Annotated in this window: 104 protein-coding genes and 1 riboswitch (2 of these 105 running past the window's edge); of the genes, 58 read left to right on the forward strand and 46 right to left on the reverse strand. The window is 33.9% G+C overall.

Features of this window, described 5'->3' with window-relative positions; all coding sequences use genetic code 11:
• The 5 genes from ABD940_RS12485 to ABD940_RS12505 form a co-directional block, all read right to left on the reverse strand.
• Positions 1 to 333, reverse strand: the 5' end (the start) of a protein-coding gene (locus tag ABD940_RS12485; RefSeq protein ID WP_345204289.1) for a hypothetical protein. 459 nt of this gene lie to the left of the window's left edge; 333 of the gene's 792 nt are visible here — the first part of the coding sequence; the start codon lies at positions 331 to 333; the stop codon falls past the left edge of the window.
• 5 nt (positions 334 to 338) lie between these two features.
• The gene (gene nadD, locus ABD940_RS12490) at positions 339 to 923 is read right to left on the reverse strand and encodes a nicotinate (nicotinamide) nucleotide adenylyltransferase (protein WP_345204291.1); all 585 of its coding nucleotides are present in this window, start codon (positions 921 to 923) and stop codon (positions 339 to 341) included.
• A 9-nt stretch (positions 924 to 932) separates the two neighbouring features.
• The gene (gene recJ / locus ABD940_RS12495; protein ID WP_345204294.1) at positions 933 to 2,645 is read right to left on the reverse strand and encodes a single-stranded-DNA-specific exonuclease RecJ; all 1,713 of its coding nucleotides are present in this window, start codon (positions 2,643 to 2,645) and stop codon (positions 933 to 935) included.
• 83 nt (positions 2,646 to 2,728) lie between these two features.
• Complete coding sequence (locus ABD940_RS12500; RefSeq protein WP_345204297.1) at positions 2,729 to 4,102, reverse strand: alpha-amylase family glycosyl hydrolase; 1,374 nt, start codon at positions 4,100 to 4,102, stop codon at positions 2,729 to 2,731.
• Positions 4,103 to 4,183: 81 nt separating this feature from the next.
• Positions 4,184 to 5,806, reverse strand: coding sequence for an ABC-F family ATP-binding cassette domain-containing protein (locus tag ABD940_RS12505; RefSeq protein ID WP_345204300.1), 1,623 nt, complete (start codon positions 5,804 to 5,806; stop codon positions 4,184 to 4,186).
• Between the two features lie 202 nt (positions 5,807 to 6,008).
• On the opposite strand from ABD940_RS12505, the gene smpB reads away from it, so the two are divergent.
• From smpB to ABD940_RS12530, 5 genes are all read left to right on the forward strand, one after another.
• Positions 6,009 to 6,467 (forward strand): SsrA-binding protein SmpB, encoded by a 459-nt coding sequence (smpB, locus tag ABD940_RS12510; protein ID WP_306617750.1) that lies wholly within the window; start codon positions 6,009 to 6,011, stop codon positions 6,465 to 6,467.
• Positions 6,468 to 6,544: 77 nt separating this feature from the next.
• Positions 6,545 to 8,038 carry an OmpA family protein gene (locus ABD940_RS12515; RefSeq protein ID WP_345204304.1) on the forward strand — a complete coding sequence of 498 codons (1,494 nt, stop codon included), beginning with the start codon at positions 6,545 to 6,547 and terminating at the stop codon, positions 8,036 to 8,038.
• 94 nt (positions 8,039 to 8,132) lie between these two features.
• Positions 8,133 to 8,873, forward strand: coding sequence for a YebC/PmpR family DNA-binding transcriptional regulator (locus ABD940_RS12520; RefSeq protein ID WP_345204306.1), 741 nt, complete (start codon positions 8,133 to 8,135; stop codon positions 8,871 to 8,873).
• 57 nt (positions 8,874 to 8,930) lie between these two features.
• On the forward strand, positions 8,931 to 9,758 hold the full coding sequence (locus ABD940_RS12525) for a UDP-2,3-diacylglucosamine diphosphatase (protein WP_345204308.1): 828 nt from the start codon (positions 8,931 to 8,933) through the stop codon (positions 9,756 to 9,758).
• Positions 9,755 to 10,726, forward strand: a complete 972-nt coding sequence (locus ABD940_RS12530; RefSeq protein ID WP_345204311.1) for a glycosyltransferase family protein — start codon at positions 9,755 to 9,757, stop codon at positions 10,724 to 10,726. The genes ABD940_RS12525 and ABD940_RS12530 overlap by 4 nt, the downstream gene beginning before the upstream one ends.
• Here ABD940_RS12530 and ABD940_RS12535 read toward each other — a convergent pair.
• A complete protein-coding gene (locus ABD940_RS12535) occupies positions 10,715 to 11,005 on the reverse strand; it encodes a GNAT family N-acetyltransferase (protein ID WP_345204314.1) in 291 nt (96 codons plus the stop codon). The genes ABD940_RS12530 and ABD940_RS12535 overlap by 12 nt on opposite strands.
• A 51-nt stretch (positions 11,006 to 11,056) precedes the next feature.
• Complete coding sequence (locus ABD940_RS12540) at positions 11,057 to 11,413, reverse strand: helix-turn-helix transcriptional regulator (RefSeq protein ID WP_345204317.1); 357 nt, start codon at positions 11,411 to 11,413, stop codon at positions 11,057 to 11,059.
• Positions 11,414 to 11,537: 124 nt separating this feature from the next.
• Here ABD940_RS12540 and ABD940_RS12545 point away from each other — a divergent pair, with 124 nt between their 5' ends.
• Both ABD940_RS12545 and ABD940_RS12550 read left to right on the forward strand, forming a co-directional pair.
• Entirely contained in the window at positions 11,538 to 11,741 is a 204-nt protein-coding gene (locus ABD940_RS12545) for a hypothetical protein (protein WP_345204319.1), read from the forward strand.
• A gap of 61 nt (positions 11,742 to 11,802) precedes the next feature.
• The gene (locus ABD940_RS12550) at positions 11,803 to 12,576 is read left to right on the forward strand and encodes a GLPGLI family protein (protein ID WP_345204321.1); all 774 of its coding nucleotides are present in this window, start codon (positions 11,803 to 11,805) and stop codon (positions 12,574 to 12,576) included.
• Positions 12,577 to 12,981: 405 nt separating this feature from the next.
• Here ABD940_RS12550 and ABD940_RS12555 read toward each other — a convergent pair whose 3' ends face one another.
• Complete coding sequence (locus ABD940_RS12555; protein ID WP_345204324.1) at positions 12,982 to 13,731, reverse strand: RDD family protein; 750 nt, start codon at positions 13,729 to 13,731, stop codon at positions 12,982 to 12,984.
• A gap of 26 nt (positions 13,732 to 13,757) precedes the next feature.
• Here ABD940_RS12555 and ABD940_RS12560 point away from each other — a divergent pair, with 26 nt between their 5' ends.
• From ABD940_RS12560 to ABD940_RS12595, 8 genes are all read left to right on the forward strand, one after another.
• A complete protein-coding gene (locus tag ABD940_RS12560; RefSeq protein WP_345204327.1) occupies positions 13,758 to 14,741 on the forward strand; it encodes a stage II sporulation protein M in 984 nt (327 codons plus the stop codon).
• A complete protein-coding gene (locus ABD940_RS12565; protein ID WP_345204330.1) occupies positions 14,725 to 15,687 on the forward strand; it encodes a DUF4013 domain-containing protein in 963 nt (320 codons plus the stop codon). The genes ABD940_RS12560 and ABD940_RS12565 overlap by 17 nt, the downstream gene beginning before the upstream one ends.
• A complete protein-coding gene (locus ABD940_RS12570) occupies positions 15,680 to 16,480 on the forward strand; it encodes a DUF4129 domain-containing protein (RefSeq protein ID WP_345204333.1) in 801 nt (266 codons plus the stop codon). The genes ABD940_RS12565 and ABD940_RS12570 overlap by 8 nt, the downstream gene beginning before the upstream one ends.
• A gap of 13 nt (positions 16,481 to 16,493) precedes the next feature.
• Positions 16,494 to 17,648 carry a DUF4350 domain-containing protein gene (locus ABD940_RS12575; protein ID WP_345204336.1) on the forward strand — a complete coding sequence of 385 codons (1,155 nt, stop codon included), beginning with the start codon at positions 16,494 to 16,496 and terminating at the stop codon, positions 17,646 to 17,648.
• An 85-nt stretch (positions 17,649 to 17,733) separates the two neighbouring features.
• Positions 17,734 to 18,765 (forward strand): AAA family ATPase, encoded by a 1,032-nt coding sequence (locus tag ABD940_RS12580; protein ID WP_345204339.1) that lies wholly within the window; start codon positions 17,734 to 17,736, stop codon positions 18,763 to 18,765.
• Positions 18,766 to 18,822: 57 nt separating this feature from the next.
• Entirely contained in the window at positions 18,823 to 19,173 is a 351-nt protein-coding gene (locus ABD940_RS12585; RefSeq protein WP_345204342.1) for a four helix bundle protein, read from the forward strand.
• A gap of 60 nt (positions 19,174 to 19,233) precedes the next feature.
• On the forward strand, positions 19,234 to 20,556 hold the full coding sequence (locus tag ABD940_RS12590; RefSeq protein WP_345204344.1) for a DUF58 domain-containing protein: 1,323 nt from the start codon (positions 19,234 to 19,236) through the stop codon (positions 20,554 to 20,556).
• Between the two features lie 141 nt (positions 20,557 to 20,697).
• Positions 20,698 to 21,123, forward strand: a complete 426-nt coding sequence (locus ABD940_RS12595) for an OsmC family protein (protein WP_345204347.1) — start codon at positions 20,698 to 20,700, stop codon at positions 21,121 to 21,123.
• 77 nt (positions 21,124 to 21,200) lie between these two features.
• Here ABD940_RS12595 and ABD940_RS12600 read toward each other — a convergent pair whose 3' ends face one another.
• The 3 genes from ABD940_RS12600 to ABD940_RS12610 form a co-directional block, all read right to left on the reverse strand.
• Entirely contained in the window at positions 21,201 to 22,880 is a 1,680-nt protein-coding gene (locus ABD940_RS12600) for a T9SS type A sorting domain-containing protein (RefSeq protein WP_345204350.1), read from the reverse strand.
• A gap of 238 nt (positions 22,881 to 23,118) precedes the next feature.
• Positions 23,119 to 26,646 (reverse strand): DUF7619 domain-containing protein, encoded by a 3,528-nt coding sequence (locus tag ABD940_RS12605; protein WP_345204353.1) that lies wholly within the window; start codon positions 26,644 to 26,646, stop codon positions 23,119 to 23,121.
• Positions 26,647 to 26,937: 291 nt separating this feature from the next.
• A complete protein-coding gene (locus ABD940_RS12610) occupies positions 26,938 to 29,553 on the reverse strand; it encodes an MGH1-like glycoside hydrolase domain-containing protein (RefSeq protein WP_345204356.1) in 2,616 nt (871 codons plus the stop codon).
• Positions 29,554 to 29,740: 187 nt separating this feature from the next.
• A riboswitch (SAM riboswitch) is annotated at positions 29,741 to 29,847 on the forward strand.
• 66 nt (positions 29,848 to 29,913) lie between these two features.
• On the opposite strand from ABD940_RS12610, the gene ABD940_RS22900 reads away from it, so the two are divergent.
• The 6 genes from ABD940_RS22900 to metF all read left to right on the forward strand — a co-directional run bounded on the left by ABD940_RS22900 (position 29,914) and on the right by metF (position 38,487).
• Complete coding sequence (locus ABD940_RS22900; RefSeq protein ID WP_425550362.1) at positions 29,914 to 30,852, forward strand: alpha/beta fold hydrolase; 939 nt, start codon at positions 29,914 to 29,916, stop codon at positions 30,850 to 30,852.
• 2 nt (positions 30,853 to 30,854) lie between these two features.
• Positions 30,855 to 32,399, forward strand: coding sequence for an ACT domain-containing protein (locus ABD940_RS22905; RefSeq protein WP_425550363.1), 1,545 nt, complete (start codon positions 30,855 to 30,857; stop codon positions 32,397 to 32,399).
• A 127-nt stretch (positions 32,400 to 32,526) separates the two neighbouring features.
• The gene (locus tag ABD940_RS12620; protein ID WP_345204358.1) at positions 32,527 to 33,687 is read left to right on the forward strand and encodes an O-succinylhomoserine sulfhydrylase; all 1,161 of its coding nucleotides are present in this window, start codon (positions 32,527 to 32,529) and stop codon (positions 33,685 to 33,687) included.
• 24 nt (positions 33,688 to 33,711) lie between these two features.
• Positions 33,712 to 34,722: a homocysteine S-methyltransferase family protein gene (locus ABD940_RS12625; RefSeq protein WP_345204361.1), complete on the forward strand. Its 1,011-nt coding sequence runs from the start codon at positions 33,712 to 33,714 to the stop codon at positions 34,720 to 34,722.
• Positions 34,723 to 34,783: 61 nt separating this feature from the next.
• Positions 34,784 to 37,444 (forward strand): methionine synthase, encoded by a 2,661-nt coding sequence (gene metH / locus ABD940_RS12630; protein ID WP_345204365.1) that lies wholly within the window; start codon positions 34,784 to 34,786, stop codon positions 37,442 to 37,444.
• Between the two features lie 83 nt (positions 37,445 to 37,527).
• Positions 37,528 to 38,487: a methylenetetrahydrofolate reductase [NAD(P)H] gene (gene metF, locus ABD940_RS12635; protein WP_345204367.1), complete on the forward strand. Its 960-nt coding sequence runs from the start codon at positions 37,528 to 37,530 to the stop codon at positions 38,485 to 38,487.
• A 127-nt stretch (positions 38,488 to 38,614) separates the two neighbouring features.
• On the opposite strand, the gene ABD940_RS12640 is transcribed toward metF, so the two are convergent.
• The 8 genes from ABD940_RS12640 to folE form a co-directional block, all read right to left on the reverse strand.
• Complete coding sequence (locus ABD940_RS12640) at positions 38,615 to 39,124, reverse strand: ferritin (protein WP_345204370.1); 510 nt, start codon at positions 39,122 to 39,124, stop codon at positions 38,615 to 38,617.
• Between the two features lie 127 nt (positions 39,125 to 39,251).
• The gene (locus ABD940_RS12645) at positions 39,252 to 39,713 is read right to left on the reverse strand and encodes a hypothetical protein (protein ID WP_345204372.1); all 462 of its coding nucleotides are present in this window, start codon (positions 39,711 to 39,713) and stop codon (positions 39,252 to 39,254) included.
• A 178-nt stretch (positions 39,714 to 39,891) separates the two neighbouring features.
• Positions 39,892 to 40,932 carry a hypothetical protein gene (locus ABD940_RS12650; RefSeq protein WP_345204375.1) on the reverse strand — a complete coding sequence of 347 codons (1,041 nt, stop codon included), beginning with the start codon at positions 40,930 to 40,932 and terminating at the stop codon, positions 39,892 to 39,894.
• Positions 40,933 to 41,071: 139 nt separating this feature from the next.
• Positions 41,072 to 43,723 carry a 4-alpha-glucanotransferase gene (locus tag ABD940_RS12655; protein WP_345204377.1) on the reverse strand — a complete coding sequence of 884 codons (2,652 nt, stop codon included), beginning with the start codon at positions 43,721 to 43,723 and terminating at the stop codon, positions 41,072 to 41,074.
• Positions 43,724 to 43,848: 125 nt separating this feature from the next.
• Positions 43,849 to 45,015, reverse strand: coding sequence for a T9SS type A sorting domain-containing protein (locus ABD940_RS12660; RefSeq protein WP_345204379.1), 1,167 nt, complete (start codon positions 45,013 to 45,015; stop codon positions 43,849 to 43,851).
• 243 nt (positions 45,016 to 45,258) lie between these two features.
• Positions 45,259 to 46,725, reverse strand: coding sequence for a cysteine--tRNA ligase (cysS, locus tag ABD940_RS12665; RefSeq protein ID WP_345204383.1), 1,467 nt, complete (start codon positions 46,723 to 46,725; stop codon positions 45,259 to 45,261).
• 153 nt (positions 46,726 to 46,878) lie between these two features.
• The gene (locus ABD940_RS12670) at positions 46,879 to 47,310 is read right to left on the reverse strand and encodes a DinB family protein (protein ID WP_345204385.1); all 432 of its coding nucleotides are present in this window, start codon (positions 47,308 to 47,310) and stop codon (positions 46,879 to 46,881) included.
• 12 nt (positions 47,311 to 47,322) lie between these two features.
• Positions 47,323 to 47,991: a GTP cyclohydrolase I FolE gene (folE, locus tag ABD940_RS12675; RefSeq protein WP_345204388.1), complete on the reverse strand. Its 669-nt coding sequence runs from the start codon at positions 47,989 to 47,991 to the stop codon at positions 47,323 to 47,325.
• A gap of 100 nt (positions 47,992 to 48,091) precedes the next feature.
• On the opposite strand from folE, the gene ABD940_RS12680 reads away from it, so the two are divergent.
• Entirely contained in the window at positions 48,092 to 49,246 is a 1,155-nt protein-coding gene (locus ABD940_RS12680) for a hypothetical protein (protein WP_345204390.1), read from the forward strand.
• A 42-nt stretch (positions 49,247 to 49,288) separates the two neighbouring features.
• Here ABD940_RS12680 and ABD940_RS12685 read toward each other — a convergent pair whose 3' ends face one another.
• Positions 49,289 to 52,429, reverse strand: a complete 3,141-nt coding sequence (locus tag ABD940_RS12685) for a UvrD-helicase domain-containing protein (protein ID WP_345204393.1) — start codon at positions 52,427 to 52,429, stop codon at positions 49,289 to 49,291.
• A gap of 182 nt (positions 52,430 to 52,611) precedes the next feature.
• On the opposite strand from ABD940_RS12685, the gene ABD940_RS12690 reads away from it, so the two are divergent.
• The 3 genes from ABD940_RS12690 (at position 52,612) to ABD940_RS12700 (ending at position 54,979) form a co-directional block, all read left to right on the forward strand.
• Positions 52,612 to 53,361, forward strand: a complete 750-nt coding sequence (locus ABD940_RS12690) for a hypothetical protein (RefSeq protein WP_345204397.1) — start codon at positions 52,612 to 52,614, stop codon at positions 53,359 to 53,361.
• Between the two features lie 9 nt (positions 53,362 to 53,370).
• Positions 53,371 to 54,147: a carboxypeptidase-like regulatory domain-containing protein gene (locus ABD940_RS12695; RefSeq protein WP_345204399.1), complete on the forward strand. Its 777-nt coding sequence runs from the start codon at positions 53,371 to 53,373 to the stop codon at positions 54,145 to 54,147.
• A gap of 97 nt (positions 54,148 to 54,244) precedes the next feature.
• Positions 54,245 to 54,979 (forward strand): SIMPL domain-containing protein, encoded by a 735-nt coding sequence (locus ABD940_RS12700; protein ID WP_345204402.1) that lies wholly within the window; start codon positions 54,245 to 54,247, stop codon positions 54,977 to 54,979.
• A gap of 60 nt (positions 54,980 to 55,039) precedes the next feature.
• Here the strand turns inward: ABD940_RS12700 and ABD940_RS12705 are convergent, their stop codons facing one another.
• Genes ABD940_RS12705 through ABD940_RS12730 form a run of 6 tightly spaced genes read right to left on the reverse strand, consistent with a single transcriptional unit; the run spans position 55,040 to position 60,554 of the window.
• On the reverse strand, positions 55,040 to 55,552 hold the full coding sequence (locus tag ABD940_RS12705; protein ID WP_345204405.1) for a GNAT family N-acetyltransferase: 513 nt from the start codon (positions 55,550 to 55,552) through the stop codon (positions 55,040 to 55,042).
• Between the two features lie 2 nt (positions 55,553 to 55,554).
• Positions 55,555 to 55,776: a PspC family transcriptional regulator gene (locus ABD940_RS12710; RefSeq protein ID WP_345204407.1), complete on the reverse strand. Its 222-nt coding sequence runs from the start codon at positions 55,774 to 55,776 to the stop codon at positions 55,555 to 55,557.
• Positions 55,777 to 55,779: 3 nt separating this feature from the next.
• The gene (locus ABD940_RS12715; RefSeq protein ID WP_345204410.1) at positions 55,780 to 57,045 is read right to left on the reverse strand and encodes a DUF2851 family protein; all 1,266 of its coding nucleotides are present in this window, start codon (positions 57,043 to 57,045) and stop codon (positions 55,780 to 55,782) included.
• Between the two features lie 41 nt (positions 57,046 to 57,086).
• Entirely contained in the window at positions 57,087 to 57,677 is a 591-nt protein-coding gene (locus ABD940_RS12720) for a hypothetical protein (RefSeq protein WP_345204414.1), read from the reverse strand.
• Positions 57,652 to 58,815 carry an N-acetyl-alpha-D-glucosaminyl L-malate synthase BshA gene (gene bshA, locus ABD940_RS12725; RefSeq protein ID WP_345204417.1) on the reverse strand — a complete coding sequence of 388 codons (1,164 nt, stop codon included), beginning with the start codon at positions 58,813 to 58,815 and terminating at the stop codon, positions 57,652 to 57,654. Before bshA ends, ABD940_RS12720 begins: the two co-directional genes overlap by 26 nt.
• 44 nt (positions 58,816 to 58,859) lie before the next feature.
• Positions 58,860 to 60,554 carry a glycoside hydrolase family 3 protein gene (locus ABD940_RS12730; protein ID WP_345204419.1) on the reverse strand — a complete coding sequence of 565 codons (1,695 nt, stop codon included), beginning with the start codon at positions 60,552 to 60,554 and terminating at the stop codon, positions 58,860 to 58,862.
• 118 nt (positions 60,555 to 60,672) lie between these two features.
• On the opposite strand from ABD940_RS12730, the gene ABD940_RS12735 reads away from it, so the two are divergent.
• Positions 60,673 to 61,206 (forward strand): hypothetical protein, encoded by a 534-nt coding sequence (locus tag ABD940_RS12735; RefSeq protein WP_345204422.1) that lies wholly within the window; start codon positions 60,673 to 60,675, stop codon positions 61,204 to 61,206.
• A gap of 75 nt (positions 61,207 to 61,281) precedes the next feature.
• On the opposite strand, the gene ribA is transcribed toward ABD940_RS12735, so the two are convergent.
• The 8 genes from ribA to ABD940_RS12775 form a co-directional block, all read right to left on the reverse strand.
• Positions 61,282 to 61,878, reverse strand: coding sequence for a GTP cyclohydrolase II (gene ribA, locus ABD940_RS12740; protein WP_345204425.1), 597 nt, complete (start codon positions 61,876 to 61,878; stop codon positions 61,282 to 61,284).
• Between the two features lie 19 nt (positions 61,879 to 61,897).
• Positions 61,898 to 62,356 carry a hypothetical protein gene (locus ABD940_RS12745; RefSeq protein ID WP_345204427.1) on the reverse strand — a complete coding sequence of 153 codons (459 nt, stop codon included), beginning with the start codon at positions 62,354 to 62,356 and terminating at the stop codon, positions 61,898 to 61,900.
• Positions 62,353 to 62,967 carry a DUF4254 domain-containing protein gene (locus ABD940_RS12750; protein WP_345204430.1) on the reverse strand — a complete coding sequence of 205 codons (615 nt, stop codon included), beginning with the start codon at positions 62,965 to 62,967 and terminating at the stop codon, positions 62,353 to 62,355. Before ABD940_RS12750 ends, ABD940_RS12745 begins: the two co-directional genes overlap by 4 nt.
• 16 nt (positions 62,968 to 62,983) lie before the next feature.
• A complete protein-coding gene (locus ABD940_RS12755; protein ID WP_345204433.1) occupies positions 62,984 to 63,196 on the reverse strand; it encodes a Sec-independent protein translocase subunit TatA/TatB in 213 nt (70 codons plus the stop codon).
• A 30-nt stretch (positions 63,197 to 63,226) separates the two neighbouring features.
• Positions 63,227 to 64,792, reverse strand: coding sequence for a peptidoglycan DD-metalloendopeptidase family protein (locus ABD940_RS12760; RefSeq protein ID WP_345204436.1), 1,566 nt, complete (start codon positions 64,790 to 64,792; stop codon positions 63,227 to 63,229).
• Positions 64,789 to 65,634, reverse strand: a complete 846-nt coding sequence (gene lolB1 / locus ABD940_RS12765) for a lipoprotein insertase outer membrane protein LolB1 (RefSeq protein ID WP_345204440.1) — start codon at positions 65,632 to 65,634, stop codon at positions 64,789 to 64,791. The genes ABD940_RS12760 and lolB1 overlap by 4 nt, the downstream gene beginning before the upstream one ends.
• Positions 65,635 to 65,737: 103 nt before the next feature.
• Positions 65,738 to 66,754 carry a sugar phosphate nucleotidyltransferase gene (locus tag ABD940_RS12770; protein ID WP_345204443.1) on the reverse strand — a complete coding sequence of 339 codons (1,017 nt, stop codon included), beginning with the start codon at positions 66,752 to 66,754 and terminating at the stop codon, positions 65,738 to 65,740.
• Positions 66,755 to 66,907: 153 nt separating this feature from the next.
• Positions 66,908 to 68,326: a lipopolysaccharide biosynthesis protein gene (locus ABD940_RS12775; RefSeq protein WP_345204446.1), complete on the reverse strand. Its 1,419-nt coding sequence runs from the start codon at positions 68,324 to 68,326 to the stop codon at positions 66,908 to 66,910.
• Positions 68,327 to 68,523: 197 nt separating this feature from the next.
• Here ABD940_RS12775 and ABD940_RS12780 point away from each other — a divergent pair, with 197 nt between their 5' ends.
• Positions 68,524 to 69,861 carry a dihydroorotase gene (locus ABD940_RS12780; RefSeq protein ID WP_345204447.1) on the forward strand — a complete coding sequence of 446 codons (1,338 nt, stop codon included), beginning with the start codon at positions 68,524 to 68,526 and terminating at the stop codon, positions 69,859 to 69,861.
• A 66-nt stretch (positions 69,862 to 69,927) separates the two neighbouring features.
• Here the strand turns inward: ABD940_RS12780 and ABD940_RS12785 are convergent, their stop codons facing one another.
• Entirely contained in the window at positions 69,928 to 70,530 is a 603-nt protein-coding gene (locus tag ABD940_RS12785; RefSeq protein ID WP_345204448.1) for an FMN-dependent NADH-azoreductase, read from the reverse strand.
• A 112-nt stretch (positions 70,531 to 70,642) separates the two neighbouring features.
• On the opposite strand from ABD940_RS12785, the gene ABD940_RS12790 reads away from it, so the two are divergent.
• On the forward strand, positions 70,643 to 71,020 hold the full coding sequence (locus tag ABD940_RS12790; protein ID WP_345204451.1) for a winged helix-turn-helix transcriptional regulator: 378 nt from the start codon (positions 70,643 to 70,645) through the stop codon (positions 71,018 to 71,020).
• 123 nt (positions 71,021 to 71,143) lie between these two features.
• On the opposite strand, the gene ABD940_RS12795 is transcribed toward ABD940_RS12790, so the two are convergent.
• The 3 genes from ABD940_RS12795 to ABD940_RS12805 all read right to left on the reverse strand — a co-directional run bounded on the left by ABD940_RS12795 (position 71,144) and on the right by ABD940_RS12805 (position 75,664).
• On the reverse strand, positions 71,144 to 73,441 hold the full coding sequence (locus ABD940_RS12795) for a GH92 family glycosyl hydrolase (RefSeq protein ID WP_345204454.1): 2,298 nt from the start codon (positions 73,439 to 73,441) through the stop codon (positions 71,144 to 71,146).
• A gap of 280 nt (positions 73,442 to 73,721) precedes the next feature.
• A complete protein-coding gene (locus tag ABD940_RS12800) occupies positions 73,722 to 74,402 on the reverse strand; it encodes a response regulator transcription factor (RefSeq protein ID WP_345204456.1) in 681 nt (226 codons plus the stop codon).
• Between the two features lie 17 nt (positions 74,403 to 74,419).
• A complete protein-coding gene (locus tag ABD940_RS12805; RefSeq protein ID WP_345204458.1) occupies positions 74,420 to 75,664 on the reverse strand; it encodes an ATP-binding protein in 1,245 nt (414 codons plus the stop codon).
• 157 nt (positions 75,665 to 75,821) lie between these two features.
• On the opposite strand from ABD940_RS12805, the gene ABD940_RS12810 reads away from it, so the two are divergent.
• The 10 genes from ABD940_RS12810 to ABD940_RS12855 all read left to right on the forward strand — a co-directional run bounded on the left by ABD940_RS12810 (position 75,822) and on the right by ABD940_RS12855 (position 86,747).
• Positions 75,822 to 76,232, forward strand: a complete 411-nt coding sequence (locus ABD940_RS12810; protein ID WP_345204461.1) for a DUF1573 domain-containing protein — start codon at positions 75,822 to 75,824, stop codon at positions 76,230 to 76,232.
• 405 nt (positions 76,233 to 76,637) lie between these two features.
• Positions 76,638 to 77,519, forward strand: a complete 882-nt coding sequence (locus ABD940_RS12815) for an SDR family oxidoreductase (RefSeq protein WP_306617639.1) — start codon at positions 76,638 to 76,640, stop codon at positions 77,517 to 77,519.
• A 308-nt stretch (positions 77,520 to 77,827) separates the two neighbouring features.
• A complete protein-coding gene (locus tag ABD940_RS12820) occupies positions 77,828 to 78,697 on the forward strand; it encodes a DUF2589 domain-containing protein (RefSeq protein WP_345204466.1) in 870 nt (289 codons plus the stop codon).
• 15 nt (positions 78,698 to 78,712) lie between these two features.
• Positions 78,713 to 79,444 (forward strand): hypothetical protein, encoded by a 732-nt coding sequence (locus tag ABD940_RS12825; protein WP_345204468.1) that lies wholly within the window; start codon positions 78,713 to 78,715, stop codon positions 79,442 to 79,444.
• Positions 79,444 to 80,022, forward strand: a complete 579-nt coding sequence (locus ABD940_RS12830; RefSeq protein ID WP_345204471.1) for a hypothetical protein — start codon at positions 79,444 to 79,446, stop codon at positions 80,020 to 80,022. Before ABD940_RS12825 ends, ABD940_RS12830 begins: the two co-directional genes overlap by 1 nt.
• A gap of 13 nt (positions 80,023 to 80,035) precedes the next feature.
• Positions 80,036 to 81,292, forward strand: coding sequence for a S8 family serine peptidase (locus ABD940_RS12835; protein ID WP_345204473.1), 1,257 nt, complete (start codon positions 80,036 to 80,038; stop codon positions 81,290 to 81,292).
• A gap of 4 nt (positions 81,293 to 81,296) precedes the next feature.
• A complete protein-coding gene (locus ABD940_RS12840) occupies positions 81,297 to 81,491 on the forward strand; it encodes a hypothetical protein (protein WP_345204478.1) in 195 nt (64 codons plus the stop codon).
• 77 nt (positions 81,492 to 81,568) lie between these two features.
• The gene (locus ABD940_RS12845; protein WP_345204480.1) at positions 81,569 to 83,767 is read left to right on the forward strand and encodes a M1 family metallopeptidase; all 2,199 of its coding nucleotides are present in this window, start codon (positions 81,569 to 81,571) and stop codon (positions 83,765 to 83,767) included.
• 146 nt (positions 83,768 to 83,913) lie between these two features.
• Complete coding sequence (locus ABD940_RS12850) at positions 83,914 to 84,741, forward strand: endonuclease/exonuclease/phosphatase family protein (protein WP_345204482.1); 828 nt, start codon at positions 83,914 to 83,916, stop codon at positions 84,739 to 84,741.
• Between the two features lie 143 nt (positions 84,742 to 84,884).
• Entirely contained in the window at positions 84,885 to 86,747 is a 1,863-nt protein-coding gene (locus ABD940_RS12855; protein WP_345204485.1) for a M1 family metallopeptidase, read from the forward strand.
• A gap of 92 nt (positions 86,748 to 86,839) precedes the next feature.
• Here the strand turns inward: ABD940_RS12855 and ABD940_RS12860 are convergent, their stop codons facing one another.
• The 4 genes from ABD940_RS12860 to ABD940_RS12875 are packed head-to-tail and all read right to left on the reverse strand — an operon-like array spanning position 86,840 to position 89,483.
• Positions 86,840 to 87,481: a response regulator gene (locus ABD940_RS12860; RefSeq protein WP_345204488.1), complete on the reverse strand. Its 642-nt coding sequence runs from the start codon at positions 87,479 to 87,481 to the stop codon at positions 86,840 to 86,842.
• A complete protein-coding gene (locus tag ABD940_RS12865; RefSeq protein WP_345204490.1) occupies positions 87,478 to 88,263 on the reverse strand; it encodes a sensor histidine kinase in 786 nt (261 codons plus the stop codon). Before ABD940_RS12865 ends, ABD940_RS12860 begins: the two co-directional genes overlap by 4 nt.
• Positions 88,242 to 88,892: a hypothetical protein gene (locus ABD940_RS12870; RefSeq protein WP_345204493.1), complete on the reverse strand. Its 651-nt coding sequence runs from the start codon at positions 88,890 to 88,892 to the stop codon at positions 88,242 to 88,244. The genes ABD940_RS12865 and ABD940_RS12870 overlap by 22 nt, the downstream gene beginning before the upstream one ends.
• A 33-nt stretch (positions 88,893 to 88,925) precedes the next feature.
• On the reverse strand, positions 88,926 to 89,483 hold the full coding sequence (locus ABD940_RS12875) for a hypothetical protein (RefSeq protein WP_345204495.1): 558 nt from the start codon (positions 89,481 to 89,483) through the stop codon (positions 88,926 to 88,928).
• A gap of 191 nt (positions 89,484 to 89,674) precedes the next feature.
• On the opposite strand from ABD940_RS12875, the gene bamJ reads away from it, so the two are divergent.
• Entirely contained in the window at positions 89,675 to 90,379 is a 705-nt protein-coding gene (bamJ, locus tag ABD940_RS12880; protein WP_345204498.1) for a BamJ family beta-barrel-assembly machinery protein, read from the forward strand.
• A 131-nt stretch (positions 90,380 to 90,510) separates the two neighbouring features.
• Here the strand turns inward: bamJ and clpB are convergent, their stop codons facing one another.
• Complete coding sequence (clpB, locus tag ABD940_RS12885) at positions 90,511 to 93,105, reverse strand: ATP-dependent chaperone ClpB (protein WP_345204500.1); 2,595 nt, start codon at positions 93,103 to 93,105, stop codon at positions 90,511 to 90,513.
• 511 nt (positions 93,106 to 93,616) lie between these two features.
• Between clpB and ABD940_RS12890 the strand changes: the two genes are divergently transcribed.
• The 19 genes from ABD940_RS12890 to ABD940_RS12980 all read left to right on the forward strand — a co-directional run bounded on the left by ABD940_RS12890 (position 93,617) and on the right by ABD940_RS12980 (position 112,538).
• Complete coding sequence (locus ABD940_RS12890; RefSeq protein WP_345204502.1) at positions 93,617 to 94,195, forward strand: TetR/AcrR family transcriptional regulator; 579 nt, start codon at positions 93,617 to 93,619, stop codon at positions 94,193 to 94,195.
• Between the two features lie 344 nt (positions 94,196 to 94,539).
• Positions 94,540 to 95,859, forward strand: a complete 1,320-nt coding sequence (locus ABD940_RS12895; RefSeq protein ID WP_345204505.1) for a phenylacetate--CoA ligase family protein — start codon at positions 94,540 to 94,542, stop codon at positions 95,857 to 95,859.
• Positions 95,856 to 96,941 carry a 2Fe-2S iron-sulfur cluster-binding protein gene (locus tag ABD940_RS12900; protein ID WP_345204508.1) on the forward strand — a complete coding sequence of 362 codons (1,086 nt, stop codon included), beginning with the start codon at positions 95,856 to 95,858 and terminating at the stop codon, positions 96,939 to 96,941. The genes ABD940_RS12895 and ABD940_RS12900 overlap by 4 nt, the downstream gene beginning before the upstream one ends.
• Positions 96,942 to 97,015: 74 nt before the next feature.
• A complete protein-coding gene (gene paaA / locus ABD940_RS12905) occupies positions 97,016 to 97,954 on the forward strand; it encodes a 1,2-phenylacetyl-CoA epoxidase subunit PaaA (protein WP_259110624.1) in 939 nt (312 codons plus the stop codon).
• 105 nt (positions 97,955 to 98,059) lie between these two features.
• A complete protein-coding gene (paaB, locus tag ABD940_RS12910) occupies positions 98,060 to 98,341 on the forward strand; it encodes a 1,2-phenylacetyl-CoA epoxidase subunit PaaB (RefSeq protein WP_034679196.1) in 282 nt (93 codons plus the stop codon).
• Between the two features lie 89 nt (positions 98,342 to 98,430).
• Positions 98,431 to 99,180, forward strand: coding sequence for a 1,2-phenylacetyl-CoA epoxidase subunit PaaC (gene paaC, locus ABD940_RS12915; RefSeq protein ID WP_345204517.1), 750 nt, complete (start codon positions 98,431 to 98,433; stop codon positions 99,178 to 99,180).
• Between the two features lie 80 nt (positions 99,181 to 99,260).
• Positions 99,261 to 99,725: a 1,2-phenylacetyl-CoA epoxidase subunit PaaD gene (gene paaD, locus ABD940_RS12920; RefSeq protein WP_345204520.1), complete on the forward strand. Its 465-nt coding sequence runs from the start codon at positions 99,261 to 99,263 to the stop codon at positions 99,723 to 99,725.
• A 60-nt stretch (positions 99,726 to 99,785) separates the two neighbouring features.
• The gene (locus ABD940_RS12925) at positions 99,786 to 100,586 is read left to right on the forward strand and encodes an enoyl-CoA hydratase-related protein (RefSeq protein ID WP_345204523.1); all 801 of its coding nucleotides are present in this window, start codon (positions 99,786 to 99,788) and stop codon (positions 100,584 to 100,586) included.
• A gap of 81 nt (positions 100,587 to 100,667) precedes the next feature.
• Positions 100,668 to 101,801 carry a 3-hydroxyacyl-CoA dehydrogenase NAD-binding domain-containing protein gene (locus ABD940_RS12930; protein ID WP_345204526.1) on the forward strand — a complete coding sequence of 378 codons (1,134 nt, stop codon included), beginning with the start codon at positions 100,668 to 100,670 and terminating at the stop codon, positions 101,799 to 101,801.
• Positions 101,802 to 101,903: 102 nt separating this feature from the next.
• On the forward strand, positions 101,904 to 102,218 hold the full coding sequence (locus tag ABD940_RS12935) for a hypothetical protein (protein ID WP_345204529.1): 315 nt from the start codon (positions 101,904 to 101,906) through the stop codon (positions 102,216 to 102,218).
• 2 nt (positions 102,219 to 102,220) lie between these two features.
• A complete protein-coding gene (locus ABD940_RS12940; RefSeq protein WP_345204533.1) occupies positions 102,221 to 102,634 on the forward strand; it encodes a PaaI family thioesterase in 414 nt (137 codons plus the stop codon).
• 67 nt (positions 102,635 to 102,701) lie between these two features.
• Complete coding sequence (locus ABD940_RS12945) at positions 102,702 to 102,956, forward strand: hypothetical protein (RefSeq protein ID WP_345204536.1); 255 nt, start codon at positions 102,702 to 102,704, stop codon at positions 102,954 to 102,956.
• 61 nt (positions 102,957 to 103,017) lie between these two features.
• Positions 103,018 to 104,223 (forward strand): 3-oxoadipyl-CoA thiolase, encoded by a 1,206-nt coding sequence (pcaF, locus tag ABD940_RS12950; protein ID WP_345204539.1) that lies wholly within the window; start codon positions 103,018 to 103,020, stop codon positions 104,221 to 104,223.
• Positions 104,224 to 104,268: 45 nt separating this feature from the next.
• A complete protein-coding gene (locus ABD940_RS12955; protein ID WP_345204542.1) occupies positions 104,269 to 104,862 on the forward strand; it encodes an acyltransferase in 594 nt (197 codons plus the stop codon).
• A 20-nt stretch (positions 104,863 to 104,882) separates the two neighbouring features.
• Positions 104,883 to 105,710 (forward strand): alpha/beta hydrolase, encoded by an 828-nt coding sequence (locus tag ABD940_RS12960; protein WP_345204544.1) that lies wholly within the window; start codon positions 104,883 to 104,885, stop codon positions 105,708 to 105,710.
• Positions 105,711 to 105,766: 56 nt separating this feature from the next.
• Positions 105,767 to 108,262 (forward strand): phenylacetic acid degradation bifunctional protein PaaZ, encoded by a 2,496-nt coding sequence (gene paaZ, locus ABD940_RS12965; RefSeq protein ID WP_345204547.1) that lies wholly within the window; start codon positions 105,767 to 105,769, stop codon positions 108,260 to 108,262.
• Positions 108,263 to 108,410: 148 nt separating this feature from the next.
• Positions 108,411 to 109,145, forward strand: a complete 735-nt coding sequence (locus ABD940_RS12970) for a DUF4241 domain-containing protein (RefSeq protein ID WP_345204549.1) — start codon at positions 108,411 to 108,413, stop codon at positions 109,143 to 109,145.
• A 3-nt stretch (positions 109,146 to 109,148) separates the two neighbouring features.
• Positions 109,149 to 109,835, forward strand: a complete 687-nt coding sequence (locus tag ABD940_RS12975) for an SMUG2 DNA glycosylase family protein (protein WP_345204552.1) — start codon at positions 109,149 to 109,151, stop codon at positions 109,833 to 109,835.
• A 6-nt stretch (positions 109,836 to 109,841) separates the two neighbouring features.
• On the forward strand, positions 109,842 to 112,538 hold the full coding sequence (locus ABD940_RS12980) for a DEAD/DEAH box helicase family protein (RefSeq protein WP_345204554.1): 2,697 nt from the start codon (positions 109,842 to 109,844) through the stop codon (positions 112,536 to 112,538).
• Positions 112,539 to 112,635: 97 nt separating this feature from the next.
• Here the strand turns inward: ABD940_RS12980 and ABD940_RS12985 are convergent, their stop codons facing one another.
• The 3 genes from ABD940_RS12985 to ABD940_RS12995 form a co-directional block, all read right to left on the reverse strand.
• Entirely contained in the window at positions 112,636 to 114,171 is a 1,536-nt protein-coding gene (locus ABD940_RS12985; protein ID WP_345204558.1) for a phosphatidylinositol-specific phospholipase C, read from the reverse strand.
• Between the two features lie 119 nt (positions 114,172 to 114,290).
• Entirely contained in the window at positions 114,291 to 115,112 is an 822-nt protein-coding gene (locus ABD940_RS12990; protein WP_345204561.1) for a T9SS type A sorting domain-containing protein, read from the reverse strand.
• Positions 115,113 to 115,149: 37 nt separating this feature from the next.
• Positions 115,150 to 115,343: the 3' end of a phage tail protein gene (locus ABD940_RS12995; protein WP_345204565.1), read on the reverse strand. The gene runs 349 nt beyond the window's last position; only the last 194 of its 543 coding nucleotides appear in the window; the start codon falls outside the window, past its right edge; its stop codon occupies positions 115,150 to 115,152.

Genomic DNA, 115,343 nt, shown 5'->3' on the forward strand with positions numbered 1-115,343 from the left:
GTTGTAAGAATATGTCCCAAAACAATTACCCATCCATGTTCCGCCCCAAATAATACCAATGTTTTTTAAATAGGATTCTAATCCTTTTTTTGCAGGAAAATCTGATCCATTTGGAGATACAATATTTATAAAATATTTGTTTACTGTTTTAGCTTCCTCAACAGCTTTTAAAGAATCTTTCGAACATTGTTCTTTTCGATATTTAAGAATTTCTTGTACTCTTTGTTTTATTTCAACTTCTCTTTTGATTTTTATAGAATCCTCCTTAGAAGTATTTTGCCCAAAAGCAAAAATTTGCGCACAGAAAAAAAGAAAAAATAAATAAAATCTCATCTCAACTACTTATAAAAACTACTACCATCCAAATAATCAAAAACCTCAGGTGGAAGCATTGGTCTTACGTTTTTTCCGTTTTTGATCATGTTTCGGATTTCCGTTGCAGAAAGTTCTATAGTAGGAGCTTTGATTAAAGAAATATTTTCATGTTGAAGATATTCCGAATCTTTTTTCTCGCCTTCAAACATTCTTGGATAAACAATAATGTGATGATTTTTAATTAAAGTTTTAGAGTTTTTCCATTTATGTAAGCCATCGAGATTATCTTCTCCCATGATTAAACTAAAAGAATAGTCAGGATATTTTTCATGAAGATAAGTCAAAGTATCAATCGTATAACTTGGCTGCGGAAGGGAAAATTCTACATTAGAAGCCCGCATTTTAGGATAGTTTTTCACCGCAAGCTGAACCATATCCAACCTGTTGTGGTCTTTCAGTAAAGATTTTTTTTCTTTAAAAGGATTTTGAGGACTTACCACAAACCATAATTCATCCATGTCAGAATTTTCCAGAATGTAATTAGCCAAAATCAAATGACCAATATGAATCGGATTAAAAGAGCCGAAAAATAAACCTATTTTTTTCATTACTAAAATCTAATCCCTAAATTTCACATCTCTAATATTCAGATAATGCGTCACATTTCCTTTCCAGTGATTTTCTTCCAGCGTAAAGGCAAGATCGAAATTTTTATTTCTGAAATCATCGGCAAACTGACCTAGTTTAAAACCAACACATTCAATATTTCTTCCTGTAGATTCCTGTCTGATATAAAATTTAATGTGATTATTATCTTTCCCCATCGTTTTAATGTAGCCTGAAAGCCTTTGATTCGTTAAAGTTAGAATCGGCTTCATATTGTGAGGTCCGAAAGGAGCTAATTTTCTGTGGAAGTTGATAAACTCTCTATTAATTTCGTCAATATTAATTTCAGAATCAATCGTTACAGAAGGCTCTTTCTGATGTTCTTTGATTTTTTCGGAAACAATTCTTTCAAATTTTTCTTTGAAAGCTTCAAACTTATCTTTCTCCATTGAAAGTCCTGCCGCAGCGTGATGTCCTCCGAATTTTAAGAAATATTCCGAACACATATCCAAAGCTTCATGAACATCAAAATCTGAAACAGATCTTGCGGAAGCAACCATTTCACCATTATTTCCGTCAGTGAAAACCAAGGTAGGTTTATAATAAGTTTCAATTAATCTTGAAGCAACAATTCCTATCACTCCTTTGTTCCATTCCGGATGATAAACAATTGTCGAGTACTTTGTTTCCTGTTGAGATTCAATAATTTGGTTTAAAGCTGAAAGGGTAGAATTCATATCCAATTCGCGTCTTTCATCGTTGAGATTCATGATGTCACTCACAATTTGATGAGCGTGCTTCAAATTATCGGAAACCATTAATTCAACAGCTGCTTTTCCGTGCGAAATTCTTCCGGCAGCATTAATTTTAGGAGCAATTTCAAACACAATATTCGAAATTTCAAAATGAGAAAGCTTGTCATCAGGAATTAATAATCTTAAGCCTAAATTTCTGGTTTTTCTCAATATTTTCAGTCCCATTTTAGCCAGAACACGGTTTTCACCTGTCATTGAAACGATATCTGCAGCGATGGAAATTGCAAGCAAATCCGTTAACTCAAAGAGTTCTGCTTCGGGAAGTTTATAGATTGTATTTAAGCCCTGACAAAGTTTGAAACCAACTCCGCATCCTGAAAGTTCTTTGAAAGGATAACGGCAGTCACTTCTTTTAGGGTCAAGAACTGCAACGGCATTCGGAATTTCGTCGCCGGGTAAATGGTGATCGCAAATGATAAAATCAATATCTAAACTTTGGGCATAACTGATCATATCCAAAGATTTAATTCCGCAGTCCAAAGCAATGATCAATGAAAAGCCATTTTCTTTCGCGAAATCAATTCCTTCAGTTGAAATTCCGTACCCTTCAGAATTTCTGTCGGGAATGTAGAAATCCAGATATTTTTTATGAACAATTTTGCGGAGATAAAGATACATCAATGCAACGGCTGTAGTTCCATCTACATCGTAATCTCCATATATCATTACTTTTTCTCCGTTTTCAATCGCAGTTGCAATACGCTCCACGGCTTTTTGCATATCTGCCATTAAAAATGGATTATGAATATCTGTAAGGTTTGGTTTGAAAAATTCTCTTGCCTTTTGATAATTGTCAATTCCTCTAAGAACGAGGAGTTTAGATTCGAAAGTTCCAAAACCAAGTGACGAACTTAATCCGTCCACAATTTCCTCATCGGGTTCGGGCTTGTAAATCCATTTTTGACTCATTTCACAAAAATAGGGAAAATATATTTTAAAAAATAGTGATAAGAATGTTAATCAGTTTTGGTTGTGTTATTTTATGGAACTTTTTAATTTGATTTTACCAATACAAGATATTCCCAAGGTTTCATTTTAAAATTGGTCTTTTCACCCTCAATGTTAAAAGATTTCCCTGAAAAAAGTTCTGTGTATTTTCCTTTAAAATATTTGGTATCAAGATTTACAGTAGATTCTTTATTTGAAAAATTAATAACCGGTAAAACAGCATCATTGTTTTTTTCTCTGTAAAATGACAGTACATTATTCATATTGTCATTGTGTACTCTCAGCATTTCTCCGCCCCATTTTCCGTTCCATAATGCTTGATTTTTATGTTTAAGATTAAACAAAGTTTCATACATTTTGTAGAATTTATGATCTTTCCAATCAATCGGATCTTTTTCAAAAAAAGCCAAACTTCTGTTGAGTCCGGCTTCCTGTCCGCTGTAAACCAATGGCATTCCGTTGACGGTACTGCAAAAAACCATCGCAGCTTCCAAGCCCTCTCCAAAATTAGAATATTGATTTCCTTCCCATGAATTTTTGTCATGATTATCTGTAAAAGTCATTCTGTAAGAATCGTATGGGAAACTGTTAACATCATGTGCCATATATTCGAAAAGTGCGGGAGCTCCCTTTCCTTCAATGGTTGCGAGTTTCATTTTGTCCCAAAGAGTCCAAGCATAAGTCATGTCAAAAGATTTTTTGTAAAGATCTCTGGATTCCCATTCTGCTAACATAAAAACGGGTTTTATCTGATCAAGTTCTGCTCTTGCATTTTCCCAGAAATCTACAGGAATAAAACCTGCAACATCGCATCTGTAGCCATCAATATTCGCTTCTTTAACCCAAAATTTCAAAGCATCGGTCATGTATTTTCTGAAATCAGGATTATTATAATCAAAATCGATTACATCATCCCAATCGTACCAAGGTGTCGGCTGAAATTTTCCGTCTTTTGTTTTTGTATACCAATCAGGATGCTCCTTTGCTAAAGGATTGTCCCACGCAGAGTGGTTTCCGACCCAATCGATAATCACATACATTCCCATAGAATGGATTTTGTCTACGAGATTTTTAAGATCCTGCATGGTTCCAAAATCAGGATTTACTCCTTTGAAATCTTTTACTGAATAATAACTTCCCAACTTCCCTTTTCTGTTAAGCTCACCAATGGGATGAATCGGCATCAACCAAATGATATCAACGCCCATTTTCTTTAATCTCGGCAAATGTTTTTCAAAAGCTTTGAAAGTCCCTTCTTTGGTGTATTGTCTGATGTTTGCTTCGTAAATTGTAGCATTTTTAGTCCATTCCGGATGCTTGATTTCTACATAAGGTTTTGGTTGGTATCTAGGATCTTTTGTCTGTGAATAACCGTTGACAAAAGATAATAATATAAAGAGATAAAATATTTTTTTCATGGGCGTAATATTTTATTCTAAGCTACAAAAAAAAGCGTTCCATGAAGAAACGCTCTACTATAATTTTTGTTTGAATGTATTTTAAGAATACATTTTTTCTCTTAATTCTTTGATCTTTTTATCAGCAAGATATTCGTCGTAAGTCATTTCTCTGTCGATGATTCCGTTTGGAGTCAATTCGATGATTCTGTTACAGACAGTTGAAAGCATTTCGTGGTCATGAGACGCCAATAAAAGATTTCCTTTGAAGTTAGACAATGAATTATTCAATGTCGTGATACTTTCTAGGTCTAAGTGGTTGGTCGGTTCATCCAATAAAAGAACGTTTGCTTTCTGAAGCATCATTCTGCTGAACATACATCTCATTTTTTCACCTCCTGAAAGTACTTTACAAGATTTCAAAGCTTCATCACCTGAGAAAAGCATTCTTCCTAAGAACCCTCTTACAAATTCTTCATGACGCTCTTCATCATTTTTAGTGAATTGTCTCAACCAGTCAACCAAACTAAGATCTTCTTGGAAGAAGTTTGTATTGTCTAAAGGCATTTGAGATTGGTTTGTAGTAACTCCCCAAGCAACAGTTCCTTTGTCAGCTTCAACGTTTCCAGCTAAAATTTCGAAAAATTCTGTAATTGCTAATGAATTTTTAGACAAAACAGCAACTTTATCTCCTTTTTTAAGATTTAAATCAATATTTGAGAACAATAATTCTCCGTCTTTTGTTTTTCCAAGACTTTTTACATCTAAAATCTGGTCTCCAACCTCTCTTTCCATTTCGAAAATAATTGCAGGATATCTTCTTGAAGATGGTTTAATATCATCGATATTCAATTTATCGATCATTTTTTTTCTCGCAGTTGCCTGTTTAGCTTTTGCAACGTTTGAACTAAATCTTGCGATGAAATCCTGAAGTTCTTTCTTCTTTTCTTCCGCTTTTTTGTTAGCCTGAGCTCTTTGTCTCGTTGCTAACTGAGAAGCTTGGTACCAGAAAGAGTAGTTACCTGTATAAAGGTTAAGTTTAGCATAATCCAAGTCACCGATGTGCGTACAAACCGTGTCCAAGAAGTGACGGTCGTGAGATACAACAATTACTGTATTTTCGTAATCTGCCAAGAAATCTTCTAACCAAGAAATTGTTTCAATATCAAGGTCATTCGTAGGTTCATCTAAGATCAATACATCTGGATTTCCGAAAAGCGCCTGAGCTAAAAGAACCTTTACTTTGTCCTTGTTCTCTAATTCACTCATCATTTGCCAGTGCATATCATCTTTTACTCCAACATTTGAAAGCATTGTCTGTGCATCAGATTCTGCAGTCCAACCTCCCATTTCGTCGTAGATTACACCTAGTTCACCTGCTTTAATTCCGTCTTCATCAGAGAAATCTTCTTTCGCATAAAGCGCGTCCATTTCCTCTTTTATTTCGAATAGTTTCTTGTTACCTCTCAAAACAGCCTCAAGAACATTATATTGATCGTATGCAAAGTGATCCTGCTCTAGAACTGACATTCTTTTTCCAGGCTCCAAAGATACATGTCCTGTTGTCGGGTCTTGTTTTCCTGTTAATATTTTAAGGAATGTAGACTTTCCTGCACCATTTGCTCCGATAATCCCGTAGCAGTTTCCTTTCGTAAACATAATGTTTACCTCGTCAAAAAGAACTCTTTTCCCGAATTGTAAAGATAAGTTAGATACTGTTAACATATAGTTTTGTAAATTTGGCGCAAAATTACGAAAAGAATTTGGGTAAATTATAATAATGTAATACTCAAGTTTTTAAATATGGGGTATTTTTTATATATTTCATTAATTAAACTTAATGAATAAAAATCTAATATGGGAGTTTTGCAAAAAGTAAGTGCAACTTTTTTAGATTTTTGTATCATATAATTACACGAATTTTAAAATGAAGATTGAAAAAACAGTCAATATATTTAATAGAAGAGCCAGATTTGAGTATGAAATCCTGGAAGAATATGAAGCGGGAATGGTTTTAACGGGTACGGAAATAAAATCTTTACGCTCTTCGAAAGCATCTATCACAGAATCGTTCTGTCAGTTTATTGATGGGGAATTGTACATTATTAATATGATGATTGATGAGTATAAATTAGGAACATTTTATAATCACAAAACAAAAAGGGAACGGAAATTGCTCTTGCACAAAAAAGAATTGCAAAAACTTGAAAAAAAGTTAAAAGATGCAGGGAATACAGTTATACCTTTAAAATTATATATTAATGATAGAGGTAAAGCGAAGGTCTTAATAGCCTTGGGTAGAGGGAAAAAACTCTTTGATAAAAGGGAGAGCATAAAAGATAGAGAAAATAAGCGAAACCTCGACAGAATATTAAAGAAAAGTTAAAAATCATCTGAAAAACTTTGTTTATAAAGAAAAATTATATTTATTTTGCATTATCAATTATTTAATCATTTAATTCTATGAAAAATCTAAAATTAGGAATTTCAGCATTGGCACTTACTGTTGCTTCTACTGTGTTCGCTCAGACTACCAACAATCCGTGGTTAATCGGGGTTGGTGCTCATGCGGAAAATCACATGGCACAGAGAGACAATTTCAGTAATACATTTGCTGCAAAAAATTTGACGAAGACAATGTTCAATATGAACAACTTCTCTATCACTCCGCCATTATCTAAACTTACAGTTGCTAGAAATATCGGTAAAGGTTTAGTTATTGACTGGCAGACTACGGTAGGAAATGTTGAGAACAAGAGATTTAATATGGGTAAAGAATTCATGTTACAAACAGGTCTTGGTTTCCAAGCTCATGCTGCTGGTCTTTTGTGGAAGAATGAAGATTCTTGGTTTGACCCATACTTAAGAGTTGGTGCAAACTATCTAAGACATGATTACACATCTCTTACTTTCCCAAGAACTGATGCTAACGGTGAATATGTTACAAACGGGAGCAATGGTAACGACAATGGAAAATCTAATTTCTTTACAGTTGCAACGGGTGCTGGATTAAATCTTTGGATCACTAAAAACTTCGGTTTAGGTGTACAAGGTGATTACGTATCAACTCCAGGTGATAAATCTACAGTTGCTAACTTCTGGCAAGCTTCTGCTTCATTGAACTTTAGATTCGGAAACAGAGACAGAGATAAGGATGGTATCTTAGATAAAGACGATTTGTGTCCAGATACGCCAGGTTTACCAGAATTCCAAGGATGTCCTGATACTGACGGTGATGGAGTTCCAGATAAAGACGATCAATGTCCAGATGTAGCTGGTCCAGTTGAAAACAACGGATGCCCTTGGCCAGATACTGATGGTGATGGTATTATCGACAAAGATGATGCTTGTCCTACAGTTGCAGGTCCTGCTGAAAACAACGGTTGTCCTTGGCCAGATACAGACGGTGACGGTATCTTAGATAAAGATGATGCTTGTCCTACTGTTCCAGGTCTTCCAGAATACAACGGATGTCCTAAGCCTAAGAAACAAACTGCTATTGAATTAGAACAAAAATTCGGAAGCGTATTCTTTGATTTCAACAAAGCTACAATTAAAGCTGAGTCTAAAGGTGCATTAGATGCTGCTGCTGACTTAATTAAGAAAGACGGAGGTAACTATCTATTAGAAGGTAGAACTGATGCTAAAGGTGCTGAAGCTTACAACTTGAAATTATCTAGAGAAAGAGCTGCTGCTGTAGTTGCTGCTTTAGATGCAAGAGGTGTAGATGCTAACGCTCTTAAATCTATCGGTGTAGGTAAAGCTAAAGCTACAATACCTGCTACTGCTTCTGATGCTGAAAGACAAGTTGACAGAAAAGTAGTTGTAACTGCTGTTGAAGATGCGGCTCAGTGGGAATCTCTTAAGAAAAGAGATTACGAAGATCCAACTCCAGTAAAAGTAATCAAGAAAAAAGCTCCAGCTAAGAAAAAAGCTCCAGCTAAAAAGAAAAAATAATTAAATTTTTCTAAATATAAATACCTCCAGTTATCTGGGGGTATTTTTTTTTTGTTGACTTTTAGTTAATTTTGTTGAAAATTTAAAAATAAAAATGGGAAGAGCGTTTGAATATAGAAAAGCTTCTAAAATGGCCAGATGGGACAAGATGGCCAAAACTTTCTCTAAAATAGGTAAAGATATTGCATTAGCTGTAAAAGCTGGCGGAACAGATCCAGAGGCCAATCCGGCCTTAAGAAGATGTATCCAGAATGCAAAAGGAGCAAACATGCCAAAAGATAATGTTGAAAGAGCAATCAAAAAGGCAGGAGGCGCAGATGCAGAGAATTACGAAGAGATTACTTATGAAGGATACGGACAAGGTGGTGTTGCATTTTTTGTTGAATGTACAACAAACAACCCTACGAGAACTGTTGCCAACGTAAGAGCAATCTTCAATAAGTTTGATGGTAACCTGGGTAAGAATGGTGAATTAGCTTTTATCTTTGATAGAAAAGGAATTTTCACGATCGATATGGCTCAAATTAAAATGGATTGGGACGAATTTGAAATGGAAATGATCGACGGTGGAGCAGAAGATGTGGAAAAAGACGAGGAAGAGGTAATGATCACAACAGCTTTTGAGGATTTCGGTTCTTTGTCTCACAAATTGGATGAGCTTAAAATCGAAGCTAAAAGTGCAGAACTTCAAAGAATTCCAAACAATACAAAAGAAGTGAATGCGGAACAATTCAAAGCGAATATGAAAATGCTTGAGCGTTTCGAAGATGATGATGACGTGCAAAACGTTTATCACAACATGGAAATCACAGAAGAGTTGATGGACTCTTTATAAAAAATAATATAACATTCATATACAGTTAACTTTCAAGTACTTTCTTTGCATAAAACTATGAAAAGAAACGTTGAATTAGTTGTCATATCGGATGTTCATTTGGGAACTTATGGATGTAAGGCTAAAGAATTACTGAGATATCTTAATTCTATTCAGCCGAAAACTTTAGTTTTAAACGGGGATATCATTGATATCTGGCAATTCAAAAAGTCTTACTTCCCTAAACCTCATTTGAAGGTGATCAAAAAGATCCTTTCACTCGCTACAAAAAATACCGATGTGTACTACATCACTGGAAATCATGACGAGATGTTCCGAAAGTTTACCGATTTCGAATTAGGTAAATTAAAAGTCTGTAATAAAGTCTTCTTAAATATTAATGACAAAAAAACCTGGATCTTTCATGGAGACGTTTTTGACGCTTCCGTCCAGCATTCCAAATGGATCGCAAAACTGGGTGGAAAAGGCTACGATTTATTAATTGTAATCAATAATGTTGTAAATTGGTTCTTGGAGAAAATGGGCAGAGAGAAATATTCATTTTCAAAAAAGATTAAAAATAACGTAAAAAAAGCGGTCAAGTATATTGGCGATTTTGAATTGACGGCTTCCGAATTGGCAATTGACAATCATTACGATTATGTGGTTTGCGGACATATCCACCAGCCGCAGATTCGTGAAGTTGTGAATAAAAAAGGCTCCTGTATTTATATGAATTCGGGTGACTGGATAGAAAATCTTTCAGCATTGGAATACAATGACAAAGAATGGAAAATTTTTTATTATGATGACCACAAACATTTGCTGCAGGATGAAGGAACGGAAGAAATTCAAGACATTAATAGTGACGAACTTTTAAAAATAGTAACCAATTTCACAAAATGAAAATCTTATACGCATTTCAGGGAACCGGAAACGGACATGTTGCACGGGCACAGGAAATTGTTCCCATCTTAAAAAAATATGCGTCGGTTGATACTTTGATCAGCGGACATCAGTCGCAGTTAAAGGCTGATTTTGACGTTAATTTCCAACATAAGGGGATTTCTCTGCTTTATGACAAAACAGGCGGTTTATCCTATAAAAAAACGTTTACAGACAATAGTTTTCTTGAAGCATTTAAAGCGATAAGAGAAATTGAGCTTTCAAAGTATGATTTAATTATTAATGATTATGAACCTTTGACAGGTTGGGCTTGTAAGCTTAAAAAACTTCCGATGATCGAATTGAGTCATCAGGCTTCCATGCTATTTAAAGAAACTCCAAAACCTGAAAAGAAGGACTTTCTCGGAGAAATGATACTGAAATATTATGTTCCGAGTGACCGAAAAATCGGGTTTCATTTTGAAAATTATCATCCGCAGATAAAAAAACCAGTTATTAGAAGAAAGATCAGGCATCTTAATCCTGATAAAAAAGGTTTTTATTTGGTTTATCTTCCAAGTTTTTCGGACGAGAATATTATTAAAGTTTTAAAGCAGATTCCAGTTGAATGGAAAATTTTCTCTAAATATTCTAAACTTCAGTTTAAAGAAAATAATGTTGAGGTTTTTCCGATTGATGAAATTCAGTATTTGAAATCTTTTGAAAACTGTGACGGAATTCTTTGTAACGCAGGTTTTGAAAGTCCTGCTGAAGCTCTTTTTATGGATAAAAAATTATTCGTAATTCCTATTCACAATCAATATGAACAGGAATGTAATGCTTGTGCTTTAGACAAAATGGGAATTCCAAATTCTAAAGTTTTAAAATTAGAAGAAATTCAAAATTGGGTTGCTTCCAATCAACATTTAAAGGTGAATTATCCGGATAATATTGAAGATATTCTGGTAAATGAAGTGTTAACGTTGTAAGAAAATATCATCAACATCATTCATTCTTGTCATTACAGCTCTTGCGTAAGAACAGTGGGGATATACTTTCCAGTTGTTTTCCCGTGCAAATTTAATGGCTTCTTCAACTAAATATTTTCCCATTCCTCTTCCTTCAAATTCAGGATGAACCAATACAAACGAGATAATGTATTTATTTTCTTCAGGAAAAATAGTGTAAGTTAATCTTCCGATTTCTTTGATTTCGTTATTTAATGTAATAACTCCGCCGTTTCCTGATTTATTGTTTTCAAATCTCATAACTTAAGTTTTAACTAAAAGTAAAAATACAAAAACCACACCGCGAAGGTTTTATTTTTCTGCAATTTTTGCTTTAAGGTCTTCAATCTCTGCTTCTAATTTTTCTATGTATTTTTTCTGAGATTCCCATAATGAAAGTGGAATATTGTAATTATTGTTATTCACAATATTTCCTGTTGCATGTTCATTATCATTAAAAATGAAAACCATATTTTCATCAGCTTCATAAATATCTCCTAAGGATACATCCAATGTTTCAGCAATTTTCTGCCATTCCTGCAAAGAAATTTTTGCCGTCCCTTTTTCCCTTCTGTTATAGTTGGAAACATCTATACAAAGAATATCCGCCATTTTTTCCTGACTGATGTTCTTTCTTTTACGGGTTTCTATAAGTTTTGTTTTTTCCATTTCTGCAAAGTTTAATGTAAAGATAATTTTTTTGCGAAAAATCGCAATGAAATCGCAAAAAGAAAATTTTATTTCATCAGGTTTAATTTTTAGTTTTGAATTGTTAAACAAATAAAATAAACAGATGAAAAAATTATTATTAGCGTCAATGCTTTTAGTGTCAGTAGTAACATTTGCAAAAACTTGGTCGGTTCGTACATCTTGCGGAAAAACAGTAAGTCTTACTACGGCAGACAACGTCGGAATAAATGATCTAAAAGACTTTGTAAGATTAACTAATTATGATGTTTGTGGAGTTTATCCAAGCTCTGTAACTGTTACTCTTTAAGAAAATCAAGTAAAGGAGAAAAATTCTCCTTTACTTTTTTATTTATCAATAAGCTATTTAAATGAAAAATTTCACAATATTACTTCCTTTATTTTTATTTCAGTTATTATTTTCTCAACAAGTGTTAAAAACAGATTTTGCTGCTTCATATAATGTTGAATATCCTATATTTAAAAAGAAAAATTCTGAACAATTTTTACTTTTTATAAATACTAAAGAAAATACAAGTTATTATAGAAGTGCAAATCAATATGTTTTGGATTCCCTGTCTAAGCGAGGAAAGATTTCAAATGATGATGTAATGTCTTCTATTCCCTATGATACTGCACTCGGAGAAGAGGTTGTAAGAAAAAATAATATTTTTACGGTGTACGAAAAAGTAAAAGATGCAAAGCTTAAATACACTGAGCCAATAAATTTAAAATGGACAATTTATAAAGATACAAAAGTATATGCTGGTTATAAAACAAGGAAAGCTATTACAACAGCCTATGGAAGAAAATGGATTGCTTGGTATACAGAAGATTTGCCACTAAATTTTGGTCCGTATAAATTTTGTGGACTTCCCGGTATAATTGTCAATATGTATGATGAGAAAGGGGAATATTATTTAACATTAACGCAATTTAAAAAGAAGGTTAAACAGATTGATCTTCCAAAAGATAAAAGTTATAAGAACTTTACTAAACAGAAAGCTAAGCAAGCGAAATACAATGCTTTATCTAATATCAATGGAATTGTTTTCGAAGATCCCAACGAAAAAAGAAGAATGGAGCAAGTTAATCAAAAAAGAATAAAAGAATCTCCACAATTAGATATCGAAGGCAACAATTAATGAAAACGCTCCGCCGTTGTGCTTATAATTTTGATATTTCAGAGGCTGAAAACATTTATCATCTGACGATACTGTTTACGACTATTATCAACGTAATATTTTTTTATATAATACAATACAACAGGTTGGAATTTAAAAAATTACATATAATATTACTCGTTTTAGCCATGATCGTCCAATTTTTCTTTACACGTCATTTTAGGATGATATAAATAAACTACTCCTCTCAAAATCGTTGAGAGGAGTTTGTTTTAATCAATATTTCTTTGGGATAGAAAATTATTGCCTGTGTCGTACTAAGAAGACACTCTTCTCCGACCTAAGAAGACACCCTTCGCTGAGCGAGAAATACATTCTTCGCCGGTCGAAGAAGACATTCTTTTCAGAACAATGTAAAAAAGATCATTAATTTTCCTTTCCTGTGTAATAATTATAATCCTTAATCACAATTCCAATAAACTGTCGTTCCGTCATTTTCGTAGGATCAACTTCAAGTTTCAAAATGTTTTTAATTTTATCCGAAAGTTTGCTGATAATTTGTCGGTCGTCCACTCGGATTGCTTTTATGTAATTATCTTTAATAATTCTCATATCATTATCACTTAAGCCAATTACCTGTGGAAAAGTTGGAATGTAATCGTCTTTAATGTGTTCTAAAATAGTGTGAGAAATATTGATATTATTCTTCAAAGAAATCACCGCCGTTCCTGAAGCAATATCTCCCAACCGTTGGTTGTTCTTGGAAACAATCATAGAGATCAAACCAATTATGCCCAGAAAAGTAGTATCGATAATTCTAAATACCCAGCGAATCATATAATCTCCAAATCCCGCCTGATAACCGTCGATCTTTACCACACGGATTTTCATTATTTTTTTGCCCGGAGTTTGCCCTTCCATAAGGCTTTCTAAAACCAAGGGATAAATAAAAGTAGGAAAGAGAAGAATGATATAGACTGCGCGTGTAGACCAGCTATCAAGCTCATCTAATAAATGCCCCAAATCCAGAATATTGAAAAAAAGATAAAAAATGCAAAAGCCGTAAGCTACCTTGATCAAAAGGTCTAGCATAAAGGCAAGCATCCTTTCTCCAACACCGGCGGTATTGAAATTAATATTTACATTTTGTGAAGTATTAATGGCAATTTGAGACATAATTTTTATTATTTTAGCCTTACAATATGAGAGAAGTTTATTTCATTAAACAAAATAAAGAAAAATGGTTGGGAATCGAACAGGTTATTCAAGGGAAAATTAAAAAAAATCCTGATGACCTGTCTTCGCTGTATATCAACCTTGTCAATGACCTTTCTTTTGCACAGACGTATTACCCGAAAAGTAATACGACGGTTTATTTGAACCATCTGTCGTCTCAGATTTTTCAAAAAATTTATAAAACAAAAAGAGTAGAAGAAAACAGATTTTTGTATTTCTTCAAAACAGAGGTTCCTTTGTTGGTTTATCAGTACCGAAGATATTTGGGCTATGCTTTTTTGTTTTTTACTTTGTTTACTTTAATTGGGTTGCTTTCTGCGATTTATGATAAAAACTTCGCGAATATTATTCTGGGCGAAGATTACGTAAATCAAACGATAGAAAATATCAAAGCTGGAAATGCAGTCGGAGTTTATCAGAGTGGTTCAACCTGGGGAAGTACGATTGGTATTATTTTTAATAACATCGGAGTTGGGGCGAAGCTTTATATTTACGGTATTTTCGGCGGAGTGGGAACTTTGTATGCATTGCTTTCAAACAGTGTAATGTTGGGCTCTTTTCAATATTTTTTCTACGATTACGGGGCTTTGCAGGACAGCGCGAGAGGGATTTGGCTTCACGGAGTTTTCGAAATTTTTGCGATGGTCGTAGAAGCGATGTGTGGTTTGATTTTAGGAGCTTCGATTTTGTTTCCAAGAACTTTATCTCGATTTAATTCTTTTAAAAACGGATTTAAAGATTCATTTAAAATATTTTTAAGCACGGTTCCATTCACAATTTGTGCAGGAATTATTGAAGGATATGTAACGAGACATGCTTTGAAAATGCCTTTGTTTTTAAACTTAATTATAATCTTCGGATCCTTAGTGGTGATTGGATTTTATTATTTCGTGTATCCTTCCATTGTCAACAAAAAAATTAATAACCAAATCAATGATGCAATTTTATAAAAAGAGAGATTTTGGAACTTTTATAAGTGATAGTTTTAATTTTTTTAAACTTTACGGTAAAAATTATTTTAAAAGCTATATTTTAATTAATGGGCTTTTACTGATTTTGCTTGGAGTTATCGGATTTATTGGCTTTCGCGATTTTTTTGGAAAATTATCAGGCTCAAATTTAAATGGAAATGTAGGCTACTTCGAACAATATTTTGAAGATAATCTTGGGCTGTTTATTGTTATGGGAATACTGATATTTCTACTTTATTCGGCTTTGGTAACTATAAATTTTCTGTTTCCTGTCTTTTATGTAAAAAGAGTTTCCAAAGGAAGTCTGCATATAAAAACAGATGAAATTATCAGTGATTTCAAAACCAATGCAGGAAAGATTTTCAAATTGTACCTGGGAATTATATTTCTTGTTGTACCCGGATCGATATTTTTAATAGGTATTTCCGGTGCATTAATGATTGTCTTAATTGGTTTTGTATTGATCTTATTTGTTCTCCCAACATTATTTAATGTCATAACTTTTCTTACCTACGATTATTTTGATAGCAACCGTGGTTTCTTCGGAAGTTTAAGTTATGCGATAAGATCCCAGTTTTCTTATCCAAATGGGAGAGAAAGTTCGCCATATTGGAAATATTGGGGAACGGCTATCATTCTGGGCATCATTTATTATGTAATCAGTCTGATATTCTCTTTTGTTCCAAGATTGTTTTTTTATGGATCAATATTTACAACAACTCCGGATGCAAATTTTGAGCAAAATCCTTTTACAGGAACTATGGGGATCATTTTCTTTGTGGTTTCTATAATATCGGCAATAGTTTCCATGATATTGATGAATTTATTGTATGTCAATTCGGGACTCATGTATTACGACAGCCGTACAGATCTTCATCAGAAAGTAGGATTAGCAGAAATAGAAACTATTGGTATTAATGAATAAAATTCTTCTTTTTTTATTAATTTTTATCTCTGTTGGATTTACGCATGCGCAAACGGAGGAAGATCCGCCACCGCCGATCTCGGAAGTGTATGTAGATTCCATGGACACGGGGCATTATAAAAATATGCTTCGTGCAGATTCTGTTTTAATAGAAAAACCTGTGAGTGAAAATCAGGTTTATCCGAAAAACTTTAAAGAAAATATTCCTTCAAGATATAAAGGTAAAGAATTCGATTATACCACCATAAAGCCGAGAATGTCTTTCTGGGAAAAGCTAATGGAAAAAATCGGAGAGTTTTTTGACAGTATTTTGGGCCAAACGGTATTTACAAAAACAGGGAATTTTGCAGGCGTTTTACTGCGTATTTTTGCTATTCTTCTTGTTGGATTTCTGCTTTATGTTATCATTAAATATTTAATTGGAAATGGTGGGATTTCTTTCTTCGGAAAGAAAAATAGAAAAGTCGAGATCCGGGACGAAGATCTGTATGAAAATATTCATGAGATCAATTTTCCTGAAAGTATTTTAAAATTTGAAAAATCAGGCGATTTCCGTTCTGCGGTTCGTTATCAGTTTTTATTTATCCTTAAAAAATTAAGTGATAAAAAATTAATTGCATGGAATCCCGAAAAAACAAATAAAGATTATCTTGCCGAATTGAAGGCTCCGAATTTGAAGAATCAGTTTTATGATCTTTCTTATATTTTCGACTATGTTTGGTATGGAGAATTCAATATTGATGAGGAAAATTATCTGAAATTTAAAAACCAGTATCAATCATTTAAACCGTAATTAAACTTTTATCATGAACAAAACTTTCAAAATATATGCTGTAATTTTCATCGTCGTGATGGTGATTCTGGCGTTGTTTGAAGTGAATAAAACGGAAAGTACGGATTGGTGGAAAAATTTCAAAACGTATCAGAAATCACCGTTCGGATTGTTTATTTTTAATAATGAGGTCAAAGATCTTTTTAAAAATAAAATTAAAAAAATCAACCAGACACCTTATGATTATTACAGCGAAAATAAAAAGAAACCGCACAATATTCTGGTAATAGAACATGAAGTTGACAGTGAATCCTGGAACAAGATTTTGGATCAGGTTTCCGAAGGCTCAGATGCGATGCTGATCGTGAGTGAAATTCCGAAAGAAGTTTCAGACAGTATCGGTTATTACGATTCTAAACTTTCTTTTGAAGACGAAAATGTTTTAAAACTGACGGATATAAAATATCAGAACGATTTTATTCATTTGGATAAATTTCCTTCAGGAAGAGGGTTTACTTTTATCAAACCGGGTGTAGAAGTTCTAGGGAAAACTGTTGAGAAAAATAATTCCGATCAGGCGAATTTTATAAAGGTAAATTTCGGCAAAGGACATTTTTATGTTCATTCCGAGCCGCTTTTTATTACAAATTATTACCTTTTAAAGAAAGGAAATGTAAAATATGCGCAAGATGTTTTTTCGTATCTTGATGATAAAGAAACGTTGTGGTTTGATGAAAGCAATTCGAAAGCTTCCCAGTTTTTCTTACGATTTATTCTTTCAAATCCTGCCCTGAAATACGCTTGGTGGATTCTTTTGGGGGGATTGGTTTTGTTTATTTTCTTTAATGCAAAAAGAAAACAGAGAATTGTCCCGATAATTGATCCTTTGAAAAATACATCGGTAGAATTTGTGAAAAGTATCGGAAATTTGTATTTGCAGGAAGGGGATTTTCATGATATGATGGCGAAAAAAGCCCAATATTTCCTGAATAAAGTAAGAATGGATCTTTTAATTGATACTCAAAATCTGGATGAAGAATTTGAGAAGAAACTTCAGCTAAAAACCGGAAAGCCAATGGAAATGATCACCGAAGCTGTCGTTTTTATTAAAAAAGCCCAAAATCCTTACGCTCATGTAATGAAAGAAGATTTGGCAAAAATGAATAAATTGCTTGATCAAATAATTTAAAATGTAACGATCTAAAAATATAACAATGTAGCAATCTTTCCAACGGGTAAACTGCTACGTTGCTAAATTGTTAAATTAAAACAATATGGAAAACCTTGAAAACCAAAATATAGAATCCCAAAGTTCTATTAATCTTGATAAAAAAGAAGATCAGTTTCAGTCGAGAATCGAGATGATTGAACTTCGCACAAGTTTAGAGAAAGTAAAATCTGAAATTGCAAAAGTAATTGTAGGACAGGAAAATATGGTTGAACATCTTTTGGCAGCACTTTTGTCAAACGGTCACGTTTTGATCGAAGGTGTTCCGGGAGTTGCAAAAACGATTACAGCGAAATTACTGGCAAAAACAATTGATGTAGGATTCAGCAGAATTCAGTTTACGCCGGATTTAATGCCTTCTGATATTTTAGGAACGTCAATTTTCAGCATGAAAAACTCTGAATTTGAATTTAAAAAAGGTCCGATCTTCTCTAATTTTATTTTAATTGATGAAATCAACAGATCTCCTGCAAAAACTCAGGCTGCATTATTCGAAGTAATGGAAGAACGACAGATCACGATGGACGGAACACGCTATATTATGGAGGAACCTTTTCTGGTGGTGGCAACTCAAAACCCAATTGAGCATGAAGGAACTTACAGACTTCCCGAAGCGCAACTTGACCGTTTTTTATTCAAAATAAATGTAGGTTATCCAAATTTGGAACAGGAAATTGCGATCATCAAAAACCAGCACGAAAGCAAAAAAGAAGATAAGACCGAAGTTGTCAATAAAGTGATTACTTCTCAACAATTAAAAAGTTATCAACATTTGGTAAAAGAAATCATTGTTGAGGCTCAATTGATGGAATACATTGGAAAAATTATTGTTAATACAAGAGAAAACCAATTCTTATATTTAGGAGCTTCCCCAAGAGCGAGTCTGGCTTTATTAACGGCATCAAAATCTTTTGCAGCATTAAGAGGAAGGGATTTTGTAACACCGGAAGACATCAAAGAAGCAAGTTATGCCGTCTTAAGACACAGAGTAATTGTTTCGCCGGAAAGGGAAATGGAAGGTTTAACAGCAGACGAAATTATCAGACAAATTTTAGAAGGAATAGGGATTCCAAGATAGGTTGCAGGTAGAAGGTTGCAGATTGTAGTTTGCAATTCAACGTTAAAAATTTCATGTATGGCTAATTTTAAAGAGCTTCTAGTTTGGCAAAAATCTATTGATTTTGTAACTGAAATTTACAGAACAACTGAAACATTTCCTAAAGATGAAACTTTTGGGTTGAAATCTCAAATTAGAAGAGCTTCAGTTTCGATTCCATCGAATATTGCGGAAGGAAATTCTAGGAGAAGCAAACTAGATTATTTACAGTTTTTGAGAATTTCAAGAGGAAGCTGTGCCGAAGTTGAAACGCAATTAATTATTTCAAGAAATCTTCACTTTTTAGATGAAACAAACTATTTAAAACTAAACAAGAATATAATTGAAATTTCAAAAATGCTAAATGGTTTAATTAATTCTTTAAAATAAAAACTTTTTGACAGCCACGAACTGCAACCTAAAACCTAAAATCCGCAACCTTAAAAAGAAATGAAAAACCTTTACATCAATACACGTTTTTTCTTCGCACTCATCGCAGTGGGGGCATTGTATGTTTTTGCATTTTTCTTTCCGTTTTTGACGAATGTTGCTCACATTGTTTTAGTATTGTGTTTCTTGGCAGCGATGGTGGATTATCTTTTTGTTTTTAATCAGAAGGATGGGATTTTAGCGCAGAGAATTTTACCTGAAAAATTGTCAAACGGTGATGAAAATCCCGTGAAAATTGATATTAAAAATAATTACGGTTTTAAAATTAATGTTAAAGTAATCGATGAAATTCCGTTTCAGTTTCAAAAGAGAGATTTTCTGATTGAAAAACAGATCGAGTCTGGAAAAAATACCTTTTTTCAATATATTTTAGAACCGAAAGAAAGGGGAGAATATAATTTTGGAAGTTTAAATATCTATGTTTCTTCACCTTTAGGATTTGTTTCAAAAAGGTTTAGTTTTCAAAAAGATGCGAATTTACCGGCTTATCCGTCATTTATTCATTTAAGAAAATATGAATTGATGGCTTTGCAAAGCGAATTTTTATTAGGCGGAATTAAAAAAATCAGAAAGCTGGGACATACAATAGAATTTGAGCAAATCAAAGAATATGTTCCCGGAGACGATATCAGAACGATCAACTGGAAAGCGACTTCAAAGACAAACCGTTTGATGGTCAACCAGTTTCAGGATGAAAAATCACAACGAATTTTTATGTTGATTGATAAAGGCAGAACGATGAAAATGCCTTTCAAAGGATTGAGTCTGTTGGATTATTCGATCAATGCAACGATGGCTTTGTCACACATTATTTTGAAAAAAGGTGATCGCGCAGGAATGATGACTTTTTCAAAGAAAACGGAGAATAAAATTGCTGCAGAGAATAAATCTGGGCAGTTAAGAAAAATATCGGAAGCACTTTATAATATTAAAACAGACTTTTTTGAAAGTGATTTTAATAGATTGTATCAAGACTTAAAGTATTCATTAAATCAAAGAAGTTTAATATTACTATTCACCAATTTTGAAACGCTTGATGGATTAAATCGTCAGTTAAAATATCTTCGCGGAATTGCTAAAAATCATTTATTGGTCGTTGTTTTCTTTAAAAATTCAGAATTGCAGACGTTGATTCATAAAAACCCGGAAAGCACACAGGAAATTTATGACGAAATTATTGCCGAAAAATTTGAGTTTGAAAAAAAATTAATCATTCAAGAACTCCGTAAATACGGAATTTATACGGTTTATACTTTGCCGGAGAATTTAAATATCGACGTTATCAATAAATATCTGGAGATAAAAGCGAGAGGGATTTTGTAATTTTGTGTAAGATTAACACTTAGAAAATAATGCTTCAAGAACGTCAGTATGATATTACTAAAAATTTGCTGTCTAGAAACTGTTAGTATTAGATTTGTCATGCTGAGCTTGTCGAAGCATCTTTAATATAATTTAAAAAAAATGAAAATAACACTTAACAGAATCAACGACGATTTTTTGTTTGAAGCCACAAATTCTCAAGGCAATTCAATTCTTTTAGATAATACGACACAACCCGGCGCAAAAGGCGTTTCTCCTATGGAAAGCGTTTTAATGGCGGTCGCAGGTTGCAGCGGAATTGATGTGGTTTCTATTTTGAAAAAGCAAAGACAGGAAATTACAGATTTTAAAGCAGAAGTAGAAGGCGAAAGAATTCCTGTGGATGATGCAAAGCCTTTTAAATCAATTAAAGTGAAATTCTTTTTAGAAGGAAATATTGATCCTAAAAAAGCTCAAAAGGCAGCACAATTATCTTTCGAAAAATATTGTTCTGTTTCTAAAACACTGGAACCTAATGTTGAGATCGGATACGAAGTTTATGTAAACGGAGATATCGTTACGGCTTAATTTTTAATTTAAATAAAACAAAACCCGGTCGGAAATTAATTTCCAACCGGGTTTTTCAGTATGAATGTGTGTGTAAATTATTTTTTGATCGTTTTCATGCTCTTTACAGAACCGTCTTTCATTGTTAATGTTAAAATATACATTCCGGATTTTATTCCTCCTAAGAATAATGAGGAAGATGGATTTTCCGCCGTTTTCACCACAATTCCGGAAGGATCTGTAATCACAGCTTTGTTTACATTTTCCGCTTTTTCTATGTATAATGTATCAATAAATGGATTCGGATAAGCAATTCTTTCCTTTTCTTTGGCGTTTACTTCGCTTGTCGCTAAAGCAAGAGGCTGAACGGTAATTGTCACGGTAAAAGTTCCATTGTCAACTTTATTGTAATCCGTGCTACAATCTGATCCTCCATAAGTTCTCCATGCTCTAAGGTCGAAATTTACGGTGCCTGTAAGATTATTTGCTATTGTAAGCCCTGTTCTGTTATATGAGAATGTTCCACCGTTTTGCCCGGCTCCCGAATTTACCGAACTTTCAGCTGTTCCGTTTGTAGAACATACCAATAAACTTCTTTGTTCAGACATCCATCCGTTGCTTGCGGTAGTCATCGTATAAGAAACGTCTGTTGATACTATTTTATAACCTGCAGGAACATTTACAGAAACCGTTCCGGCACAGTTTGTACTTGTAGAAGTATCCGGGCCAAAATTATATTCTGTGTTAATATCTCCGATTGTATAGGTAGTAGAAATTTGCCCCGGAGCGAATTGTTTCATTTTCCAGAAACTGTAAGATGAACTTCCGCAAGAAGATCTTACCCAGAAATAATATGTTTGTCCTGTTGTTAAACTATTTAAAGTAACCGAATTTCCTGATGGTACAACTCCTGAAGGTGTGGTCGTTGCTGTTGGCGGAGTAGGAGATGTGCTGTAATAATATTGATATCCTGAAGATGGTGCGCCACTCGCTGGAACTGCCCAGCTTAATGTTGCGTTATTCATTGTGGTTGTTGCGGTGATATTGGTCGGAGCGCCACAAGGATTATAAGCATCAGCTGCAAAAGCAAAAATATTTGGAATTCCTCCTGTTCCTGATTTGGTAACTGTTACACTTTTTATGGTTCTGGAAAGGTTTGTTGGATTGATGATTAAAGGAATTTGATATAATCTCGGATCTGTTCCGTAACCAGACTCTAAATTGTCATTAGTGATATTAATTCTTCCGATTCCCTGAATAGCATAATTACTTCCGTAATACCAGTCTGTAATACCAATTCCGGTAAAAGTCTGTGAAGTATTATCCGTGAAATTCACATCTACATTTACTGTACAATCTCCACTTCCTCCAGTTGCTAACATATATACAGTGCTTGCAGAAAGGGGATTAGAGAAAAGTAAAGTACCATTGTCATTTGTATTTTGCAGCCTCAATGAATTATTTGAGCTATAAGACGCCATTTGATAAGACAGTCCCGAAGTTGATCCTACCACAGAATTTATAATCCCGTTTACAGGAAGTCCGTAAGTAAGTGCAGGACTCGCTGCAGTCAATTGAAAATCTCTTGAAACGAATGCATAACTCACTCCATCAACATCATTATTGGTTGAAGAAGCAGATGATCCTACTCCATTTGCAATCACATCTGCATTAAAGCCACTTTGTACAAGCAGCGGCTGATAATCCTGAGCGTAAATCTGAGTAGTAAACATGCTGGATAGTACCAATCCGGCAAAAGGGAATAGTTTTCTTTTCATAAATACTTTTATTTTTTGTGATGCTAATATAGGTAATTTGTTATTTATAATTTAATATAAAAAGAAAATTAATATAGAATTTTTACGATTATTAGATAAAAATTACTTTTCTCTCATTGGAAAATAGATTTTAACTATAATTGATTCACATATTATTGAAATAACAAATAGTATGTCATAAATAATAAAATAATCCCCTTTCAGATAGAAAGAGGATTTAATTAAAATCAACAATTATTTAGTTTTTAATTACTTTTTTAGTGATGTTTTCTTTTTCAGTTTTAATTTTTAAAATATAGATTCCTGAAGAGTTATTATGAATGGAAATTTTCGCTTCCTGAGAATTCAAATTTTGTTTTTGGATAATTCTTCCCTGTGCATCATAAACCTCAACAGAATTTATTTTTGAATCTGCTTTAATATTTACATCTCCTTTTGTAGGATTTGGATACACGTTTACAGTATCTTTTCCTTTGATAATATCTGAAGCTGATAAAGTAACACTTCCAATATTAGTAACTGCTTCATTAGTTTCAACTGGATAATTGTAATCGAAATAAATATTCGCTTTATTCATCACAGTATCAGCAGAAACGAGATTGTTTTTAGATTTGATCTTCAGTGCAACATTTCCGTGAGCTAGTGCGGCAAGATTAATATCTTTCATCATAAATTCTACCTTATTTCCTGTGATTTTCGTATAAGTATTGTGTGAAGTGTTTTGTAATTGTAAAGTATTAATATCAAAATCATCAGGATTGATTTCCATTTCTACTACAATATTTACAGCAGAAGCAGTTCCTGTATTTTCAAAATTAACGATATAATGAAGATCTTTTCCTACCATCGCAACAGGAATTTGGTTTCCTTCAAGACATGTTATGTCATTCGGATCGTATGAACCAACTACGGTTTCTTTATAATTAAATGAATTGTCATCAGGATTTAGATCTCCTGAAAGTGGCGTTATATTCGCTGTAAAATTCAGAATATCTCCGTTGTTCACAGGATATGAAGGATGTGTTGGCGGATTAATTGTAAATTTAATTTCAGATGAAGAGTTTGCATAAGGCTTCAAATTATTAAAATTGAAAGTAACCTGATTTCCTGAAACAGTCGATGGCAAAGTTGAAGAAACAAAACTCATTCTGGAATTGTCAAATGTAAGAACAGCCGAACCAGAAAGAGTTGTATTTCCCTTATTTCTCCAAATTAATTTATAAACGGCATCAAAACCAGGTCTTGCATTAATAACCGGAGCAATTACAATTTCTAAATCTTTTGCATTTCCGTTTTTTGTAACACAAATATTCTGAGTGAAAATATTATTGTTGTTATTCGTAAAATTCGTTGTAAATGTAGAAGGTGTGATGGTAAATAATGAAGCGTTTTCGGGTTCTGCTGTCACGGTATAATTTCCTGCCTGATTATTATATAAATTGTACTCTCCGTTACTTTTCACAAAAGTTTCTGAAGTCGTTGTTCCGTTACTGATTTTTAGTTTTAAATGTTCGAAAACCTCGTCATTTGTATCGCAGCCATTATTGTTTTCATCGAATCTTACGGTTCCTGTAATCGTATTGTGATCTCCTCCAGGAATAAAATTACAATAATCATTCACATTACAAATGATACCATCCATAGCAAGGGAAGCTTGTAAGTCTGCAATTTGAGAAGCATCACAACAAATATATTGAAGGTTTGGATAACTTCCCATCTGAAAATATATCCCTTCGTTAAGTCCATTTTTGGCAAAAACTTTTTCTAAAGAAGAAGATTCCAGAATGACAGTTTCTAGGTTTGTACAATTATTTACATTAAAAGTTTTTGTGAATGTAGGAGGATTTGTGAAACCTGGATTACCAAAATAATTACTGTAATCAAATTCATAAATTGTTTTAATCTTTGTATGCCCGGAAAAATCTACGTCAAGGATTTTATTTCTTCCCATAGTTATAGTTTCTAAGTTCGAAAGATTATGTATATTAAAACCGGTGAGATTATTATTGGATATGTCCAGAGTTTTTATAGATGAAGAAGTTCCTGCAACAGAAGTGATTAGATTGAAAGAACTGTCTAGTGTCTGGAGATTATTAGGTAAAGTAGAGAAATTTAAGCTTGCAAATTTATTTTTTGAAGCTAAAATTGTAGCCAAATTGTTATTATTTACCAATTCAAAATTTGTAAGCTCATTGTGACTTATATCCATAGTGGTTGCGCCTGTATTTTTAAGTTTAAAATCATTCATTTGATTATAGCTGAAATTTAGAGAAGATAAAGCAGCACAATCTTGTATATCTACAGTTTTCAATTCTCCAAATTCAGGATAAGCCGTCCCTGAGTTTGAATGTTCTAAATTTGTAAGACTTCCACAATTTTTAATCGTAATATTCTTTAAACCTTTTTGCCCCGGAAAAGTAACACTTGTAAGTAAAGGACAGTTTTGTATGTTGATAGACTGCAGAAATTCAGTAGCGAAATTCGGCTGTGGAGTATAGGTTGTCCCTGAACTGTAAGCAAGTTCTAGAGATACACTTTCCAGCTTTGGAAGCCCGTTGATGTTTAATTGTGTTAATGGATGATTGCGTAAACCTAAAGTTTTAAGCTTTAAATTATTGGAAATCGTAAGATTTTGAAGCGCTCCGAAAAAATTTGTATTATAACCCGGATAATACCATGAAGAACCTAAATAAAGGTGTTCCAAATTCACTGCATTCGTTGCATCAAAAGTATCATTTTCGTATTGATCGATACTGATTTTTTTCAAACTCGGACAGTTTACTATTTGAAATGGGCTGGAAGAACCTAAAGATGTAAGCTGTATTTCATTAAGTAAAGAGCAATTATTGGCGTTAAAATTTCCAAGAAACTCCGATTCGCAGTGAATACTTTGCAGATTGGTACAATTATTAGCACTTAAGGCTGTAACATTTGAGTCTCCTGCAAGATTAATAGCTGTTAAGGAAGGACAATAATCGACATTTAAACTTCCAAAGTAATTAGGATTTACGTTAGGAGGGGTGTATCCCATATTTATATCTACTGTATCGAGTAAATTGCAATGGCTTAGATTTAATTCACTTATTTTAAGATAATCTATGTCAACTTCTTTTAAAAATGGATGATAACTAAGATTTAAAATCCCAGTTGGTGTTCCCATATTAAATGTTCCCGATGTATATAATCTTATTTTCTCAAGATTATTTAGATTTCCTAAATCACTAAGGATATTTTGCACATTTCCAAATGTATTAACGAAAATATCAACATTTTTTACAGAGGGTGTATTCGTAAGATTTTGAAGAGTAATGACATTTACATGAAGATTCTTAAGATTTAAGCAATTATTTACAGATAATATTCCGGGATTAAAACTGGAAGCTGTCTGAAATGCAATATCTAGATCTTCTAAGTAGTTTAAGTTTGATAAATTTAGATTGTTATCTGGAGCAGAATAATAATCTATTTTTATCTTTTTGATATTGCCGAAAGATACTATTCCCAGATAATTTTGGATGGGATTGGTATTATTGGGGTTAATAATTTCTAATGCACTTACATTGTTGGCTTCACTTTGTTGTATTTCACCGTCTCCATTTGCGTCAATTTTAAAATAATTTCCGTTAATATCTTTAGCAATAGTATTACTCGATGAAGAGGAAAGTAATTTTGCTTTAAAATTAGCATCCGGAATGCTAATATTTTGCGCCTTCATTCCCATGCTGAGCATTAGAAACGAAATAAGATAAAATAATTTAGTTTTCATTATAAATTTGTTGTGTATTTTTTTGATTTTTTCGCAGGAAAATTTGATGAGAATAATTAAAATCTCATTTAAAATTAATTATGCGAAAAGTTTTCTGAATAATAGCTGTAAGTCGTTGGAAATTTGAGGATTCCTGATGTGGAAGTCAGGAAAACAAGGTGTTTTTGCTTTCATATTTTGTGTTGTTTTTGCAAAGATAATCAAATAATTAATACTTCGCTATTATTTGAAATAAGATAAAATTCAAGTGCAAAAAATAAAAAAGCCTCTTGAAAAAAGAGGCTTTAAAAACTATATCGTTAATCTTGGTTTCATCAGTTTCGCGACTGTCGCAGTCCAGCCCGTTTGATGTGATGCTCCGATTCCGCTGCCATTATCTCCGTGGAAATATTCAAAAAATGTAATGTAATCTTTAAAATTTTCATCATAATTGAATTTTGCATTTCCACCATTGAAAGCACGTTCTCCATTTTCATCTTTTAAGAAAATCGAGCATAACCTTCCACTGATATTTTGTGCCACTTCATCAAGATTTCTCTTGTCTCCACTTCCGGTCGGTAATTCAACTTTCAGACTGTTTCCATAATAAAAATGGAATCTTTGCAGACTTTCTACAATTAAAAAGTTAATTGGAAACCAAATCGGACCTCGCCAATTGCTGTTTCCTCCAAACATTCGGCTGTCGCTTTCTGCAGGGGTATAATACACAATATTTTCAGTTCCGTGAACAGAAAATTTAAACGGATTTTCCTCATACACTTTCGACATGGCACGAATTCCGTATTGACTTAAAAACTCTTTTTCATCAAGCATTCTTGTCAAAACTTTTGTCAGTCTGTTTTTACGAAGAATACTCATTAAATGTTTTCTTCCGTGACCTTCTTCATCCCAGTGCGAAACAAGCTTTGTCAGTTCAGGTTTATTCTTTAAAACCCATTCCATTCTTGCCTGGAAATTGGGCATTTTTTCCAATAAATGATGATCTACAATTTCTACTGCAAACATAGGAATCAAACCGACAATACTTCTCAGTTTCAATGAAACACTGTCGCCATTTCCAAGCTGTAAAACATCGTAGAAAAATCCGTCCTCTTCATTCCAAAGTCCTTTTGTTCCTTCACCCAGATTTTCCATCGCTTCAGCAATATAAAGATAATGTTCAAAAAACTTGATCGCCATATCTTCATAAACCTGATAATATTGAGCCAGTTCCATAGCAATTCGCATCATATTTAAGGCATACATTGCCATCCAGCTTGTTCCGTCGGCTTGCTCAAGATGTTGACCGTCTTTTAATTCCATATTTCGGTCAAACGCACCGATGTTATCAAGTCCCAAGAAACCTCCGCCAAAAATATTGTTGCCGCTTTTATCTTTTCGGTTAACCCACCAAGTAAAATTCAGAAGCAATTTTTGAAAAACTTTTTCTAAAAATAAAAGATCCGGTTTGCCGTTTTGCTTTTCATCAATTTTAAAAACCCTAAAGCACGACCACGCATGAACAGGCGGATTTACATCACTCAGATTCCATTCGTACGCGGGAAGCTGTCCGTTTGGATGCATATACCATTCTTTCGTTAACAAAAGAAGCTGCCCTTTAGCAAAATCTGCATCGATAATCGAAAACGGGACACAATGGAAAGCCAAATCCCACGTCGCATACCAAGGATATTCCCATTTATCAGGCATGGAAATGATGTCTTTATTATGCATATGGTTCCACTCGGTATTTCTTACATAATTGTTGAAATCTCTCGGAGCTTCAAAATTCGGATCACCTTTCAGCCATTTTCCGACATTGTAATGATAAAATTGTTTGTTCCAAAGAAGCCCTGCAAAAGCCTGTCTCTGCACATTTTTTTCGTCATCATTCGTTACATCATTCTGAATTTCATCATAAAATTTGTTGGCTTCATTAATTCTTGCATTAAAAATTTCATCAAAATGATAAAACGGTTCGTCCAGATCATTCGGCGACAGTCTGAAATCAAAGGTTTTTGACTGTTGTGCTCCAATTGTTTCATCAATTAAAAATGAAGCCTTTGTTCCTCTTTTTTCAGGATTTACCGTGTTACTTCCGTAGGTGATGTAATCATTAATTCCGTCTTTGTAGTATGTATTTCCGGGATAAGGTGCTCCATATAATTTAGGATTATTGGTTTCATTTTCGCAGAAAACACTTTCCGCGTTGATGTTTCTGGAATAGAACTTTTTTATCGAAATACTGTCATGATTAATATCGATACAGCCTTCATAAGAAGCATTTGTCTGACCTTTGTAAGTATTGTATCCCCACTTCCAGTTGTTTCTGAACCAAACAGTTGGTGCAACAACAATCGGCGCATCAATCTGGCTTCTGTTACAAACTGTAACGCGGACTAAAAAATCATTATGATCTGCCTTTGCGTATTCAATGAAAATATCAAAATATTCATCATTATCGAAAATTCCTGTATCAAAAATTTCGTATTCCGGTTCTTTCTTGCTTCTTCTCGCATTTTCAGCACGGATATTATCGTAAGGGAATTCGTTGATAGGATATTTGTACACCATTTTCATATAACTATGAGTCGGTGTGTTGTCTAAGTAATAGAAAAGTTCTTTAATGTCTTCTCCGTGGTTTCCCTGTGGATTGCTTAATCCAAAGAAACGCTCTTTCACCATCTTATCTTTTTTGTTCCAGAACGAAAGAGCAAAACAGAAAAGTTGCTTCACATCGGAGATCCCGGCGATTCCTTCTTCACCCCATCGATAGGCATAGCTTTCTGCATTATTATGATTGGCGAAATTCCACGCGTCGCCGTTTGAACTGTAGTCTTCGCGTACATTTCCCCATTGTCTGTTGCTGACATATGGTCCCCAATTTTTCCAGTTATTATCTTGTAATCTTTGTTTTTCGGCACTCATATTTCACCATTTTCAATACGAAGTTAGTTTTTTTGAGAAAAAATTCCAACTCATCAAATTTGAATTATATTTAATATTCCTTTAAAAACCTTTTATTTGTCAGTGTTTACAGTGTTAAATTAAATTTTTATAAATATTTAAAAGAAAAGTTCTATCTTTGCACCATTCGATCATTCACATATTGAAAATGTTATCAAGAAAGGTTGAGGGATAGACCCTGTGAAACCTTAGCAACCCTTTGCGAAAGCGAAGAAGGTGCTACGTTCTACCAAATTTATTTTGGACAGATAACTTACTGAAGTTCTTTTCAGCCATTTCTAGTGGCATTTTCAAATTGTATTATCAAAAAGAATAATAGAATTGAAAACAGAACTAAACTATATTAATTTTTCGTATCAAACCAATTCCCAAAAGGAATACAATATCTCGTTGAGCTATCAGCTTTTCGGGAAAGACTTGTTTTCTGCTCCGATCATTTTAGTAAATCATGCCTTAACAGGAAATTCTGATGTTTCCGGTGAAAAAGGGTGGTGGAAAAAATTAATTGGCGAAAATCAGGTGATCGATACCGAAAAATATACAGTTCTGTGTTTCAATATTCCCGGAAACGGCTATGATGATTTTTTAATTGATCATTATGAAGATTTCACACCTTCAGATATTGCGAATATCTTTTTACAAGGTCTTGAAGTTTTAAATATTAAAAGTTTACACGCCATTATTGGAGGTTCTTTGGGTGGCGGAATCGGTTGGGAAATGTTGGTTCAACATCCAACACTAGCTGAAATTTTCATTCCTATTGCCTGCGATTTTAAAACCCACGATTGGCTTCATGCACAATGTCTGGTTCAGAAATATTTGTTAAATGGAAATGATGAACCATTACAGAAAGCCAGAATTCATGCAATGTTGTGCTACAGAACGCCTGAATCATTAAATGATAGATTTCAAAATAAATACAATCAACAAAAACAGAGATTAGAATCGGAAGATTGGCTGATTTATCACGGAAATGCTTTAAACGAAAGATTTAGTTTAAAATCTTATAAGCTGATGAATCATTTGCTGATGAATATTAATGTCGATGAAACTCAATTGGAAAAGATTCATGCACGAATGCACATGATCTCCGTTGATACAGATTTATTCTTCCCAGCTTCTGAAATCCGAATGTGTTTTGAAAAGCTAAAAGAAAAAAAGGAGAATGTTTTCTATCACGAGATCACCTCAATTCATGGGCACGACGCCTTCTTAATGGAATACGAACAATTAAATAACATCATTAAAAATATTTTGTAGAAATGAGTAAGATTAATGCTAACGAAATAAAATTTTTAAAAAACAGATCAATCATCAAATTTGAAGGAGAAGATTTCTTAGGCGAAATCGGGATTGACGGACGAATTTTTAAAGCGCTTACCTTAGCGAGAATCAGTGTTGGAGTAATTTCTCAACAGGCAATCGAAAACGGATTATCAATTTTGGTTCAGGAAGCTGATTCCGAAAAAGCAGTAAATTGCCTGATTGACGAGTTTGAAGCAGAAAGAAAATCAGGGAAAGTTTCTCAGATTTACAGTATAAATAATGTTTCTGTCATAGGTTTTGTTGCAGAAGATTTCAACAAAGTTTTGGCAGAATTAGCAAGAAATAATGTTTTTCCATTGCTTTTAAATCAAGTGGCAAGTGAAAAACGTATCAATATTGTTGTGACTTCTTCGCAGGACGAAAAAGCAAAAAACATCATCGAATCTGAAATTTCTAAAAAACCAAAAACGGTTCATTTGGCAATTATCGGTCACGGAAATGTTGGAAAGACTTTGATCGAACAGGTTTTGCACTCATCAGAAGAAATCAGAAGACGTAAAAAAATAGATCTTAAAGTGGTGGCAGTTGCCAATTCAAGAAAAATAGCTTTCAACAAAAAAGGTTTCGACAGCAATTGGAATGATGAGGTTTTAACGGCAGAAAGTCCTTCTGATGTTCATGAATTAATTAAATTCTCAAAAGAGAATCAACTGGAAAATCTTATTGTTGTTGATAATACTGCGAGCAAAGATTTTGTTCATAATTATCACGCATTGGCAGAAAATGGATTTGACTTGGTTTCTTCTAACAAAATTTTCAACACGCTTCCGATCGAAGAATACCGTAAACTAAGATATACGTTAAACAAAAATAACAGACGTTATTTATACGAAACTAATGTTGGCGCAGGTTTGCCGCTTATTGACACGATTAAATTATTGCACCTTTCAGGAGAAAATATTACAAGAATCAAAGGTGTTTTCTCTGGAACATTGAGCTACGTTTTCAATAATTTTTCTTTAAGAGACGATAAATTTTCAACAATCATCAATGAAGCGTTAGAAAAAGGCTACACAGAACCGGATCCAAGAGAAGATTTATCTGGAAATGATGTCGCGAGAAAGTTGTTGATTTTGGCGAGAGAATTAGATTTAATTAATGAATTTGGTGATATTAATATTCAAAATCTTGTACCTGAAAGTTTGTTATCTGTTTCTAAACCTGAATTCCTTTCAAGGCTGGAAGAATTGGATGAAGAATACCAAAAAATCAAAGAAAATAAGGAGCCGGGATATGTTTTAAGATATGTTGGAGACTTACACGGAGATTTACAAAAAGATAAAGGTGAATTGGATGTAAAATTGATTTCTGTTCCTGCAAGTTCAGCTTTAGGACAATTAAAAGGATCGGATTCTATCTTTGAAATTTATACTGAAAGTTATGGAGAAAATCCAATTGTAATTATGGGAGCCGGAGCCGGAGCTCAGGTTACTGCAAGAGGTGTTTTCGGAGATATTTTAAGAGTAAGCGAAACGAAATAATAATATTAATATAACAATTTAATAATATAGCAGTTTATCAATATTCATTACCATTGTCATTCTGAACAAAGTGAAGAATTTCAGTACAACATTGCTAAACTGATACATTGTTACATTTTAAAACTATATGGAAAATTTTGAAACCTTTGCAATAAGAACTCAAACTGAAAGAACACAGTTTGACGAACATTCTACACCTTTATATCTTACATCCAGCTTTATTTTTCAGGATGCGGAAGATATGAGAGCGAGTTTTGCAGAAGAAAAATCTAAAAATTTATACAGCCGATTTTCAAATCCTAATGTAACAGAATTCACAGATAAAATCGCAAAAATGGAAGGTGCAGAAGCAGGATATGCTTTTGCAACCGGAATGGCGGCAATTTATTCAACTTTTGCAACTCTGTTAAATGCAGGTGATCATATTGTAAGTTGTCAGTCGGTTTTCGGTTCGACACACACATTGTTTACAAAATATTTTCCAAAATGGAATATCGAAACAACTTATTTCAAAGCGGAAGATGCTGAAAACGTTGAAAAATATATTCAGCCTAATACAAAAATTTTATATCTGGAAACACCTACAAATCCAGCGATTGAGGTTTTAGATTTAGAATTTTTCGGACAGATTGCAAAAAAACATAACTTAATTTTCATTGTAGATAACTGTTTCGCAACACCTTATTTACAACAGCCTATAAAATATGGAGCAGATGTCGTGGTGCATTCAGCAACAAAATTGATTGACGGACAAGGTCGTGTTTTGGGCGGAGTAGCGGTCGGCAGAGAAGATTTGATTCGTGAAATTTATCTTTTCGCTAGAAATACGGGACCTGCAATGTCACCTTTCAACGCTTGGGTTTTATCAAAAAGTTTGGAAACTTTAGCAATTCGTGTTGAAAAACATTGTGAAAATGCTTTAAAAGTTGCCCAATTTTTAGAAAATCATCCAAATGTAGAATTAACGAAATATCCTTTCCTTTCTTCTCATCCAAGTTATGAAGTCGCAAAAAAGCAAATGAAACTGGGAGGAAATATCGTAGCATTCGAAATCAAAGGCGGAATTGAAGGCGGAAGAAATTTTTTAGATAAAATTAAAATGTGTTCGCTGTCTGCAAACCTTGGTGATACGAGAACTATCGTTACGCATCCAGCTTCTACAACACATTCCAAATTATCAGACGAAGAAAGAAACGAAGTAGGAATTACAGCTGGTTTGGTTCGTTGCTCGGTTGGTTTGGAAAATGTGGAGGACATTATTGCAGATTTAAAACAGGCATTAGATTAATTTAATGATGAAAAAATAAATAAAATGAAAAATTCAGAACAATTATATAAAGCATTATCCGAAAGAATTTTAATTCTTGACGGAGCAATGGGAACAATGCTTCAACGATACAAATTTGAAGAAGAAGACTATCGTGGCGAACGTTTCAAAGATTGGGAACATCCTGTAAAAGGGAATAATGACTTACTTTCATTGACGCAGCCTCATGCAATCGAAGAAGTTCACAGAAAATATTTGGAAGCAGGAGCAGACATTTTGGAAACGAATACATTTTCCGGAACAACGATCGCGATGGCAGATTATCACATGGAAGATCTTGTTTATGAATTAAACTACGAGTCTGCGAAAATCGCAAGAAAAGTCTGTGAGGAATTTACTACTCAAAATCCTGACAAGCCAAGATTTGTAGCGGGTTCTATCGGTCCAACAAACAGAACGGCAAGTTTAAGCCCGGATGTTAACGATCCTGGTTATAGAGCAGTAACTTTTGAAGAACTTCGTTTTGCTTATAAACAACAATGTGAAGCTTTATTAGACGGAGGTTCTGATATTTTACTGGTTGAAACTATTTTCGATACACTGAATGCAAAAGCAGCCTTATTCGCCATTGACGAAATTCAGGATGAAAGAGGAATCGAAATTCCTATTATGGTTTCAGGAACAATTACCGATGCTTCAGGAAGAACATTGAGCGGACAAACTGCGGAAGCGTTTTTAATCTCTGTCTCGCATTTAAATTTACTAAGCGTTGGTTTTAACTGTGCTTTGGGAGCCAATCAATTGACGCCTTATCTGGAAACTTTGGCTCATAATTCAGATTTCCATGTTTCGGCTTATCCGAATGCGGGTCTTCCAAATGCTTTCGGAAAATATGATGAGACACCGGAAGATATGGCAAGTCAGATCAAAGAATATGTGGAAAAAGGATTGATCAATATTATCGGAGGTTGTTGCGGGACAACTCCCGACCATATTAAAGCAATAGCTGATTTAGTAGAAAAATACGAACCGAGAAAAGTTGCAAAGTTTGTATAAATTTTCACTGAATATAGCTTTAATTAAATGGTATAAATTTATTTAGAAGAATACACAATTAATGAAATATTTAAGATTATCGGGGCTTGAGCCTTTGATTATTACACCGGAAAGTAACTTCATCAACGTTGGTGAAAGGACAAACGTTGCCGGGTCAAAGAAATTTTTAAGATTAATAAAGGAGGAAAAATTCGGGGAAGCGCTTGATATTGCCCGTCACCAAGTGGAAGGCGGAGCACAGATTCTTGATGTCAATTTCGACGATGGACTGATCGACGGAAAAGCTTCGATGATTAAATTTTTAAATTTAATTGCTTCCGAACCGGATATTTCCAGAATTCCTTTGATGATCGATTCCTCAAAATGGGAGATTTTAGAAGCTGGATTGCAGGTTGCACAAGGAAAATGTGTCGTAAATTCAATCAGCTTAAAAGGTGGAGAAGAAGAATTCATCAAACAGGCAAAAGCCGTCAAAAGATACGGAGCAGCGGTTATTGTGATGGCTTTTGATGAGGTAGGACAAGCCGATACATATGATCGTAGACTTGAAATCACAAAACGATCGTATGATATATTGGTAAATGAAGTAAAATTTGCGGCTGAAGATATCATTTTCGATTTAAATATTTTCCCTGTAGCAACGGGAATGGATGAGCACCGAAGAAATGCAATCGACTTCATCGAAGCAACAAGATGGGTTCGCCAGAATCTTCCGTATGCATCTGTAAGTGGAGGTGTAAGTAATGTTTCGTTCTCGTTCCGTGGAAATGATACCGTAAGAGAAGCGATGCACTCGGTTTTCCTGTATCACGCAATTCAGGCAGGAATGAATATGGGAATTGTAAATCCTGCGATGCTTGAGGTTTATGATGAAATTAATAAAGAGCTTCTTGAGCTTGTTGAAGATGTAATTCTCGATAAAAGAGAAGACGCGACAGAAAGATTGCTGGATTATTCCGAAAAGCATAAGTCTGTTAAAAAAGAAGTTGTTGAAGAGCTTGAATGGCGAACAAGACCTTTACAGGAAAGGATTACGCATTCTTTGGTAAAAGGAATCGACCGTTTTATAGAAGAAGATGTGGAAGAAGCGAGACAACAGGCTGAAAAGCCACTTCATGTTATTGAAATCAATTTGATGACAGGAATGGGTGTTGTCGGAGATTTGTTCGGAAGCGGAAAAATGTTCCTTCCACAAGTGGTAAAATCGGCGAGGGTGATGAAAAGAGCAGTTGCTTATTTGCAGCCTTACATTGAAGCTGAAAAAGACGGTTCCAGACCTGCAAATGGAAAAATTTTGATGGCAACAGTAAAAGGTGACGTTCATGATATTGGTAAAAATATTGTGAGCGTTGTTTTGGGTTGTAACAATTATGAAATTGTCGATCTTGGAGTAATGGTTCCTGCCGAAAAAATTATTCAGGCTGCAATCGAACATCAAGTTGATGTTATTGGTTTAAGTGGATTGATCACACCAAGTTTGGATGAAATGGTTTATATCGCATCAGAATTGGAACGTCAAAATCTTAATTTTCCTTTGTTGATTGGTGGTGCAACAACTTCGAAAGCACATACTGCAGTAAAAATCGATTTAAAATATAAAAATGCTGTTGTTCACGTTAATGATGCCTCAAGAGCGGTAAATGTGGTGAGCTCTTTATTGGGTGACAGAAATAAAGAATATGTAAGCGATTTGAAAAGTGACTATTCGGATTTTAGAGAAAAGTTCCTGAACAGACAAGTTGATAAAGATTATGTTTCGATTGAAGATGCCCGTAAAGATAAGTTTAAGATCGACTGGGAAAACGAAGAAATCTTTACACCGAATAACTTAGGTATACACGTTTTTGAAAATCAAGACTTAAGAGAATTGTTGCCTTTCATCGACTGGTCTCCGTTTTTCAGAAGTTGGGATCTTCACGGAAAATATCCAAATATTTTTGATGATGAGGTTGTAGGAGCTCAGGCAAAAGAATTATTCAAAGATGCGCAGGTTATTTTAAAAAGAATTTTAGACGAAAAATTACTAACTGCAAAAGCTATCTTTGGAATTTTTAAAGCTAATTCTAATGAAACGGATGATATTTTAATCTTTGATGAAAATGATGAACAGAAAGTAAAATTCTTGACATTAAGACAACAGGCTCAACGTTCGAAAGGAAAAGATTATTTGGCTTTAAGCGATTTTATTGCTCCTCAAAGTTCAGGAAAAACCGATTACATGGGAGCTTTCTGTGTAACAACGGGCTTTGGAACAGATGAATTGGCAGAAGAATACGAAAAAGCGAATGATGATTATAATGCGATAATGGTAAAAGCTTTGGCAGACCGTTTTGCAGAAGCTTATGCAGAATTTTTACACAAGAAAGTCAGAACAGAATATTGGGGTTACGCAAATCAGGAAAATTTGAGTAACGAAGAGCTGATTGCCGAAAAATATAAAGGAATTCGTCCGGCTCCTGGTTATCCCGCTTGTCCAGATCATTTAGAAAAACATGCAATCTGGGATTTGTTAAAGGTAGAAGAGGAAATCGGAGTTTATCTTACGGAAAGTTTGGCGATGTTTCCAACGGCAGCGGTTTCCGGATATTATTTCGGAAGTCCGCACGCAAAATATTTTGGCTTAGGAAAAATTGCAGAAGATCAATTGAAAGATTATTCAGTAAGGAAAGGAATTTCTTTGCAGGAAGCGAGAAAATGGTTGTCGCCGAATTTAGCAGATTAATTTAAAAGTTAATGGTTGAGAGTTGTTGGTTTTGCCATTATGACCAACAATTAACAACTTTCAACAATCAACAAAACTATAAAATGAAGATAACAGATCACATAAAAAACGCAAACGGAAAAACTTTGTTTTCCCTCGAAGTTGTTCCGCCGCAAAAGGGAATCGGGATTGAAGATTTATACACAAACATTGATCCGTTGATGGAATTTAAACCTCCATTCATCGATGTTACAACTTCCAGAGAAGAATATATTTATATTGATAAAGGAAATGGATTGATGGAACGCAGAATCACACGAATGCGCCCCGGAACATTGGGGATTTGTGCAGCAATTCAACATAAATATAATGTGGATACTGTTCCGCACTTACTTTGCGGAGGTTTTACCAAAGAAGAAACAGAATATCTTTTGGTAGACTGTATGTATTTGGGAATTGACAATATCATGGCTTTGAGAGGTGATGCAATGAAAGGTCATCAATATTTTGAGGCAACTCCGGGAGGTCATGCAAGTGCGATGGATTTGGTTCATCAAATTAATAATTTAGGGAGAGGAAAATATCTTCATAATGATGACAAAATTTGTGACGAACCAAACAAATTCTGTATCGGTGTAGCGGGTTATCCCGAAAAACACATGGAAGCACCGTCTATGAATTATGATTTAAAATGGCTGAAACAAAAAGTGGATGCAGGAGCAGATTATATCGTGACGCAGATGTTTTTTGATAATAAAAAATTCATTGAGTTTGTTACGAAAGCTAGAGAAATGGGAATCACAGTTCCTATAATCCCCGGAATTAAGCCTATTGCAACGAAAAAGCATTTGAAAATTTTACCTCAGATTTTTAAAATTGATTTGCCTGAAGAATTAATTAATGAAGTAGAAAAAGCAAAAAATAACGAATCCGTAAAACAGATCGGAATCGAATGGGCAATCAACCAATGCAGAGAATTGCTGAATTTTGGAGTTCCTGTTCTGCATTTTTACTCAATGGGTAAAAGTGATAATATTAAAAAAGTAGCCGGAGAGCTATTCTAATAAAAAGTGAAAGTATATTTGATTTTTAAAGCCTTGTTTTGCAAGGCTTTTTGTTTAGATTTTTCAGAGTTTCGGCGGCACCAAAGGTGCCGCCGAAATTATTTATCGTCAAAAAAATTCAATCAAATTAAGCCGTCGGATCCGGAGTAAAAACTCTTTGCGACAATTCCTGATCAAAAAGATATAAAGCTGATGGATTATCATTTACCATCTTAATCTTAGTAACCAACTGAGATGCGCTTGCTTCTTCTTCTACCTGCTCGTTGATGAACCACTGTAAGAAAGAAGTTGTAGCAAAATCTCCTTCGTCGTTAGCATTTTTCACAATATTGAAGATGCTTTTTGTTACTATTCTTTCATGATCCAATGCTTTTTGGAAAATATCAATCGCATTTTCGAACTGATGTGGTGGTTTTGCAATTTCTCCTATAATGATTTCGCCTCCCACGTCATTCAGATAATCAAACATTTTATCAGCATGCATTAATTCTTCTTTACTCTGAACTCTGAAATAGTTTGCAATCCCATCAAGATCTTTTCCTGAAAACCAAGCAGACATTGAAAGGTAATATTGTGCAGCGTATTGTTCGTGAGCTATTTGTTCGTTAATTAATTTTGCAATTTTCTCGCTAATCATAAGTAATAAATTTACAGTCAAAATTAGGGAATAAAACCCCGAAATCAAAAGTTTTAATAAAATTTAATGAAAAAGGACGGAAAAAATCCGCCCTTTAACACATTAAAAAATCAAAATTACAAGCTAATTAATTCGCATCCGGAGTTGCTGTATTCATCGGCTTATGCATCTTTCCTCCTTTCATTCCTCTTTCTTTCATCGCCATTTTTCTCTCCTCCATTTTTGCTTTTCTGTCTGCCTGCCATTTGTCATATTGCTGAGGAGTTAAAATCTGCTTCATGTCTGCATCCATTTGAGCTCTCTTCGCTTTCATTTCTTCCATTTTAGCCTGTCTCTGATCTTTATTTTTATCAAATTCAGCTTTCATTTCAGCTTTTCTCTTATCCTGAAGAGCTTTAATTTTATCAACCTGAGCCTGATTTAAGTTTAAATCTTTCTGCATCTGAGCTAAATGTTCCTGTTCTCTTTGTTGGAACTTTTGTTGCATTTCTGCTCTTCTTGCCTGTTTGTCTTGTGAAGTTGTTGTTTGTTGAGCCATTGCTAAACTTCCCATTCCTGCAAATGCTATTGCTAAAAATAATTTTTTCATGTTTTTAAATCTTTAATTAATTGTTATACATCTTTTTGATTATTAGTTAAAAAGAAAGTTAAATGATAAACTTCATAAAAAATGTTAAATTTCAATATAAATAATTAATTTTTAAAAATAAAAAAAAGAGCAGATCCTAAAACCTGCCCTCACACCACTTAAATATAATATATGAAAATTAATTTTTTGCAAATCCGCTTCGGAAACCACCGTTTCCTCTTCTTTCACCTCCTCCATTATTCTGTTGTCTCGGTGCAGAATTTTCACTTCTTCTCGAACCTCCTTCACTTCTGAAACCGCCACCATTATTTTCTCTTCTCGGAGCACTTTCAGGTCTTACCTCGCCTCCTCGGAATCCGCCGCCATTTCCATTATTTTCAGCTCTTTCAGTTCGGAAACCTCCATTGTTTCTCACACCTCCATTATCATTTCCTCTGAAACCGCCTCCATTATCTCTTGTCCCTGCATTTTCGTTTCTAAAGCCTGAATTGTTATTATTTCTATTTTCAGCCTGATTACGGAAACCACCATTGCTACCATCTCTTACACCTCCTCTGAAACCGTTGTTCGGTCTGTCATTTCCTCTTACAATATTGATCGTCGGGTTGTTCATTCTACGGAAATTATTTCTGTCAACTCTGTAGATATTGATGTTTACATTTCTGTAACGAGGTATCGGTCTGCAGATTGCCGCATAATGCGTTCTTCTGTAATTTTGGAAATAAACCACCGGACTATATCCTCTATAATAACTGTTCTGGAAAGTCACGAAAACTCTTGGTCCCATAATTCTTTGCAAAGCATAGAATCTGTCATAATACCATCTATCTGGATTGTATCTGTAGAAGTTGTTCCATGTTGAGAAGCTTACATACAGATTATTCAATCTTAAGATTTGATCCATCTGCCATTGATTCAATCTGTTTTGAGCGAAGAACACATTCCAGTTGACACTTACAATACTGTTCCTGTAGTCATTATAATTGCTTTGATAATAATCATTTTGATAATAATCCTGAGGATAGTTGTAGTAATAATCATCAGGGAAATAATTCTGATCATCCTGATCGCTGTAATAGCCATCATTACTGTTTCCGTAGCCATTCCCATAATCATCGTTATAGCCACCGTTATTTCCGTAACCGTTATTATTTGGATACTGCTGAGCAAACGACAAAGTCGCTATACCCAAAGCAAAACCGATTAATATTTTTTTCATTTCTATAGTCGTTAATTGGTTAATATATAGTAGAATATCTTTATTCTATCTTTTGGATATAAATAAAAAAAAGAAGTTAAATCTTTCGATAAAACTTCTTTTAAATTATTATTAACTCATTGATAATCAAATGTTAAATTTATACTCTTCCGCTATCTTTTACCCAGCTTGCTATCTTCTGGTTGAAATTTTCCTGTCCTTTTAGTTCTTCCAGATTCAAATGCATTCTGTATTTCCAATAATGTGGGAAAACAGCAGGATTATTGATCCTTTCGTTATCCATTTTTGGGTTTGTAAGCTCTTTATCTGTTGCCAAAAACTCCTGAATAGGGAAAATTGCCAACATGGAATCATTATAAAGATGTTGTTTCATAATGATTTCGGCTAAATGAGAATCCAATTCTTCGGGCGCTTTTCCGTACTGCATCAATTGCTGGTTGAAATACTTCTGAGTTAAAGCTGGATCTTCCTTCCACCATTGTCTCAACGTAGAACTGTCATGAGACGAAGCCGTAACTACATTCAGATAACTTGCTCTTTTAGGATTATAAAAAGGAATATTTTCCGAAGGCATTCTTTGAACTTTCAGGGCAACAATAGCCAGTTCATCCATCACAACAGGAACACAATCAGGAACCAAGCCTAAATCTTCTCCACAAATCAACATCTCAGTAGAATTCAAGATCATCGGAAGTTTTTCCATTGCTTTTTCGTACCAAAGATGATCTTGTCTTTTGAAGAAATAATCATGATACAAGTCGTAAATCGACTTCTTTTCCCAATCCGACAAATATTTATAAGAATCTGTATTATAAACATTAAATCTCGGATGATAAAAAAGCTGTCCGTTTCTTTCTTCAATTAAAAACAAAACATTCGCACAAAGTGAAATCAACTGATCTTCAATATCTCCCTGCGGATTTTTCTTAAAGAAATCTGATAATTTTCTTTGAGTATTAAATTCTTCTTTAAATGAATAGGTTCCATCCTGATTATTATTGATAAACTGAAGTGCTTTTTCTACATTTTCTCCAAAATATTTCCAAAGGATCTGATCATTAATAAATGGTTTGCAATATCTGTCAAAATTGAAAGGAATATGTAAAGCATTGAATTCTTCCAACGTAATCGGAACTGCAGGATAAAAATAACCCAAAATTCCCTGAGTGGCAGAAATCGGCATTCTCCAGATTCTGAAAAACCCTAAAATATGGTCAATTCTCATTGCATCAAAATACTGTTCCAATGCTTTGAATCTGTTTTTCCACCATGTATAATCATCGGCTTTCATAGCTTCCCAGTTATACGTCGGAAATTCCCAGTTTTGACCTAGTTCTGTAAACTGATCCGGCGGTGCTCCGGCTTGAAAATCCATTCCGAATAACTCTGGTTCCGTCCACGCTTCTACAGAATGTCGGTAAATCCCGATCGGCAAATCTCCTTTTACAGAAATCCCAAGGTTATGCGTATAATCAATCGCGTCTTTTAATTGTTTATGAAGTTGAAATTGTACCCAAGCATGAAGCATTGATGTATCATAATCTTTACTTTTAGCTGTAAAAAATGGAGCAATTTTTCCTGCAATATATTTTTTGTGGGTTTTCCATTCATTGAAATTCGGAGTTTTGTATTTGTCTCTCAACACACAAAACGCAGAATATGGAACCAACCATGATTCGTTATCTTTTATGAATTTTTTGAAATTCCTGTCTTTGAAAATTTTATCTTTATCTTGATTAAAAACCGCTTTCAGATATTTCCATTTTGAGGAAATCATTTTTTCATAATCGATCAATTCTAATGAATTTAATTCCGATTTTTCAGTTTGATATTCTTCAACTAAATCTTTAGGCAATTTAAAATCCAGGTTTTCTAGAGAAATATACTGCGGATGCAAAGCGTAAACCGAAACAGCGGCATAAGGATAAGAATCTGTCCAAGTATAATTTGCTGTTGTATCATTGATTGGCAAAATCTGGATGATTCCGAGATTGGTTTCTTTTGTCCAATCGGCAAGTTTTTTCATATCAGAAAATTCTCCGACGCCGAAACCATCTTCCGTTCTCAAAGAGAAAATCGGAACTGCAACTCCTGCATCATGATACATCTGATACAATTTAAATTTAAAGTAATGATTCGAGACAATCTGCAAAACATCTTTTGACTGATTCGGAACCGTGAATCTATTTTCCCCAGCTTCCACATCAATTACCTTTCCGGCTTCTGTGTCGTAAAGACAATATTTAAACTGAATATATTCATTCTCCGGAATTTCAAGAGAACTTTCCCAAATTCCATAATCAGTTTGAGACAAATGGATTGCTTTTTCATAATCCCAATTCCCCAAAGAAGTGGTACTTCCGAACAATACAATCTTCCAGTTCGGATTATAGACCGGAGCTTCAATTCTGAATAAATGAGTATGTTTTTTTAAAACAGAAATTTTTTCCGGTTTTAGTGTATTCAGTTTATTATGAAGAATTTTGTTATTCAGATAATTTTCAGGAAAATTTTTATTGTTCCATTCATCGAAAATTACAAATTCTTTGTAGTTATGGGGAAAATTAAGGTGATGCGGAACAAATTCTTCTCTCAGAACATTTCCTTTTTCATCCAAAAGCTGATATTGATAAGAAATTGACTTTGAAAAATAGTCAACTTCACATTTCCACAAACCGTTTTCAGCATAAAACATAGTATGAGTCTGTGATACAGCACCTTCTTCATTCACAACCAGCTGCAATTTCTCACCAACTTTCGCACTGTAACCTACATTAAAGTATAGCTTCATTTATATTTTTTTATAAAAATACATTTTAATCTTGAAAAATAAAACTTATTGAATATCAAATATTCATTAAAAAAACCTTCTCAAAATGTTCGAAAAGGTTTTTAAATTTTAAATAAAGTTAAAGATTATTCTGCAACTAGGATTTTCTTGTTTAATAATATTTTTCCCGATTCGTTGGTGATGCTTACCAAATAAGCTCCAGTTACCAGATTTTTAAGATAAACTTGTTGATTTAAAGAGCCATCTTTTATAGATAAATTCTGTTTCATCACATTTTTACCTGATAAATCGAAAACAGTCATGGTAAGATTACCTTTTACCGTTTTGTCATTTACATTTACGTTAATATATTTGTCGTCAACTCTTGTCGGATAAATATCAAGATTGGCAAAAAAATTCGTAGAAAGTGCTTTATCGTTCGCGAAATATTTACTGGCTAAATCATAAATATGTAAATTTTGTTCTCCCGCAAGCTGTTTTGCCTGTAAAGTATTAAGATCAACTTCATATAAAGGGGCACCTTTTGCACTTGCAATGACTACTTTTCCTTTAGAATTTACAGCAGAGCCATTCACAGAATAATTTTCAGGAATACCTGAGATTTTTCCGACAAATTTCGCTTTTAATTCTTTTACTGAAACTTTAAAAACATTTCCTGAAGCCGAAAAAACATAGAAATTATTATCTGCATCGGCAATCATATCTCCACCAAAACCTGTTTCAATGGTTGTGAAAGAATTTTTTCCGTTGGAAGCATCATCTTTAATGATTCCCAGGTCATTTACCACATATTGATTTCCTTTTCTACTAATTTGCAAAAACTGTGTTCCTGCATTATTAATCGCATAAATACTTCCATCATAGCCCGTTGCCATCCTTGTCACATGAGAATTAATATCACATGAAGTTATTCTTGCAACATTATTTTCCACCAAAGTGATTTCTTTTGTTTTTGCATTTAAAACATAAATATTCGAAGAAAACATTGGCATATACACCAAATTATTGTTGTAAGAATCATAAGCTAAAGTCGCCATGTTCATAGCCTGAGAATTATTATAGGCGTTTTTATCCTCAGTTACTGAACCGTTTCTCGTTTGCGAAAAAACTTTAGCGGAAGAATCTGAAGTGAAAATTTTCTCTCCGGAAGTTCCGTTTGTTAAATCCAATGCACGGAAATCATTGAAAACAATATTCGGAGTATCTTTTCCGACCAATGCAAAAAAATCTTGCTGTGCAGAAGCGTTTGCTCCTAGTAAAAGCAAAAATAAAGGGAATAGATGTTTTTTCATAATATATAAATTTTATTTTTAATCATTTTATTATGACTAAGTTACATAATTTATAGATTGAATTTATATTTTTTTAGGTTTAAAAGAAAATTTTTAGCGTTAAGCATGTCATTCTGACGAAGGAAGAATCTCAAGCAGAATTACATGAGATTCTTCACTCCGCTCCGCTTCATTCGGAATGACAGTGTCGCATAAAAAAACTCCCACAAAATTGTAGGAGTCTATATGAATATTTTTAAAATCTTAATTCAAAACATAAGAAGTTCCGTCTCTTCCGTCTTTCAACTCGATGCCTTCTGCAAGAAGTTTATCACGAATTTGATCTGAAAGGTCAAAGTTTTTAGACTTTCTTGCCTGATTTCTTAATTCAATTAAAACTTTCAATGTCTGATCCAGCTTTTCATTGTTGTTTTCTTCAACAGCCTGCAATCCTAAAACATCGAAAACAAAAGCATTTAAAGTAGATTTTAAATCCTCTAAATCTTTAGTTGAGATTGTTTCTTTAGCATCATTTAAAGCAAAAATATATTTTACCGCTTCAAATAAATGCGCAATCAGAACCGGAGAATTGAAATCATCCGTCAAAGCATCGTAAGCTTTATTTTTCCATTCTTCAAGACTGAAACCAGACTGTTTTTCGTCATTCGGAATGATATTATTTAAAACTTTAATAGCTTCCATTAATCTGATGAAACCTTTTTCACTTGCCAACATTGCATCATTCGAAATATCCAAAACACTTCTATAATGAGCCTGTAAAAAGCAAAAACGCACAATTGAAGGATGGAAAGGTTTTTCAAAGAAATCGTTTTCACCAGTCATCAATTGCATTGGCAGAATGTAATTCCCTGTTGATTTACTCATACGTTGAGAGTTCATTGTCAACATATTAGCGTGCATCCAATAATTTACCGGCGAAGCGTCATTGCAAGCTTTCCCCTGTGCAATTTCACATTCATGGTGAGGGAATTTTAAATCCATTCCACCTCCGTGAATATCGAAAGTTTCACCTAAATATTTAGTGCTCATTGCAGTACACTCAAGATGCCATCCCGGAAAACCTTCTCCCCACGGCGAATTCCATCTCATGATGTGAGCCGGAGAAGCTTTTTTCCACAATGCAAAATCCTGTGGATTTTTCTTTTCACCCTGCCCGTCCAAATCACGGGTATTTGCGAAAAGTTCTTCTATATTTCTTTTTGAAAGTTCACCATAATTCAAGCCTCTTCTGTTGTACTCCAAAACGTCGAAGTAAACAGAGCCGTTGCTTTCGTAAGCGAAACCTTTTTCAATTAATTTTTGAGTTAATTCAATTTGTTCCACGATGTGACCTGTTGCAGTCGGTTCGATATTTGGAGGCAACAAATTGAACATATCCAAAACTTTATGGAAATCAACCGTATATTTTTGTACGATTTCCATTGGTTCCAATTTTTCCAGACGAGTTTGTTTTACAAAACGGTCGTTTTCTACATTTCCATCGTCTGTAAGGTGACCTGCGTCGGTAATATTTCTTACATATCTTACTTTATAGCCAAGATGCGATAAGCTTCTGTAGATAAAGTCGAAAGAAAGAAAAGTTCTCACATTTCCCAAATGTACATTACTGTAAACAGTCGGTCCACAAACGTACATTCCGACATTTCCTTCTAAAATTGGTTTAAATATTTCTTTTTCGCCTGTAAGCGAGTTGTATATTTTTAATTGCATTGATTTTAAATTAAAAGATTTAATGATTTATAAATTTAGTTTAAAGTTTTAATTATTAAAAGATTTTCACCTTTTAACAACAGCATTTACAGCAACAACAAATAATTGTGGTTACGAAAATTTTATCTGAAACTTTTTTAAATTTTATCATTATTAAATTGCTTTTAAGTGATGTTGTAAATGACTAATATAATCATTAATAATAAATTCTAATGTGAAAATCTGAGGTTCTGTTTTTGCCATGTCACAGGTTCTTTGCAAAGCTTCATCCGGAATATTTTCAACAACATTTACAATCTGAAGATTGAGAAATTTCCAAAGATTGATAATGTCCGAAGTCGGAACATTCTGATAATTCTGAGCTTTTACCCAAAAACTTTGCTCATAAACAATATTCTCATTTTCTTTATATTGAGTAATTACAAATCTTCTGATATTCGATAAAGCACTATCACAAAGATGACCTAAAATTTCTTTTTTCGACCATTTTTCAGGAGAAATTTTATATGACCAATCTTCTTCATAAATTTCTTCAAATCTTAGAAGTTCTTCTTCAACAATATTTTTAAGAATCTGATACTCCATTAATCATTTCCTTTAATAATCCAATTTCGCATGACTTCCCACATAATGCAGGAATTCCTGTCTTGTAATAGGATTTGTCCTGAAAATACCACTCAATTCAGCTGTAATTGTAGAACTTGCCGTATCTTTTATTCCTCTGCAATTTACGCAAAGATGTTTTGCATCAATAATACAGGCAACATCTTTTGTTCCCAACGCTTCTTTTAATGCACCTACAATCTGCATTGTCAATCTTTCCTGAACCTGTGGTCTTTTCGCATAATAATCAACAATTCTATTGATTTTTGAAAGACCAATTACTTCACCATTCGAAATATAAGCAACGTGTGCTCTTCCGATAATCGGCAAAAAATGATGTTCACAAAACGAATATACTGTAATATCTTTTTCCACCAACATCTGGCGGTATTTATATTTGTTTGAAAAAGTAGAAATTCCCGGTTTGTTTTCCGGAAGAAGTCCTCCGAAAATTTCGTTTACATACATCTTCGCAACACGTCTTGGAGAATCTTTCAGAGAGTCGTCCGTCATATCCATTCCCAAAGTTTCCATGATTTCCCCAAAAAGTTCGGTTATTTTTTCTATTTTTTCCTGTGGCGATTTATCAAAAGCATCTTTCCTAATAGGCGTATGTTCTTTTCCTGTGAAAATATCATCGTCGTTATCCGTAAAATCAACCATTTTTATTTAATTTGCAGCAAAAATACGGATAATATCTTTTTCATTTATTTGAATTTAAACTAAAAATATTATCTTTTAACCTCTATTATCATTTAATGTTATGATTATTGCTGAAGAAGTCCAAAATGGAAATCAAAGAAAGGAATTTTTAGAGTTTCCCGCGAGACTTTATCAACAAGATAAAAACTACATCCGACCTTTAGATAAAGATATTGAATTGGTATTTGATACCACCAAAAATAAATTCTTTGAACACGGAGAATGCAAACGTTTCCTTTTTACCAATAAACAAGGGAAAACAGTTGGAAAAATTGCTGTTTTTGTAAACCACAACTATTTAGAAAAACAACCGACTGGCGGAATTGGCTTTTTTGACTGTATCAACGATCAGGAAACTGCCAATTTTATTTTTGATCATTGCAAAAAATGGCTTCAGGAAAAAGGTATGGAAGCAATGGACGGATGCATTAATTTTGGAGAACGCGATAAATTTTGGGGAGTTTTAATAGATGGTTTTACCGAACCTTTATATGGGATGAATTATAATTTCCCTTATTATAAAGATCTTTTTGAAAATTATGGTTTTCAGGTATATTATGATATGCTATGTTTTAGTAGAAAAGCGCATGCTCCTACTTCAAGAATTTTCAACATTATGCACGCGAAGCATTCTAAAAATGAAAATATTACAGCAAAACCTGTTACTAAAAAGGAAATCAGCAGCTTTGCAGAAGATTTTTTTGAGCTTTACAACAAAACATGGGAAAGCCACGGTGGCGGAAAGCAGATGAATTTAAAGGAAGTAAAGAAAATGTTTAATAATATGAAACCTGTAATGAATGAGCACATTGCATGGTTTGCCTACGAAAATGAAAAACCTATTGCGATGTGGATTAATATTCCGGATCTTAATCAATGGTTTAAATATTTGAATGGAAAATTTGGCTTCTGGGATAAACTTAAATTTTTATATTACAAAGCAACAAAAATCAATACTAAATTTGTCGGTCTAATTTTCGGAGTCGTTCCGGAATGGCAAAACAAAGGTGTAGAAGGATACCTCATCGTAGAAGCCGCAAAACATTTTCAGGTGGATACTGATTTTATTGACTTTGAAATGCAATGGATTGGCGATTTTAACCCTAAAATGCTTGGTCTTGCCAAACATCTTGAAACTGAAGTTACCCGAAAATTAGCAACTTATCGCTATTTGTTTGATCGAAATAAGGAGTTTGAAAGACATCCGACGGTGTAGATTTTCAGGGTTTCGGCGGCACCAAAGGTGCCGCCGAAATTATTATAAATAGATAAGCTGAGTTTTCAAAACTTTTCTCCCCAAACTTTCCAGAATCCGTTTATAATTATCAATCTGCTGATCATTCTTTTCCGCTTCTTCCCCCGTTTTAAAATCCACGATAATATAACCTTCATCGCTCTTTAAGATTCGGTCGGGACGGTAAATTTTGCTTTCTCCGTTTTTGGAAATCATGATGTCTTTTTCATTGATGACTTCCCATTTTTCATCAAAAAACTCAGAATATCTTTTGATAATATCTTCTAAAGTCTCCTGAATTTCATTTTTTTCTTCCATCGTAATCTGTCCTTCCAGAACATAGCTTTCCAAAACTTTCGAAACATCTTTCTGTGTATTGATTTTCGACAATAATTCGTGGACGAAAAGACCAATTCTTACCTTCTCAACTCTTACTTGATAATTTTTCGATGGAGTGGCAATTTTAATTGATGTATTCTTTTCGTTGATGTTTTTTAAATTCTGAATGTTTTTTGTTTCAAAATGTGATGTCTTATCTTTAGAATGCTTTTTCAGCATTTCAGGATGAACTTCATACAAATCAAATTCGTCAAGATTTTCAACGTTTTTAGATTGAAGAAATTCCAGCAATTCAAGATTATTAGAAGTTTTATTGGCTTTTTGAATATAAAAAAACAATTGTTCTACAGGTCGCGTTGTTGCCACATATTGCAGACACAATCTATCTACAAAGTTTTTGTAAGAATTTTGCAGATTAAAGAACTGTATTTCTTCGTCATATACTTCCAGATTTTTATTGAACTGATTGATATTTACGGATTTCAGAGCATTGTCATTACTTGTCTCAAACCAATTCGTAAATTCTGCATCACGATTTTTATTGATCATTGGAATAAAAACAATCGGAAATTCCAGTCCTTTTGCTTTGTGAATAGTCATGATTTGTATCGCATCAATATTTTCAGAAGCCTGAATGGTATAGGTTGATGCCTCTTCATCCCAATATTTCAAAAATTCTTTCGTACTTGCACCTGCATTTTGCGTGAAGTTGAAAAGCATTTCCAAAAAGTTCAAAAGGAAATCTGTTTCTTTATTTTCGACTGAGAATTCATTGATGTAATATTCAACAAAGTTGTATAAATTAAATCTCGGGAAATTCTCCTGTTTCAGTTTCAAAGAATATTTCTGTTGAATAAACTGAAGAATTTCTTCATGAGTTTCAATTTCCAGAATTTCTTTCATTTCCAGTGTAAAATCTGCCATGTGAATTCTTCCCAATTTATTGAGATGATACATCATCATGATTAGGTTAGGCTTATTTTTAGGATTCGTTTCCCATCTCAGAAACTCAATAACAGCTTTTAATGTACTGGATAATTCTAAAGTAAGACCTTTATCAGAAATTGTTTTAATATTTGTTTCTTCACCCTTATAATTTACTTTCAGGTTTCCCAGTTTCTGTGAATAACTGAAAATATCGAAATTTCCACGACAGAGAATTGTAATATCAGAAAATTTAAAACCATTATTCAGACTTTCCTGAATGTCTTTCTTCATTCTTTCGGAAGTGTCGTTGTAAAAATCTTCGTTAGTTAAATTTTCAATTAAATTAACTTTTACACGACCGTCGATTGATGATTTCGGGTTTTGTTCGGCATCACTTCCGAAAATATTCTTATGTTCTTCTGCCAATTCCCGTGAATGATATTCGTACAATTCATTATTAAAGTGAACGATATTTTTTGCACTTCGCCAATTGTCTTTTAATACTAAAAGCTCGGCTTCTTTGGGCGAAATTTCCTTTTTGTTGATGATATCCAACATCAGCTTACTCTCACCACCACGAAAACGATAGATACTCTGTTTGGGATCTCCAACCAATGTAAATGAAGTATTATCCATTGAAACAGAATGGTCTCTCAACGGAACAAAATTCTGCCACTGAAGCTCAGAGGTATCCTGAAATTCATCAAAGAAATAATGCTGGAACTGCGAGCCAACCTTTTCATAAATAAAAGCAGAAGGCTCATTTCTAAGATTTTCATTAATTAGAATGTTGAATTTTGAAAGCAAAACCAAGTCATTTTCCTCCTCAATTTTCTTCAATTCATCCTGAATGTCTTTATTTACTTTTAGAGGCAAAAGTGCAGATAATATTTTTTCTTTTTTTTGCGTTTCAATATATAAAAGAATCAACTGCATTCTGCTTTCCAGCAATTGTTCCAGTATTTCAAAAATTTCGGATTCTTTACTTTTTGATTTTGCCGAAGCTCCTTTTCGGTAATTATTTACAACCGATTCTTCCGCCGTTGTTGGAAAAGGAAATCCAGGTCTTTTTTGATTGTAAAAGTCTAAAACTTTCGTGAAAAATCCTCCAATTCCGTTTTTACCCTGTGCAAAATCCTCAATTTCAATATTTCTTGATTTGAATAATTCGATAGATTTTGTGGCAAGTTCTGCAGCTTGTTTTTTATTTGATACAATTTCTTTTCGGAGCGTATTTTTTATATTTTCATAATTCGTATTATCGAAATCTTTATTGTTTTTAAGATGTTCGTAATGAATGTCTTTTACAAATTCTTTCGCCGAACCGTACAGACTTTTATTTAAATTAATTCTCTCATTATTTTCAAGGCTGTAATCCACATAATCCATAAAAGAATTGGAAATCACCTCATTTTCTCCGATTTGGTCAAGCATTTTATCAACGGCTTCAATCAAAAATGGTTCGGCTTCAATTTCAAGGTTAAAATTTTTCGCCAATCCCAATTCATAAGAAAAACTTCTTACCAATCGAGAATTGAAACGGTCAATCGTTCCTATGTTTAAAGTAGAATAATTATGAAGAATATAATCCAGCATTTTTTTTGAACGATGGTGTAATTCATCAATGGTGATTTTCAGACCTTCCTGCTCAAATGCTTTTTGAATATTTTTAAGATCTCCGTTTTCTGCAAAGTTATCTGAGGAAAAGTTTCCCAACCATGTTAAAATCCTTTCTTTCATCTCATTGGCAGCTTTGTTGGTAAAAGTCAATGCCAAAATATTCCTGATCGATTGTTGCTGATTTGGATATCGAAGACAGATCATCAAAAGTCGCTGAACAAGGGCATAAGTTTTCCCCGATCCCGCAGAAGCATTGATAACTGTATAAGAATTTTGCATTTTTTGAGTAGAATTGAAGATGCAAGTTAGCTAAATTTTGAGTGAAATTTTAACAATTTTCATCCTGTATTTAACAGTTTAGGAAATAAAAATCTAAAAGAAATGCTAAAACGCGTTAACTGTGGTTAAACTTGCTATTTAATCTAAAAATAATTTTAGTTTTGCTTTATAAAAAACTGTCCGTGAAAATTAAACTATTCTTTATTTTATTTACAATTTTTTTCATCAATATTAATGCTCAGGATTATATCTTCGGTAAGATAATCAATGAAGAAAAGCTTGAAATGCCTGATGTTACTGTTATTAATATCAGAACCGACGAAAGAGTTTTGACCAATCGTGACGGACATTTTATGATTTTTGGAAGAGCCGGAGATGAGCTTCGTTTTGTGAAAACAGGATACGAACGCAGTAACAGCAAGGTGACAAAGGAAAATATTGGGTCCCCGATCAATATTACGTTAATGAGAGGTGCGGCTTTGATCGCAGAAGTCGAAATCAAAAAAAATATCACAGGAGACATTACGATCGATTCTAAAAACCTCAATCCTCCGAAGAAAGTTCAGAAACTGAAAAGTGATTTGGCGCTTTATATGTCGCAAAAATCTGATCCGAGAATCATGGCGGCAAAACCTGGAGAATTTGTACAGCCAGTAACTAAAGGAATTTATAGTTTCGGAAAAATTAAAAATAAATGGGACGATATAGATTTGATGAATTTTCTGCAAAATGTTTTAGGAGATAAATTTTTTGAAGATCTGAAAATTGATAGACCTCAAATCCAGCATTTTATTCTTTATATTTTAAAAACAGGTTTTGAAAGAAAAAATATTCTGAAATACGGATATTGTAATGATGCAGACATGAACAGATTTAAAAGTGCAGTCTTAAACAGAATCTCATCTTACAGAGCCCCACAAACGCAAAAATAATTTCGTCTGATGAAGTCCAGATTATTAATTATTCTAACTTTTCTGTCTGTGAATGTATTTTCACAGCAAAAAATTATGGGTAGAATTACCGATGAAGACGGAATTAGTTTGCCGACTGTCATGGTGATGAATATTTCTGCGAATACAAAAACATATACATTAAACGACGGAACTTTTTCGATTGATGCATTTCCTGAAGATGAACTTCGTTTTATAAGACCTGGTTTTGAAAGATCTTCAATAAAAGCCAGCTATGGAATTGATAAATATTTGAACATTAAACTGACAAGAGTTGCTGAGGAAATTGAAGAAGTGGAGGTGGCTAAAATTACGGGAGATATTACTAAAGATTCCAGAGCTGTGGCAAAAGTTGATAAAGGAAAAATTGTTGAAGATGCAGTCGGACTTCCGCAACCTGTCGGAAAAATGCGTGAAAGACCTGCTGAAGTAAAAGAAGTTTTACTTCCAATAATTTTGGGACAGCTTAATGTTCAGGGATTGTATGATTTAGTTAGCGGAGATGCCAGAAGAATGAAGCGTCAATATAAATATGATGATCTGCAGGAAGATATTTCGTGGATCAGGAGTAGAGTAGAAGATGAATATTTTACGAAAGAAGGAATTCCTCAGGAACGAATTTCAGAGTTTATTGAGTTTTCATTTGTGAATAAACCACAGGTCAGAACGTTTGTAAGAGCCAAGAATTTAACAGGAGCCTTATCCAGAATGGAAGAAGCTTTCCCTATTTTTGCTGAGAGAATAAAAGCGAGTAAATCTCAAAAATAAATGTTAAGAAAATCTTAAAATTTGGAATAAGAATTGATATAATAAAGTCATTAAAAAATCAGTTTTAAAATTATAACAATCAAATTCACAAAATTTTATGAATAAAAACATCATTACTATTGCTATCGGAGCATTAGGTTTTGTCATTGGTCTCGGACTTCTCGGGAATGCTATCAAAAATAGAAATAAATCTGAAAATACGATTTCTGTTACAGGTTTAGGAACCAAACAATTCATTTCTGACCTGATTACATGGTCGGGAAGCTTTTCTAAAAATAATTTTGATCTGAAATCAGCTTACGATGAATTGGCTTTAGACCGAAAAACGATTAATGATTATTTACTGTCGAAAGGAGTAAAGCAAAATGAGATCGTTTTTTCTTCGGTTGACATTCAGAAACAATTTAAAAATTATACTGATTCTAATGGAAATAATGTTCAGAACGAATTTACAGGATACAATCTTACACAAACAGTTTCAATTGAAAGTAAAGAAGTCGCAAAAATTGAAAATCTTTCACGAAATATTACTGAAATTATCAATCGCGGAATAGAATTTACTTCATCTTCTCCAAGTTATTTTTATACAAAATTGGCAACCGTAAAACAGGAAATGATAGCTTCAGCAACGAAAGATGCTAAAGAACGTGCTGAAAAAATCGCCGAAAATTCAGGAAGCAGTTTAGGAAGCCTGAAAAAAGCAACGATGGGAGTTATCCAGATTACCGCACCGAATTCCAATGAAGATTATTCTTATGGCGGAACTTTCAATACTGCTTCAAAAGATAAGGAAGCAAGTATTACAATTAAGCTGGAATATGAAGTGGATTAATTTTCACAGATCTCTACATAAATAAAAAAATCCGAAGCTTCAAAACTTCGGATTTATATTTTAATGATAAACGATATCGTAAATTTCGTCTTTAACTTCCGTTAAATTTTCAGGAGAATAATTTGCCAGCAACCAAAGATCTAAAGGTTTTTTACCTTGTCCATAACTCGGCTGAACATACATTTCATCGATTAAATTAAAACCATTTCGTTGATAAAAAGAATACCTTCTTTTAGCATCATCCCCTAAATGTTCCGGTTCAATTTCCAAAATAATTCTCGGATAATTTTCAAATAAATATCCTGTAATATGTGAACCTAATTTTTGACTTCTGAACTCCGGGAAAACTTCAAAATGTTCTACAAAAGTATAATTACTCAGTTCCCAAATGATTAGGTAACCGATGTTTTTTGCTTCATGCAAAACAGAAATTATTTTTACTTTCGGATTAGAAAAAAGTGTGGATAATTTGTCCCAGTCTCTTCGCTCATCTTCCGGAAAAGTTGAACAATACGAAGTGAAAATTTCCTGAACTCTGTAATCTTCAGGAGAAGTTATTTGTAAAAATTCCATGATTATAGATCAAAAACGTTGGGTCTTCTGGTGATAAAAATATCTTTCACCCAAAGTGTAAATGCTAAACCCAGATATATTAAGAAGAAAAAACCAGCAGTCGCAAACGTAGAATAGATAAAAAATATTCTCAGTTTAGACACAGGAATTCCTAGTTTCGCGCCCGTTCTCGTAAGAACGCCAAACCATTCTCTTTCCATTTTGTGGCGGATATTATCAAGCATTTTTTAAGATTCTTTTAAAAGTGTAAATCCAATACCGCAATTTAAGCAATTTTTTTCTTCACATGAGTTTTTAAAATGATAAATCAAGCTCTGACTTTCCAAAGCTGTTTTAAATTTTATGCCTAATTTTTTCCAATCATCAATAATAGAATTTTTTTCTGCAGAAAGATTTTTATAAAAGTGTAAAATCTCATCTGCAATTTCTTCGTTGTGATATTTGTGATAAGCGTATTTTAAAGGTAAAATAGTATTTAAAATAATTAGTTCAATAAAATCTTTACTCAAAGTTTTCGGTTGATTGACAGTTGAAATTTTCCCGAAATTGAAATGATTATCCCAATATTCCGAAGCCTTTACATTTTTTAAAACTTCAAATAATTCTTCCGAGTTTTTTGCATGAATAATTTTTGAAAATAAATTTTGATGCTGATTATAAAGATTTGCCAATTGTGATAGACGAATCGTGGGGAAATTCGGAGGTCGTAATCTCAGAAATTTTGGACGAATGACAACATCAGAAATATTGAATTTAGCTTTAATAAAATCAAATTCACGTTTCCAGATTTTCATTTGTTCGTCTTGAGGATTTTCCAGCCAACCGGAAATTCCAAAAAATAAGGATTCAAGCTGAGCCTGATTTTGTTGGATTTTAAGAATAATATTAAAATCGATGCTTTCTGCAATTTGTTTAAAAATAAAAGCATTTACTTTTAATCCAAAAGAATAAGCAAGGCTGTGAAATATAACCGCTTCGAAATTATTTTTAAATTGTTTTAAACTTTCCTCAATTTCCAAAGATTTTTCTTCCAGTTTTTTCAATACATTTTCTTCATGAAAATTGACGGGGATTTTATTTGATTCAAAAATATTTTCACACGAAATAAATTGATTTCCGCTCACCAGTTTTTCATATTTCCACAAAATGCTTTCATCAATATAATTCCTCAATTCCAGTGTCGGAATGTTTTTATTTTTAAATTCGTCGATTTCACAATCGTTTTGAAAAACGACGTGTAGAATAATATTTTGATAATTCGGATCTTGTGAATGATTATGAAAGATCCAGTCGGAAGATTTGATGTGAAGTTCGATATTTCCGGCTAAAATTATATTGTTGATCTTAATTTTCGCCGTTAAAAAATCCGGACCGGAATTGGTATTCCATTTTCCAAAATCTAATATTTCAACAGAATTTCCTTCAAGATCCTTGAAGTCGAAATGGTTGAAAACTTTGTAGTTCCAAAGGTATTGAAGTAATTTTTCCGTCATAAGTGTTAAAGCAAATATAGAAAAATTACCGAAATTTTTGATTATTTTTTTATTAATACATCATTTACTGATGATTTTGCTTTGAAGAAGATATTTGTTGCAGTGATAAGAATTAATACTGAAAAAATCATGATTACTTTTACACTTCCTAATTTGGCAATGACATACATAATCGTGAAAACTGATTTGTAGGATTGAATTTCATAATCACTTCCATTTTCAATATCAAGAGCCAAAGTCATTGTGTAAAAGAATACAAGTAAAATAACAATCAATGCAATAACTGATCTTTTAACAGAGCCTATGACTGAAATATTTTCTTGTGAATAGGAAAGATGTGATATATTATTTTTGAAATAGTCGAAAATAGTATTTCTGAGAGAATCATTTGAAATAATAATTCTCTCAGAAGATTTTGAGGCATAAAATATGTCGATGTTTTTATCTCTTTTCTCAATTTTTTTAATATAAGAAAGAGGGATGCTCATCATTTTATCGGGAAGTATATTGTTCTTAATATCATAAACAGAACTATTTATATTCTCATCTTTTGGATTACCTAAATAAATAATATTGTCATTAAAAACAATCAGTTTGGTATCATGTTTAATTCCTGATTTCCAGACTTCCATCTTTATGAAGTTTAAAATTTTCAATCGTGGTTCTATACATTTCTTCATAAATCGGAAGAATGTTTTTCAGATCGAATTTTATAGCCTGTTCTTTGGCGTTTTTTTTCATTTTAGCTAAAAGTTCTTCGTTGCTCAACAATTTGATACAATAATTGCTCATCGCTTCCACATTTCCTATTTCTGCCAAATAACCAGTTTCTCCTTGAATATTTACCTCAGGAATTCCACCTGCATTTGAACTGATAACCGGAGTATTTGCAGCCATTGCTTCCAAAGCCGCCAAACCGAAACTTTCCTGTTCTGAAGGCAATAGAAATACGTCTGAAAGCTGAAGAATTCTATATAAATCATTCACTTTTCCAAGTAGGCGAATCTTAGAGATCAATTCTGGGTTTTCTTCCAAAAACTGATTGATTTTCTCCATATCCGGACCTTCGCCGATGATAATTAATTTAGATTTTACCTTTTTCTCAACATTTTTGAAAATCTGCAATACTTCATCCACACGCTTTACAGGACGTAAATTCGAAACGTGAATAAGGATTTTTTCGTCTGGATTTGCAAATTGTGTTCTCTGGCATTCATTACATTCATCAAACTCAGAATTATCAATAAAGTTTGTAATAACCTGAATTTCTTTTTTGATTTTAAAGAACTGTAATGTGTCTCTTTTCAAACTTTCAGAAACAGAAGTAATCGCATCTGATTGATTGATAGAGAATTCTACTGCATGTTTATAACTTGGATGTTGTCCAACCAACGTAATATCCGTTCCGTGAAGTGTCGTTACCAAAGGAATATCATTATTGTCTTCCTGCAACATTTGCTTGGCTGTAAAAGCTGCATAAGCGTAAGGAATCGCGTAATGCGCATGAAGTAAATCCAGTTTATAAAGGTTCACAACACGGTAAATCATCGAACTTAACGCAATATCGTAAGGTTGATACTGGAAAAGCGGATAAGTCTGAACATTCACTCTGTGAAAGAAAATATTCGGATTGGTAATGTCTAATCTTGCGGGAAGCGCGTTGCTGATGAAATGTACTTCATAGCCTTTATTGGCAAGAGACATTCCCAGTTCTGTTGCTACGATTCCGCTTCCGCCGTATGTTGGATAGCAAAGTATGCCTATTTTCATTAGTTTATTGTTGTTTGGATGTTGTAAATATTTTAATTCACATATTATTTTACAGTTACAGGAGCCCAATCGATTCCCATTCCTGCTTTTAGTTTATCATTAACCAAGACAGGAAGTCTGCCCGAGATTTTTGTTTTTCCGTTCAGAGCTTTTGCTGTTGCCGTCATGGAATCGTCGTTGTTTTCATACGAAACCAAAACAGTTGAAACTCTTGAAATATCAATGTCTTTCAATGCATAAGCACTTCCGAAAACATTTAGAATGATATTTTGGTTTTTTGTTAAATCAGTCAATATTTTTTTTGAAGCATCTGAAATTTTATAAGGCTTGTAAGCTGTAGAATTGTCTTTATGAAAACCAACAATCACTGTAGAATTTGTAGGGATTGTGTTAATTTCATCTGCTTTCTTAATAATTACATTTGAGCCTAATTGATTTGCAAAAGTTTGATAAGGTGCTTCCTCCAAAGGAACATAATAGATCTGTTTTCCTTTTAATGGGAGTAGTTTTTTATCATCCTTTAATAAAGTCAAAGCATTTGAATATAAATTCTGAACTAAAACTTTGTGAGAATCATTGTTTAAATCTGAATTAATATTTTCAGGATTTCTTGGAGAATATTTGTCTAAGCCTAAGAAATATTTAGTCAGAAGAATTTTCTTTACGCTTTCTTCAACTCTCAACTGTGAAATTTCTCCGTTATCAATTGCTTTTTGAATTAATTTTTTTCCACTTGCAACACCTTGAGAAAATAGCATGATGTCATTTCCTGCTTTAAAAGCTAGAGCATCCAATTCTCCTGGATTGTATTTATTGGCTACGGCTCCCATGTTCAGGGCGTCTGTGATGATTAAGCCTTTATAACCTAATTTTTCTTTTAATAATCCTGTAATAATATTTTTAGAAACAGAAGCTGGGATCCCTTTTCCTGATTCTAATGCCGGAACATATAAATGGGCAACCATTACTCCGCCGATTCCTTTATCCATCAATGCCTTGAAAGGAGCCAGTTCGATATTATTTAATCTGTCCAAATTATGCGAAACTACGGGTAAATCAAGGTGAGAATCTGTATTGGTATCACCATGTCCTGGAAAGTGCTTAATGGCCGCTAAAATATTATTATCCTGAAGTCCGTTTGAATAAGATAAAGCAGAATTAATTACATTATTCACCTCAGAACCAAAACTTCTATTTCCGATAATAGGATTGTCAGGATTTGTATTTACGTCCACAACTGGCGCAAAATCCCAATTGATTCCCATTCTGTGGCAGTCTTCGGCGATTTTGGCAGACATTTGAGAAATTAAATTTTTATCCTGAATTGCTCCCAAAGTCATCGCCCACGGAAATTTGTGAGCCGTTGCAATTCTCTGAAAAACTCCCCATTCTGCATCCATTCCGATCATCAAAGGAACTTTAGATTTCTGCTGAAATTCGTTCACCAAGCTGATTTCCCTTGCAGCATCGTCCTGCATTAAAATCAGACCTCCGATTTTATCATTAATAACGATATTTCTTACGTTATTGATCTCATTTTCACCTTTATTCGTATATAATGCGATAATGAAAAGCTGTCCTAACTTTTCATCTTGTGAAAGATTTTTATATGTTTTATCGACCCATTGATTTGCCTTTTTCAAATCTTCTTTGGAAATGTTTTTAGGCTGATATTGAGCGGAGATTTTTGTGCTTAGAAATATGAAAATAAAGAGCGAAGTATAAACCAGTTTCTTCATAATTTTTTGAATAAGAACAAAAATACAATTAAAAAAACGATGAAAACAATGTTTTTGAATTTTTTGGTATATGATTTGAATATGCATTATAAATAATAAACAACTAAACTTTTATAAAATGAAAAAATTTCTTCCAATTTTACTATTAGCTTTTGTGAGCTTATTCATATTCAGCTGTGATGATAATAGTAACGATAATCCAACTTATCAAGATAATGATACGTATTCTCAGATGAGAGATGTTACAGGTACTTTTAATGCAGCTAACAGCTATGCTTTTACACAAGGAATCAATATACAGAGCACAGACGTTGTTTTAGTTTATAGGTTTTTAGGAGATTCTTGGCAATTAATCCCAAAAATGATGTATTTGCCTAATGCTACAGGAATGCCGACAAACAGAGAATTTCAATACAATTTTGTTTTCAGCTCTCAAAATGTGCAAATAAGTGTAGATGATGAGAATTTTAACTTGTCAACAGGTTTAACATCTGCAGAAGCTACTCAGTATTTAACTAATCAAAAATTTAGAATTGTATTAGTTCCTGCAAGCTCAGGTAAGACCAATATTGATTATAATGATTATAATGCAGTTGTAAAATATTATAACCTTGATGAGTCTAAAGTAATTGAAACTAAGGTTTCAAAATAAGAATAATATATCTTTTCAGTTTTTTATAATTACAAAAAAAGCTCCGGAAGAAATTTCGGAGCTTTTGCTTTTTATTTAGTTGTCATTATCGTCGAGTAAATGACCAAAATAATCTTTCTTTGTCTGCAGATAACCTTTACTGTTTTCGTTTGCCGGAATTTGCAAAGGAATCCTTGAGTTCAGATGAATATTACTTTCTTTTACATATTTTACCTTTTCAGGGTTGTTTGTAAGAAGGTTAATATCTTTTACACCCAATAAATTTAAAATTTCAATAGCTACATTAAAGTTTCTGTCATCTGCAGGAAGACCCAATTTTAAATTGGCTTCTACAGTGTCAAATCCTTTTTCCTGTAAAGAATATGCTTTTAATTTATTAATGATCCCGATATTTCTTCCTTCCTGTCGAAGGTAAACTATAATTCCCCCATTTTCATGGATATACTTCATTGCAGCGTCTAGTTGCTGCCCACATTCACATTTTTTTGAATGGAAAACTTCGCCGGTAATACATTCTGAATGGAAGCGCACATTTACAGGTTTTGAAAAGTCTGTATTTTCTGCGACAATAGCCATATGAGGCATCCAGTCATTCTCATTCTCGGAGAGAGCAATCATTCGGAAAGTGCCGTGTTCCGTAGGAACGTTGGATTCCGCCTGAATTTTAATCATTAATGTCCTAATTAGATTTTTAATTTCCTTTTATAGAATCTTCAATGGCAGACATATTGGTTTTTAGTCTTACCAAATATCTGTTAAGAACCTCGTCATCATCTTTGTTAAGACTCTGTCTCAGCTTCTGAATTTTTTTATACGATTTTTCGAAATCTTTTGCGGATCTGTTTTTCCCCTGTAAATTATTGGCATCGATTGCATATAAATAATTCTGCAAACTATATTTAAGAGCCGTAATTTCTGTATTTAAAGCTGTATTTTTAAACTGAGGAAAAGTAGCAATCAGATTAGAGATTTCGGAAGCATTTACATTTTCTTTTACATTAATTTCAATGCTGTTTTTTGAACCTCTGTCTGAATCAGAACCTTTTGTTTCGCTATAAAAACTAGTCGACAACGGAGAAGCATTTGATTTTTCCGTTGCGCAAGAAGATGTTATAATTATTAGTACTCCGAAAAAGATTAGTCGTTTCATTTTTGTTGCCCCTTTTGATAAAGGATTGGGTTAAGACTTTCATCATTGTACATTTTCATTTGTTTGTACACTTTCATCTTAACATTACCGTTCTCAATATCAGTAAGCAACTGATTAATTGAAGTTGAAAGATCTTCCTGCTGCGTAAGAAGAACATCTAATTTTGCCTTACAATTGGCTCTGTGTTCTTCCGAAGCGGATTCTCTATAGGCTTCTAACGACATATGATAAACCTTTAATGCAAGAATTGACAATCTGTCTACCGCCCATGCGATAGTTTCAGTATTGATTTTTGCTTCAGGTTTAGGAGTTATATTTTCAAACTTATTAAGAAACCAACTGTCGATAAACTCCACCAAATCAGTTCTTTTCTGATTCGATGCATCGATTGTTCTTTTTAAATAAAGAGCTTCAGCTGGATCAATATTTTCATCTCTAATTATATCTTCCAAATGCCATTGAACGGTATCAATCCAGTTTTTAGCATACAAAATTCGTTCCAAAGTGTCTTTTTCGAACGGGTTATTAATTAGAGTGTTAACGTCATCAGACATGTGATAATCTTCAATAGATTGATTGAAGACTTTCCATGCAGTCTCTGTAAAATTCATCAGGTTTTAAAAATTTTTAGTTGCCGGAAGGATTGTTTACGTCAGTTGAAGATTTTTTCTCAGCACCTGGCTTATCTTCTTCCTTTACTGCATCTTTAAATTCTTTAATACCAGAACCTACACCTCTCATTAATTCCGGAATTTTTTTACCTCCGAAAAGTAATACAAGAAGTATTGCTACTATTAAGATGTGTTGCCAAGATAATGACAATATTGTTAGTGTATTCATTTCTAAATTTTTTACAAAGTTAGTCTTTTTTTAATAAGAAACCCAACCTAATGGATCAACTGGTGTGCTTCCATTCCACACCTGAAAATCAAGGGTATAAGTCCCGTCAAAGTCCTGTCCGATCACACCTACAGGCGTACCTGCTGAAACTTGCTGTCCTTTAGAAACACTCACGCTTCCCAAGTTGGAATAGATCGTAAAATAATTACCATGTTTTAACATAACTGTCTTAGTTCCGTCACTGTTTGCCAATACTGAAGAAACAGTTCCTGGAAATACAGATTTTGCACGGGTTCCGGAAGGAACAGCTATTTTAATACCATTATTTTCCTCTTTAATATTTTTATAAATAGGATGTGGCCATGTTCCAAAACGGTGAGTAATCTGACCGATTTTGTCTGCAGGATATCCCAATTTTCCTTTGTTATCTGCAAAATTACTTCCTGCTGCTGTTGTCACACCATAGCTTGTCATGGCTTTTGCTTCGGCAGCTTTTTTGTCATCTTCTTTTTTCTTTTCCGATGCGGCTTCAGCAGCTCTTGCAGCAATTAGTTTATCGGAAGCTTCTTTTGCTTTTGCGGACGCTTCATCAGATGCCTTTTTAGCCGCTACTTTTCTTGCTTCATCTCTTGCTGTAGCTTCAGATCGTGCAGCCTCTTCATTACGCTTTCTTTCTTCTTCAGCTCTTTTTTCAGCCAATTCTCTGGTTTTTCTTGCTTCAACCTCAGCTGCTAATCTTGCTTTTTCTAAAGCTTCGGCTCTGGCTTTTGCTTCGGCTTCGATTCTTGCTTTCTCTCTCTCCGCTGCAATTTTTGCCAAACGAATTTTTTCTGCTTCTGCCTTCTTTCTTGCCTCTTCTTCCGCTTTTGCTATTTTAATTTCTTCGGCAATGATGGATCTAATTTGTCCTTCCAATGCTTTAGACTGAGTTTGTTTTTGTCTAAGTTCAGCCGTTAATTTAGATTCATTTTTCTTGAAATCTGATACCAACTGTTCTTTTTGAGCTCTTTCTGCATTAATAGTTGTTAAATCCTTCTGCTGATTTACCAATAAATTAGCTTTTTCCTTAACAGAATTTTGTCTTTGAACAATAGTCTGCTTAATTTTTGTTGCTACATTTGTAATTTCTGCAGCTTTTTTATCCTGATAATCAGAGTATTGTTTTAAATATTGTACTCTTCTTATAGCTTCTCCCATATTTTTGGCAGAAAGAATAAAGGTCACTTTATTTTGTACTCCTTTATTTTTATAGGCATTTACCAAAACTTTAGCGTAATTGTCTCTAAGAACTTTTAACTCTTTATTTTGGCGGTTGATATCCAGCTGACGAAGATAGATATCGTCTTCGATAAATCTTTTTTCCTTTTGCGTATTATTATAAACTTTTTCTCTTAATGCCAATTTTTTATTAACATTATCAAGATAAGCAATGGAAAGTTTAGATTCCGTTCTTGTCTTTGCTAAATCCGTATTTATTTGTGCAATTTGTTTTTTAAGGTCAGCATTTTGCTTTTGCAGCTGTTCTTTCTTCTGAGCTTGCCCATTGTGGAATCCGAACAATAAAATACCTATTAAAAAGCTAAATTTTTTAATCATTGAATCTCAATTTTCTTATAACTAGATGGCACAGAATAGGGTGTATCCATCCTCGAAAAGTCAAATTTCGTATTTTCTATTAAAATCTGACTGTTTTTACTTCCTTTTATAATTATTTTAACATTTTTTGGAAGCTTTACATTATTGGATTGCAACTCCCAATCACTATATACGATTTCCATCGAGTCATTGGATTTTGCATCTCTCAAATTTACGTTGGTAAGATTAAAATCTTCGGAATATTGCATCATTATTTTGTATTCTCTTTCAATGTTTTCCGTTGATACTTTTATATTTGAAAGTGATTCCACAAGGTAACCATCGTTATTTTTAATAATTTTTGCATTTGTGTCACTTAAAGTGAAAAAAGTTCGTCCTTCAAGCAGTTTTTCAAGATTTTTATAATCAATAAAATTAACGTTTAAAAGGTTATTCAAATAATCAAAGTCCGAATCGATATAATTTTTATTGTATTTATCCATCGCTTTGATTCCGTCAGGAGTGATTAATGCTCTTGCTGCATTAAAAAACAGAAAATCTATTCTTGACCATATTTTTTTATCTGTTTCAATATAAATAATAGCATCAAGAGGACTTACTTTTATATTATCAGCTGTGATTTTACTGTTGATCTTAAGATAATCAAATTGTGGATGAATGTAGATTTTTTGGTAGAAATCCAAGCGGTCACTAATATTTTTATCTTTTTTATCAGGATCTTTTATGTCTGTATTTGCTACAGAAAGACTGTCGGTATTCTGATCTTGCTGACTGGCAACTTTCCTTGCTTTACAACTGTAAATCAGAATGGTAAAAATCAGTAAAGGAATCCACTTTTTCATGCTAAAAATTTGATAAAATGTTGCAATATTAACGCCAAACCACACAAAATATTTGTGTGGTCTGAAGATACTTTATTTAAATTAAATATTTTCTATCCTGAAATTATTTAGACAGAAAATCCAAAACAGAATAATCTCCTAAAGAAATTTCTCTTGCAACTCCGAAATATTGAGCCGAATTTCCAATCATTGAATTCGAAAGATTTCCGTGATTGATTCTTGTATTTTCCTGAATAAGAGAGTTTTCAATATTTGAATTTACAATGATCGTATTATTCCCCAAAGAAACTCCCGGACCAACTTTTGAGTTGGAAATCTTTACGTTTTCACCGATAAAACAAGGCTGAATAATCAATGAGTTTTCAATTACAGCTGAAGCCGGATAATGAGACATTTCTTCTCTTTCGTACTCCAAAATTTTGCTGTTTGTTTCTACCGTTGCGTTTTTATTTCCACAATCCATCCAGTCGTTTACTTTTCCTAGTGAGAATTTTGCGCCTTTTGCTCTAAGATTTTCTAATGCTGTTGTTAATTGATATTCACCACCGTTTTTAATATCATTATCCATGATATAATTGATTTCATTCATCAAAGTTTCAGCGCTGTTGAAATAATAAATTCCAATAATGGCAAGGTCTGAAACGAAAGTCTGAGGTTTTTCAACAAAATCTGTGATGAAACCGTAGTTGTCCAATTTTACAACTCCGAAAGCTGAAGGATCTTCTACACTTTTCACCCAAATTACACCATCCGAATTTTTATCTAAAATAAAATCTGCGCGGAAAAGCGTATCTGCGAAAGCAATTACAACATCTCCTGTCATCGACTGTTCTGCACATTTGATTGCGTGTGCCGTTCCAAGCGGATCGTTCTGATAATAAATGCTTCCTTTTGCTCCTAATTTTTCAGCGATCTGAAGTAGAGATTTTTCAATCTCCGGACCAAAATCTCCAATGATAAAAGCTACTTCTTCAATATTTTCCCCTGCAACTTTAGCAATATCTTCCACCAATCTCTGTACGATAGGCTTTCCTGCGATAGGAATAAGAGGTTTTGGAACCGTAAGTGTATGTGGACGTAATCTGGAACCGCGTCCAGCCATAGGAACAATAATTTTCATAAATTATATAAGTATGTTTTTTTGTTTAGTTTGATCTAATTTTTGATAAAGATAGCAATAAAACTATTGCATGTGATATTATCGATATTAGTTTTAAATATTTGTTTAAATTAAAGAAAAAGAAATTGCTTTTTGCCCAATTAAGTCTAAAGTTTATCTTTTAATTCTGGAGAGTAACATATCTTTTTCAGAATAGATCATAATTCCTGCATAAACAAGGAATAACAGATTTCCGATCCATAAGTTATAATCGAAAAACTCTACAATCACATAGCTGAAAACAGCCAAAAGTATAACGAAGAAAGAAATTTTCTTCATTCTGTAAGGGATTGGATAGTATTTTTGACCTAAAAAATAAGACAGAACCATCATAATAAAATAGGCAGCTAATGTAACCCATGCAGAAACCATAAAACCATATTGTCTTAAAAGAACAAGATTTAAAATGATTGTAATAATTGCTCCTGTCCACGAAATATAAGTTCCTACTCTTGTTCTGTCAGTTACTTTGTACCAAGTCGAAAGATTGTAATAAATTCCAAAAAATAAATTGGCAATTACGATAATCGGAATAATATTGATGGCTATCCAGTATGAACTGTTCGGAACCAATAAAAGTTTGATCCATGAAACATTAGCAATAATTCCCAAAGCGACTACAGACGCGAAAAATGAAAAATATTCTGTCACTTTTGCATAAGTAAGTTTGGCGTTTTCATTTTGCATTTGCTTAAAGAAGAATGGTTCGATTCCCATTCTGTAAGCCGTTACAAAAAGTGTCATTAAAACTGCCATTTTGTAGCAACCTCCATAAGCACCTGCATCGGCATCTTCAATTAAAAATCTTTGAATGAATTTGTCGAAATTTTCATTCACCATAAATGCCAAACCAGCAATCATAATCGGCCATGAATATTTGATCATTTGCAGGAAAAGATCTTTTGAAAATTGAAATTTAACTTTTAAAATTACAGGTAAAACCAACAAAACTCCTAAGAAACTTGCTGCCAAATTACTATAAAAAGGATATGCTACTTTTTCTTTTAAACCTAATTTTAATGAAAATTCCTGTGGAATGTAAAGAAATAAAGCAATCGCAAATGCACTTTGAAATACAGCCTGTATTACTCTGATTGCAGTGTATTTTATCGGTCTGTTGTGAAACCTGAACCAAGCCAAAGGAATCACAAGAATATTATCAAAGAAAGCAATCCATGCGAACCATTTGATGAATTCCGGAGTGTTGGAATAATCAAAAAGATCAGCAATTGGCTGGTTAAATAATAAAACGAGTATTAAAAAAACAGACGATAAACCTGTAAGAAACCAAAATGATGTATTGAAAACTTTTTGTTCATTGTCTTTATCAGACGAAAATCTGAAATAAGCCGTTTCAAAACCGAAAGAAAGGACAATATTTACAAAAGAAATCAATGCATAAAGATTGGTGAAAATTGCAAAAGCACTGTTATCAATATTTTTAATGAACAGATAATTAAGCAAAACGACAATTATCCTTGGCATAATCGCCCCAATTCCATATATAATTGTCTCGTTGAGAAGTTTTTTCAAGATGTGAAATTTTATGCAAATGTAAATAATTAGGAATTGATTTTTTATTCATGACATTAAAATTCATTCATAAATCTTAATTTTGCTTTTTTATAGAAGCTAGACATTAGAAGTTAGAAATTAGGGATTACTATAATTCACAATTTATAACATGAAAATTTTTCTAACTTCTAATTTCTAACATCTAAAGTGAAAAAATGAAAACCTTAATCAAAAACGTAAAAATCGTAAACGAAGGAAAGATCGTTGAAGGCGATATTTTAATTGAAAATGATTTAATTTATAAAATAGATTCCCAAATTTCTGAAGAGGCAGACCAAGTTATCGATGGCGAAGGAAAATATCTGTTGCCGGGAGTTATTGATGATCAGGTACATTTCCGTGAACCAGGCTTGACGCACAAAGGTGAAATCGAAACAGAATCAAGAGCTGCAATTGCAGGAGGTACAACAAGTTTTATCGATCAGCCGAATACTGTTCCAAATGCTGTAACTCAGGAATTATTGGCTGATAAATACGAAATTGCTTCTCAAAAAGCATACGCCAATTATGGTTTTATGATGGGTGGAACAAATGATAATCTGGAGGAAGTGTTGAAAACAAATCCAAGAAATGTTCCCGGAATTAAATTGTTTTTAGGTTCTTCTACAGGAAATATGTTGGTTGATAATCCTGAAACACTGGAAAATATTTTCAGCAATACAAAAATGTTAATTGCCGTTCATTGTGAGGATGAAGCGACTATTAAAGCCAATACTCAAAAATATATGGATGAATATGGGGAAGACATTCCTGTGAAATTCCACCATTTAATAAGAAGTGAGGAAGCGTGTTATAAATCTTCTTCAAAAGCAATTGAGTTGGCAAAGAAAACTGGAGCTAGACTTCACGTTTTCCATTTATCAACAGCTAAAGAAACGGAACTTTTCAGAAATGATATTCCCTTAAAAGATAAAAAAATCACAGCAGAAGTTTGTGTTCATCACTTAACTTTCACGAATGAAGATTACGAAACTAGAGGCGGATTAATTAAATGGAATCCTGCCGTAAAAACGCAAAAAGACAAAGACGGACTTTGGGAAGCTTTGTTGGACGATAGAATCGATGTGATTGCAACGGATCACGCGCCTCACACTTGGGAAGAAAAACAAAATGTCTACACAAAATGTCCTTCTGGAGCGCCCTTAGTTCAACATTCTTTGGTTGTAATGCTTGAAAATTATAAAAACGGAAAAATTTCTTTAGAAAAAATCGTTGAAAAAATGTCTCATAATCCGGCGATTCTTTTCAGAGTTGAAAAAAGAGGTTTTGTGAGAGAAGGTTATAAAGCAGATTTGGTTTTGGTTGATTTAAATGAAAACTGGACGGTTGAAAAAGAAAATATCCTTTATAAATGCGGATGGAGCCCATTGGAAGGAATGAATTTCCATTCTAAAGTTACCCATACTTTTGTTAACGGAAATTTGGTTTATGACAATGGGAAAATAAATGAACAGAAATTCGGGGAGCGATTGCTTTTTGAAGTTCAGGAATAAATAAAAAACGAAGCCTTTTCTAATTTTGAGAAGGCTTCGTTTTTCTAACACTTGTATCTAAAAAAATTAATCAATAGTAATGCCTTCAATTGCTTTTTCCAAAGAAGTTTCCTGAATTCCCGGAATGGCTAAACCTTCTGCACGGAATACGCTCACATCTGAAACACCATAAAAACCAAAAACATTTTTGATATAAGGAACATTAGAATCATAAATCTGATAAGGTCCTTCCGAATAAATATTTCCTGACGTAAAAGCGATATACAGTTTTTTGTTATTTAAAAGACCTTTTGGACCGTTTTCATCGTATTTAAAAGTATATCCTGCTCTTGACGTAAAATCAAAATAAGCTCTAAGAGTCGCCGGAACCGAAAAATTATACATTGGAGAATCGATTACAATAATGTCGGCTTCCTGTAATTCTGAAATTAAATTTTCAGAATATTTGTTGATTTCTTGCTGTTCAGAAGAGTGGCTTTCTGCCGGAGAGAAAAAAGTGTTGATGTGAACTTCTTCTAAAAGCGGAACCAAGTTTTTCGTCAAATCACGTTCTTTTACAACAGCACCTGCATATTTTTCCTGAATTTTTTCAATAACGGCATTTCCTAATTTTCTGCTTGCAGATATTTCAGCTCTAGGGCTTGAAATAATGTGAAGTATGTTTTTCATATTTTTTTTAATTAAAATTTCTACAGCAAAATTATGTACATTTGCTTATCAAAAGTTAGTAGTATACAAAAGGTTAGTAGTAACCTTTAGGTTAGTTGAAAAATTGAAACATATGGAAAATACTATAGTTTTAGAAGAACCGATAACTGCCCAAAAATGTTCAGAGAATCTTTCTTCTGTTGAAGATGCAATCTATGTTATCGGCGGAAAATGGAAGCTGAAAATCATTATTGTTTTACAGGAAAGCGGGAATATCCGTTTCAATGAACTTCAACGAAATATTCAGGGAATTTCAGCGAGAGTACTTTCAAATGAATTAAAAGATCTTGAACTGAATGGTTTTGTAAAAAGAGTTGTTCATGCCGAGCAAACTCCGGTTGTTGTAGAGTATATCTCGACGGATTACAGCAGAACACTTAAGCCTGTTATCATGGCGCTTTCACAGTGGGGGAGAACTCATAAACGAAAAATTAAAGAAGATATGCGTTAATCAAAATAAAAAACGACTTCAATTTGTGCAGTCGTTTTTAGTTTATAACACTTCTGTCATTTCGACGAAGGAGAAATCTATTTATATATACAGATTACTCCGCTTTTGCTTTATTCAGAATGATTACTTTCTAGGCTTCGCACTCATATAAAAACTCAATTTTCCGCCATTCATAATATCAGAATGTTTCAATGTGAAGTTTTTTATTTCTTTTCCATTTAAAAGAATTTTTTCAACATACACATTTTTCGGACTTTGATTAATTGCTTCGATTTCAAACGTTTTTCCGTTTTCTAAATTTAAAACAGCATTATCAATCGCTGGACTTCCGATCGCATAATCTTCTGAACCCGGAGCCACAGGATAAAAACCAAGCGAACTCAAAATATACCACGCACTCATTTGTCCCGCATCATCATTTCCACCCAATCCATCTGGAGTTGCTTTATATTGCATTTCTAAGATTCGTCTAATCTGTGCTTGAGTTTTCCAAGGTTGTCCTGCCCAATTGTAGAAATAAGCAACATGATGCGCCGGTTCGTTTCCATGAACATATCCGCCGATGATTCCTTCTCTTGTAATATCTTCGGTATCTGCAAAAAATTCGTCTGGTAAATGCATCGTGAACAATTCATCCAGTTTAGAAGCAAATTTTTTCTTTCCGCCCATTAATTGAATTAATTCGCCCGGATTTTGAGGAACAAAGAAACTGTAATTCCAAGAATTTCCTTCAATAAAGCCTTGTCCATGAGTACTTAAAGCATTAAAATCTTTCTTAAAACTTCCATCCGCCAAACGAGGACGCATAAACCCGACTGTTTTATCAAAATTATTTTTCCAGTTTTCAGAACGTTTGATGAATTGATTGTAGATCTCCGTTTCACCCAAATGTTTCGCCAATTGAGCAATCGTCCAATCGTCATAAGCATATTCTAAAGTATTGGAAACTGAAGTTCCATTTTTTTCTGCAGGAATATATCCTAAATCAATATATTGCCCGATACCTTCGTAATCTCTTTTGTTAGCAGTTGTAACACAAGCTTTCAATGCTTCTTTTGCATCACCTTGATAATTTCCTTTGATAATCGCATCTGCAACGACACTCACGCTGTGATAACCACTCATACACCAATTGTCATTCGCATAATGCGACCAAATTGGTAACATTTTCATCGAAAACTGATCGTAATGAGCCATCATCGATTTCACCATATCGCCATTTCTTTTCGGCTGAATAATATTAAAGAAAGGGTGAAGCGCACGATACGTATCCCAAAGCGAAAAAGTTGTGTAATTAGTAAAATCTTCCGCTTTATGAATGTTTTGATCTAAACCTTTATACTCGCCGTTGACATCATTATAAGTTGTCGGATTGATGAAAGTATGATACATCGCCGTATAAAAATTCGTTTTTTCAGTTTCCGAACCTTTGATGACGATTTTATTTAATTCTTTATTCCAATTTTCCTGTGTTTGCGCTTTTATTTGGTCAAAAGATAAATTTCCTGCTTCTTTTTCCAAGTTTTCCAACGCATTAGTTTGACTTACTGGTGAAATTGCCAACTTGACTTCAATCGCTTCATTTTCATTCGTATCAAAATCAAAGTACATTTTTAGATTTTTTCCTGCGATTTCAGGGAAGTTTTTAGTCTGATCAAATTTTCTCCAAAATCCGCCATAAACCTGCTTTCCATCATAATTTTTCTGACCATAAGATTTAAAAGGTTTTGAAAATTTCATCGCAAAATAAACGGTTCTTGTTCTTGCCCAACCGTTTGTTTGTCGGTAACCTGTAATCGTATTTCCGTTTTCAACACGAACATAAGTCCAAACATTTTTTCCGTCATAATTGTAAATCCCCGCCATTAAATCCAAAATAATGTGCGCCTGATCAGACTTCGGAAAAGTATAACGATGAACTCCGACTCTAGTTGTCGCTGTCATTTCAGCTAAAATATTTGAATCATCAAGTTTTACTTTATAATATCCAGCTTCAGCTTTTTCATTTTGATGTGAAAATCTGCTTCTGTAACCACTTTCAGGATTGGTTGCGGTTCCAGGATTCAATTGTAATTTTCCGACAGTCGGCATAACCAAAAAATCTCCCAAATCAGAATGTCCAGTCCCACTAAAGTGCGTTGAGCTGAAACCTACAATCGTTTTATCTTCATATCGATAACCTGCACAGTATTTATAAACATCACCATTATATTTTCCATTCATTTCGTAGGAAATGGTATCGGTTTCCGGACTTAACTGAACAGCTCCAAACGGTGCCGTTGCGCCGGGATAGGTATGTCCCATTTTTTCAGTTCCAATCAACGGATTAACATATTGGTATAATTTTTCGAATTTTTGAGCATTAATATTTAAACTAAAAAATAAAAGAAATAGAAAAATAGGAGTTCCTGACCTTTTCATGTATGAATATTTTTTCGAAGAGTAAATTTAGATAAAATCAAAGAATAATTATTTATCATTATGTATTTAAAAATTCATTTTTGGAAAAACGCAAAGCCGCAAAGTTTCTAATCATTAATATGTTTTTAAAAGGCAAGAACATTTCGACAGGCTCAATGTGACAAAAGATTTTCAACAAATTATGTAGTATTAAATTTTATCGCAGATAAAATCCTTGCGCCTTAAAACATAATTTTAAATTATAATTTGCGTCTTTGCGTTTGTCCAACAAACACATTTATCACTTTTCAGAAAATCGAAACCCAATTCCATGTAAATTTTCGATAATTACATCTTTTTCATCGGCAAGCACTTTTCGTAATCTTGAAATAAAAACATCTAGACTTCGTCCCATAAAATAATCATCATCACCCCAAACTGCCTTCAAAATATCCTGTCTTTTGAGAACTGTGTTTTTGTGAAGAATGAAATATAGAAGCAACTCAGATTCCCTTTGGGTAAGCGAAATCGTGCTTTCTGTATCTTGTAAAGTGTAGTTTTTAGGATCAAAATTATATTTTCCAATCTTATATTTTTGAGGGAAAGATTCTGTTTTCTTTGAACGTTTTAAGAAAACTTCAATTTTCAGAATAAGTTCTTCAATACTGAATGGTTTTACTAAATAATCGTCGGCGCCGATCTTCAATCCTTTAATTCTATCTTCCTTCAACGCTTTTGCAGAAATGAAAATAATAGGAATTTCGGAATTTTTATCACGAATAAATTGCGCCAGTTCAAAACCATTGATTTCGGGCATCATGATATCTAAAAGACAAATGTCAAAACTTTCTTTATTAAATGCTTCTAACGCAGATTTTCCATCGGAATAGCAGGAAATATCATAATAACTTTCCAAGCTATCCTGAACTAGGAAGGCTATCGTTTTGTCGTCTTCGGCATATAATATTTTAGATTTTTCCATGATTAAATATAGATATTTTAAAATGGCAAAAACAGTGTAGTAGTAATTCCTTTGTCGCTGTTGTTTTCAACAGAAATCTTCCAATTGTGTTGTTGAACGATTTTTTTTACATAAAATAATCCCAGTCCAAAACCGTTTACCTCATCGCTTTTATTTGAATTTACCCGATAAAATTTATCAAAAATATGAGGAATGTTTTTAGAAGGAATTCCTATTCCGTTGTCTTTAAACTTTAAATATAAGCCTTTTACGTCTTTATCTGAGGAAATTATAATGATTGGATTGGTCTCACAATATTTAATGGAATTATCTAAGATGTTGTAAATGATATTGGTAAAGTGAAATTCATCGGCAATAATTGAAAGATTATTGTCAATATTTATTTCGATAGAAAGATTTTCATTTTTATGTTGAATGGAGTCGGCAATTTCCTGAATAAATGGTAATAAAATGATTCTTTGAGGTTTTAAAGATAATCCGGAAGCGTCATTTTTTGCAATATTTAATATTTTTTCGATATGATTATTAAGCTTATAACTTTGATCGGTTATGATGGAAGTATAAGTCTGCAACTTTGGATTTTCCTTTATAATATCCTGCTTTTTTAATGCTTCAGAAGCCAAAAGTATCGACGAAAGGGGAGTTTTGAACTCATGTGTCATATTATTAATAAAATCCCTTTGCAGTTCTGAGAATTTTTTCTGCTGAATAATCGTATAAATAGAATAAACGTAAACTAAAAGGATAATAATCAACGCAAATGTAAGTATATACCAAAAACGTAATGAACTGATTAAATACGTGGTTTTATCCGGAAAACGTATAGAAAAATAATAAACCAGATTTTTATGTTTTGGAAATTTTATAGCTTTATTCGGACTTTCCTGATGCTTGGAAACATATTTTCCATACATCATCTTATCACTTTGGCAATTGTATAATGCGTAAACATAATCGGTATTTATTTGCAAACGTGTAAATTCTGTTTTTAAATAATATTCCAATACTTCGGGATGAAATTCATTATTGATATTGACGACATAATAATCATTGGAAACATTTTGTACGGGACTTTCTGTGAAAGAAGTTTCGCCTCCGGACAATTTTTCAACGACTTCCATTAAGGCAATATTTACCTTTTGATCAAATTTTTTATCCTCAAGATTATAGGCTTGTCGAGTCCACAAAAGCTGAGCTATCAGAATTCCGATGATAGCCACAAACCCGAGTGTAATAATAATATTGAGTTTTTTTATTTCCATTAATGAAGCAATATTATCCAAAAATATCTATTTATCTTTGATCATTAACAACTTGTTAACAAATGTTTGAAAGCGATTAACACGCCGTATTTATTTTCAGCCTACATTTGTGATATCAAAAATAATAATTGGTTTAACCATTAATAAAATTTATATCATGAAAAATTTAAAAATTACTGCACTTTTAGCTGTTTTGGCATTCTCTCCATTTTATGCAAATGTACTTCCAACTGACAACTCGCCTGTTGTAAGAATTCTTGCAGATGTTGCATGGAAATCGGAATCTATCGATGTTGGAAACATTCCTCAAGGAAAACCGAAAGTAATCAGATTCGAATTTACAAATACATCGAAAAAACCAATCGTAATCGAAAATGTAGCGCCATCTTGTGGTTGTACAACGGCAGATTACACAAAAACTCCGATCCTTCCGGGGAAAAAAGGATTTGTAGAAGCTAGCTACAATGCAGCAGCAGCAGGAGCGTTTGTAAAAACTGTAAACGTGACTACAAGTGACAGCAAAACTCCAAAAACACTTACATTTAAAGGAACAGTTGTTGCTTCTTAATTTGGATTAATTTAATCTTGTTCAATATAAAAACAGCCTGATAATTTTTTATCGGGCTGTTTTTGTTTTTTATTAGAAGCTATTTCCAGCTATCCACTGTATCTTTTTTGTTACGGCTTCCGCTTTGCTCCAGCCGCAACAAAAAAGGATGCCGTTTCTATCTGGGCTAGGATTGCAGTCATAAATTTAAATATCAGGAAAATATTTACAAAATTTGTTATTCTATCAGAGATCTAAACACAAATCTCTCCAGTCTAATTTTTGTGCACTTTTGAATTCTTTTTCACAGTAAATTCTATTGAATCTTTGTGGTAAAAATAAAACAACTATTTACAGCATTATTTATCGAATCATTTTAAAGTATCACGTCTCAATATTTGTTATTTTTAGGAAAAATTAAAATATATGAATCTATATACACAACCCATGTTGCGTGAAGATGCACTGAAAGATAAAGTAGCCATCGTTACAGGTGGCGGAAGCGGTCTTGGAAAAGCGATGACCAAATATTTCCTTCAACTGGGCGCAAAAGTGGTGATCACTTCCAGAAATTTGGAAAAATTACAGGGAACTGCAAAAGAATTGGAAGAAGAAACAGGAGGAAAAGTTCTTTGTGTTGCATGTGACGTAAGAAACTGGGATGAGGTGGAAGCAATGAAAGAAGCAGCTTTAAAAGAATTCGGGAAAATTGATATTCTATTAAATAACGCAGCCGGAAATTTCATTTCACCAACAGAAAGATTAACACATTCTGCATTCGATTCTATTTTAGATATTGTTTTAAAAGGAACGAAAAACTGTACACTTTCCATCGGAAAACACTGGATCGATTCAAAAACTTCAGGAACAGTTTTAAATATTGTAACAACTTATGCTTGGACGGGTTCAGCTTACGTTGTTCCTTCGGCTTGTGCAAAAGCAGGAGTTTTAGCAATGACAAGATCTCTTGCTGTTGAATGGGGAAAATATAATATCAGATTCAATGCAATCGCACCGGGACCTTTTCCGACAAAAGGAGCTTGGGACAGATTGCTTCCGGGTGATATGAAAGATCAATTTGATTTAGCTAAAAAAAATCCACTTAAAAGAGTAGGAGAACATCAGGAATTGGCAAATCTTGCCGCTTATTTAGTTTCAGATTTTTCATCTTTTGTAAATGGTGAAGTCGTAACAATTGACGGCGGAGAATGGTTACAAGGCGCAGGAGAATTCAATATGCTCGAAGATATTCCACAGGAAATGTGGGATGCTTTGGAAGCGATGATTAAAGCAAAGAAATCAAATTAATAAGTAATAAAGTAATATTTTCGCTGTCATTCAGAACTAAACGAAGTGGATTGAAGAATCTCTATGAAGAAAGTATAGATTCTTCCTTCGTCAGAATGACAATTCGATTGAAAAATATAATAAGGGTTTAGTTTAAAATTTACAAAACGCTTTAAACAAAGTAAAAAGTAGGTTCTCTATCGGGGAATCTACTTTTTTTATTTTGGTGATTTTACGGTTTAAGTTTAGGTGATTTACTGATATACTTCACTGCGATGCGACATAAATTTGCAGTACAAAATTTTAATAACCAAAACAAACCAAAAAACATGGAAACATTAAAGTCGGTGTTAGAAGCAAACTACACCAAGAAAACAAAAAATGAATTAATTGACTTTTTAACAGGTCTTGAAAAATCATTAACACCTGCTGTTTACGAAAAAGTTTCAGGAATCGAAACTTCTGAATTGGCTGGTCTTTCAAACAAGGAATTATTAAGCATCATCGATGATTTCAAGAAAAATTATGATGAGAAATGGGAAAAATCTTTCGCAGCAGTTTCTTCAGAGGTATTGAAAATGATCGCAGGAAGAATGGCAGCAGATGATCAGGTTTTCAAAACATCAGGAGCGGAAAGTGCAGATTTTGCAGCAGAATTGGGAAGTATCGATTTCGCAAAAATCATTGGAGGTCCGCTTAACGCTTGTGTTACAGCTCAGTCAAACGCTTCAATCAGTACGGTAAACTTCATCAAAGAAGTTGGTTTCGAAAAAGACGGAGAAGAAGATAAACTTCGTATGGCGGAATTCAAGTACAAGAAAAACGTACCAAACCCGAATTACAAAAACGAAACTGATACTCCGGATGAAGAACCAACAATGGAGCAGGAAGTTGAAATTTCAGTTCCTTTCATCGCATTATTGAACGTTCCAAGCTTCAGAATCGAAACTTGTGAAGTTGATTTTAACGTAAAATTAAATTCAACGTATACAAAAGACGTAAGCGACGAATTCGGTATCAAAGCTGGAGTTTCAGGAGGCTTCGGACCAGTGAAATTCAACGTAGACGTTTCTTACAAGAGAACTTCGAGTACAGGAATTAAAGTGGAAAAAGAATATTCTCTTGGAGTAAAAGTGAAGGCTACGAATGACGAAATGCCTGCAGGATTGGAAAAAGTTCTTGGATTGCTTGCTCAATAAAAACTTTTACGAGAAATGATTAAATTATCAGATTACCTGAATTATCTCAACAACGAGATAATTCAGGCTCGTAAAAAAGCAGACGAAAATGCGATCGAAATTGCAAAAGAGTATGCTCAACACGAGTATTTAAAGTTTTTTAAAGTTCCGAGATATTCACTTCCGAGTGTGAAAATGGATATTCCCATCAAAATCACCGATATCGATTCTGATGCGGATAAAAATTTCCCTCTGAATGAAACAAAGCTGATTCAGGATGTGAATGAGAGAATCCTTGTTGTAAATAAGGAAAGACAATTGAATATTAAACCAATTTCAATAAGAAATATTCAGACTGAAGATTTTAAATATTTATTGAATAACGTAAGAGGAAACAGCAGACTGGAGACAGGCGGACTTTCGAAAATTGAAACAACAACGCAAACTCCGGATATTAAAACTCCGCCGACAAGAGCAATTGCTGCTAATCCACCAATTCCTACAAAATCTGTGGATAAGCCAATTGAAGGAACTTCCACAGAAGAAGAGTCTCAGGTTTTAACAGAAATTTACACGAATATTTTGAACAGATACAGTTTAATCAATTCAAAATTAAACAATATTTACATCGATCCGAACACCAATTCTGCCGAAGACAAAGATAAATTATTCATCAATCTTCATGTAGAAATGGAAGAAGAAGGCATCAGAATCGTTTCCTATCAGGATAAAGACGGGAAAACTATCGAACAAATAACTTTTGAATAATGCAGGAACTCGTTCATCATACGATACAGAAAATTCAGGAATTGCTGGAACATTTTAATAAAGTTCAGGAGCTTTATCTGTCGAAGTCTTTCGATTTTGATGGGCAGTTTGAAGCATTTCTTCATCAATTTTTAGACTATTTAAAAAATAAAGGAAATACAACTCACGAATCCGAAGTGTTGAAGGTTATGAACATGATTTCAACGGTGAAAAGAGGTTTTAATCCTGTTCAGATGGAAAAAATCGGAAACGGGAAACGCGAACTTCTTTGGGGATTTTCATTCAATGGGATGGAAAGTATTCACGGATTTTTGATGGAAATGTACAATAAAGAACAAAAGAAACTGGATGAAGCCGAAGAGTTGCTTTCCGGATTAGTGGTTTCTTTATATCAAAATGGAATTCTGGATGACAAGATTGTAAAAGATCTAAATTCTGTTCCAAAAATTGAAGTCTTCTGGAATTCACTTGTGAATCAAAACACGCAGATTTCTGGGATTAATAAAAAACTAAGATTGACTATGATTTCGGAAGATATTTTCCTTGTCTTGGAAAAAGTGCTTTTGAAATTACTTTAAAAAACAAATCGCCATGGAAAAAGAAAGATATATTGTTGTTCTTGAAGATCAACAGAAAAATTCCCTCAAAAAAGTCGAGAATGAGCTTGAAGTAACTATTACCTCATCAGAATTTTTATCGTCAGAAAATCGTTCATACGATGTGATTGATAATGACAACGGAGTTTTATATAAAAATTTGGGAATTCTTGTTGTAGAAAATATGGATGAAGCACAACTGAAAAGTGCTGTAAAAAACGATTCGAATCCAATCGTTTATTTTGAAAAAGAAAGAGAATTTTTTTCGGCTGATGAATTATCAATTATTAACGAATTGAAAAAACAGTCTGCAGAAATTGCCGACAAAATCACTGAGCTGGAAAAATATATTATAAATAAACCTCTGCCACAAAAATCTTTGGTGGAAATGGAGTGGGGTTTAAAAGCTTTAGGTCTTGGAAATTCCCTGTATACAGGAAAAGGTGTCGATATCTGTATTTTGGATACAGGTCTTGAATTATCGCATCCTGATTTTTCGGGAAGAGAAATCGAAGGTAAATCTTTTATCGCTGGAGAAGACTGGAACCGCGATCCGAATGGTCACGGAACGCATTGTTCGGGAATTGCAACAGGAAATATTAGGCTTGACAATGGAAAACGTTACGGAATTGCAAAAGAAGCCAATTTAAAAATCGCTAAAGTTCTTTCCGATGCCGGAAAAGGTACAACGAGCAGTGTGATCGATGCGATTGATTGGGCGATTACAAAGAAATTCAGGATTTTATCCCTTTCATTGGCTTCTGCCGTAAAACTGAATGATGCACCTTCATTACTTTTTGAAACCGTGGGAGCAAGAGCTTTGGAAAATAATTGTTTAATCATCGCAGCAGCAGGAAACGACAGCAGTCGACCTTCTGTACCAAAACCAGTTTCGTCTCCGGCAAATGCAGTTTCAATTATGGCTGTCGGAGCAATCGACGGACAAATGAAAGTCGCTAAGTTTTCCAACGCAGGATTGAATCCGACAACAGGAGGAAATGTGAATATTTGCGCTCCCGGAGTTGATATTATCAGTTCTTATCCTAAGAATTCGAAAAATAAAAGCAGTAATTATTACGCAATGAGCGGAACAAGTATGGCGACGCCTCACGTTTCCGGACTTGTTGCGTTGTATATGGAACAGTTTCCTGAAAAATCTGCCAAAGAAATCTGGGAATTAATAGAAACCAAAGCAAAACCTATCGAAGGATTGAAATACAGAGATATCGGAAGCGGATTAATACAAGCATAAAAAGATGAAAACATATTTAGCAGTTTTAAAAAAAGAAATTGATATTAAGAAACTTGAAAAAGCACTTCAAAAGAAAAATATAAAACTGGCGACTCACTACAAAACCATCGAAGTAGTAAAACTGGAAAGTGAGTTGCCGGTTTCTGAAAAAGATTTTCCGGAGTATTTCCTCTCTGTGGAAGAAGATAAAATAATTTAACAATATAATTCGCGAGTAAGATTTTTCTATTTGGAGAAGTCTTATTTTTGTTTACTTTGTTAATTAAAAGAATTAATATGAATTTTAAACTTCCAAATCTAATTTCAACCGTTGCAGTCGTGCTTTTTTCGCAATCTGCATTGGCTCAGGAAACACCAAAATATGATTATGTAGAGGCTTTTAAGCCATTTTTCTATACGCAAACAGGAACTTCCACAAGGTCTGCAAGCGGACAGCCGGGATATGCATATTGGCAAAATTCAGCGAGCTATAATCTGGATGTGAGTCTGAATGAAGCTAAAAATGAAATCACGGGAACAGCCGAAATCACTTACACGAATAACAGTACAGATAAATTAGGATTTTTGTGGTTGCAGTTGGATCAGAATTTATTTGAAAAAGATTCAAGAGGAAATGCGGTAGTTCCAATGTCAGGAAGCCGAAATGGAGCTCATGGTGAAACATTTGAAGGTGGTTATAAAATAAAATCTGTAAAACTTGACGGTAAAGATGTAAAATATACGATTACCGATACCAGAATGCAGATCGATCTTCCTACAGAATTAAAAGCTCAGGGAGGTGTGGCAAAAATTAAAATTGAATATTCCTTCCTTTTTCCGAAATACGGATCCGACAGAATGGGAATTCAGGATACTAAAAACGGCAAAATCTTTACGATTGCTCAATGGTATCCGAGAATGTGTGTTTATGATGACGTGTTGGGATGGAACACGCTTCCATATTTAGGAGCATCGGAATTTTATCTGGAATATGGAGACATCACAGCAAATATTACGGTTCCAGCCAATCATTATGTTGTAGCTTCGGGAGAACTTTTGAATGCAAAAGAGGTTTACTCTAAAGAAGAAAATAGCAGATGGGAACAGGCAAAAAATAGTGATAAAACGGTAACAATTCACTCAGAATCTGAAGTTGGAAAAAATATACAGACAGGAACAAAAACATGGAAATTTAAGATCAATCAGGCGAGAGATTTTGCTTGGGCTTCTTCTCCTGCATTTATTTTGGATGCAGCGAAAATTAATCTTCCGAGTGGTAAAAAATCAATGGCGATTTCAGCGTATCCTGCAGAAAGTGCGGGTGAAAAAGCATGGGGAAGATCTACAGAATATACAAAAGCTGCGATCGAGCATTATTCTGCAAAATGGTATGAATATACTTATCCTGCAGCAACCAACGTTGCCGGAAACGAAGGCGGGATGGAATATCCGGGAATTGTTTTCTGTCATATGGATTCTAAAGGTGGCGAACTTTGGGGCGTTACCGATCACGAATTCGGACACAATTGGTTTCCGATGATTGTTGGTTCTAATGAAAGATTATTCGCTTGGATGGATGAAGGTTTTAACACATTTATCAACGAACTTTCGACGGAAGCTTTCAATAAAGGTGAATATTACGATAAGAAAAATATCGCTCAGATGGGAGGTTATATCATGAACGATGGTTTTGAACCAATCATGGTTGGTCCGGATAATATGAAGGAAAACAGCATCGGCGTTTTGGCCTATTTTAAGCCTGGAATGGGACTTCAGATATTAAGAGAATCGATTTTAGGTCCTGAGAAATTTGATAAAGCTTTCAGAACGTATATTCAAAGATGGGCTTTCAAACATCCGACACCGTGGGATTTTTTCCACACGATGGAAAATGTTTCGGGTGAAGAACTGAACTGGTTCTGGAGAGGCTGGTTTATCAACAAATGGAAAATCGATCAGTCTGTGAAAAACGTGAAATATGTAAACGGAGATTTCAAAAACGGAGCACAGATCACAGTTGAAAATATCGGACAATTGCCAATGCCTACAACTGTTCAGGTGAAATTTAAAGATGGAACGGAACAAATTGTAAAATTGCCTATTGAAGTTTGGAAAAGAAATAAAGAATGGACATTTAAAGTAGATTCAAATAAAGAAATCGATCAGGTAAAACTGGATCCGAATTCTCAGATTCCAGATGTAGATTCTAAAAATAATCTTTGGACTTCGTCTCAGGCAACACCTGCAGAAAAGATCAATATTAAAGATTTTACCGGAACATACGGAAGTAAAGATCTTCCTATAAAAATTGTGTTTACTGAAAAAAATAATCAATTGTATGGTCAAGGAACGGGTCAGCCGGAATTTGCTCTGGAATATGCAGGAAACAATACCTTTACGTTTGAACAGGCACAGATTTCAATGACTTTCAGTCTGGATAAAAAAACGATTACTTTCAAACAAGGTACAAGAGAATTTAAATTTAATAAAGAATAATTCTACAATAAATTTTTAATACAAATCAAGCTCCGGAAAATTCTCCGGAGTTTTTTTATGAATTTAATTTAATAGGAAACTTTCATATTCATAGCTTTTCTGTGATGAAGAAGTTTTATTTTTGTTTAATTTTAAAATTACAAATAATGAATTTCAGATTTTCAATCGTCTTTCTGATGCTTTTTGCATTGGGTTTTTCACAGGATCTTAAAGTGATGAGTTTTAATATCAGACTAAATTTAGATTCCGACAAAGAAAATTCGTGGACCAACAGAAAACAGGATGTTGCAGATTTATTAACCTATTATCATCCAGATTATTTTGGTGTTCAGGAAGCGCTTCCTGAACAAATGAAGGATATTAAAAACGGATTGAAGAATTACGATTATGTAGGCGTTGGAAGAGATGACGGAAAAGAAAAAGGTGAATTTTCTGCAATTTTTTATGATACAAACAGACTTCAGGTTTTGAATTCGGGAACATTCTGGCTTTCCGAAACTCCTGAAAAACCATCGAAAGGTTGGGACGCGGCTTTGAACAGAATCTGTACCTATGCTGTTTTCAAGGATAAAAAATCAAAGAAAGAATTTATGGCGTTAAATCTTCATTTTGATCATATCGGAAATATTGCAAGAGTAAAATCTTCTGAATTAATTTTAAAGAAAATCAAAGAAATTAATCCTAAAAATCTGCCTGTAACGGTGAGCGGCGATTTTAATTTAACAGAGGATTCTGAACCGATCAAAATTATGTCACAAAACTTACAGGATACTTATTATCATTCAGAAACAAAACATTACGGACCGAAAGGAACTTTTACAGGTTTCAACGTAAATGAAGTTCCGAAAGACAGAATTGATTATATTTTCGTGAAAGGTTTTAAGATAAAATCTCACAGACACATCAACGACAGAAGAGAAAATCTGTTGTATCCGTCGGATCATTTTCCGGTGTTGGTGGATTTAACATTTTAAAATTAGTTTAATCAAAGATTGCTACGGAATGGCAAATAAAACGTCCATTTTGTGGTATGAAAAATTATACGAGCGGTAATAATTTTATTGCCGTTTTTTGTTACTTTTATGTTAAATTAAATACTCATTATAAAAAGATTTTAATGAAAAGATTGGTTTTGGGTTTATTGCTTTTGGCTTCATGGCAATTTTCCGCGCAGGAACTGTATATGCCGAGAAATATTAAGAAAGCATACGAAAACGGAACGCGTGATTTGTCGGGCGCTCCGGGTAAAAATTATTGGCAGAACAAAGGAATTTATAATGTTGAGGTAAAGGTTGATGCAGGTTCAAAGACGGTTTCAGGAAAAGAAACGATTACGTACAATAATAACAGTCCAAATGATCTGAATGAATTGGCGATAAGATTCGTTAATAATTTACATAAACCTCAGTCTCCAAGATCAGGAGTGGTTTCCAAAGATTTTTTGTCGTCGGGTTTACATATTAAATCATTTATCGTAAATGGTGAAAAATATACTATTGACAGCGAAAATTGGGGAACCGTTGAAAAGGTAAAATTAAATTCAGCTTTAAAATCAAAAACTAAAGCGGAAATAAAGATAGAATGGGAATATCCTTTATCTGTACAAAGTGGAAGGGAAGGACAGATTGATCCTGAAACTTTTTATGTGGCGTATTCTTTCCCAAGAGTTTCTGTTTATGATGATTACAACGGTTGGGATATGCTTCCTCACTCAGACAGACAGGAGTTTTACAATGATTTTAATGATTATAATTTCGCGATTACGGCTCCGAAAAATTTTGTCGTTTGGTCGACGGGAGATTTCCTGAATCCTGATGCTGTTCTTCAACCTGAATATTTGAAAAGATATAAATCTTCATTAAAAAGTGACAAGGTAATTCACATTGCAACGGAACACGAAATGAAGTCGGGAAAAGTAACGAAACAAAATAAATGGAACGTTTGGAAATTTAAAGCAAGCCACATCACGGATTTCTGTTTTGCATTAAGCAATCATTATGTTTGGGATGCGGCAAGTGTTCAGTTAAAAACAAAAAGAGCAAGTGTTCAGGCGGGTTATAAAGCGGATGCAAAAGATTTTGAACATTATGTTGAATGGATGCAGTATAACCTTGACTGGTTCTCTAAAAAATGGCCCGGAGTGGAATATCCTTACAATGCAATGACGGCAATTCAGGGATATGCAGATATGGAATATCCAATGATGATCAATGATACAAGTATTCCTGATGATTTTCAGGATGCGAGATTAACGGCAGATCACGAAATCGCACATACCTATTTCCCTTTCTACATGGGAATCAACGAAACGCGATATGCTTTCATGGATGAAGGTTGGGCAACAACTTTGGAATATTTAATCGGAATTGATGAAAACGGAGAAGCAAAAGCCAAAGAATTTTATCAGAATTTCAGAGTAAAAAGATGGATAAATGATCCTTCCGCAGAACAGGATCAACCGATTATCACGATGAGTACGCAGGTGAGCGGAGCAGGATACGGCAACAATTCTTACGTAAAAGCTTCTTTGTCTTATCTGGCTTTGAAAGATTATTTAGGTGATGATTTGTTTAAAAAAGCATTACTGCATTATATGAATAACTGGAACGGAAAACATCCTATTCCGTGGGATTATTTCAATTCGATGAATACGGGTTCCGGTAAAAATCTCAATTGGTTTTTCAACAATTGGTTTTACACTAACAATTATATCGATCTTAAAGTTACCAATGCTTCTCAAATGAATGATCTTTTGACGGTAAATGTTGATAATGTGGGTGGTTTTGCGATTCCTTTTGATACCGAAATCAGTTATGAAGACGGAACAGTTGAAAAACTGCATTTTTCTCCTTCAGTTTGGGAAAAGGATCAGAAACAGACGATGTTGACGGTTCCTATCAAGAAAAAAGTAAAATCGGTGAATCTGGATGGTGGTATTTTTATGGACTATACACCGAAAGATAATTCGAGAAATTTATAAGATTTATTTCTATCAAAAAATAAAATCCTTTCTCAAATTAATGGGAAAGGATTTTTCATTTAAGTTAAAATATGAGTGAATGTGTTTGTAAATTAAGATTCCGCGAAACCGTTTTTAATGGCAAAAACAGCAAGACCAACGCGGGTTTTAAGATCTAATTTGTCACAAAGCTGATCTCTATAGCTTTCAACCGTTCTCGGGCTGCAGCACATTTTATCAGCGATTTCTTTGTAGCTCAGTTCTGTTACCGTGTATCTTAAAAATTCTCTTTCGCGGTCTGAAATTCTTACATTATTTCCTGCATCTTCATTATTCATATTGGAAAAAATGATTTTGGATGCCCATTCCGGATAGAAAAAACCTTCGGAATTCAGTTTTGTAAGAGCGTTTTCAAGGTCTTTTGGATGGGTATTTTTCAGTAAATAGCCTTTTGCTCCGTTTTTGATCATTTTAATGACACTTTTATCGTCGCCTTGCATACTTAAAGCCATTACTTTAATGTTTGGATGATGTTCTTTAAGCCAAAGTACAGTTTCAAAACCATCCATGATCGGCATACTGATATCCATTAAAATAATATCCGGAATTTTGCTGTTGTTCTCAAATTTCTGAATGAGATCTTTACCGTTTTCGGCAACGTAAATGACTTCAAATTCTTTAAAATTATCAATAATTCCTTCTAAAGCTTTTGCGATAAGTACGTGATCATCAACGATCACTATCGTTTTTTTCATGGCTGTCTTTTTAAAATAATATTGAGCGTAGTTCCCAAATTTTTCTGACTTTCAAGGCTGAAATTGGCCCCGATGATTTCGGCTCTGTTTTTCATGTTGGTGAGACCGATTCCGTTTGATTTTGTGTTCGATTTATCAAATCCGACGCCGTCGTCTTTAATATTCAGTTCCCAAAGCGATTCTTCAGAAGTATTCAGATTAATGAAAATATTTTTGCATTTTGAATGTTTTATACTGTTCTGAATGAATTCCTGAGTAATTCTGAGAAGTACATTTTTGTGTACAAATCCCAAATCAAGCTGTTCGAAGTTGTGTTTAAAACTTACCATGCATTTTTTAAAACTGTTGGTATTGTCGACTTCTTCCTGAATTAAAGTTACGATTTCCTTCTGACTTATATTATCATCAGTCAAAGTTTTTGAAAGGCTTCTCAAATCCTGCAAAGACTGATTGATAATCTGCGAAACCTGTTCTATTCTTTCGCTTACTTCCGGAACCTTATTTTCATATAAAAGCTGTTGGGTGTAAAGGCTTACTAAAGTCAATTTCTGTCCGATATTATCATGAAGTTCACGTCCGATTTGCTGCATTGTTGCCTGTTGAATCTCCAATTGAGTGGCAAGAAGTTCTTTTTGGTGAATTTCGTTTTTTATTTCAATCTCATTTAAATATTCTTTTTTACGTTGCTTATATTTTCGGATGTAAACCATAATAGCAGCCACAAACAACACAAAAAATATGTTGAAAAGAATAATCGTTATTAAGAGCTCTGTCTTCCCCATATGAATGAAATTGAGAATAATAAATACATGACAACTCCTAATACTAAAAAAGTAGCATAATAAATGTTATAAATTTCTCTATATGACTTAAGCAATTCAAAGAACGTCCAGAATGGCAACGTTCCTATGTAAAATAAAGTTACGCCTAAATTAATATAAAACATTCTGTTTTTATCAAAATCAAGAATATTAGAAGAATTAATTTGTTTATAATATTCCATGACTACTAAAATCATAAGCATAAGACAGCCTAACGTGTAGTTTAATGAATACATTACTTTACGGGCTGAAGTGAAAAATAACTCACTTGGAATAAAAGAAATCACATACAGTAAAGATAATCCGATAAAAAGTTTTGGCTTGTTTAAAGATTTCGCAGCGTACAACCAATAAAAAAAGATAAATTCTATCGGGATTACGATATAATTATAAAAGCCAATCTTATTGAGGTCTACAATACTGGTTCCCCATTTTCCAATCGCTTCGGCAAGAAAAATAAAAACCAGATAATAGACAAAGTATCTCCAATATTGATTTTTTATACGATTATAGTATAAAACCGATATAACGGAACTAAGTCCTAACATCCAGAACATTCCTTCTTGCGCCATTTTTTGGAACTCTATCATTGTGTTATCTTTAAGATGTAAATTTTATTTTATTTAAAAAGATTCTGTTTTTGGGCTATCTGGTGGAATAAGATTTCCATGATTTTGGCAAATAACATCACCCTGCAATCCTCCATTTCTTGCAGAAGCCATTGCCAGTATTTCTCCATTATTTGAAGTCGAACTCATAGGATTAAAATCGTACGATAGCATCTCTCCGTTTTCGTCTTGCTCTTTCATGGTAGGAACTAAAACTAAAGTATGTCTTTCTGCGTATTCTTTTCCAATTGGTGTATCATTCATGATATCCCAGTTATCTTCTTTTGGATACGCCGCGTAATAAAATCTGATTCCTAAATCCTGATCTGTAACATTAGGATTGGTTTTCTGCGTTTCATTTTCAATATCAGAAATAAATTTTTTAAGGGTAGCTAAATCGAAATGGATAGAGTGTGCATCATCGATTCCCAATCTGTCTTTTACAAATGCTAAATGATTATTTCTGTAATTATTTACCAAAGTCTGGATAAAGTCACATGTCATTGTGTTTGGCACTGAATTTAGCTCAAGTGCTTCAACTTCTAAATGGTCTGAGTTAGGGTTTGTTTTCATAAAGCTAGTTTTATAAGTGAAATGTTAGTTGGTAATGCAAATTTCGGTAAAAAATGTGTTCTTGCGACACGGATTTTTCCTATTTATTTATGGGGTTTTTACGGATTGTAAATTTTAATTAAAATTATAAAGAATTTGGATAGATTTGCACGATTATTTAATTCATTAATCATAAACAATAAATTATTCAAATGAAAAGACAGACTATCGCATTATTTTGCATAGCAATATTTAGTATTTCATGTGCTAAGAAAGATGAAACTAAAGTAGATAGCAAATACACGGATGACCAAAAAGCTTCTTATTATATAGGTTTAAGTATTGCTCAAAATATGAAACGAGAAGGCTTCAAAGTGGATGCAGATCTTTTGGCTCAGGCAATTAAAGAAGAAATGGATGGGAAAAAAAAGCTGATGCCGGCTGAAGAAATGGATGCCTTTATGCAGGAGTTTATGCAGAAGCAACATGAAAAAAAGCAAGCTGTAGCGGGGCTACAAGCAGATGAAAATAAGAAAAAAGGTCTGGATTTTCTTACAAAAAATAAAAGTAATCCTAAAGTGAAAACGACAGCTTCAGGTTTACAATATGAAGTATTGCAGGAAGGTGATGGTAAAACAAAACCAAAAGCGTCAGATGTTGTACAGGTAAAATATACCGGAAAGCTTCTGGATGGAACTGTTTTCGACTCTACTGACAAAAACGGAGGCGCACCAATGGATATTAATCTGGGCGCGGTAATCAAAGGATGGACAGAAGGGATCCAACTTATGAGCAAAGGATCTAAATACAGATTTTACATTCCTTCGGATCTTGCTTATGGAGATAACGGAGCCGGACCAGCAATTCCCGCAGGAGCTACCATCATTTTTGATGTAGAATTAGTGAATATAAAATAGAAATATTGTTGATTGTAAGGTCGCTACAATGGAGTTTGCTTATTTTACGGCTAATATATTACAAATAGAATTTCCGCAGATTTTTTTGTCTGCGGAAATTCTTCAAAAATAATATATATGAAAAAAACTACTTACTTTTCTGTAGGTCTAAAAACCAGACCTGTTTCCTCGAAATAATCTAAAGTGATTCTGTCACCGTCATTTACTGTTCCTGCAAGAATTTCTCTGGATAATTTGTTTAAAACTTCCTGTTGAATAACTCTCTTCAACGGTCTTGCTCCGAAAGCCGGATCATATCCTTTATTCATCAGATAATCTACAGCGTCTTGTGTTGCTGTCATGATTATATTTCGTTTTGCCAGCATATCATTGAATCCTCTCAACTGATACGTTACGATTTTTCCGATTTCTTTTTTTCTTAAAGGTTGGAATAATACCACCTCATCAATTCTGTTTAAGAATTCCGGACGCAATGTCTGTTTCAATAAGTCAAAGACCTCATCTTTTGTTTTATCAACAATTTGATTCTGATTTTCATCAGTAATATTTTCAAAATTCTCCTGAATTAAATGTGAACCTAAATTCGAAGTCATAATGATAATCGAGTTTTTGAAATTCACGACTCTGCCTTTATTATCAGTTAATCGACCATCGTCCAAAACTTGCAACAACGTGTTGAAAACATCAGGATGTGCTTTTTCAATTTCATCTAAAAGCACCACTGAATAAGGTCTTCTTCTCACCGCTTCAGTTAATTGACCGCCTTCATCGTATCCAACATATCCAGGAGGCGCACCAACTAATCTCGACACCGAATGACGTTCCTGATATTCACTCATATCGATTCTCGTCATATTGTTTTCATCATCGAATAAAAACTCGGCTAATGCCTTTGCAAGCTCTGTTTTTCCGACTCCGGTTGTTCCTAAAAATAAGAATGATCCGATTGGTTTTTTATCATCACTTAATCCCGCTCTGTTTCTTCTGATCGCGTCTGCAACTGCGGTGATTGCTTCGTCTTGTCCAACAACTCTGTGATGAAGTTCGGTTTCAAGATTTAATAATTTTTCTCTTTCAGATTGTAATAATTTTGTCACAGGAATTCCTGTCCATTTTCCAATTACTTCAGAGATATTATCGGCTGTAACTTCTTCTTTAATTAATTCATTCTGATGGTTTTGCATCTCCAGTTCCAGTTTTTGCAAAGCATCTTCTTTTTCTTTTATTTTTCCGTACTGTATTTCAGCCACTTTTGCATAATCTCCTGCTCTTGAAGCTCTTTCTGCTTCCAGTTTCAGAGATTCTATATCTTTTTTGATGGATGTTAAATCCTCAGATTTTTGTTTTTCTTTAAGCCATTTAGCATTAATTTCATTTCTTTCTTCAGAAATTTTCGAAATATCTTCTTTTAAATGGTCAATTTTGGTCTGATTTCCTTCTCTTGAAATCGCTGCCAATTCAATTTCCATCTGCATTAATTTTCTGTCTAAAACGTCCAATTCTTCAGGTTTTGAATTGATTTCCATTCTTAATTTAGCCGAAGCTTCATCAATCAAGTCAATCGCTTTATCCGGTAAAAATCTGTCCGAAATATATCGTTGAGACATTTCCACCGCAGCAATAATCGCTTCGTCTTTGATTCTTACTTTGTGATGCGCTTCATATTTATCTTTAATTCCACGAAGAATTGAGATTGCAGATTCAGTATCCGGTTCCTCCACCATAACTTTCTGGAAACGTCTTTCAAGCGCTTTATCTTTTTCAAAATATTTTTGATATTCATTTAAAGTCGTTGCACCGATCGCTCTTAATTCTCCTCTTGCCAAAGCCGGTTTCAAAATATTTGCCGCGTCCATTGCTCCTTCACCACCTCCAGCTCCCACCAAAGTATGAATTTCGTCGATAAAAAGAATGATTTGCCCGTCTGATTTGATCACTTCATTCACAACAGATTTCAAACGCTCTTCAAATTCACCTTTATATTTTGCACCGGCAATCAGAGCTCCCATATCCAATGAATATAACGTTTTATCCATCAGGTTTTCAGGAATATCTCCGCTGATGATTCTGTGGGCAATTCCTTCTGCGATAGCAGTTTTACCAACACCCGGCTCACCAATTAAGATCGGATTGTTTTTCGTTCTTCTTGAAAGAATCTGTAAAACTCTCCTGATTTCTTCATCACGACCGATTACTGGATCTAATTTTCCTTCTGCTGCTAATTCATTGAAGTTTTTAGCGTATTTATTTAAAGATTGATAAGTCTCTTCTGAACTTGCAGAAGTTGCCTTACTGCCTTTTCTTAATTCTTTAATTCCGCCTTCCAAAAGACTTTTGGTTACGCCCATATCTTTCAGCATTTTAGAAACTTCAGAATTGGTTTCTAACAATGAAAGCCATAAATGTTCGATCGTTACGAATTCATCGCCCATTTTTTTAGCGATGTTGGGAGCATCAAGCAATACTTTATTTGCTGATTGTGAAAGGTAAATATTTCCTCCCTGTACTTTTGGAAGTTTTTCTAAATTTTCACGGTTGCGTTCTCTTACCAAATTAGCATCTGCTTCAGACTTTTTTAATAAGAAGGGTGATATATTTTCATCTACCTGAAAAATTCCTTCAAGTAAATGTTGAGGTTCAATTTGTTGGTTACCAAATTCCATTGCAACTTGTTGCGCAGCTTGGATGGCTTCCTGTGATTTTACAGTGTATTGATTTAAGTTCATATTTTGTATATTTTTGATTCTTTATTTTCTAGTTTTCAATTTTAGATTTTAGACATCAGATTTCAGACCATAAGACTCAAATAAATGTTAATTTTTAAAATCAGATTTCTAATTTCTGATGCCCTCAATCTTATTTAATCATTTAATTCTGATGGGTATATCGCAAAAATCGTTCAATTGTTGAATTTTCAAAAATATTGGACAAAATTTCCGAAATGTGTATTATTAATTCGTTTAGGAAAGACAAATTTTCCGATTTAGATAATTTGAATTAAAAATTATGGAAAAACAGTCATATTTATAATGAATCATTTTAATCCTTTGAAGATTTGCACTCTGTCATTCTGAACGAAGCAAAGCGGAGTGAAGAATCTCTAATAATAAGTTTAGATTCTTTCTTCGTCAGAATAACAAGAAGAATGTTCTCAACGTAATGGAAGTTGCACGTTTAAAAATCATTCCCTCAAAATCAAAATATTAAAATCAAAATAATTACTTTTGCGATTATCTGATGGAGTTAAAAGAAAAACAAAGAAAAATATTAGACGTTGCGGTAGAACTTTTCAAGGAGAAAGGGTATATGGGCAGCTCTGTGAGGGATTTGGCAACAAAACTCAATATTAAGGCGGCTTCTTTATATGCGCATATTCGCTCAAAAGAAGAAATTCTGGAATGGATTTGTTTTGGCATCGCTCAGGAATTCTTTGACGAACTTCAAGAAGTAAAAAACACCAATATTCCACCAAAGGAAAAACTGAATCTCTTTATTGATAAACATTTATCGGTTGTTCTTAAAAACCGTGATGTTACTCACATTTATTCCAACGAATGGAAACATTTGGAAGAAAGATTACCCGAATTTGTAGAATTAAGAAAAAACTATCAACAGGAAGTTGAAGAATTGATTTCTGAAATTTACAAAGCCGAAAACTGGGAATTGAGATCATCTGCTTTTACGACAAGATTTATTCTTCATACTTTAAACAATTCATATTTCTGGTTTAAAAGAAACATTGAATCAACTATTGAAATTACTGATGAAATAAGGGATAAAATTCTTTTTGGGTTGTTGGGAAATCAGAAGAGATGAGCACTCTCATTGTCATTCTGACGAAGGAAAGATCTAAACTTAGTATTAGAGATTCCATGCTCCAATTCGTTTCGCTTTGAATTACAAACTTTGTGGTTGTTATTATGCATCAAGTTGTCATTTCGACGAAGGAGAAATCTATCATTAATAGATTAAAAATAGATATTTCACTCCGCTTTGCTAAGTTCTGAATGACAAAAGCATCGTAAAATCGGCCTTAAATTCAACCTCAATCTTACCATCAATTATTTAGAATCATTCAAAATATGATGAAAATCATGAAAATTTTTGTCAGCTTACAAAATCTTTTTAAATTTACCTAACAAATGTTAGTTAGTTAAGATATGGATTTTTCAGTTGAATACTTAGAACTCGACCAATTGAGAAAACTCCAGTCGGAAAGATTGGTGAATTTGGTGGGTTATCTTGAGGAGAAGTCGGATTTTTATAAAGGAAAATTTAATGAAGCAGGAATATCTCCACAAGAGGTCAGGTCGATTGAGGATATTACGAAACTTCCGATTACTTACAAGCAAGATTTAAGAGACAATTATCCGTTCGGATTATTTACCGTTCCCAAAAATGAATTACAGAGAATTCACTGTTCAAGCGGAACAACGGGAAAACCAACGGTAGTAGGATATACAAAAGAAGACGTTGATTTATTCAGCGAAGTAGTAGCAAGATCTTTGAATGCGGCCGGAGCGAAACCCGGAATGCAGTTGCATAACGCGTACGGTTACGGAATTTTCACAGGCGGACTGGGATTACATTACGGAGCAGAAAAATTAGGAATGAGCGTTCTTCCGATTTCGGGAGGAATGACAACGAGACAGGTTGATTTAATTATAGATTTTAAACCTGAAGTTATTTGTTGCTCACCTTCTTATGCTTTAACAATCGCTGATGAATTTGCAAAACGTGGAGTTTCTGCGGACGAAATCAGTTTAAAATATGCCGTTTTAGGTTCAGAGCCTTGGACGGAAATTATAAGACATCATATTGAAGAAAGATTAGGTGTTCATGCAACCAATATTTATGGGTTAAGTGAAATTATCGGACCTGGAGTTTCAATGGAAGATTTTGAAGAAAAAGGAGGCTCTTACATTTGGGAAGACCATTTTTATCCTGAAATTTTAGACCCGATTACAAAACAGCCCGTTCCTTTTGGGGAAGAAGGCGTTTTGGTGATTACGACTTTAACGAAAAAAGCGATGCCGCTTTTACGTTACTGGACAAACGATATTACCAGTCTTTATTATGATGAAAACTCAAAAAGATCAATGGTGAAAATGCGACCAATTCTTGGAAGAGCCGATGATATGTTGATCGTAAGAGGAGTAAATGTATATCCAAGTCAGATTGAGGAAGCGTTTTCTCATGTGGAAGGTGTGGTTCCGAATTATTATTTAACACCAATTGAAAAAGAACAAATGTGTGTGGCGTTGGATATTGATCTGGAAATTGATGATGAATTTGTGAAAGCACAACAAATTGAAATTAATACCGATGATTATGCTATTTTTGTCGGAAACTTTGGAAAAAGTATAGAAAACGAAATAAAAAAACGAGTAGGAATAACCACGAAAGTGAAAATTCATGCTCAGGACAGTTTGCCTAAGTGCGAAGGTGGAAAAATTAATAGAATACTTAAAACAAAATGAATTCATTTTATAAATTAAAAACTGTAAGGGTTCAGAAAGATACCAACGATGCTGTGAATGTAGCCGTTGAAATTCCTGAGGAGCTGAAAGATAAATTCAGATTCAAGCAGGGGCAGTATCTTAACTTCCGAATGATGATCAACGGGAACGAAGAGAGACGTTCTTATTCTATCTGCAATGCTCCAAGTGAAAAAAGCAGCACGCTGGAAGTATTGGTGAAATTATTGGAAAACGGAAAAGTTTCGGGTTATTTCAATGAGCATCTTCACATGGACGAAATCCTTGAAGTGATGCCTCCAATGGGCGGTTTCAATACGTCTTATCACCCGACAAACGTGAAAACGTATGTTGGTTTGGCGGCAGGAAGCGGAATCTCTCCGGTGTTGTCAAATATTAAAGAAAGTCTTTATCAAGAGCCGAATTCGAACGCTTATTTGTTCTACAGCAACAGAAGCATGAATCACGTGATGAAAAAGGCTGAAATCGATAAGTTGGTTGAAACTTTTAACGGAAGACTGAAAGTTGTTTATTTAGTAAGCCGTGAACAGCATGAAGACCCGATTTTTGAAGGAAGAATTTCTCCTGAAAAATTAGATCAGTTGTTTGAAAGATATACAGATATCGATGTTAAAGAATCGACTTTCTTCATTTGCGGACCTTCTGAAATGATTAAAGGAATCGCAGATTATTTGAAGAAAGATAAAAAAGTGCCGGCAATTCAGGTTTTATTTGAATATTTTACTGCTCCAAACGAAGAAAATACGGAGGAAATGAGCGATGAATTCAAAGCTATTGCCAACATCGAAAGTATGGTAACCGTAATCATCGATGATGATGAATATTCGTTCCATTTGAATTCAAAAAAAGAGAGTATCTTAGATAAAGCATTGAAAGACAATCTTCCTGTGCCTTTCGCGTGTAAAGGAGGAGTTTGTTGTACGTGTAAAGCCGAAGTTTTAGAAGGTGAAGTTTTCATGGAGAAAAACTACGCGCTTACCGAAGAAGAAGTGGCCAGAGGCTTCGTTCTTACCTGTCAATGTCACCCGACAACGAATGTGGTGATGCTTAATTATGATGTTTAATTTTTTGTAAAATGTAAAATGTATAATGTAAAAAGTACGTTGTACAACCGACATTTTACTTTAATACAAAAATTATGGATTTAGAAAAATTTGTACAATACGTACACGACGAAAATAAAGTAGAACCAAAAGATGTAATGCCCGATGATTACAGAAAACTATTGGTTCGTCAGATTTCACAGCATGCACATTCTGAAATTGTCGGAATGTTGCCGGAAGCCAACTGGATTTCCAGAGCACCTTCATTGAGAAGAAAAATGGCTCTTTTGGCTAAAGTTCAGGATGAAGCAGGTCACGGTTTATACCTTTATTCTGCAACTGAAACCTTAGGAAACGGAACAATCAGAGCGGATAGAGACGCAACCTATGACGATATGTTGGAAGGAAAAGCAAAATATTCAAGTATTTTCAACTATCCTACATTAAGTTGGGCAGATATCGGCGCGATCGGTTGGTTGGTTGATGGTGCAGCAATCATGAATCAGGTAATGTTGATGGGGAATTCTTACGGTCCTTATTCAAGAGCGATGGTGAAAATCTGTAAAGAAGAATCTTTCCACCAAAGACAGGGTTACGAGATTTTGATGGCGCTTTGTCGTGGTACAAAACAGCAGAAAGAAATGGCTCAGGCTTCGTTAAACCGTTTCTGGTGGCCGGCTTTAATGATGTTTGGTCCAAATGACGACAGTTCGCCAAACTCTAAAATTTCTATGAATTATAGAGTAAAAAGAGAAAGTAACGATAGTCTTCGTCAGAGATTTATCGACGTTACGGTTTCTCAGGCTGAGTTTTTAGGATTAACAGTTCCGGACAAAGATTTAAAATGGAATGAGGAAAGACAACACTACGATTTCGGAGAACTTCCTTGGGATGAATTCATGGAAATCTTAAAAGGAAATGGTCCTGCCAACAAAAAGCGTATCGAAACCAAGAGAAAAGCGCAAAGAGAAAATTCTTGGGTAAAAGAAGCAGCGGCAGCTTTCGCAGAAAAACAGGAAAAAATTTCAATATAACAATATACCAATGTAAAAATGTAACAATCATTGTCATGCTGAGCTTGTCGAAGCATCTCATTGGTAAACTGGTACATTGATACATTGTTAAATTTAATTTTATTTATGGCAAATTTAGATATGTGGGAAGTGTTTATTCAGACTAAACCGGGATTATCTCACAAACACGTTGGAATTGTACAGGCACCAACAGCAGAAATGGCTTTGCAGAACGCAAGAGACGTTTATACAAGAAGAAAAGAAGGTACTTCCGTTTGGGTTGTTCCAAGTAAATATATCGTGACTTCAGAAGGAATTGATAAAGAAGCATTCTTTGATCCGGCTGATGATAAATTGTACCGTCACCCAACGTTCTACGACATTCCAAACGATGTAAAAAATATGTAATTAATAAAGATTTGAAGATGCAAGATATCAGATACTAGACTTTTTGTCAATCTGAAATCTAATGTCTGAAATCTGAAATCTACTAAACAATGAACCCATTATATAATTATTTATTAAAACTAGCAGACGACAGTTTCATTATGGGACAGCGTTTGTCTGCGTGGTGCGGTGAAGGCCCTTATTTGGAGGAAGATATTGCATTAACGAATATCGCGTTGGATGAACTTGGTCAGGCAAATAACTTTTACGTTTATGCTTCAAGAGTGATCGATAACGGAAAAAGTGAAGATGATTTGGCATTTTTAAGATATGAACACGAATATGTAAATGCGCACTGGACAGAACTTCCAAACGAAGACTATGCTCATACGATTTTAAAGGTTTATGTTTTCGCAGTGTATCAGAAATTGATGTACGAAGCATTATCAAATTCTACGAATGAAGAACTTTCTGCTATTGCTCAGAAATCTTTGAAAGAAGTAAGATACCACTACACTCACACTGCTTCTTGGATGAAAATTTTCGCTCAGGGAACAGAAGAAAGTAAATCCCGTTTAGAAAAAGCGATTGAAAATATCTGGGAATATACAAAAGGTTTATTCGCAAAAACAGAAGGAGAAGATGACTTGGTGGCTTTAAATATTGCTCCAAATACAGATGCTCTTTACGAAGAATTTTTAGCGATTACACAGAAAGATTTTGCAGATTTTCAATTAGAATATCCTACGAATCCTTTCATGCAGCCAAAATCTAGAACAGGATATCATACAGAATATTTCGGATTTATGCTTTGTGAATTGCAGTATATGCAGAGAGCGTATCCGGGTTGTACGTGGTAAGAAAAATGTACCAATATATCAATCTAACAGTCTAACAATGATTGTTACGTTGATATATTGTTAAATTGTTAGATTTGAAATTGAAAAATCCTTTAGAAATATTAGAACTTGTTCCCGATCCGGAAATTCCGGTAATCAATATTGTGGAATTAGGTATTGTAAGAGAAGCGAAAATTACAAGCGAGAATTCTTGTGAGGTAATCATTACGCCGACTTATTCTGCCTGTCCCGCCATGTTTACCATTGAGGAAGACATCATGAAAATCATGAAAGAAAACGGTTGGGATGCGAAAGTAGTTACCAAAATGTTTCCGATTTGGACGACGGATTGGTTGACAGATGAAGCGAGAGAAAAACTTCGTGTGTACGGAATCACACCTCCTGAAAAAGGAGCCGATGAACATCACATCGGGAAACCGAAAAAATGTCCGCGTTGTGGTTCTATGCATTCAAAACAGATCAGCAGATTCGGGTCTACATTATGCAAGGCTTCGTATCAGTGTTTAGACTGTTTAGAGCCTTTTGACTATTTTAAATGTCATTAAAAATGATTAACTTTAAAGAAACAATCATTTTAACATTAACCTATTAATAACCAATTTAATATGTATACACAACTTGATATTGAAACGCATTTTGACGGAAAACTGAAAATTGCCTACCTAAATCAGCCGGAAACTATGAACGCGCTTACAAAGCCGTCTTTATCAGATCTTAAAGATTTTATTAAAGAATGCAGCGAAGATCCAACAGTAAGATGTGTTGCCATTTCGGGTAGAGGAAGAGCTTTTTGTTCCGGTCAAAATCTGGATGATGCGTTTGTTCAAGGTAACGAACACCATGATAATGATATCATCAGAAAGATTGTAGTAGATTATTACAACCCTTTGGTTACGGAAATTACACGTTGCAAAAAACCTGTAGTTGCATTGGTAAACGGTCCTGCAGTAGGAGCTGGAGCAATGTTGGCATTGATTTGTGATTTCGTTTTAGCTTCTGATAAAGCATATTTTGCTCAGGCATTTTCAAATATTGGTTTAATTCCAGATACGGGAGGAACGTATTTCTTACCGAAATTATTGGGAAGACAATTGGCAAATTATTTGGCATTTACAGGTAAGAAATTATCTGCTGAAGAATCAAAATCTTATGGTTTGGTGGCTGAAGTTTTTACTGAAGAGGAATTCGCTTCTAAATCACTGGAAATTTTAGAGAAAACATCAAATATGCCGACTGTTGGACTTAAATTAACCAAAAAAGCATTCGCTGCTTCTTACAACAATACGCTGAAAGAGCAATTGGAACTGGAAGGAGATTTACAGCAGGAAGCTGCAGAAACAGAAGATTTTAAAGAAGGTGTAAGTGCCTTTCTAGGAAAAAGAAAACCTAATTATAAAGGAAGATAAAAATTATAGAATTTAGAAATTAGAGGTTAGAAATTAGCAAAAGTCTAGCTTCTAGCTTCTAGCTTCTAACATCTATAAAAAATGAAGAACGTAGGAATTATCGGTGCCGGAACAATGGGAATCGGCATCGCACAAGTAGCCGCAACGAACGGATGCAAAGTTTGGGTGTATGACGCCAACGCAAAACAAGTAGAAAGGGCAACCGTAGGTTTGGAAAAAACATTAACCAAATTGGTTGATAAACAAAAAATTTCGGCAGAAAAAATGACTGAAATTTTAGCTAATATTTCCATTGCTACAGAATTGAAGGACTTCAAGGATTGTGAATTGATCATTGAAGCCATCATCGAAAACAAAGAAATTAAAACCAAAGTTTTCACAGAATTAGAGAAACACGTTTCAGAAAGCTGTGTGATTGGTTCCAATACATCATCTATTTCCATCACCTCTCTTGGTGCGGAATTACAAAAACCGGAGCGTTTCATCGGAATTCACTTTTTCAATCCGGCTCCTTTGATGCCTTTAGTTGAGGTTATTCCCTCTTTATTAACAGAAAAATCTTTAGCGGAAAAAATCTACAATCTCATGAAAGATTGGGGCAAAACTCCTGTTATTGCTAAAGATATTCCCGGATTTATCGTTAACAGAATTGCCCGTCCTTATTATGGCGAAGGTCTAAGAATTGTTGAAGAAAACATTGCAACTGTAGAACAAGTAGATGATGCCATGAAAACATTAGGAAACTTTAAAATGGGACCTTTTGAATTAATGGATTTAATCGGTGTTGATGTTAATTTCTCAGTCACAAAAACAGTTTACAACGAATATTTCTACGATCCAAAATACAAACCGTCTCTTCTTCAACAAAGAATGTCGGAAGCAAAACTTCACGGCAGAAAGACAGGAAAAGGTTTCTATGATTATTCAGAAGGAGCGGAAAAACCTGTTGCTCAAAAAGACGATGCACTTTATCAACAAATATTTTTAAGAATTATTTCAATGTTGATTAATGAAGCAGTTGAAGCGAAAAGATTAGGCGTTGCCAGTGATGAGGATTTGGAATTAGCAATGCAAAAAGGGGTAAATTATCCAAAAGGATTATTAGCTTGGGGAAAAGAAATCGGATATGCAAAAATCTCCGAAACTCTACAGAATCTTTACGAAGAATATCAGGAAGAAAGATACAGACAAAGCCCGTTACTGCGTAAAATGTAACAATATATCAATCTAACAATGTAGCAATTTATTTGTTGTTCTGAGCAAAGCAAAGAATCTCATTGATAAACTGTTACATTGTTAAATTTTCACATTAAAAATATGAATATAGATGGATTCAGAGCCGAATTAGAAACAAGGCTCATGATTGAAAAAGAATATATAGTTCAGGAACTTACCATGATGGATGAGTATGATGAAAAGCTTGAATTATTAGGTGAATTTAATGACAAATATCGTGGACTTATCAGAAGATTAGCCAATGAACATGGTATTGATTTAAATGCTCCTTATCCATCCGACAATCCATCAAGTTCAGAAAATTTGACTTACGAGCAGATAATTCTTGGTAAAACCATGAGTATTTATGACAAACTGGTTGATGAATTACATGAAGAAATAACAAGTACAAAGTAAAAATGAATCCAAGACAGGTTGCAGAATATATGTTCGATCAGGATTATTTTTCCAAATGGATGAATATCAAAATGATCGAGATCAAAGAAAATTATTGTTTACTCGAAATGCCCATCAAAAAAGAAATGCTGAATGGGTTAAAAACCGTTCACGGAGGCGTTACGTTTGCTTTTGCAGATTCTGCATTGGCATTTTCGTCCAACAACACCGGAGATGCGGCTGTTGCATTGAATTGTATAATCAATTTCACCAGAGCCGGAAAAGAAGGCGATATTTTCAGAGCAGAAAGTATCTTGGTAAACGATACAAGAAAAACCGCTGTTTATGACATTAAAATTACGAATCAAAATGAAGAATTGATTGCAAAATTTGTCGGAACAGTGTATAAAATCGGAAAAAAAGTAGTAGAGCTTTAAAGATAAATTGGATAAGAATAAAATTTTAAAAAAGTTTTCAAGTACTTTTTCCATTGATGGAAAAAAGATGAAAAGTTATTTCGAAGATAATAATCTTGAAAATTTTGATGAAATTTTAAAAGAATTTGAAGATATGCGAACTGATACTTTCAATATCATTTGGAATAAATCTGAGCATTCACAATTTACATCCAAAGAAATTGAAAACTTATCCGAAAAATATTTAAAAGAAAATCATTTTTGGATTGATGAAGAGGGAATTAAGACAGTTAATAATTATTTATTGTGGATGTCTTGGCATGAAGGAATTTTGAAAAATTAGTAAGCGGTATAAAAAATAAACAGTCAATTTAGCATTGCTAAATTATTATATTAAAAACATTATGAACAACGTATACATCATAGATTATGTAAGAACACCAATTTCAAAATTATCTGGTGGTCTTTCAGAAGTTCGTGCCGATGATTTAGCAGCAATTGTTATTAAAGAAGTCGTAACAAGAAACCCTGAAGTTCCTGTTGAGGAAATTGAAGATGTTATTTTCGGATGCGCAAACCAAGCAGGTGAAGATAACAGAAATGTAGCAAGAATGGGACTTTTATTGGCTGGACTTCCGTACAAAATCGGAGGTGAAACCGTAAACAGACTTTGTGCTTCGGGTATGTCGGCGGTTGCAAATGCTTTCCGTTCGATTGCTTCTGGTGAAGGTGAAATTTACATTGCAGGAGGAGTAGAGCATATGACACGTTCACCTTATGTGATGTCGAAACCAAGTACAGCTTTTGGCAGAGATAGTCAGATGTTTGATACGACTTTCGGATGGAGATTTATTAATCCCAAAATGAAAGAATTATACGGAGTTGACGGAATGGGAGATACTGCGGAAAACTTAGCAGATATGCACAATATCAGCCGGGAAGATCAGGATAAATTTGCTCTTTGGTCTCAGCAAAAAGCTACAAAAGCTCAGGAAAGCGGAAGATTAGCAGAAGAGATTGTAAAAGTTGAAATTCCACAAAAGAAAGGCGATCTAAAAATTTTCGATAAAGACGAATTCATCAAACCGACATCTTCAATGGAAGGATTAGGAAAACTTCGTCCGGCTTTCAGAAAAGAAGGAACGGTAACGGCAGGAAATGCTTCAGGAATGAATGATGGTGCTGCTGCTTTAATTCTAGCAAGTGAAAAAGCCGTGAAAAAATATGGTTTGAAACCAAAAGCTAAGATTTTGGGATCATCCGTTGCAGGTGTTGAACCAAGAATAATGGGAATCGGACCTGTTGAAGCAACTCAGAAATTATTAAAAAGACTGAATCTTTCTTTAGATGATATAGATGTTATTGAATTGAATGAAGCGTTTGCTGCTCAATCTTTAGCAGTAACTAGAAGTTTAGGTTTAAAAGATGATGATTCAAGAGTGAATCCAAACGGCGGAGCTATCGCAATTGGTCATCCACTTGGAGTTTCAGGAGCTAGAATCATCGGTTCTGCCGCAATGGAGCTTCAAAAACAAGATAAAAAATATGCACTGTGTACCCTTTGTATCGGTGTCGGACAAGGTTATGCAATGGTAATTGAAAAAGTCTAAATCAATTTTCAAATTAGCTCATTCTCAAATTTTTAAATTAAAATTATGAATATTTACTCATATCACGGAATTCGTCCCATCATCAAACCTTCCGCTTACGTTCATCCACAGGCAGTGATTATCGGGAATGTTGAAATCGGCGAAGAAGTTTATATCGGTCCCAATGCGGTAATTCGTGGAGACTGGGGTAAAATTATCATTAAAGACGGTGCAAATGTTCAGGAAAACTGTACACTTCACGTTTTTCCGGGTATTGAAACAATTTTAGAAGAAGGTGCACACATCGGTCACGGTGCAATTATTCATTCAGGACACATTGGGAAAAACTGTTTGGTTGGAATGAATTCAGTTGTGATGGATAAAGCCGTAATCGGTGATGAATGTATCATCGGAGCTTTGGCTTTTGTTCCTGCAAATTTCAAATGTGATGCAAGAAAATTAATCGTGGGAAGTCCTGCAAAAATCATTCGTGATGTTTCTGATGAAATGATTAAATGGAAAACAGAAGGAACAAAACTATATCAGGAATTGGCAAGAGAAGGAAAAGAAGCGATTCTGCCTTGCGAACCGTTTACAGAATATGTTCAGCAGATTCCTACGAAAGTTGTTGATTACAGCATTTGGGATGACGTGAAATAAATTACCACACAAAATTAAATATGTTAAAAAAAATTCTCATTTTCTGCAGTCTTCTATTTGCATTTCAATTAATGGTTTTCGCCCAGACTGAAAATGTAAAACCATTAACAATTGGAGAAATCAGAACATTAAAGTCAAAAATTTTAAATGAAGAGAGAATATTAAACATCTATCTTCCACAAAATTTCGATAAAACAAAATCTTATCCGATCATCTATCTTTTAGATGGAAGTATGAATGAAGATTTTATTCACGTTACGGGATTAGTTCAATTTTTCAATCAAATGTATTCCATGCCGGAAACAATTGTGGTTGGAATTGCTAATATTGACCGAAAGAGAGACTTTACCTTTCATACCGATTTAAAAGATTTACAAAAAGATTATCCTACAACAGGACATTCAGATAAATTCATCGATTTCCTTGAAAAAGAATTAAAACCTTATGTTGAAAGTCAATTTAAAACAACTGATAAGTACTTATTCGGTCAATCTCTTGGCGGACTTTTAGCAACAGAAATTTTATTGAAAAAGCCTGAAATGTTCAATAATTATTTTATCATCAGTCCGAGTTTATGGTGGGATGATGAAAGTCTTTTGAAACAGGCAAATCTGTTATTATCTAAAATTCCCGATACTAAGAAATTTATTTATGTCTCTGTGGGGAAAGGAGAGCATAAAGTGATGGTAAAAGATGCTCAGGATTTATTTGATGTTCTTAAAAAATCAAATAAGAAAAACTGGGCGGTAGAATATAAAATGATGGATTTAGACAATCACGCAACAATTCTCCACAGAAGTTTGTATGAAGGTTTGGTGAAAATGTTTCCTTATAAAGAACCAAAGTAAATTTAAAATATAACAATCTAAAAATGTACTTGATACATTATTAAATTAAAAACTATATGGAAAAGTTAAAAAACTATATTCACGGCGAATGGATCGAAGGTACTGGAAACGGAATTCCTTTGTACAACGCTGTGACGGGAGAGCAAGTCGCTGTTTCCGATACAGAAGGTCTGAATTTTGAACAAGCTCTTGACTATGGAAGAACAGTTGGTTACAAAAATCTTTCTTCAATGACGTTCTACGATCGTGGAGAAATGTTGAAAAAAGTGGCACTTTACCTTTTAGAAAGAAAGAAAAAATATTACGAATTATCATATAAAACAGGAGCAACTCATGCAGATTCTTGGGTAGATATTGAGGGAGGTTTTGGTACATTCTTCACATATTCAGGTTTGGCAAAGAGAATGCTTCCGAACACACCGTTTTGGGTAGATGGGGAAACTCAGAAAATTTCGGCAAACGGAACTTTCTTGGGAACTCACATTTTGACTCCGAGTGAAGGGGTTTCTGTACAAATCAATGCTTACAATTTTCCTGTTTGGGGAATGTTGGAAAAGCTATCAACATCTTTATTGGCGGGCGTTCCTTCGATTGTAAAACCATCTCCTTATGGTTCTTATTTAACGAATGCGGTTTTTCAGGATATGATTGAAAGCGGTGTTCTTCCGGAAGGCGCGCTTCAATTGGTTTGCGGTGAACCGGGAAATATTTTGGATTACGTTCAGGATGGAGATTCTGTATTGTTCACAGGTTCTGCGACAACAGGTAGAAAATTAAAATCTTTACCTTCTGTTTCAGGAAATGCTGTTCGTTTCAATATGGAAGCAGATTCTTTAAACTGTTCGATCCTTGGATTGGATGCAAAACCGGGAACTCCTGAGTTTGATTTGTTCATTAAAGAAGTTCGTAACGAAATGACAACGAAAGCCGGACAAAAGTGTACGGCAATCAGAAGAATCATTGTTCCTGAAAATTTAATTGGAGATGTTCAGAATGCTTTATCTAAAGCTTTAGATCAAACTAAAATAGGAAATCCATTAAGTAGAGATACAAGAATGGGTTCTTTGGTTGGAAAACAACAGTACGATGAGGTTCTTAGAAAAATAAATATCTTAAAAACAGAAACAGAGCTTGTTTACGATGGAAAACATGAGCTTGTAGATGCAGACTATGAAAATGGAGCATTTATGAGTCCGAAATTGTTCTTAAATGATTCTCCGTTTACAAAAAATATCTCTCACGATGTCGAAGCTTTTGGTCCGGTTTCTACGTTGATGCCTTACAAAGACGCAGAAGAAGCGGCAGCGTTGGCAAAAAGAGGAAAAGGAAGTTTGGTAGGATCTATCATTTCTCACGACGATCAATTCGTGGCAGAAACTTCATGGAAAATGGCTTCTCAGCACGGTAGAATTTTCGTATTAAACAGAGACAATGCGAAAGAAAGTACAGGTCACGGTTCTCCACTTCCTACATTAATGCATGGAGGTCCAGGAAGAGCAGGTGGCGGTGAAGAAATGGGCGGTTTGAGCGGTCTTCATTTTTTTCTTCAAAAAACGGCGATTCAAGGTTCTCCGGATATTTTGACGGCAATTACAAAAGTATATCAACAAGGAGCAGAGAAAAAATTTGCAGATAAACATCCTTTCCAGAAATATTTCGAGCAAGTAGAAGTTGGAGATTCTCTGGAAACAGCAGGAAGAACGGTAACTGATGCAGATATCGTGAATTTCTCTAATGTTTCTTGGGATCATTTCTACGCACATACAGATGCAACGAGCTTAACGGGAACGATTTTCGATAAAACCGTTGCTCACGGATATTTCATCCTTTCTGCGGCGGCGGGATTGTTCGTTTCAGGTAAAAAAGGACCGGTTATTGCGAATTATGGATTGGAAAATTGTTCATTCTTCAAACCGGTTTATGCAGGGGATACGATTACGGTTTATTTAACGGCGAAAGAAAAAATCAATCGTGGAGTAAAAGGAAGAAATATTCCTTCCGGAGTTGTAAAATGGTTGGTTGAAGTTGTGAATCAAAGAGATGAGGTGGTTTGTGTGGCTACAATTTTAACATTGGTGGCGAAACATTCTCCTTTTATTGATTTGAATTTAAAAAATGTTCAGAAAACGTTGAATGGTTTGACGGAAAGTACTCAGTCAAAATGGGGAAAAATGTCTCCTCAGCAAATGATAGAACATCTTGAGCATACTGTCTTACTAAGTTTAGGCGAACCGGAAGCAGACAAATGTTTCACTGCAGAAGAACATCTTGAAAAATATCAGGATTCTCTTTACAATCATAGAAAAATGCCGAAAGATTTTCTAGCTCCATTTTTAAATGCAGACGGTTCTTTACCGGACTTAAAACATAAAAATTTAGAAGTTGCCAAACAATCCTTCTTAGATAATCTGAAGAAATTCTCAATTTATTACAAAGAAAATCCACAGGCAGAACACATGAATTTTGTTTTCGGAAAGTTGAATAAAGAAATGTGGGAACTGATGCATAAAAAACATTTTACACATCATTTTGAGCAGTTTGGATTGATTTAATTCAAAATAAAATATAAATTTATAGTCCCTTTTGGTTTTTTACTGAAAGGGATTTTTTATAATCTTTTGTTAAAGACTTACTGATATTTGATGTGTCTGTTTTTATTCCTTATTTTCAAACTTAAATTAAATCATAAAATAAAAAGCAATGAACGAAAACTGGATGCAGAAGTACGAAGAGGTAAAAGATATTCTTACTTGCCCGACAGACTTGGAATCTTATTTCAATTTAGAAGAGATTTCCGGACAAAAAATGGAAACGATGGAAATTGGAAATGTTTCCCTTCCTTCCGGTAAAATAGTGGTGAGAGATCCGCTTGTTGATTTGAATGCGAATCAATCACCTTATTTTGTTCAGGCTCCTAAAGGAGATTTTCCGGTAGCAATTGCAGTGGTAAAATCTGAAGATTGGGGAGACAGATATGCTGTTGTAAAAGTGGAATTTACTAAAGAAAAACCTATTATTTACAGGGAAGCCTTAGTTGGAATCGAAGAATTGGAGGACGTTACAGAAGATGATTTTTTCGGTTTTGGAGTGGATGCAGGTTTAGGTTGTATTACCGATGCGGAAGTACTTCCTTTCGTAGATAAATTTTTCGAAGAAGCAAATATCGATAACGTTTACGACGATTATTTTGCAGATTTATTTGAAGAAAGTTATAAAGAGTATCCTAAAAATCAAAGAGATGCAGGAGATTGGATCAATTGGAAAGTTCCGAATACGGAATATCAGATTCCAATGTTTGCAAGTGGTTTCGGAGACGGTGTTTATCCTGTTTATTTTGCTTACGATGCCAATGGGGAAATTTGCGGTTTGTACATTCAGTTCATTGATGTTGAATTGGCTTTAAGTGAAGAAGGAGACGAAGAAGACGCAGAATAATCTATGAATAAAACTTTTGCTGAAAAGGTCATTGAGTTTAACAAAAACCTACAATATTCCGGAAATCTTCCTGATGATTTTCAGGTTTTGAATCCGTATTTGGATAATCCTGAAACCATGGAAGTCATGCAGAAGTTTTATCATAAATATTATGATGATTCAAACCAAAGGAAATTCATTGTCGGAATCAATCCGAGTCGTCACGGAGCCGGAGTTACGGGCGTTCCTTTCACAGATACAAAACGTTTGGAAAGCGTTTGCGGAATTAAAATGAAAACCGCTTACACACATGAAATTTCCTCTGTTTTCATCTATGATATGATCGCTGATTATGGTGGAGCTGATGAATTTTACAAAGATATTTACATCAATTCACCATTTCCTTTGGCGATTGTCAGAAAATCAAAAGGAAGCTGGATCAATGCCAATTATTATGATGACAAGGTGCTTTTCAATGAGGTGAAAAATTTTATGATTGATTCTTTAAAAAAGCATATCAGTTTAAACCTCGACACATCGGAAGTCTTTATTTTAGGAAAGAAAAATGCTGATTTTATTTCAAAATTAAACCAAGAAGCCAGCCTCTTTGAAAAAATGACGGTTCTTGAGCATCCAAGATACATTCAACAGTACAAATTGAAAGAGAAGCAATTGTATATAGACAAATATATTTTAGCTTTGAAAAAATAAATTCGCATGAATTCATTTCCAACAGGAACAAAATTTAAATATAACTGGAGAAAATATCAGAAAAATTTTCTGGATCATGTAGATGAATACCTTACTGAGGATCATGTTCACATTGTAGCTCCTCCAGGTTCGGGAAAAACGGTTTTAGGATTGGAAATAATGTTGAGATTAAATAAGCCGACCTTAATTGTTGCTCCGACTTTAGCCATCCGAAATCAATGGATCCAGAGATTTTGCGAATTGTTTCTTGAGATTGAAAACACACCTGATTGGATTTCCACAGATATTAGAAATCCAAATTTTATTACAGTCACAACTTATCAGGGAATTCATGCAGCTTGCAGTAATGCAAAAGAAGTTGAGACAGATGATGAAAATTTTGATGAAGAATGCTCACCAAGTAATATTTCTGAACTTGTAAAGAAACTAAAAAAGCAAAAAATAAAGACTTTTGTTCTGGATGAAGCCCATCATCTGAAAAATGCATGGTGGAAAAGTTTAACAGAATTAAAGGATCAGATTAATCCAACGATTGTCGCATTAACGGCAACACCTCCGTTTGATGTTTCCGGTGCGGAATGGCAGAAATATATCCAGCTGAATGGTTCTTTGGATGTAGAGATTTCGGTTCCCGAGCTTATGATAGAAGGTGATCTTTGTCCGCATCAGGATTTGGTGTATTTTACTTTGCCGACCGAAAAGGAACAATCAAAAATTGAAGATTACTACAACCATGCAAATAATTTTTTTGAAGAAATCAGGAATGATAAGGTTTTACTTCACGCCTTAGAAAATCATCCGGTTTATCAGAATCCGGAACAATATCTCGACTGGATCTACGAAAATCTATCATCTTATACTTCTGGTTTGGTATATTTAAATTTTAGAGGAAAAAAAATTGCAGATATTCATTTTGAAATTGTTGGAGATAAAGAGAAATTTGTTCCTGAGTTTGATTTTTTCTGGTTTGAAGAGTTGATCGATTTTTATCTTTTTGTAGATGAAATTCATTTTAAAAAATTTGAAGAACATCGTAACAATCTTGAAAACAGATTAAGAAGAAACGGATTTTTGGAGAAGAAAATGGTGAGTTTTTTCAATAATAAAAATTTGACTCAAATCTTTAATTCAAGCATCGGAAAACTTCAGGGAATAAAAGAAATTGTTGATTTTGAATATTCTGTACTTAAAGATGATCTGAAAATGGTTATTCTTACGGATTTTATCAAGAAAGAATTTTTAGCAAACACTATTCAGAATGATTTTGAACTGGATAAAATCGGAGCAATTCCTATTTTTGAGAAACTGAGAAGGGAAAATTCGGATAAAAAGAAAATCGGAGTTCTTACAGGAAGCGTTGTTATCATTCCTAAAAACTCCAGAGTAATTTTTGATGAATTTTGCCGTAAAAAAGGGATTTCAAATATTCCAGTTTCTGAACTTTCTTACGATGAAGATTATTTCTTAATCAATATCACAGATCAGATCAGACATAATATTGTCCATATTATCACAGAAATTTTTCAGCAAGGTGAAATTCATATTCTGATCGGGACAAAATCGCTTTTGGGAGAAGGTTGGGACGCTCCGAAAATGAATGCTCTTATCCTTGCAAGTTTCGTAAGTTCGTTCGTTCTTTCCAATCAAATGAGAGGAAGAGTAATTCGAACAGATAAAGATAATCCTCGGAAAACGGGGAATATTTGGCATTTGGTGTGTTTTGATGAAAAAAGTGAAACCGGAGGACAGGATTTTGATATTTTAAAAAGAAGATTTAAAACTTTTGTTGGCGTTTCAAACAGTGATAATTCTTCTATTGAAAATAATTTTGAAAGATTGAACATTAAAATTATTGAAGATAAAAAAGAATTTTCTTTAATTAATTTTCAAACTTTTTCTTTTGCTAAAGATCGTGAAAATCTTTCTAAACGCTGGAATACAGCTTTGGATAAAGGAAATGTATTGATAGAAGAAATGAAAATTCCGGTTGAATCAATGCGGGAGAATGAAGAAATGAAACTAAAATCCCTAAAACAAATGATAGGAAATTTTTCAGGAATTATGGTTTCTACAGTGCTCGCTTTTCTGTATGAAGTTGTTTCGGAGGTCGTAAAATCTTTAGATGATATTCATTCCCGAAATGGATTTTTCAAGGTTACTCTTGTTGCAGGAATTTTAGGAATTGTTGTTTACGGAGGTAAATTTATAAGGGCGACAAAACAATATTTAAAATATAAAAATATTGCAAAACACCTTGAGTTAATTGGAAATGTCATTTTAGAAAATCTTATCAAGGAGAAAATTATTCAGACGCCTATTGAAAAATTAAAGATTGTAACTTCAAGTGATGTTTATAAAAATTCAGTTTGTCATTTGGAAGGTGGAAGTAATTATGAAAAGTCGCAGTTCATTCAGACATTACAGGAACTGATTTCTCCTGTCGATAATCCGAGATATTTATTAGAACAAAAAGATAAGTTCTTTTTCATGAAGAAAAGTATATATTTTCCGATTCCCGAAATTTTTGCCAAAAACAAAAAGAGCGCAGAATTCTTCCGAAAAACATGGAGTGAAACTTTTGATAAGTCTGATTTGATTTTTACAAGAACAATTGAAGGGCGACAAATTTTATTAAAGTTAAGATTTCAGTCTTTAATGAAAAAGAATGCACAAATAGAACATCTTCATAAATGGACAAGATAAAAATCCCTTGAAAAACTTCAAAGGATTTTGCATTTGTGTGCTTAGAATCGTGTGTTCTTTTCTGCTTTTATGGAGAGAAGAACTATATTTGAAAAACTTATGAAGGATCGGTGAAGCTGTTAAGACTTATTAATTGTCCTATTACAGCTCCGTTGTAAGGTGTTTCAGGAAAATCCATTGGGATGATACCTAATTTTTCTGTTACTACATTAGAGGATTGCTGTTGTTGTGGAACATAGTTTTCAAACAGTTTTCCATTTGTTCCGATGAAGTTTGCCATATAACCGTTTGCCAGTGTTTGAGGATAAACACCACCTGTTCCACTCATAAAATTGATGTAAAGTGTATTGCTTTTATCTGTTTTTGAGGCATCTATAAGTTTTTTAGCGTGATCGTCAAACTTGCTGTCCAGATTCCACAAATAGTAAGGCTGATAATTATCCTGAATATAAAAATCCAGATTATTATAGTTTACAACGGGAGGAACAGGATTTGTACCATTATCCGGCCAAATTAATGTTGAAGCATTAATGCCCATCTGAGTTGTATTATCTCCGAATCTTCTTAATAAAACAATCTTTTTTCTAGCATCTTTTAGATTTGGAATATCAAATTTTGTCCAAGATATTTTGTTGTCCTTTTTTTCAACTCCGTACCACATATTGTAATTGCTTTCAATTGCAGATTCTACCAAACCGGAAATGTCATCTCCATCACCATCTTTGTTGATAGACATGATTACTGTTTCAGATGGGTACTTTTGAAGAAAATCATAAGTGGCATCCAGAACGTCTTTAAATGTTAGATTTAAATAAATTCCTCCATGATACGCATAAAGATCGCCATCTTTTTTCCCTAAACGAATATCTAAAAATCTGATTCCTTTGTAGAGCTGCGTACTGATATCCATTGTCTGACATATTGTAATGTTCTTGATAATTTCCGCTGTGATGGCTCCCACGGGAAGGAAAACTGATAATGCAGGGATAAGCGCTACCATTCCTGCAAATACATCTGCAAGAATATCACTGGACATAGTATCCAAAATGCCGTTTTTCAGAGTATATGTACATGAATCGTGAGTTCCGGGAATTGTTAATTGTGCTAAATTTTTATCCTCAGAAACATATTTCATCCAATCCGGATTGTTCTGATCTCTAGCGATGGTAATATAACCAACAGATGTTTTTACTATTGTAAAATTGACGAATAAATCTTCATATTGGCTGTAATATTGCTTTCTTTGGCTTCCGATCGTGATGGTCGATCCTTTGGCATTTTGTAATGTCTGGATATTTTTGAAAAAGATTCTGATATCTCCTTCATCTACATATCCTGCTAAAATCTGGAAAGATTCTCCAGTTTCTTCAAAAGTATATTCTATCGTACCATTATCATCTTTTTCTGTAATGGTGACTCCTTCCTCAAATTCTGTATAAACGTACACAGATGTTCCCGGGAAAACGGTTTCTGGAAAATGAGAATTCCATTCTGCCATCTGGTAAGAATCTTGATGAGTTTTTTTCCAGGTATACGGAGTTTTGTTAGTTAATAATATTTTAGCGCCTTGTCCCATGATTTTATTAATATTTTTTTGATTGGCTTTAAATAAAAATCCCCTGAATTGCTTCAAGGGATTTAATCACACTTATGCATTAGAATCTTTTTCGGTACAATCTATATGCTTATTATTTATACTTAAAGTTTTCATGGTTATTAGTTTCTAACTTTAATAATAAGCTTATAAATTAATTACCTTTTAATGATTTTATAAGACTCCGAAGAAGATTTTACAATGTAAATTCCTTTCGGAAGTTCTGAAATGTCTGTTTCATTTACACCTTTTCTGGCTTCAATTGTTCTTACCAATTGCCCGGATTGGCTGTAAACTTCAAACTTTGTATTATCCGTAGCTTTAATAGTCAGAGATCCACTAGTAGGATTCGGATAAATACTTGGTTCTTTTGTTGAAGATTTTACTTCGTTTGCAGCTAATACTATGTTACTGTCTTTTACCCAAGTAAAGGCATCTAAAGCTAAATATTGATAATTTCCGCCTGCTGTAATTTGCAATTGATCTATAATAATATTAGAGTAGTTCTGACCATTCAGATTGGTTAAGTCAATTAGCGTATAACCATTTGTGGTACCTAAGCTTGTTGCAAAACCTGTTGTTTTAGTTTGTGTAAATTTTGTTACTCCACTAAGCTTTCCGGTAATGGTAAGTGTTCCGGTAACATTTAAGGTTAAATTTGAAGCAGCGGCATATATCCAAAATCTGTTTACTTTAAATAAATTAGATGTTGTTTTTATGCTGAAAGACGAACTTGCAGACTGATTTCCTGTTCCGGAATTGTCAATATATCTGTTATCATTCGCAGTACCGCTCCATCCCGTATTTGGGTAATTTCCCTGAATGTCGTAGGTATTTACATGAGAAAGTATATTAAAAACCACTCCGTTATCTGTGAAACTTGTACTTCCGTGACTTTCGGTTTCGAATGTTTCCGTTGTCTGTCCAAATGAAAAAATCGAAATGAAAAGACTGCAAATAATAAATATAGTACTTTTCATAATGTTTGAAGTTTTTAGTTTAGGTTGTTTTATGTTTTTATGATCTTGAAGGATAAATTCCCGAGATACAAATAATATAATTGATTCCTAAATATGGAGACATATTGTTAATAGGAGCATTAGCACCTGTAAAAGTAACCGAAGTAGGGCTTATTACTGTATCTGGAGCTGTATCTACAAAACTTGGTACAGCTGTAAAGTCTCTACCTGCTTGTGTACCTGTTACTGCAA

The organism is Chryseobacterium ginsengisoli, from assembly GCF_039542325.1.
In the GTDB taxonomy this organism is placed as follows: Bacteria; Bacteroidota; Bacteroidia; order Flavobacteriales; family Weeksellaceae; genus Chryseobacterium; species Chryseobacterium ginsengisoli.

Bases quoted from the DNA above. Each gene is read 5' to 3' on its own strand.
- nadD (WP_345204291.1), bottom strand. From the start codon at position 923: ATGAAAAAAATAGGTTTATTTTTCGGCTCTTTTAATCCGATTCATATT.
- recJ (WP_345204294.1), bottom strand. From the start codon at position 2,645: ATGAGTCAAAAATGGATTTACAAGCCCGAACCCGATGAGGAAATTGTG.
- ABD940_RS12500 (WP_345204297.1), bottom strand. From the start codon at position 4,102: ATGAAAAAAATATTTTATCTCTTTATATTATTATCTTTTGTCAACGGT.
- ABD940_RS12505 (WP_345204300.1), bottom strand. From the start codon at position 5,806: ATGTTAACAGTATCTAACTTATCTTTACAATTCGGGAAAAGAGTTCTT.
- smpB (WP_306617750.1), top strand. From the start codon at position 6,009: ATGAAGATTGAAAAAACAGTCAATATATTTAATAGAAGAGCCAGATTT.
- ABD940_RS12515 (WP_345204304.1), top strand. From the start codon at position 6,545: ATGAAAAATCTAAAATTAGGAATTTCAGCATTGGCACTTACTGTTGCT.
- ABD940_RS12520 (WP_345204306.1), top strand. From the start codon at position 8,133: ATGGGAAGAGCGTTTGAATATAGAAAAGCTTCTAAAATGGCCAGATGG.
- ABD940_RS12525 (WP_345204308.1), top strand. From the start codon at position 8,931: ATGAAAAGAAACGTTGAATTAGTTGTCATATCGGATGTTCATTTGGGA.
- ABD940_RS12530 (WP_345204311.1), top strand. From the start codon at position 9,755: ATGAAAATCTTATACGCATTTCAGGGAACCGGAAACGGACATGTTGCA.
- ABD940_RS12535 (WP_345204314.1), bottom strand. From the start codon at position 11,005: ATGAGATTTGAAAACAATAAATCAGGAAACGGCGGAGTTATTACATTA.
- ABD940_RS12540 (WP_345204317.1), bottom strand. From the start codon at position 11,413: ATGGAAAAAACAAAACTTATAGAAACCCGTAAAAGAAAGAACATCAGT.
- ABD940_RS12545 (WP_345204319.1), top strand. From the start codon at position 11,538: ATGAAAAAATTATTATTAGCGTCAATGCTTTTAGTGTCAGTAGTAACA.
- ABD940_RS12550 (WP_345204321.1), top strand. From the start codon at position 11,803: ATGAAAAATTTCACAATATTACTTCCTTTATTTTTATTTCAGTTATTA.
- ABD940_RS12555 (WP_345204324.1), bottom strand. From the start codon at position 13,731: ATGTCTCAAATTGCCATTAATACTTCACAAAATGTAAATATTAATTTC.
- ABD940_RS12560 (WP_345204327.1), top strand. From the start codon at position 13,758: ATGAGAGAAGTTTATTTCATTAAACAAAATAAAGAAAAATGGTTGGGA.
- ABD940_RS12565 (WP_345204330.1), top strand. From the start codon at position 14,725: ATGATGCAATTTTATAAAAAGAGAGATTTTGGAACTTTTATAAGTGAT.
- ABD940_RS12570 (WP_345204333.1), top strand. From the start codon at position 15,680: ATGAATAAAATTCTTCTTTTTTTATTAATTTTTATCTCTGTTGGATTT.
- ABD940_RS12575 (WP_345204336.1), top strand. From the start codon at position 16,494: ATGAACAAAACTTTCAAAATATATGCTGTAATTTTCATCGTCGTGATG.
- ABD940_RS12580 (WP_345204339.1), top strand. From the start codon at position 17,734: ATGGAAAACCTTGAAAACCAAAATATAGAATCCCAAAGTTCTATTAAT.
- ABD940_RS12585 (WP_345204342.1), top strand. From the start codon at position 18,823: ATGGCTAATTTTAAAGAGCTTCTAGTTTGGCAAAAATCTATTGATTTT.
- ABD940_RS12590 (WP_345204344.1), top strand. From the start codon at position 19,234: ATGAAAAACCTTTACATCAATACACGTTTTTTCTTCGCACTCATCGCA.
- ABD940_RS12595 (WP_345204347.1), top strand. From the start codon at position 20,698: ATGAAAATAACACTTAACAGAATCAACGACGATTTTTTGTTTGAAGCC.
- ABD940_RS12600 (WP_345204350.1), bottom strand. From the start codon at position 22,880: ATGAAAAGAAAACTATTCCCTTTTGCCGGATTGGTACTATCCAGCATG.
- ABD940_RS12605 (WP_345204353.1), bottom strand. From the start codon at position 26,646: ATGAAAACTAAATTATTTTATCTTATTTCGTTTCTAATGCTCAGCATG.
- ABD940_RS12610 (WP_345204356.1), bottom strand. From the start codon at position 29,553: ATGAGTGCCGAAAAACAAAGATTACAAGATAATAACTGGAAAAATTGG.
- ABD940_RS22905 (WP_425550363.1), top strand. From the start codon at position 30,855: ATGAGTAAGATTAATGCTAACGAAATAAAATTTTTAAAAAACAGATCA.
- ABD940_RS12620 (WP_345204358.1), top strand. From the start codon at position 32,527: ATGGAAAATTTTGAAACCTTTGCAATAAGAACTCAAACTGAAAGAACA.
- ABD940_RS12625 (WP_345204361.1), top strand. From the start codon at position 33,712: ATGAAAAATTCAGAACAATTATATAAAGCATTATCCGAAAGAATTTTA.
- metH (WP_345204365.1), top strand. From the start codon at position 34,784: ATGAAATATTTAAGATTATCGGGGCTTGAGCCTTTGATTATTACACCG.
- metF (WP_345204367.1), top strand. From the start codon at position 37,528: ATGAAGATAACAGATCACATAAAAAACGCAAACGGAAAAACTTTGTTT.
- ABD940_RS12640 (WP_345204370.1), bottom strand. From the start codon at position 39,124: ATGATTAGCGAGAAAATTGCAAAATTAATTAACGAACAAATAGCTCAC.
- ABD940_RS12645 (WP_345204372.1), bottom strand. From the start codon at position 39,713: ATGAAAAAATTATTTTTAGCAATAGCATTTGCAGGAATGGGAAGTTTA.
- ABD940_RS12650 (WP_345204375.1), bottom strand. From the start codon at position 40,932: ATGAAAAAAATATTAATCGGTTTTGCTTTGGGTATAGCGACTTTGTCG.
- ABD940_RS12655 (WP_345204377.1), bottom strand. From the start codon at position 43,723: ATGAAGCTATACTTTAATGTAGGTTACAGTGCGAAAGTTGGTGAGAAA.
- ABD940_RS12660 (WP_345204379.1), bottom strand. From the start codon at position 45,015: ATGAAAAAACATCTATTCCCTTTATTTTTGCTTTTACTAGGAGCAAAC.
- cysS (WP_345204383.1), bottom strand. From the start codon at position 46,725: ATGCAATTAAAAATATACAACTCGCTTACAGGCGAAAAAGAAATATTT.
- ABD940_RS12670 (WP_345204385.1), bottom strand. From the start codon at position 47,310: ATGGAGTATCAGATTCTTAAAAATATTGTTGAAGAAGAACTTCTAAGA.
- folE (WP_345204388.1), bottom strand. From the start codon at position 47,991: ATGGTTGATTTTACGGATAACGACGATGATATTTTCACAGGAAAAGAA.
- ABD940_RS12680 (WP_345204390.1), top strand. From the start codon at position 48,092: ATGATTATTGCTGAAGAAGTCCAAAATGGAAATCAAAGAAAGGAATTT.
- ABD940_RS12685 (WP_345204393.1), bottom strand. From the start codon at position 52,429: ATGCAAAATTCTTATACAGTTATCAATGCTTCTGCGGGATCGGGGAAA.
- ABD940_RS12695 (WP_345204399.1), top strand. From the start codon at position 53,371: ATGAAGTCCAGATTATTAATTATTCTAACTTTTCTGTCTGTGAATGTA.
- ABD940_RS12700 (WP_345204402.1), top strand. From the start codon at position 54,245: ATGAATAAAAACATCATTACTATTGCTATCGGAGCATTAGGTTTTGTC.
- ABD940_RS12705 (WP_345204405.1), bottom strand. From the start codon at position 55,552: ATGGAATTTTTACAAATAACTTCTCCTGAAGATTACAGAGTTCAGGAA.
- ABD940_RS12710 (WP_345204407.1), bottom strand. From the start codon at position 55,776: ATGCTTGATAATATCCGCCACAAAATGGAAAGAGAATGGTTTGGCGTT.
- ABD940_RS12715 (WP_345204410.1), bottom strand. From the start codon at position 57,045: ATGACGGAAAAATTACTTCAATACCTTTGGAACTACAAAGTTTTCAAC.
- ABD940_RS12720 (WP_345204414.1), bottom strand. From the start codon at position 57,677: ATGGAAGTCTGGAAATCAGGAATTAAACATGATACCAAACTGATTGTT.
- bshA (WP_345204417.1), bottom strand. From the start codon at position 58,815: ATGAAAATAGGCATACTTTGCTATCCAACATACGGCGGAAGCGGAATC.
- ABD940_RS12730 (WP_345204419.1), bottom strand. From the start codon at position 60,554: ATGAAGAAACTGGTTTATACTTCGCTCTTTATTTTCATATTTCTAAGC.
- ABD940_RS12735 (WP_345204422.1), top strand. From the start codon at position 60,673: ATGAAAAAATTTCTTCCAATTTTACTATTAGCTTTTGTGAGCTTATTC.
- ribA (WP_345204425.1), bottom strand. From the start codon at position 61,878: ATGATTAAAATTCAGGCGGAATCCAACGTTCCTACGGAACACGGCACT.
- ABD940_RS12745 (WP_345204427.1), bottom strand. From the start codon at position 62,356: ATGAAACGACTAATCTTTTTCGGAGTACTAATAATTATAACATCTTCT.
- ABD940_RS12750 (WP_345204430.1), bottom strand. From the start codon at position 62,967: ATGAATTTTACAGAGACTGCATGGAAAGTCTTCAATCAATCTATTGAA.
- ABD940_RS12755 (WP_345204433.1), bottom strand. From the start codon at position 63,196: ATGAATACACTAACAATATTGTCATTATCTTGGCAACACATCTTAATA.
- ABD940_RS12760 (WP_345204436.1), bottom strand. From the start codon at position 64,792: ATGATTAAAAAATTTAGCTTTTTAATAGGTATTTTATTGTTCGGATTC.
- lolB1 (WP_345204440.1), bottom strand. From the start codon at position 65,634: ATGAAAAAGTGGATTCCTTTACTGATTTTTACCATTCTGATTTACAGT.
- ABD940_RS12770 (WP_345204443.1), bottom strand. From the start codon at position 66,754: ATGAAAATTATTGTTCCTATGGCTGGACGCGGTTCCAGATTACGTCCA.
- ABD940_RS12780 (WP_345204447.1), top strand. From the start codon at position 68,524: ATGAAAACCTTAATCAAAAACGTAAAAATCGTAAACGAAGGAAAGATC.
- ABD940_RS12785 (WP_345204448.1), bottom strand. From the start codon at position 70,530: ATGAAAAACATACTTCACATTATTTCAAGCCCTAGAGCTGAAATATCT.
- ABD940_RS12790 (WP_345204451.1), top strand. From the start codon at position 70,643: ATGGAAAATACTATAGTTTTAGAAGAACCGATAACTGCCCAAAAATGT.
- ABD940_RS12795 (WP_345204454.1), bottom strand. From the start codon at position 73,441: ATGAAAAGGTCAGGAACTCCTATTTTTCTATTTCTTTTATTTTTTAGT.
- ABD940_RS12800 (WP_345204456.1), bottom strand. From the start codon at position 74,402: ATGGAAAAATCTAAAATATTATATGCCGAAGACGACAAAACGATAGCC.
- ABD940_RS12805 (WP_345204458.1), bottom strand. From the start codon at position 75,664: ATGGAAATAAAAAAACTCAATATTATTATTACACTCGGGTTTGTGGCT.
- ABD940_RS12810 (WP_345204461.1), top strand. From the start codon at position 75,822: ATGAAAAATTTAAAAATTACTGCACTTTTAGCTGTTTTGGCATTCTCT.
- ABD940_RS12815 (WP_306617639.1), top strand. From the start codon at position 76,638: ATGAATCTATATACACAACCCATGTTGCGTGAAGATGCACTGAAAGAT.
- ABD940_RS12820 (WP_345204466.1), top strand. From the start codon at position 77,828: ATGGAAACATTAAAGTCGGTGTTAGAAGCAAACTACACCAAGAAAACA.
- ABD940_RS12825 (WP_345204468.1), top strand. From the start codon at position 78,713: ATGATTAAATTATCAGATTACCTGAATTATCTCAACAACGAGATAATT.
- ABD940_RS12830 (WP_345204471.1), top strand. From the start codon at position 79,444: ATGCAGGAACTCGTTCATCATACGATACAGAAAATTCAGGAATTGCTG.
- ABD940_RS12835 (WP_345204473.1), top strand. From the start codon at position 80,036: ATGGAAAAAGAAAGATATATTGTTGTTCTTGAAGATCAACAGAAAAAT.
- ABD940_RS12840 (WP_345204478.1), top strand. From the start codon at position 81,297: ATGAAAACATATTTAGCAGTTTTAAAAAAAGAAATTGATATTAAGAAA.
- ABD940_RS12845 (WP_345204480.1), top strand. From the start codon at position 81,569: ATGAATTTTAAACTTCCAAATCTAATTTCAACCGTTGCAGTCGTGCTT.
- ABD940_RS12850 (WP_345204482.1), top strand. From the start codon at position 83,914: ATGAATTTCAGATTTTCAATCGTCTTTCTGATGCTTTTTGCATTGGGT.
- ABD940_RS12855 (WP_345204485.1), top strand. From the start codon at position 84,885: ATGAAAAGATTGGTTTTGGGTTTATTGCTTTTGGCTTCATGGCAATTT.
- ABD940_RS12860 (WP_345204488.1), bottom strand. From the start codon at position 87,481: ATGAAAAAAACGATAGTGATCGTTGATGATCACGTACTTATCGCAAAA.
- ABD940_RS12865 (WP_345204490.1), bottom strand. From the start codon at position 88,263: ATGGGGAAGACAGAGCTCTTAATAACGATTATTCTTTTCAACATATTT.
- ABD940_RS12870 (WP_345204493.1), bottom strand. From the start codon at position 88,892: ATGATAGAGTTCCAAAAAATGGCGCAAGAAGGAATGTTCTGGATGTTA.
- ABD940_RS12875 (WP_345204495.1), bottom strand. From the start codon at position 89,483: ATGAAAACAAACCCTAACTCAGACCATTTAGAAGTTGAAGCACTTGAG.
- bamJ (WP_345204498.1), top strand. From the start codon at position 89,675: ATGAAAAGACAGACTATCGCATTATTTTGCATAGCAATATTTAGTATT.
- clpB (WP_345204500.1), bottom strand. From the start codon at position 93,105: ATGAACTTAAATCAATACACTGTAAAATCACAGGAAGCCATCCAAGCT.
- ABD940_RS12890 (WP_345204502.1), top strand. From the start codon at position 93,617: ATGGAGTTAAAAGAAAAACAAAGAAAAATATTAGACGTTGCGGTAGAA.
- ABD940_RS12895 (WP_345204505.1), top strand. From the start codon at position 94,540: ATGGATTTTTCAGTTGAATACTTAGAACTCGACCAATTGAGAAAACTC.
- ABD940_RS12900 (WP_345204508.1), top strand. From the start codon at position 95,856: ATGAATTCATTTTATAAATTAAAAACTGTAAGGGTTCAGAAAGATACC.
- paaA (WP_259110624.1), top strand. From the start codon at position 97,016: ATGGATTTAGAAAAATTTGTACAATACGTACACGACGAAAATAAAGTA.
- paaB (WP_034679196.1), top strand. From the start codon at position 98,060: ATGGCAAATTTAGATATGTGGGAAGTGTTTATTCAGACTAAACCGGGA.
- paaC (WP_345204517.1), top strand. From the start codon at position 98,431: ATGAACCCATTATATAATTATTTATTAAAACTAGCAGACGACAGTTTC.
- ABD940_RS12925 (WP_345204523.1), top strand. From the start codon at position 99,786: ATGTATACACAACTTGATATTGAAACGCATTTTGACGGAAAACTGAAA.
- ABD940_RS12930 (WP_345204526.1), top strand. From the start codon at position 100,668: ATGAAGAACGTAGGAATTATCGGTGCCGGAACAATGGGAATCGGCATC.
- ABD940_RS12935 (WP_345204529.1), top strand. From the start codon at position 101,904: ATGAATATAGATGGATTCAGAGCCGAATTAGAAACAAGGCTCATGATT.
- ABD940_RS12940 (WP_345204533.1), top strand. From the start codon at position 102,221: ATGAATCCAAGACAGGTTGCAGAATATATGTTCGATCAGGATTATTTT.
- ABD940_RS12945 (WP_345204536.1), top strand. From the start codon at position 102,702: ATGAAAAGTTATTTCGAAGATAATAATCTTGAAAATTTTGATGAAATT.
- pcaF (WP_345204539.1), top strand. From the start codon at position 103,018: ATGAACAACGTATACATCATAGATTATGTAAGAACACCAATTTCAAAA.
- ABD940_RS12955 (WP_345204542.1), top strand. From the start codon at position 104,269: ATGAATATTTACTCATATCACGGAATTCGTCCCATCATCAAACCTTCC.
- ABD940_RS12960 (WP_345204544.1), top strand. From the start codon at position 104,883: ATGTTAAAAAAAATTCTCATTTTCTGCAGTCTTCTATTTGCATTTCAA.
- paaZ (WP_345204547.1), top strand. From the start codon at position 105,767: ATGGAAAAGTTAAAAAACTATATTCACGGCGAATGGATCGAAGGTACT.
- ABD940_RS12970 (WP_345204549.1), top strand. From the start codon at position 108,411: ATGAACGAAAACTGGATGCAGAAGTACGAAGAGGTAAAAGATATTCTT.
- ABD940_RS12975 (WP_345204552.1), top strand. From the start codon at position 109,149: ATGAATAAAACTTTTGCTGAAAAGGTCATTGAGTTTAACAAAAACCTA.
- ABD940_RS12980 (WP_345204554.1), top strand. From the start codon at position 109,842: ATGAATTCATTTCCAACAGGAACAAAATTTAAATATAACTGGAGAAAA.
- ABD940_RS12990 (WP_345204561.1), bottom strand. From the start codon at position 115,112: ATGAAAAGTACTATATTTATTATTTGCAGTCTTTTCATTTCGATTTTT.